This window comes from Blautia sp. KLE_1732_HM_1032 (assembly GCF_025147905.1).
Classification (GTDB): Bacteria; Bacillota; Clostridia; order Lachnospirales; family Lachnospiraceae; genus Blautia_A; species Blautia_A fusiformis.
This window is the reverse complement of sequence record NZ_CP102266.1, coordinates 2,231,282-2,346,624: the sequence shown is the minus strand read 5'-3', so window position 1 is coordinate 2,346,624 and position 115,343 is coordinate 2,231,282. Positions and strand designations below refer to the sequence as shown.

Annotated in this window: 109 protein-coding genes, 1 tRNA gene, 3 pseudogenes and 2 riboswitches (1 of these 115 cut by a window edge); of the genes and pseudogenes, 106 read left to right on the top strand and 7 right to left on the bottom strand. The window is 43.3% G+C overall.

Going from position 1 to position 115,343, the window contains the following annotated elements; genetic code table 11:
- The 14 genes from NQ489_RS11235 to NQ489_RS11170 form a co-directional block, all read left to right on the top strand.
- Positions 1-538, top strand: the 3' end of a protein-coding gene (locus NQ489_RS11235; protein ID WP_021650372.1) for a hypothetical protein. The gene continues 1,187 nt to the left of window position 1, outside the view; only the last 538 of its 1,725 coding nucleotides appear in the window; the start codon falls outside the window, past its left edge; it ends in the stop codon at positions 536-538.
- Positions 539-594: 56 nt separating this feature from the next.
- The gene (locus NQ489_RS11230; RefSeq protein ID WP_021650373.1) at positions 595-945 is read left to right on the top strand and encodes a TIGR04086 family membrane protein; all 351 of its coding nucleotides are present in this window, start codon (positions 595-597) and stop codon (positions 943-945) included.
- Between the two features lie 82 nt (positions 946-1,027).
- Positions 1,028-1,168, top strand: coding sequence for a six-cysteine ranthipeptide SCIFF (gene scfA / locus NQ489_RS11225; RefSeq protein ID WP_015524633.1), 141 nt, complete (start codon positions 1,028-1,030; stop codon positions 1,166-1,168).
- Between the two features lie 143 nt (positions 1,169-1,311).
- Positions 1,312-2,676, top strand: a complete 1,365-nt coding sequence (scfB, locus tag NQ489_RS11220) for a thioether cross-link-forming SCIFF peptide maturase (protein ID WP_021650374.1) — start codon at positions 1,312-1,314, stop codon at positions 2,674-2,676.
- 15 nt (positions 2,677-2,691) lie between these two features.
- Positions 2,692-5,115 carry a protein translocase subunit SecDF gene (locus NQ489_RS11215; RefSeq protein ID WP_021650375.1) on the top strand — a complete coding sequence of 808 codons (2,424 nt, stop codon included), beginning with the start codon at positions 2,692-2,694 and terminating at the stop codon, positions 5,113-5,115.
- 167 nt (positions 5,116-5,282) lie between these two features.
- On the top strand, positions 5,283-7,001 hold the full coding sequence (gene recJ / locus NQ489_RS11210; protein ID WP_021650377.1) for a single-stranded-DNA-specific exonuclease RecJ: 1,719 nt from the start codon (positions 5,283-5,285) through the stop codon (positions 6,999-7,001).
- A gap of 202 nt (positions 7,002-7,203) precedes the next feature.
- Positions 7,204-7,728: an adenine phosphoribosyltransferase gene (locus tag NQ489_RS11205; RefSeq protein WP_021650378.1), complete on the top strand. Its 525-nt coding sequence runs from the start codon at positions 7,204-7,206 to the stop codon at positions 7,726-7,728.
- Between the two features lie 78 nt (positions 7,729-7,806).
- Positions 7,807-10,131, top strand: a complete 2,325-nt coding sequence (locus tag NQ489_RS11200; RefSeq protein ID WP_015524639.1) for a RelA/SpoT family protein — start codon at positions 7,807-7,809, stop codon at positions 10,129-10,131.
- 22 nt (positions 10,132-10,153) lie between these two features.
- A complete protein-coding gene (locus tag NQ489_RS11195) occupies positions 10,154-10,783 on the top strand; it encodes an MBL fold metallo-hydrolase (protein WP_021650380.1) in 630 nt (209 codons plus the stop codon).
- Positions 10,755-12,284: a coproporphyrinogen dehydrogenase HemZ gene (gene hemZ, locus NQ489_RS11190; protein WP_021650381.1), complete on the top strand. Its 1,530-nt coding sequence runs from the start codon at positions 10,755-10,757 to the stop codon at positions 12,282-12,284. The genes NQ489_RS11195 and hemZ overlap by 29 nt, the downstream gene beginning before the upstream one ends.
- A 21-nt stretch (positions 12,285-12,305) precedes the next feature.
- Entirely contained in the window at positions 12,306-12,941 is a 636-nt protein-coding gene (locus NQ489_RS11185; protein ID WP_021650382.1) for an HD-GYP domain-containing protein, read from the top strand.
- Positions 12,874-14,127, top strand: coding sequence for a histidine--tRNA ligase (gene hisS / locus NQ489_RS11180; protein ID WP_044960670.1), 1,254 nt, complete (start codon positions 12,874-12,876; stop codon positions 14,125-14,127). Before NQ489_RS11185 ends, hisS begins: the two co-directional genes overlap by 68 nt.
- A 77-nt stretch (positions 14,128-14,204) precedes the next feature.
- Positions 14,205-16,004 carry an aspartate--tRNA ligase gene (gene aspS, locus NQ489_RS11175; RefSeq protein ID WP_015524642.1) on the top strand — a complete coding sequence of 600 codons (1,800 nt, stop codon included), beginning with the start codon at positions 14,205-14,207 and terminating at the stop codon, positions 16,002-16,004.
- Between the two features lie 6 nt (positions 16,005-16,010).
- Positions 16,011-16,766: a sulfite exporter TauE/SafE family protein gene (locus NQ489_RS11170; RefSeq protein WP_021650384.1), complete on the top strand. Its 756-nt coding sequence runs from the start codon at positions 16,011-16,013 to the stop codon at positions 16,764-16,766.
- A gap of 84 nt (positions 16,767-16,850) precedes the next feature.
- On the opposite strand, the gene NQ489_RS11165 is transcribed toward NQ489_RS11170, so the two are convergent.
- Positions 16,851-17,984 carry a hypothetical protein gene (locus NQ489_RS11165; protein ID WP_021650385.1) on the bottom strand — a complete coding sequence of 378 codons (1,134 nt, stop codon included), beginning with the start codon at positions 17,982-17,984 and terminating at the stop codon, positions 16,851-16,853.
- 218 nt (positions 17,985-18,202) lie between these two features.
- Here NQ489_RS11165 and NQ489_RS11160 point away from each other — a divergent pair, with 218 nt between their 5' ends.
- The 18 genes from NQ489_RS11160 to NQ489_RS11075 all read left to right on the top strand — a co-directional run bounded on the left by NQ489_RS11160 (position 18,203) and on the right by NQ489_RS11075 (position 39,471).
- On the top strand, positions 18,203-19,645 hold the full coding sequence (locus NQ489_RS11160) for an efflux RND transporter periplasmic adaptor subunit (RefSeq protein ID WP_021650386.1): 1,443 nt from the start codon (positions 18,203-18,205) through the stop codon (positions 19,643-19,645).
- Positions 19,642-20,313, top strand: a complete 672-nt coding sequence (locus NQ489_RS11155; RefSeq protein WP_015524653.1) for an ABC transporter ATP-binding protein — start codon at positions 19,642-19,644, stop codon at positions 20,311-20,313. The genes NQ489_RS11160 and NQ489_RS11155 overlap by 4 nt, the downstream gene beginning before the upstream one ends.
- A 4-nt stretch (positions 20,314-20,317) precedes the next feature.
- Positions 20,318-22,399 (top strand): hypothetical protein, encoded by a 2,082-nt coding sequence (locus NQ489_RS11150; RefSeq protein WP_021650387.1) that lies wholly within the window; start codon positions 20,318-20,320, stop codon positions 22,397-22,399.
- A gap of 21 nt (positions 22,400-22,420) precedes the next feature.
- On the top strand, positions 22,421-23,683 hold the full coding sequence (locus tag NQ489_RS11145) for an ABC transporter permease (RefSeq protein WP_021650388.1): 1,263 nt from the start codon (positions 22,421-22,423) through the stop codon (positions 23,681-23,683).
- Positions 23,684-23,952: 269 nt separating this feature from the next.
- Positions 23,953-25,569 carry a phosphoenolpyruvate--protein phosphotransferase gene (gene ptsP, locus NQ489_RS11140; protein ID WP_015524657.1) on the top strand — a complete coding sequence of 539 codons (1,617 nt, stop codon included), beginning with the start codon at positions 23,953-23,955 and terminating at the stop codon, positions 25,567-25,569.
- Positions 25,570-25,852: 283 nt separating this feature from the next.
- Positions 25,853-26,722 carry a DegV family protein gene (locus NQ489_RS11135; RefSeq protein WP_021650390.1) on the top strand — a complete coding sequence of 290 codons (870 nt, stop codon included), beginning with the start codon at positions 25,853-25,855 and terminating at the stop codon, positions 26,720-26,722.
- 39 nt (positions 26,723-26,761) lie between these two features.
- Complete coding sequence (gene argS / locus NQ489_RS11130; RefSeq protein ID WP_021650391.1) at positions 26,762-28,528, top strand: arginine--tRNA ligase; 1,767 nt, start codon at positions 26,762-26,764, stop codon at positions 28,526-28,528.
- A 275-nt stretch (positions 28,529-28,803) separates the two neighbouring features.
- On the top strand, positions 28,804-30,045 hold the full coding sequence (locus tag NQ489_RS11125) for a serine/threonine protein kinase (protein WP_049946976.1): 1,242 nt from the start codon (positions 28,804-28,806) through the stop codon (positions 30,043-30,045).
- The gene (locus NQ489_RS11120; protein ID WP_021650393.1) at positions 30,023-31,006 is read left to right on the top strand and encodes a hypothetical protein; all 984 of its coding nucleotides are present in this window, start codon (positions 30,023-30,025) and stop codon (positions 31,004-31,006) included. Before NQ489_RS11125 ends, NQ489_RS11120 begins: the two co-directional genes overlap by 23 nt.
- Positions 31,007-31,052: 46 nt before the next feature.
- On the top strand, positions 31,053-31,700 hold the full coding sequence (locus NQ489_RS11115; RefSeq protein WP_044960674.1) for an HAD family hydrolase: 648 nt from the start codon (positions 31,053-31,055) through the stop codon (positions 31,698-31,700).
- Positions 31,701-31,732: 32 nt separating this feature from the next.
- Positions 31,733-32,527 (top strand): CPBP family intramembrane glutamic endopeptidase, encoded by a 795-nt coding sequence (locus NQ489_RS11110; protein WP_021650395.1) that lies wholly within the window; start codon positions 31,733-31,735, stop codon positions 32,525-32,527.
- Between the two features lie 279 nt (positions 32,528-32,806).
- Entirely contained in the window at positions 32,807-33,181 is a 375-nt protein-coding gene (locus NQ489_RS11105) for a GntR family transcriptional regulator (RefSeq protein ID WP_015524662.1), read from the top strand.
- On the top strand, positions 33,174-34,076 hold the full coding sequence (locus NQ489_RS11100; protein ID WP_021650396.1) for an ABC transporter ATP-binding protein: 903 nt from the start codon (positions 33,174-33,176) through the stop codon (positions 34,074-34,076). The genes NQ489_RS11105 and NQ489_RS11100 overlap by 8 nt, the downstream gene beginning before the upstream one ends.
- Positions 34,051-36,234, top strand: coding sequence for a DUF6449 domain-containing protein (locus tag NQ489_RS11095; RefSeq protein ID WP_021650397.1), 2,184 nt, complete (start codon positions 34,051-34,053; stop codon positions 36,232-36,234). The genes NQ489_RS11100 and NQ489_RS11095 overlap by 26 nt, the downstream gene beginning before the upstream one ends.
- Entirely contained in the window at positions 36,234-37,001 is a 768-nt protein-coding gene (locus NQ489_RS11090; RefSeq protein ID WP_021650398.1) for a pseudouridine synthase, read from the top strand. Before NQ489_RS11095 ends, NQ489_RS11090 begins: the two co-directional genes overlap by 1 nt.
- 179 nt (positions 37,002-37,180) lie before the next feature.
- Entirely contained in the window at positions 37,181-37,924 is a 744-nt protein-coding gene (gene rpsB, locus NQ489_RS11085; protein ID WP_044960678.1) for a 30S ribosomal protein S2, read from the top strand.
- Between the two features lie 36 nt (positions 37,925-37,960).
- Positions 37,961-38,899, top strand: coding sequence for a translation elongation factor Ts (tsf, locus tag NQ489_RS11080; protein ID WP_021650399.1), 939 nt, complete (start codon positions 37,961-37,963; stop codon positions 38,897-38,899).
- A 305-nt stretch (positions 38,900-39,204) separates the two neighbouring features.
- On the top strand, positions 39,205-39,471 hold the full coding sequence (locus NQ489_RS11075; protein WP_044960682.1) for a hypothetical protein: 267 nt from the start codon (positions 39,205-39,207) through the stop codon (positions 39,469-39,471).
- Positions 39,472-39,660: 189 nt separating this feature from the next.
- Positions 39,661-39,775: riboswitch (FMN riboswitch) on the top strand.
- A gap of 117 nt (positions 39,776-39,892) precedes the next feature.
- Here the strand turns inward: NQ489_RS11075 and NQ489_RS17870 are convergent.
- Positions 39,893-40,129, bottom strand: a pseudogene (locus NQ489_RS17870) (DUF6783 domain-containing protein).
- Here NQ489_RS17870 and NQ489_RS17865 point away from each other — a divergent pair.
- The 43 genes and pseudogenes from NQ489_RS17865 to NQ489_RS10865 all read left to right on the top strand — a co-directional run.
- Positions 40,079-40,204 (top strand): annotated as a pseudogene (locus NQ489_RS17865) (DUF6783 domain-containing protein); the annotation flags it as partial. The pseudogenes NQ489_RS17870 and NQ489_RS17865 sit on opposite strands and share 51 nt — an antisense overlap.
- 2 nt (positions 40,205-40,206) lie before the next feature.
- Entirely contained in the window at positions 40,207-41,334 is a 1,128-nt protein-coding gene (gene ribD / locus NQ489_RS11070; RefSeq protein ID WP_021650401.1) for a bifunctional diaminohydroxyphosphoribosylaminopyrimidine deaminase/5-amino-6-(5-phosphoribosylamino)uracil reductase RibD, read from the top strand.
- Positions 41,316-41,969, top strand: coding sequence for a riboflavin synthase (gene ribE / locus NQ489_RS11065; protein WP_021650402.1), 654 nt, complete (start codon positions 41,316-41,318; stop codon positions 41,967-41,969). Before ribD ends, ribE begins: the two co-directional genes overlap by 19 nt.
- Before the next feature lie 18 nt (positions 41,970-41,987).
- The gene (locus NQ489_RS11060) at positions 41,988-43,205 is read left to right on the top strand and encodes a bifunctional 3,4-dihydroxy-2-butanone-4-phosphate synthase/GTP cyclohydrolase II (RefSeq protein ID WP_015524672.1); all 1,218 of its coding nucleotides are present in this window, start codon (positions 41,988-41,990) and stop codon (positions 43,203-43,205) included.
- 29 nt (positions 43,206-43,234) lie between these two features.
- Positions 43,235-43,708 carry a 6,7-dimethyl-8-ribityllumazine synthase gene (gene ribH, locus NQ489_RS11055; RefSeq protein WP_006427673.1) on the top strand — a complete coding sequence of 158 codons (474 nt, stop codon included), beginning with the start codon at positions 43,235-43,237 and terminating at the stop codon, positions 43,706-43,708.
- Between the two features lie 15 nt (positions 43,709-43,723).
- Positions 43,724-44,374 carry an HAD family hydrolase gene (locus tag NQ489_RS11050; RefSeq protein WP_021650403.1) on the top strand — a complete coding sequence of 217 codons (651 nt, stop codon included), beginning with the start codon at positions 43,724-43,726 and terminating at the stop codon, positions 44,372-44,374.
- Between the two features lie 104 nt (positions 44,375-44,478).
- The gene (locus NQ489_RS11045) at positions 44,479-45,558 is read left to right on the top strand and encodes a tetratricopeptide repeat-containing glycosyltransferase family 2 protein (protein ID WP_044960686.1); all 1,080 of its coding nucleotides are present in this window, start codon (positions 44,479-44,481) and stop codon (positions 45,556-45,558) included.
- Between the two features lie 122 nt (positions 45,559-45,680).
- Entirely contained in the window at positions 45,681-46,268 is a 588-nt protein-coding gene (locus tag NQ489_RS17970) for a collagen-like protein (RefSeq protein WP_118368380.1), read from the top strand.
- Positions 46,269-46,394: 126 nt separating this feature from the next.
- On the top strand, positions 46,395-47,777 hold the full coding sequence (locus NQ489_RS11035) for an MATE family efflux transporter (protein WP_326928966.1): 1,383 nt from the start codon (positions 46,395-46,397) through the stop codon (positions 47,775-47,777).
- 139 nt (positions 47,778-47,916) lie between these two features.
- Positions 47,917-49,053, top strand: a complete 1,137-nt coding sequence (gene fliB / locus NQ489_RS11030; RefSeq protein WP_044962413.1) for a flagellin lysine-N-methylase — start codon at positions 47,917-47,919, stop codon at positions 49,051-49,053.
- A 139-nt stretch (positions 49,054-49,192) separates the two neighbouring features.
- The gene (locus tag NQ489_RS11025) at positions 49,193-49,675 is read left to right on the top strand and encodes a LeuD/DmdB family oxidoreductase small subunit (protein WP_022426042.1); all 483 of its coding nucleotides are present in this window, start codon (positions 49,193-49,195) and stop codon (positions 49,673-49,675) included.
- A 3-nt stretch (positions 49,676-49,678) separates the two neighbouring features.
- Positions 49,679-50,929 (top strand): 3-isopropylmalate dehydratase large subunit, encoded by a 1,251-nt coding sequence (locus tag NQ489_RS11020; protein WP_021653001.1) that lies wholly within the window; start codon positions 49,679-49,681, stop codon positions 50,927-50,929.
- Positions 50,930-51,064: 135 nt separating this feature from the next.
- Positions 51,065-51,556, top strand: a complete 492-nt coding sequence (locus tag NQ489_RS11015; RefSeq protein WP_021653000.1) for a LeuD/DmdB family oxidoreductase small subunit — start codon at positions 51,065-51,067, stop codon at positions 51,554-51,556.
- Positions 51,557-51,575: 19 nt separating this feature from the next.
- Positions 51,576-52,820 carry a 3-isopropylmalate dehydratase large subunit gene (locus NQ489_RS11010; RefSeq protein WP_021652999.1) on the top strand — a complete coding sequence of 415 codons (1,245 nt, stop codon included), beginning with the start codon at positions 51,576-51,578 and terminating at the stop codon, positions 52,818-52,820.
- Positions 52,821-53,036: 216 nt separating this feature from the next.
- Positions 53,037-54,476: a L,D-transpeptidase family protein gene (locus NQ489_RS11005; protein ID WP_021652997.1), complete on the top strand. Its 1,440-nt coding sequence runs from the start codon at positions 53,037-53,039 to the stop codon at positions 54,474-54,476.
- Positions 54,477-54,851: 375 nt separating this feature from the next.
- Positions 54,852-55,646, top strand: coding sequence for a CoB--CoM heterodisulfide reductase iron-sulfur subunit B family protein (locus tag NQ489_RS11000; protein WP_044962411.1), 795 nt, complete (start codon positions 54,852-54,854; stop codon positions 55,644-55,646).
- Complete coding sequence (locus NQ489_RS10995; RefSeq protein WP_015524685.1) at positions 55,643-56,032, top strand: 4Fe-4S dicluster domain-containing protein; 390 nt, start codon at positions 55,643-55,645, stop codon at positions 56,030-56,032. Before NQ489_RS11000 ends, NQ489_RS10995 begins: the two co-directional genes overlap by 4 nt.
- 4 nt (positions 56,033-56,036) lie before the next feature.
- Positions 56,037-58,025, top strand: coding sequence for a CoB--CoM heterodisulfide reductase iron-sulfur subunit A family protein (locus tag NQ489_RS10990; RefSeq protein ID WP_044962409.1), 1,989 nt, complete (start codon positions 56,037-56,039; stop codon positions 58,023-58,025).
- The gene (locus NQ489_RS10985) at positions 58,016-58,459 is read left to right on the top strand and encodes a hydrogenase iron-sulfur subunit (protein WP_015524686.1); all 444 of its coding nucleotides are present in this window, start codon (positions 58,016-58,018) and stop codon (positions 58,457-58,459) included. Before NQ489_RS10990 ends, NQ489_RS10985 begins: the two co-directional genes overlap by 10 nt.
- A complete protein-coding gene (locus tag NQ489_RS10980) occupies positions 58,447-59,421 on the top strand; it encodes a 4Fe-4S dicluster domain-containing protein (RefSeq protein WP_021652993.1) in 975 nt (324 codons plus the stop codon). Before NQ489_RS10985 ends, NQ489_RS10980 begins: the two co-directional genes overlap by 13 nt.
- Positions 59,422-59,424: 3 nt before the next feature.
- The gene (locus NQ489_RS10975) at positions 59,425-60,462 is read left to right on the top strand and encodes a 4Fe-4S dicluster domain-containing protein (protein ID WP_021652992.1); all 1,038 of its coding nucleotides are present in this window, start codon (positions 59,425-59,427) and stop codon (positions 60,460-60,462) included.
- A complete protein-coding gene (locus NQ489_RS10970; protein WP_021652991.1) occupies positions 60,455-61,309 on the top strand; it encodes an FAD/NAD(P)-binding protein in 855 nt (284 codons plus the stop codon). The genes NQ489_RS10975 and NQ489_RS10970 overlap by 8 nt, the downstream gene beginning before the upstream one ends.
- A gap of 29 nt (positions 61,310-61,338) precedes the next feature.
- Positions 61,339-62,016 (top strand): 2Fe-2S iron-sulfur cluster-binding protein, encoded by a 678-nt coding sequence (locus NQ489_RS10965; RefSeq protein WP_021652990.1) that lies wholly within the window; start codon positions 61,339-61,341, stop codon positions 62,014-62,016.
- 13 nt (positions 62,017-62,029) lie between these two features.
- Positions 62,030-63,640 carry an FAD-dependent oxidoreductase gene (locus NQ489_RS10960; protein WP_021652989.1) on the top strand — a complete coding sequence of 537 codons (1,611 nt, stop codon included), beginning with the start codon at positions 62,030-62,032 and terminating at the stop codon, positions 63,638-63,640.
- A 55-nt stretch (positions 63,641-63,695) separates the two neighbouring features.
- Positions 63,696-64,538 (top strand): fumarate hydratase, encoded by an 843-nt coding sequence (locus tag NQ489_RS10955; protein WP_021652988.1) that lies wholly within the window; start codon positions 63,696-63,698, stop codon positions 64,536-64,538.
- A gap of 1 nt (position 64,539) precedes the next feature.
- Positions 64,540-65,103, top strand: coding sequence for a Fe-S-containing hydro-lyase (locus NQ489_RS10950; protein ID WP_021652987.1), 564 nt, complete (start codon positions 64,540-64,542; stop codon positions 65,101-65,103).
- A gap of 251 nt (positions 65,104-65,354) precedes the next feature.
- On the top strand, positions 65,355-66,410 hold the full coding sequence (locus NQ489_RS10945; RefSeq protein WP_021652986.1) for a Fic family protein: 1,056 nt from the start codon (positions 65,355-65,357) through the stop codon (positions 66,408-66,410).
- Between the two features lie 14 nt (positions 66,411-66,424).
- Positions 66,425-67,927, top strand: a complete 1,503-nt coding sequence (locus tag NQ489_RS10940) for a class I SAM-dependent DNA methyltransferase (protein WP_021652985.1) — start codon at positions 66,425-66,427, stop codon at positions 67,925-67,927.
- A 185-nt stretch (positions 67,928-68,112) separates the two neighbouring features.
- A complete protein-coding gene (gene tnpA / locus NQ489_RS10935; RefSeq protein WP_198013380.1) occupies positions 68,113-68,526 on the top strand; it encodes an IS66 family insertion sequence element accessory protein TnpA in 414 nt (137 codons plus the stop codon).
- Positions 68,520-68,864 (top strand): IS66 family insertion sequence element accessory protein TnpB, encoded by a 345-nt coding sequence (gene tnpB, locus NQ489_RS10930; protein WP_009246070.1) that lies wholly within the window; start codon positions 68,520-68,522, stop codon positions 68,862-68,864. Before tnpA ends, tnpB begins: the two co-directional genes overlap by 7 nt.
- Before the next feature lie 150 nt (positions 68,865-69,014).
- The gene (locus NQ489_RS10925; RefSeq protein ID WP_021650231.1) at positions 69,015-70,631 is read left to right on the top strand and encodes an IS66-like element ISRgn2 family transposase; all 1,617 of its coding nucleotides are present in this window, start codon (positions 69,015-69,017) and stop codon (positions 70,629-70,631) included.
- 98 nt (positions 70,632-70,729) lie between these two features.
- Positions 70,730-71,860, top strand: a complete 1,131-nt coding sequence (locus NQ489_RS10920; RefSeq protein WP_227945522.1) for a restriction endonuclease subunit S — start codon at positions 70,730-70,732, stop codon at positions 71,858-71,860.
- 15 nt (positions 71,861-71,875) lie between these two features.
- Positions 71,876-72,334 carry a DUF3990 domain-containing protein gene (locus NQ489_RS10915; RefSeq protein WP_021651846.1) on the top strand — a complete coding sequence of 153 codons (459 nt, stop codon included), beginning with the start codon at positions 71,876-71,878 and terminating at the stop codon, positions 72,332-72,334.
- Positions 72,335-72,796 carry a hypothetical protein gene (locus tag NQ489_RS10910; protein ID WP_021651847.1) on the top strand — a complete coding sequence of 154 codons (462 nt, stop codon included), beginning with the start codon at positions 72,335-72,337 and terminating at the stop codon, positions 72,794-72,796.
- Between the two features lie 48 nt (positions 72,797-72,844).
- The gene (gene xerA, locus NQ489_RS10905; RefSeq protein WP_021651848.1) at positions 72,845-73,813 is read left to right on the top strand and encodes a site-specific tyrosine recombinase/integron integrase; all 969 of its coding nucleotides are present in this window, start codon (positions 72,845-72,847) and stop codon (positions 73,811-73,813) included.
- A 38-nt stretch (positions 73,814-73,851) separates the two neighbouring features.
- Positions 73,852-74,931 (top strand): restriction endonuclease subunit S, encoded by a 1,080-nt coding sequence (locus NQ489_RS10900; RefSeq protein WP_227945521.1) that lies wholly within the window; start codon positions 73,852-73,854, stop codon positions 74,929-74,931.
- Between the two features lie 95 nt (positions 74,932-75,026).
- The gene (gene rhuM / locus NQ489_RS10895; RefSeq protein ID WP_021651421.1) at positions 75,027-75,962 is read left to right on the top strand and encodes a RhuM family protein; all 936 of its coding nucleotides are present in this window, start codon (positions 75,027-75,029) and stop codon (positions 75,960-75,962) included.
- 28 nt (positions 75,963-75,990) lie between these two features.
- Positions 75,991-79,338 (top strand): DEAD/DEAH box helicase family protein, encoded by a 3,348-nt coding sequence (locus tag NQ489_RS10890; protein WP_044961507.1) that lies wholly within the window; start codon positions 75,991-75,993, stop codon positions 79,336-79,338.
- A 540-nt stretch (positions 79,339-79,878) separates the two neighbouring features.
- Positions 79,879-81,273, top strand: a complete 1,395-nt coding sequence (mgtE, locus tag NQ489_RS10885; RefSeq protein WP_021651418.1) for a magnesium transporter — start codon at positions 79,879-79,881, stop codon at positions 81,271-81,273.
- 247 nt (positions 81,274-81,520) lie between these two features.
- Positions 81,521-82,912, top strand: coding sequence for an alanine/glycine:cation symporter family protein (locus tag NQ489_RS10880; RefSeq protein WP_021651417.1), 1,392 nt, complete (start codon positions 81,521-81,523; stop codon positions 82,910-82,912).
- Positions 82,913-83,047: 135 nt separating this feature from the next.
- A complete protein-coding gene (gene thrH / locus NQ489_RS10875) occupies positions 83,048-83,650 on the top strand; it encodes a bifunctional phosphoserine phosphatase/homoserine phosphotransferase ThrH (RefSeq protein ID WP_015524708.1) in 603 nt (200 codons plus the stop codon).
- Positions 83,651-83,666: 16 nt separating this feature from the next.
- Entirely contained in the window at positions 83,667-84,515 is an 849-nt protein-coding gene (locus tag NQ489_RS10870) for an alpha/beta hydrolase (RefSeq protein ID WP_021651416.1), read from the top strand.
- 202 nt (positions 84,516-84,717) lie between these two features.
- A complete protein-coding gene (locus tag NQ489_RS10865; protein ID WP_173734462.1) occupies positions 84,718-85,824 on the top strand; it encodes a DUF362 domain-containing protein in 1,107 nt (368 codons plus the stop codon).
- A 669-nt stretch (positions 85,825-86,493) separates the two neighbouring features.
- Here NQ489_RS10865 and NQ489_RS10860 read toward each other — a convergent pair.
- The gene (locus tag NQ489_RS10860) at positions 86,494-87,081 is read right to left on the bottom strand and encodes a cytidylate kinase-like family protein (protein ID WP_021650917.1); all 588 of its coding nucleotides are present in this window, start codon (positions 87,079-87,081) and stop codon (positions 86,494-86,496) included.
- Between the two features lie 311 nt (positions 87,082-87,392).
- Here NQ489_RS10860 and NQ489_RS10855 point away from each other — a divergent pair, with 311 nt between their 5' ends.
- From NQ489_RS10855 to NQ489_RS10800, 12 genes are all read left to right on the top strand, one after another.
- Positions 87,393-87,524, top strand: coding sequence for a hypothetical protein (locus NQ489_RS10855; protein ID WP_256380160.1), 132 nt, complete (start codon positions 87,393-87,395; stop codon positions 87,522-87,524).
- Positions 87,525-87,527: 3 nt separating this feature from the next.
- Positions 87,528-87,794 (top strand): ABC transporter permease, encoded by a 267-nt coding sequence (locus NQ489_RS10850; RefSeq protein WP_021650915.1) that lies wholly within the window; start codon positions 87,528-87,530, stop codon positions 87,792-87,794.
- Between the two features lie 163 nt (positions 87,795-87,957).
- Positions 87,958-90,003: a M28 family peptidase gene (locus NQ489_RS10845; protein ID WP_021650914.1), complete on the top strand. Its 2,046-nt coding sequence runs from the start codon at positions 87,958-87,960 to the stop codon at positions 90,001-90,003.
- Positions 90,004-90,023: 20 nt separating this feature from the next.
- A complete protein-coding gene (locus tag NQ489_RS10840) occupies positions 90,024-90,659 on the top strand; it encodes a GNAT family N-acetyltransferase (protein WP_015524714.1) in 636 nt (211 codons plus the stop codon).
- 11 nt (positions 90,660-90,670) lie between these two features.
- Entirely contained in the window at positions 90,671-92,347 is a 1,677-nt protein-coding gene (locus NQ489_RS10835; protein WP_021650913.1) for an alpha-glucosidase, read from the top strand.
- 122 nt (positions 92,348-92,469) lie between these two features.
- Positions 92,470-93,282 carry an FAD binding domain-containing protein gene (locus tag NQ489_RS10830; RefSeq protein ID WP_021650912.1) on the top strand — a complete coding sequence of 271 codons (813 nt, stop codon included), beginning with the start codon at positions 92,470-92,472 and terminating at the stop codon, positions 93,280-93,282.
- The gene (locus tag NQ489_RS10825) at positions 93,279-93,749 is read left to right on the top strand and encodes a (2Fe-2S)-binding protein (RefSeq protein WP_015524717.1); all 471 of its coding nucleotides are present in this window, start codon (positions 93,279-93,281) and stop codon (positions 93,747-93,749) included. The genes NQ489_RS10830 and NQ489_RS10825 overlap by 4 nt, the downstream gene beginning before the upstream one ends.
- Positions 93,746-96,040: a xanthine dehydrogenase family protein molybdopterin-binding subunit gene (locus tag NQ489_RS10820; RefSeq protein WP_021650911.1), complete on the top strand. Its 2,295-nt coding sequence runs from the start codon at positions 93,746-93,748 to the stop codon at positions 96,038-96,040. The genes NQ489_RS10825 and NQ489_RS10820 overlap by 4 nt, the downstream gene beginning before the upstream one ends.
- Before the next feature lies 1 nt (position 96,041).
- Entirely contained in the window at positions 96,042-97,106 is a 1,065-nt protein-coding gene (locus NQ489_RS10815; RefSeq protein ID WP_021650910.1) for a DUF6077 domain-containing protein, read from the top strand.
- A 34-nt stretch (positions 97,107-97,140) separates the two neighbouring features.
- On the top strand, positions 97,141-97,971 hold the full coding sequence (locus NQ489_RS10810) for a hypothetical protein (protein ID WP_021650909.1): 831 nt from the start codon (positions 97,141-97,143) through the stop codon (positions 97,969-97,971).
- Between the two features lie 207 nt (positions 97,972-98,178).
- Positions 98,179-98,250, top strand: a tRNA-Arg gene (locus NQ489_RS10805).
- A 57-nt stretch (positions 98,251-98,307) separates the two neighbouring features.
- Complete coding sequence (locus tag NQ489_RS10800; RefSeq protein WP_227945520.1) at positions 98,308-99,228, top strand: SH3 domain-containing protein; 921 nt, start codon at positions 98,308-98,310, stop codon at positions 99,226-99,228.
- A gap of 65 nt (positions 99,229-99,293) precedes the next feature.
- Here NQ489_RS10800 and NQ489_RS10795 read toward each other — a convergent pair whose 3' ends face one another.
- Complete coding sequence (locus tag NQ489_RS10795) at positions 99,294-99,830, bottom strand: N-acetylmuramoyl-L-alanine amidase family protein (RefSeq protein ID WP_044961109.1); 537 nt, start codon at positions 99,828-99,830, stop codon at positions 99,294-99,296.
- 112 nt (positions 99,831-99,942) lie between these two features.
- Here NQ489_RS10795 and NQ489_RS10790 point away from each other — a divergent pair.
- The 6 genes and pseudogenes from NQ489_RS10790 to NQ489_RS10765 all read left to right on the top strand — a co-directional run.
- Positions 99,943-100,545, top strand: a pseudogene (locus tag NQ489_RS10790) (pseudouridine synthase); the annotation flags it as partial.
- 133 nt (positions 100,546-100,678) lie between these two features.
- Positions 100,679-102,640 carry an NAD-dependent DNA ligase LigA gene (ligA, locus tag NQ489_RS10785; RefSeq protein WP_022426064.1) on the top strand — a complete coding sequence of 654 codons (1,962 nt, stop codon included), beginning with the start codon at positions 100,679-100,681 and terminating at the stop codon, positions 102,638-102,640.
- A 91-nt stretch (positions 102,641-102,731) separates the two neighbouring features.
- A complete protein-coding gene (metA, locus tag NQ489_RS10780; protein ID WP_015524726.1) occupies positions 102,732-103,664 on the top strand; it encodes a homoserine O-acetyltransferase MetA in 933 nt (310 codons plus the stop codon).
- A gap of 413 nt (positions 103,665-104,077) precedes the next feature.
- Complete coding sequence (locus NQ489_RS10775) at positions 104,078-104,494, top strand: HU family DNA-binding protein (RefSeq protein WP_044961105.1); 417 nt, start codon at positions 104,078-104,080, stop codon at positions 104,492-104,494.
- Entirely contained in the window at positions 104,491-104,664 is a 174-nt protein-coding gene (locus NQ489_RS10770) for a hypothetical protein (RefSeq protein ID WP_021650903.1), read from the top strand. Before NQ489_RS10775 ends, NQ489_RS10770 begins: the two co-directional genes overlap by 4 nt.
- Positions 104,665-104,691: 27 nt before the next feature.
- Positions 104,692-105,792 carry a hypothetical protein gene (locus NQ489_RS10765; protein ID WP_044961103.1) on the top strand — a complete coding sequence of 367 codons (1,101 nt, stop codon included), beginning with the start codon at positions 104,692-104,694 and terminating at the stop codon, positions 105,790-105,792.
- 100 nt (positions 105,793-105,892) lie between these two features.
- Here NQ489_RS10765 and NQ489_RS17855 read toward each other — a convergent pair whose 3' ends face one another.
- Positions 105,893-106,111 carry a helix-turn-helix domain-containing protein gene (locus NQ489_RS17855; protein WP_084449131.1) on the bottom strand — a complete coding sequence of 73 codons (219 nt, stop codon included), beginning with the start codon at positions 106,109-106,111 and terminating at the stop codon, positions 105,893-105,895.
- Between the two features lie 113 nt (positions 106,112-106,224).
- A riboswitch (cyclic di-GMP riboswitch) is annotated at positions 106,225-106,305 on the top strand.
- Positions 106,306-106,420: 115 nt separating this feature from the next.
- On the opposite strand from NQ489_RS17855, the gene NQ489_RS10755 reads away from it, so the two are divergent.
- From NQ489_RS10755 to NQ489_RS10740, 4 genes are all read left to right on the top strand, one after another.
- Complete coding sequence (locus tag NQ489_RS10755; protein WP_227945649.1) at positions 106,421-107,002, top strand: YHYH domain-containing protein; 582 nt, start codon at positions 106,421-106,423, stop codon at positions 107,000-107,002.
- Between the two features lie 34 nt (positions 107,003-107,036).
- Positions 107,037-107,447 (top strand): hypothetical protein, encoded by a 411-nt coding sequence (locus NQ489_RS10750; protein WP_044961101.1) that lies wholly within the window; start codon positions 107,037-107,039, stop codon positions 107,445-107,447.
- A gap of 110 nt (positions 107,448-107,557) precedes the next feature.
- Complete coding sequence (locus tag NQ489_RS10745; protein ID WP_021650899.1) at positions 107,558-107,947, top strand: hypothetical protein; 390 nt, start codon at positions 107,558-107,560, stop codon at positions 107,945-107,947.
- A 5-nt stretch (positions 107,948-107,952) separates the two neighbouring features.
- Complete coding sequence (locus NQ489_RS10740) at positions 107,953-109,431, top strand: cell envelope integrity protein TolA (protein ID WP_044961099.1); 1,479 nt, start codon at positions 107,953-107,955, stop codon at positions 109,429-109,431.
- Positions 109,432-109,894: 463 nt separating this feature from the next.
- On the opposite strand, the gene NQ489_RS10735 is transcribed toward NQ489_RS10740, so the two are convergent.
- Positions 109,895-110,749 carry an ArdC family protein gene (locus NQ489_RS10735; RefSeq protein ID WP_044961097.1) on the bottom strand — a complete coding sequence of 285 codons (855 nt, stop codon included), beginning with the start codon at positions 110,747-110,749 and terminating at the stop codon, positions 109,895-109,897.
- Positions 110,750-110,969: 220 nt separating this feature from the next.
- Between NQ489_RS10735 and NQ489_RS10730 the strand changes: the two genes are divergently transcribed.
- The 9 genes from NQ489_RS10730 (at position 110,970) to NQ489_RS10690 (ending at position 114,886) form a co-directional block, all read left to right on the top strand.
- Positions 110,970-111,188 (top strand): helix-turn-helix domain-containing protein, encoded by a 219-nt coding sequence (locus NQ489_RS10730; protein ID WP_021650896.1) that lies wholly within the window; start codon positions 110,970-110,972, stop codon positions 111,186-111,188.
- 327 nt (positions 111,189-111,515) lie between these two features.
- The gene (locus NQ489_RS10725; protein ID WP_044961094.1) at positions 111,516-111,794 is read left to right on the top strand and encodes a hypothetical protein; all 279 of its coding nucleotides are present in this window, start codon (positions 111,516-111,518) and stop codon (positions 111,792-111,794) included.
- A complete protein-coding gene (locus NQ489_RS10720) occupies positions 111,745-111,999 on the top strand; it encodes a hypothetical protein (protein WP_227945519.1) in 255 nt (84 codons plus the stop codon). The genes NQ489_RS10725 and NQ489_RS10720 overlap by 50 nt, the downstream gene beginning before the upstream one ends.
- 94 nt (positions 112,000-112,093) lie before the next feature.
- Positions 112,094-112,414, top strand: coding sequence for a hypothetical protein (locus tag NQ489_RS10715; RefSeq protein ID WP_021650893.1), 321 nt, complete (start codon positions 112,094-112,096; stop codon positions 112,412-112,414).
- Between the two features lie 48 nt (positions 112,415-112,462).
- Positions 112,463-112,639, top strand: a complete 177-nt coding sequence (locus NQ489_RS10710; RefSeq protein ID WP_021650892.1) for a hypothetical protein — start codon at positions 112,463-112,465, stop codon at positions 112,637-112,639.
- A gap of 16 nt (positions 112,640-112,655) precedes the next feature.
- Positions 112,656-112,844, top strand: a complete 189-nt coding sequence (locus tag NQ489_RS10705) for a hypothetical protein (RefSeq protein ID WP_044961092.1) — start codon at positions 112,656-112,658, stop codon at positions 112,842-112,844.
- Between the two features lie 75 nt (positions 112,845-112,919).
- Positions 112,920-113,363, top strand: coding sequence for a hypothetical protein (locus NQ489_RS10700; protein WP_021650890.1), 444 nt, complete (start codon positions 112,920-112,922; stop codon positions 113,361-113,363).
- Positions 113,364-113,381: 18 nt separating this feature from the next.
- A complete protein-coding gene (locus NQ489_RS10695; protein WP_021650889.1) occupies positions 113,382-113,804 on the top strand; it encodes a hypothetical protein in 423 nt (140 codons plus the stop codon).
- Positions 113,805-114,628: 824 nt separating this feature from the next.
- Positions 114,629-114,886, top strand: coding sequence for a hypothetical protein (locus NQ489_RS10690; protein ID WP_021650888.1), 258 nt, complete (start codon positions 114,629-114,631; stop codon positions 114,884-114,886).
- Positions 114,887-115,082: 196 nt separating this feature from the next.
- Here the strand turns inward: NQ489_RS10690 and NQ489_RS10685 are convergent, their stop codons facing one another.
- On the bottom strand, positions 115,083-115,286 hold the full coding sequence (locus NQ489_RS10685; protein WP_044961088.1) for a hypothetical protein: 204 nt from the start codon (positions 115,284-115,286) through the stop codon (positions 115,083-115,085).
- Positions 115,287-115,343: the final 57 nt, after the last annotated feature.

Sequence of the window (115,343 nt, the reverse complement as noted above, 5' to 3'; positions counted from 1 at the left end):
TAAAATTCCGGATGGGGAGTATATCAGTGTGACTGTACCTGTAAAGGCCGGCTATACATATTCGATTGAACACCTTCTTGATAATGGCGCAATGGAGACCATCATTCCAAGCATGGATGGTGATACAATGACTTTCAGTACACATTCATTCAGCCCATTTGGCATCGCTGGAAGTAAATCTCTGGTAGGGCCAGATGCTGAAAGCAATACAGGTGCAACGGTTACACCTGCAGCTGATGCTTCATCTTCGGATACTGCATCTTCAGGTACTGCAGATTCTGCAGAAACAGACAGTACAGACACCAATACGGCAGAGACATCTCAGAATCTGACTTCAGATAGCACAGATCAGGAACAGTCTTCTTCTCAGAACAGTGATACGGCGGAGAATGAGGCTGAAGAACAGTCTTCTGCAACAACATCTAAGAAACAGGTAAATACCGGAGATAACACTCAGATCCTTCCGTTTGTGATCTTGTTTGTGGCAGCGGCAGTTGTAGCTGGTGTAGCAGTGTTTTTTAAGAAAAGAAAGAAGTAATGAATACGAATAAGAGAAAAAGCTCTCCCATATAATGACTGTGGGAGGGCTTTTTTATGAAGGGAAAAGCAATATTACGATCATTGCTGCTAGCCTATGGAGTGACAGGACTTTTTCTTCTGATACTGGCGTTTCTGCTCTTTCAGTTTGAATTTGGAGGAGGAACGGCGGCGGTGGGGATCATTATTATTTATGTAGTATCCTGCCTGGTCGGAGGTTTTATGGCGGGAAAGATCATACGGAAAGACCGATATATATGGGGGATCGTTACCGGGCTTTCCTATTATGTTCTGCTGCTTCTGGTATCTTTTCTGGCACAGGGGAAATGGGATATGACCTTTGCCCATGCGTTGACTACTTTTTTCATGTGTCTTGGTGGCGGAGCCATTGGTGGGATGCTGTCGTAAAAGCTTACAAAAAAATGCTTTGAAAATCGATGATTTTATGCTATACTAGGCGAAGAATAGAATACATAAAGGAGGATATATCATGGAACATATCAAGACATTAAATACAAAGAACCTTCAGAACACGGTTAAGAAGGGTGGATGTGGCGAATGTCAGACATCCTGTCAGTCTGCTTGCAAGACTTCCTGTACAGTAGGAAACCAGAGCTGCGAGCATAAATAAGAAGCAGCCGTTGAATGAGTGGAAAGCAGCGGGAAATCCGCTGCTTCACTTGTTTTATCTGAAAGTAACAGGTATCCAGCAAAACGCGCCGGAGGGCGCGTTTTGTCGGGTTATAAAAGAATTTTAGAAAGGATTGCGGGAAGATGAGTCTGATTCACCGTTATCAAAGTAATGGATATAATATTGTGCTGGATATCAACAGCGGCTGTATCCACCTAGTAGATGAAGTAACCTATGAGGTGCTGCCGTATCTTGAAGAAGGCATGGAAGTGGCTGCCATTGCTGAGAAGCTTGGCGACCGTTTTAAGAAAGAGGATGTGGAAACCTCTGTAACTGAATGTAAGAAGCTTCAGGAACAGGGAATGCTTTTTACAAAAGATATTTATGAGAATATCATTGATGAATTTACCAAAAACCGCCAGACCGTTGTAAAGGCTCTTTGCCTTCATATTGCTCATGACTGTAATCTGGCATGCAGATATTGTTTTGCAGAAGAAGGAGAGTATCACGGAAGACGTGCGCTGATGTCTTTTGAGGTAGGAAAAAAAGCGTTGGATTTCTTGATCGCTAATTCCGGCTCCAGAAAGAATCTGGAAGTGGATTTCTTTGGCGGCGAGCCTCTTATGAACTGGCAGGTTGTAAAGGATCTTGTGAAATACGGAAGAGAACAGGAGAAACTTCATAACAAAAAATTCCGCTTCACATTGACAACCAACGGCGTTCTTTTAAATGATGAGGTGATGGAATTCTGCAATAAGGAAATGGGAAATGTTGTCTTAAGCGTGGACGGTAGAAAAGAAGTTCATGACTACATGCGCCCGTTCCGTAAGGGTGCAGGAAGCTATGATCTGATCATGCCGAAATTTGAGAAATTTGCGGAATCCAGAAATCAGGACAAGTATTATGTAAGAGGAACCTTTACTCATCATAATCTTGATTTCTCTCAGGATGTTCTGCATCTGGCAGATCTTGGCTTCAAGCAGATTTCTGTTGAGCCGGTCGTGGCAGCAGATACAGAAGAGTATGCGATCCGTGAGGAGGATATCCCACAGATCCTGGAACAGTATGATATTCTTGCAAAAGAAATGATCAAAAGAGAAAAAGAGGGAAAAGGATTCAACTTCTTCCACTTTATGATAGACCTTACCGGTGGTCCGTGTGTATACAAACGACTTTCCGGATGCGGCTCAGGAACCGAGTACCTGGCTGTTACTCCGTGGGGAGATTTTTATCCATGTCACCAGTTTGTGGGTGAGGAACAGTACCTTATGGGTAATGTAGACGAGGGAATCACAAAGCCTGAAATCGTAAAAGACTTTGGAAGATGTAACGTCTATACGAAACCGGACTGTAAAGACTGTTTTGCCAGATTCTACTGCAGCGGCGGCTGTGCGGCAAATGGTTACCATTTCGGCGGAGATATCCGGGGAAATTATAAGATCGGATGCGAACTCCAGAGGAAGCGTGTGGAGTGCGCTATCATGATAAAAGCCGCTTTGGCGGAATAAGAGAGGAAAAAGAAAATGAAGAAAAGTAGAGGAATTGCAGTGCTGCTTCTGACAGCAATTGTCACAGTATTCTTCTGCTATGTGGCTGCGGTAGGCATTGGTCCTACAGGAACAGGTTCGGCTAAGAATATCAACACCGGACTTGATCTTGCCGGCGGTGTCAGCATCACATACCAGGCTAAGGACAGCAATCCGAGCAAGGAAGACATGTCCGATACTGTTTACAAGATGCAGCAGCGTGTTTCTCAGTACAGTACTGAGGCACAGGCATATCAGGAAGGTTCCAACCGTATCACCATTGAGATTCCAGGAGTATCAGATGCAAATGCGATCCTGGAAGAACTTGGAAAGCCAGGTTCTCTGTATTTTATCGATCAGACAGATGCAGACGGAAACCAGAATTTTACAACAGGAAACAGTGAGAGTGGATATGTTCTTGCAAGAAGTATTGAGGATATCCAGAAAGCCGGATCTGTTGTGCTGGAAGGTACAGACGTTGCAGACGCTGAGGGAGGTGCTTATCAGGATTCATCCACAAGCTCCCAGAAATATGCAGTCAGTCTGACTCTTACAAAGAATGGAAAAACCAAATTTGCGGAAGCTACCAAGGCAAATGTTGGAAAGCAGATCGCAATCGTATATGACGATCAGGTTTTAAGCGCTCCGAATGTAAATGAGGAGATTTCCGGCGGAAAAGCTCAGATCACCGGAATGGCAAGTACAGAAGAGGCACAGAATCTTGCTTCTTACATAAGAATCGGTTCCTTAAGTCTTGAGCTTACCGAGCTTCGTTCCAGCGTAGTTGCTGCACAGCTTGGTGAAGAAGCCATCGCAACAAGTGTAAAAGCCGGAGCGATCGGTCTTGTGATCGTTATGCTGATCATGATCATCGCATACCGTATCCCAGGTCTGGTTGCATCTGTTGCACTGGTTCTTTATACAACCTTAATGCTGATCACACTGAATGCCTTTGATATCACCCTTACGCTTCCGGGTATTGCAGGTATCATCCTGGGCATTGGTATGGCAGTGGATGCCAATGTTATCATCTACGCCAGAATCCGTGAGGAGATCGCGGCAGGCCTTTCTGTCCATGCAGCGATCAAAAGTGGATTCGGCAAAGCGTTTTCCGCTATTTTTGATGGAAACATCACAACACTGATCGCGGCTTGTGTGCTGATGTGGCTTGGCTCCGGTTCTGTTAAGGGGTTTGCCTACACGCTGGCAATGGGTATCGTGATCTCCATGTTTACAGCACTGGTTATATCCAGGCTTGTTATTAATGCGGTATACGCAATTGGTGTTCGTGACCCGAAATTCTATGGCATTGCCAAGGAACGTAAGGTTGTGGATTTCGTTGGAAAGAGAAAAATCTTCTTTGCTGTTTCCATTATCCTGATCCTTTGCGGACCTGTAGGAATGCTGGTCCACAGTAATGTGATCGGTGACAAAGCCATGAATTACAGTCTGGAGTTTTCCGGCGGTACTTCTACCAATGTAACCTTCAATAAAGAGATGGATATCAAGGAGATCGATTCCGAGGTAACACCGGTTGTTGAGGCAGTGACAGGTGATAAGAATGTACAGCCGACCAAGGTGCAGGGAACCAATCAGGTAGTGATCAAAACACGTTCTCTGGATCTTAAGGAACGAGAAGCACTGAATAAGGCATTAGAGGAAAATTTTGATGTAGATACAAGTCTGATCACATCGGAGAATATTTCCGCTACTGTCAGCAATGAGATGAGAAGAGACGCTATCGTAGCGGTTATCGTAGCTGCGATCTTCATGCTTCTTTACATCTGGTTCCGTTTTAAGGATATCCGCTTTGCAAGCAGTGCAGTACTCGCACTTCTTCATGATGTCCTGGTCGTACTTGCGTTTTATGTTATTTCCAGAACATCTGTGGGAAACACATTTATTGCGTGTATGCTGACGATCGTAGGTTATTCTATCAATGCTACTATTGTCATCTTCGACCGTATCCGTGAGAATATGAGAGGCAGAAAGAAAGTTGAGGATGAGAAACTGAAAGAGATCGTAAATACCAGTGTTACAGAAACTCTGACACGAAGCATTTACACATCCCTGACAACATTTGTAATGGTTGCAATTCTTTATGTAATGGGTGTTTCCTCAATTAAAGAATTTGCAGCACCGCTGATGGTAGGTATCATCGGTGGAGCATATTCTTCTGTATGCATCACTGGTGCTCTGTGGTACACCATGAAAACATTCAGAAAAAATCGTGTTGCAGCACCGGCAGCTGTAGCAGCTTCCGCAAAGATTTCTTCCGAGAAATCTGAGAAAAAGGTAAAACAGCCATCCGGACAGCAGACAGCTCAGCAGCCGAAGAAGAAAAACCGTAAAAGAGTTGCCGAGCGCCTTGCAGCGCAGGAGGCAGCAAAGCAGCAGAATGATGAGGAGAAATCTGAATAAAATTGCTGAATAACAGAAACGTTCCGTACCGGGAAAGAATATTTCCTGGCGGAACGTTTTTTTTGTGTGGCATAAAAAACTTGCAGCTATGCAGGAGTATGAGTTACAATACGGTTATTGTGTTGCTTTGAAGAAAGAAAGCGGCAAAGCATCAAGGAGGAAACAACATGGAACGATGGGTTGTTGCTGCAAAACGGGCGGACTTTGCGGCAATTGGAAAAGAGTTCGGAATTGATCCGGTGATCGCCAGACTGATCCGAAACCGGGATGTACAGGACAGGGATGAAATTCGCAGATATCTTTATGGAAAGGTGGACGAACTGGCTTCTCCACATTTGATGAAAGATGTGGATAAGGCAGTGGAGATCCTGCGGAATAAAATAAAGGAAAAAAAACGCATCCGTATTATAGGCGATTATGACATTGATGGGGTAGTATCGACCTTCATTCTGATCAAAGGACTGAAGCGTGCAGGAGCTCTGGCAGATACATATATTCCGGACCGTGTGGCAGATGGATATGGAATCCATGAGCACCTGATCGAAAGAGCAGCGAATGATGGGATTGACGTAATTGTTACCTGTGATAATGGAATTGCGGCGTACAATGAAATCACTATGGCTAAAGAGAAGGGAATGATGGTGATAATAACCGATCATCATGAAATTCCCTATAAAGAAACGGAAGATGGAAGAGAACTGATCCTTCCGCCGGCTGATGCCATTGTAAATCCAAAACAGCCGGACTGTAATTATCCGGAGAAAAGATTGTGCGGAGCAGTTGTTGCGTTGAAGCTGGTGACAGCTCTCTATGAGGCATGCGGGATTCCGGAAAAAGAGCTGGAAGATTTTCTGGAATTAGGAGCCATTGCCACGGTGGGAGACGTGATGGATCTTCAGGGTGAAAACCGCATCCTTGTAAAGGAAGGCCTAAAACGACTTTCCCACACTTCTAACAAAGGTCTCCGTGAACTGATCCGTGCCAATGGCCTGGAGGATGGGCCGATCACTGCCTATCATGTAGGGTTTGTGCTGGGACCATGTATCAATGCCAGTGGAAGACTGGATACCGCTGCACGTTCCCTGAAACTACTTTGTGCGGAGACGGAAGATGAAGCAGCAAAACTTGCCGGTGATCTGACTGCGCTGAATCAAAGCAGAAAAGCTCTCACAGAAGAGGGAAAGGAAGCAGCGATCCGTATTGTGGAAGAGACAGAAATCGGACAGGACAGGGTTCTTGTGATCTATTTACCGGACTGTCACGAAAGCCTGGCCGGAATTATTGCGGGACGTATCCGGGAAAAGTACAATAAACCGGTCTTTGTCCTGACGAAAGGTGAAACAATGGTGAAAGGCAGCGGACGTTCCATAGAAAGCTATTCCATGTTTGAGGAACTGGTAAAATGCGGAGATCTGATGGAACAGTATGGCGGTCATCCTATGGCGGCAGGATTATCTATTAAAGAAGAAAATGTGGAAGAGTTCCGCAGACGGTTAAACGAAAACTGTACTCTGACAGAAAAGGATCTGGCTCCAAAGATCCTGATCGATGTGCCAATGCCGGTTTCCTATATAAATAAGGAACTTGTGGAAGAGATATCCCTGCTGGAGCCTTTTGGAAAGGGAAATACCAAACCGATTTTTGCACAGAAGGGACTTCGGGTTTTAAGCAGCCGTATTCTTGGCAAAAATAGGAATGTGGCAAAGCTTCAGCTGTCAGACAGTACCGGCTGTGTAGTGGAAGCAGTATATTTTGGAGAAGCAGATGAATTTGTTGATAGAATAAAAAACTGTGGAAGTATTGCGGTCACATATTATCCTGAGATCAACCGTTATCAGGGAAGAGAGACCTTACAGATCGTAATCCGAAATTATATTACAGAATAACAGGAGAAGGTATCACTAAAATGCAGATCCTGACAGCGAGTAATTGACTGTAAAACAGGAAAGAAGGCTCTGTACTGGGCAATATGCAGTCCAGGGCCTGTCGTAATTCCGCGAGTTCTGTCGGGTTGCACATTGATTCCCTACAGAAAAAGTGCTATACTATCTAACATCTGATTGACAAATTAAATCATTGGAGGTTATTATGAAAAAAATAGAAGAATATGTAAGAAGTATCCCGGACTTTCCAGAGCCAGGGATTATTTTCCGTGACGTTACCAGCGTCCTTCAGGATGCGGATGGATTACAGCTTGCCATTGATTCTATGCAGGATTGTCTGGAGGGTGAGGAGTTCGATGTGATCACAGGTCTTGAATCCAGAGGCTTTATCTTTGGTATGCCGATCGCATATAATCTTCACAAACCCTTTGTTCTGGTCCGCAAAGCAGGAAAACTTCCATGTGAGACCGTTTCCAGAACCTATGAGCTGGAGTATGGAAGTGCAACTATCGAGATGCATAAGGATTCCATCAAGCCGGGACAGAAGGTTGTTATTGTGGATGACCTGATCGCTACGGGCGGAAGCGTGGAAGCAGCCATCAAGCTTGTGGAGGAGCTTGGCGGCGAGGTTGTCAAGGTGGTTTTCCTTATGGAGCTTGCAGGTCTGAAGGGACGTGAGCGTCTCAAAGGTTATAATGTGGCATCTGTGATCTGTTACGACGGAAAATGATTTTTTGTCGGTGGAAGGGGATGTGAACTGTTGTAGTCATACGGCAGTATGAAATTGTGCACAGGCAGGTGGGATTTAATGGCAGAGACAAAAAACACGGAAAAACAAAACATTGAGATACAGAAGGAAGAAGAAAAAAGAGAGTCTGTCCGGAAGGCAGATGCGGCGGTGAAATCCATGCATGATTTTACAAGCCCTGAGGTTCTTTATCAGGAGCTGATAAAAAGTGTGAAGAAATATCATCCGTCTACAGATATTTCCATGATTGAAAAGGCCTATAAAGTGGCCAGTGAGGCACATAAGGATCAGAAACGTAAATCCGGTGAACCTTATATCATTCATCCTCTTTGTGTTGCGATCATCCTTGCGGATCTTGAGCTGGATAAGGAGACCATAGTGGCAGGTCTTCTTCATGATGCGGTAGAAGATACTTGGATGACGTATGAAGAAGTAGAAAAGGAATTTGGTTCTGAAGTAGCGCTTCTGGTAGATGGTGTTACCAAGCTGGGACAGCTGTCCTATTCCAAGGACAAGGTAGAGGTTCAGGCTGAGAATTTAAGAAAGATGTTCCTTGCAATGGCTAAGGATATCCGCGTTATCCTGATCAAGCTTGCGGACCGTCTTCATAATATGCGTACCCTGCAGTATATGAGACCAGAGAAACAGCAGGAGAAAGCAAGAGAAACCATGGATATCTATGCTCCCATCGCGATGCGGCTTGGTATTTCCAAGATCAAGGTGGAACTAGATGATCTTTCTCTTAAGTATCTGAAGCCGGATGTTTACTATGATTTGGTAGAAAAGGTTGCTCTTCGCAAAAGTGCCCGTGAGGAATTTGTTAATTCTATCGTGAAACAGGTAAAGCAGCATATGGAGGATGCCAATATCAGGGCACAGGTGGATGGCCGCGTGAAGCATTTCTTCAGCATCTATAAGAAGATGGTCAATCAGGATAAAACCATTGATCAGATTTATGACCTGTTTGCTGTACGCATCATTGTAGATACTGTGAAGGACTGTTATGCAGCTCTTGGTGTTATCCATGAGATGTACAAGCCGATCCCCGGCAGATTTAAAGATTATATCGCAATGCCGAAGGCCAATATGTATCAGTCTCTGCATACAACGCTTATTGGTCCTAACGGACAGCCTTTCGAAATCCAGATCCGTACATTTGAAATGCATAAAACTGCAGAATACGGTATTGCAGCTCATTGGAAATATAAGGAAACTTCCGATGGTAAGAAACCTGGAAAGAGTGAGGAAGAGAAGCTGAACTGGCTGCGCCAGATCCTGGAGTGGCAGCGCGACATGTCCGATAACCGGGAGTTCATGAGTCTTCTGAAAAATGATCTGGATCTTTTTGCGGACAGTGTTTACTGTTTCACTCCCCAGGGAGATGTAAAAACACTTCCCAATGGTTCCACACCTATTGATTTTGCATACAGCGTGCACAGTGCAGTAGGAAACAAGATGGTAGGTGCCAGGGTCAATGGCAAACTTGTTCCTATTGAATATAAGATCAAAAACGGTGATCGTATTGAGATCATAACATCCCAAAATTCTCAGGGCCCCAGCCGTGACTGGCTGAAGATCGTAAAGAGCACACAGGCTAAGAATAAGATCAACCAGTGGTTTAAGAAAGAACTGAAGGAAGATAATATCCTGAAGGGTAAGGACATGCTGAATCAGTATGCCAAGACCAAGGGCTTTAAACCAGGCATATATACCAAGCCACAGTATATGGAATCGGTAATGCATAAATATGGTTTCCGAGACTGGGATTCTGTATTGGCAGCGATCGGACATGGCGGCCTGAAAGAAGGTCAGGTGTTTAACAAGCTGGTAGAAGCCTATGAGAGGGAGCATAAGAAGAATCTTACAGATGAACAGGTCCTGGAGGCAGCTTCCGAATCACAGGAGAAGCTTCACATTGCCAAGAGTAAGAGTGGCATTGTAGTAAAAGGCATTCATGATGTGGCAGTTCGTTTTTCCAAATGCTGTAGTCCGATCCCAGGAGATGAGATCGTAGGCTTTGTAACAAGAGGAAGAGGGATCACCATTCATCGTACAGACTGTGTGAATGTGCTCAACATGCCTGAGATTGACCGGAAACGTCTCATTGAAGCAGAGTGGCAGATGCCGGACAGAGCGGATTCCGAGAAATACGAAGCGGAGATCCAGGTTTATGCAAATAACCGTACCGGACTTCTGGTGGATATTTCCAAGATCTTTACAGAGAGGAAGATCGATCTTCGTTCCATTAACAGCCGTACCAACAAGCAGGAACGCGCCACGATTTCCATGTCCTTTAATGTATGCAGCAAACAGGAACTGAATTCTCTGATCGAAAAGATCCGTCAGGTTGAAAGTGTTCTTGATGTAGAGCGAACAACGGGCTGACCCGATAAACGGAGGAATTTTTATGAGTAAACTTGAAATGCAGCAGTGTGTGCTGGGCCAGGTGTTTACCAACTGCTATTTTCTGAAAAATAAAGAGACCGGAGAACTGCTGATCGTAGACCCGGGAGACTATGCAGAAAAAGTTTTTCAGAAAGTATCTCTTATGCAGGGAAAACCGGTGGGGATCCTTCTGACACATGGTCATTTTGATCACATCATGGCTGTAAAGGAAGTGAAGGAAAAATATCAGATCCCGGTTTATGCATGCATGCAGGAAGAAGTGATGCTGGCAGAGCCCACGATAAATATGACTGCTGTTTATGGAAGTGCCTGTTCAATTAAGCCGGATGTTCTTCTGGATGACGGGCAGATTTTCGAAGCGGCAGGATTTTCCATCCAGATGTTCCACACACCGGGACATACCAAAGGAAGCTGCTGCTATTATATCAAAGACGAAGGTGTGCTTTTCAGCGGAGATACATTGTTTTGCGGCTCTGTAGGAAGAACTGATTTTCCTGGCGGAAGTTCTGCTGAGATCGTAAGAAGCCTTCACAAGCTTGTGGATACTTTGCCGGAGGATACAGAAGTATTTCCGGGGCATGACGCATCCACAACCATTGGTTATGAAAAGAGGTATAATCCATTTGTATAAGATTGGCATTTTGTTTCAGAACAGAGATTTTGAGCATGATGTGTATGAACTGATCAAAGCGTTTTATCCCGGAAATGAGATCGTTTCTCTTTATGAAGAGGATGATGCGGATTATGATATCCGCTTCCGGGTCTCACGTGATGAAGAAGGTTATACCATCAGTTACAACAACGGAATAGAGAAAAAAACAGCTCATGGGGCTGTGATAGAAGGGCAATCCAGTGGAGAAGCTTCGGATGCCCTTATTTCTTGCAATGATGCCCATGATATCCGCAGAAAAAATAAAGACGCGATCAAATACGCTCTGTATCAGATGCTTTCCAAAACTACAGGAAAGACACTTCCCTGGGGAAATCTTACAGGCATCCGTCCTGTGAAAATGGCTATGGGAATGCTGGAGTCCGGAATGAAAAATACGGAGATCGCCAGATATATGAGAGATCAGTATCTGGTAAGTCCGGAGAAAACAGCTCTTGCAGTTACCATCGCAAATCGTGAGCGGGATATCCTGAAAAACATTGATTATGAAAACGGTTACAGCCTTTATGTTGGCATTCCTTTCTGTCCGAGTATCTGTCTGTACTGTTCATTCAGTTCCTATCCGCTGGAGAGATGGCGTAAATATGTGGAGGCGTATCTGGACGCGCTGGTAAAGGAAATCCGGGCTGTTTCCGGGATGATGAAAAACCGGAAGTTGGATACGGTCTATATCGGTGGGGGAACACCTACCACACTGGAGCCGGATCAGCTTCGGAGACTTCTTGGCGCGATCACGGAATATTTTCCTTGTGAGGAGCTGGAAGAATTTACGGTTGAGGCAGGAAGACCGGACAGTATAACCTTGGAAAAGCTTCAGGCGATCCGGGAGTTTCCGGTTACCAGGATTTCTGTAAATCCACAGACCATGAATCAGGAAACCCTGGATATCATTGGCAGACGTCATACAGTAGAACAGACAAAGAATGCGTTTCATCTGGCAAGAAAAGCCGGATTCGACAATATCAATATGGATCTGATCGTGGGTCTTCCCGGCGAAGATATCACAAAAGTGCAGCATACACTGGACGAGGTAAAAGCTCTCGGGCCGGACAGCCTGACCGTGCATTCTCTTGCTGTGAAGCGTGCGGCAAGACTGAATATTTTCCGTGATAAATACCAGGAGATGACCTTTGAAAACAATCAGGAGATCATGAATCTGACTATGAAAACGGCCTACGAGATGGGAATGGGTCCTTATTATCTGTACAGACAGAAGAATATGAAGGGGAATTTTGAGAACGTCGGGTATTCTGAGGTTGACAAAGCAGGGATTTACAATATACTGATTATGGAGGAAAAGCAGCCGATCATCGCACTGGGTGCAGGTGGTTCCTCCAAGCTTGTGTTTGATCACGGACAGCGCATTGAGCGTGTGGAGAATGTGAAGGATGTTGTCAATTATATCACACGCATCGATGAAATGATCGAGAGAAAACGCGAGGGCATTGCAAAATGGCTGTAGACGGAAAGGAGAGACGGATCCTTGAAAAGCGTACAGAAGATAAGTGAAACTACGCAGGACCGGATTCTGGAAATGGATCTTTCCGCAGAGCTGAAGCATGGGGTTGTTGTCAGTAACCTTGCCTATGATGTGGCAAAGGAGCTTGGTCTTGGTGAGAAAGAATGTTATCAGCTGGCTATTGCCGGAATGCTCCATGATATAGGCAAGCTGAAACTGGAAGGATACATTAATGGCCAAGAGCAGAATCCGATGGTCATTGAAGAACTGAAATATGTTCGCATGCACTCCACATTAGGTTACGAGATCCTGAAAGACCAGGGATATTCCGATTATGTTCTGGAAAGTATTCTTTATCATCATGAGAATTTTGACGGCAGCGGTTATCCCAGCAACAGAAGCGGAAAGGATATCCCTATGGGTGCAAGGATCCTGAGAGTATGTGATGTATATGCGGCTTTGAGTATGGACAGACCATATCGGAAAGCTCTGGAAAATGATGAAGTTTTAAGACTGATGATCGATGAGATTAAAAACTTTGACATGCAGGTGTTTCTTGCATTTCAGAGGGTGATTCATAAAGGAGGAAACTATGGCATTAAAAAAGAAACCGGTTACAGGAATGAAGGACATTTTACCGAAGGAAATGGCAATCCGTAACTATGTGATGAATATGATCAGAGAGACGTACGGAACCTTTGGTTTTTCCGCAATTGAAACTCCCTGTGTAGAACATATTGAGAATCTCTGCAGCAAGCAGGGCGGTGAAAATGAAAAGCTGATCTTCAAGATCATGAAGAGAGGCGAGAAACTGAAACTGGATACTGCAAAAACAGAGAATGATCTGACAGATTCCGGACTTCGCTATGACCTGACCGTACCGCTTTCCAGATATTACTCCAATAATGCAAACGAGCTTCCGGCTCCGTTTAAGGCACTTCAGATGGGAAATGTATGGAGAGCTGACCGTCCGCAGAGAGGTCGTTTCCGTCAGTTTATGCAGTGTGATATCGATATCCTGGGTGAGCCGACCTATCTTGCTGAGATCGAGCTTGTACTTGCAACTACAACGCTTCTTGGAAAACTGGATTTTCAGAACTTTACGATCCGTATCAATGACAGAAGGATCCTGAAGGCAATGGCTCAGTACAGCGGATTCCCGGCAGAGAGCTTTGATACTGTCTTTATTATTCTTGACAAGATGGATAAGATCGGCATCGAGGGAGTTGCAGAGGAGCTTGAGAAAGAGGGCTTTGAGAAAGAGAGCATTGACACTTATCTTGGACTTTTCCGTGAGATCACCAACGATGTTGAGGGCGTCCGTTATATTAAAGAAAAACTTTCTGATGTTCTGGAAACAGGTATTGCAGAGGATCTTGAAACGATCATCAACACTGTAGAATCTGTAAAAACAGCAGACTTCAAAATGTCCTTTGACCCTACACTGGTACGTGGAATGTCCTATTACACAGGTCCGATCTTTGAGATTTCCATGGATGAGTTCGGCGGAAGCGTCGGTGGAGGCGGACGTTACGATGAGATGATCGGTAAATTTACAGGAAATAATACCTGTGCTTGTGGTTTCTCCATTGGATTTGAGAGAATCGTTATGCTGCTTCTTGAGAGAGGCTATGAGATTCCAACCAAGAATGGCAAGAAAGCATATCTGATCGAGAAGAACATGCCGGCAGACAAGCTTCTGAACATCCTGAAACAGGCAACTGAGGAAAGAAGTGCAGGTACACAGATCAATATCTCTATCATGAAAAAGAACAAAAAATTCCAGAAAGACCAGCTGGCAGCAGATGGTTATACAGAGTATGTAGAATTTTTCAACAGAGACTGAAACTGCCCGTCTGAAAACGGAGATAGCAGAGTAAATTAAAATGACTATGAAAAAAATAGTCAGAGGAGGATAAAGAGATGGCTGAAAGCATGCAGGGACTGCACAGAACTTGCCGATGTGCAGAAGTGACCACAGAGATGGTCGGAAAAGAAGTAACATTAATGGGATGGGTGGCAAAAGCCAGAAATAAAGGAGGTCTTGTATTTGTGGATCTTCGTGACCGTTCCGGGATCATGCAGCTGATTTTTGAGAATGGCAGCATTGACGAGGAAGGCTTTACAAAAGCAGGTAAACTGCGTAGTGAGTTTGTTATTGCTGTAACCGGTACCGTAGAGAAACGTGGAGGAGCAGTAAACGAGAATCTTGCAACTGGCGAGATCGAGCTTCGTGTAAAATCCCTCCGTGTTCTTGCTGAGGCAGATGTTCCTCCATTCCCGATCGAGGAGAATAGCAAGACAAAAGATGAGATCCGACTTAAATATCGTTATCTTGATTTAAGAAGACCGGATCTTCAGAGAAATATCATGATGAAGAGCAAGGTTGCCCAGCTTACAAGACAGTTCTTTACAGAAGAGGGATTTCTTGAGATTGAGACACCGATGCTTGGAAAGAGTACTCCTGAGGGAGCCAGAGACTATCTGGTACCATCACGTGTTCATCCGGGAAGCTTCTATGGCCTTCCACAGTCTCCGCAGCTGTACAAGCAGCTTCTGATGTGCTCTGGATTTGATCGTTATATCCAGATCGCAAGATGCTTCCGTGATGAGGATCTTCGTGCTGACCGTCAGCCGGAGTTCACACAGATCGATATGGAGCTTTCCTTTGTTGATGTAGACGATGTTATCGATGTTAACGAGAGATATCTTGCATTCCTGTTCAAAGAAGTTCTGGATATCGATGTAAAACTCCCGATCCAGAGAATTACCTGGCAGGAAGCTATGGATCGTTTTGGTTCCGACAAGCCGGATATGCGTTTCGGTATGGAACTTCATGATGTCAGTGATATCGTAAAAGACTGCGGATTTGGTGTGTTCACAGGTGCGCTTGAGAACGGCGGAAGTGTTCGTGGTATCAATGCAGAAGGTCAGGGCGCAATGCCGAGAAAGAAGATCGATAAGCTTGTTGAGTTCGTAAAAGGTTATGGTGCAAAAGGTCTTGCATATATTGCCATTGCAGAGGACGGAACCAGAAAGTCTTCTTTCGCCAAGTTTATGACAGATGAAGAGATGGATGCTCTTGTAAAAGCTATGGACGGCAAGCCAGGAGATCTTCTTCTTTTTGCAGCAGATAAGACAAAATTGGTATACGATGTACTGGGAGCACTCCGTCTTGAGCTTGCAAAACAGATGGATCTTTTAGATAAAAATGAGTATCGTTTCGTATGGGTAACAGAGTTCCCGCTTCTTGAGTGGAGCGAGGAGGAGAACCGTTTTACAGCAATGCACCATCCGTTCACCATGCTTATGGAGGAGGATCTTCCGCTTCTTGACACAGATCCGGGAAAGGTTCGTGCAAAAGCATACGACATCGTTCTTAACGGAAATGAGATCGGCGGCGGCAGCGTGCGTATCCATCAGGATGATATTCAGGAAAGAATGTTTGAGGCACTTGGCTTCACAAAAGAAGCTGCACATGAGCAGTTCGGATTCCTTCTGGATGCCTTCAAATATGGAGTTCCGCCACACGCAGGACTTGCATATGGCCTTGACAGACTTGTTATGCTTATGGCAAAGGCAGATACGATCCGTGATGTTATTGCATTCCCGAAGGTTAAGGATGCCTCCTGTCTGATGACTCAGTCTCCTAGCCAGGTAAGTGAGGCACAGCTTCATGAGCTGGGACTTGACCTTGAGCCGCAGAAAGAAGAGGAAGAATAAAAGATCATGCAGCCGACAATCTATACATTTCTGATCGTTTGTCCACTTGTATTTCTTGCCGGATTTGTAGATGCTGTAGCAGGCGGGGGAGGACTGATCTCCCTGCCTGCTTATCTTTTGGCCGGAGTTCCTGTACATAATGCTGTTGCCACCAACAAGCTGTCATCAGCAACAGGAACATTGATCTCAACTGTCCGTCTGTGCAAAAATAAATTTGTGGACTGGATCCTGGTGCTTCCATGTATTCCAATGGCACTCCTGGGATCTTCCATAGGAGCTCACCTTGCGCTTATAGCCAGTGATAAGCTCCTGCGTTATATGCTGATCCCGGTTCTTCCGGTGGTTGCTTTTTATGTGCTGCGCAAGAAAAATATGGATGAGAAGGGTGGCGAGATCGCCAGAAAAAAACAGATCCTGCTCTGTGCCGTATGCTCTCTTGCTGTAGGATGCTACGATGGATTTTATGGACCAGGAACAGGAACTTTTCTCCTGCTTTTGTTTACAGGATTGGGAAAAATGAGTGTGGCAAAAGCTTCCGGTACCATGAAGGTTACCAACCTCTCTTCTAATGTAGCGGCTCTTGTTGTATTTCTGCTCAGCGGAAAGATTGTGATCATGCTTGGAATTGCAGCGTCAGTGTTCTCGATCGCAGGACATTATACCGGTGCAGGTATGGTTATGAAAAACGGAAGCCGGATCATACGGCCTATTATTCTTATAGTCCTTGCATTGCTTTTTATAAAGATCATATCCGGAATATAAAAAAGAAGAATATAAAAAACCCGTGAAGATCACGCTTTCCTGTCAGAGAAAGCAGATATTCACGGGTTTTCTAGCTTTTATTCTTTATTCGTTATCTTCGGTAGAATCTTCAGGAACCGGTGAAGCGGTAAGAGTTCCGAAGATGGCATTGCCTAGTTCGGTACCTGCATTCTCAAGCTTCCAGGATGCACCATCGTTTGTGAGATGGAAGGTAGCAGTGGCAGTTATGGTTGCCTGATTATTCCTGATACTGTCCAGAAGCAGTTCATGTGATTTGTTGTAACGCTTCTGGGAACCGTCGATCACTGCATCAGCAGAAGCCAGATAAGTATTCAATTCTTTTTCGTACTGTGTAAGAATGGAATTACTGTCAAATGTGGTAAGCTCTGCGTCCACTTCAGCAAGATATCCGGAAACAGAGGTGCTTGATATTTTGTAGTTAAAACAGGAGTGAAACTGTTCCATAAGGGCAGAGGCAATGGCGTTTTTTGCCGAATCTGAAGTGTTCAGAATGGAATCCAGCCCTAAATAATTAGCCATCTGCTTTACATCCATTTCCTGAAGCGTTTTCAGATAGACGGTAAGCGTTTCGGCAGGCGGCACAAGATCAGGATCGGACAGATAGGTGATAAGGCCACCGACCAGATCATTTTCGAGAGAGGAACTGTGCGTAATCTCCCAGTCAGGTTCTGAAGAAGATCCAAGATTGTTTAGTTGGATGGAAGTATTGCGTTCTACAGAACTGTACGTGTTATTCTTGAGAAGCTTGTACAGGAGCAGATAACGCTGCTCCAGGGAATTTCCGTTATCATTTTCTTTACCGGAGGCGGTTTCCAGTATTTCTTCCTGAAGGCTTGCAGAAACAAAATCACTGGCAAGAGCTTCAGCATCCAGAGTAGTAAGCTTAAGCTGCGCAGAAGCATTTTTTTCGTCGCTATCAACGGATATATCCAGGATTTTGTAATCGAAATTCTGAAAGAAGAGAGAAAATACTTCTTTTATGTCAGCAGAAAGCTTTGTGCTGTCATCAGAATCCGGAAACAGTTCCTGATAGGATATGTACTGCATGGTTGTTTCAGAGTCCAGATTTTTAAGAAGATCCAGATCTTTTTTGATCGCCTTCTCCGCATGAGCTTTGGCCGACTGGGAGCAGCTACATAAAAAAACTGAGAGAAGAATGATCATCAAGAAAGCCAGCAGATGTTTCACTGTCTTCATATTGTTCTTTCCTTTCAAAAAAGTTATATTACAACATTTTAGCAGATAAAGTACCGAAAGTCAAAATATCGCAAAAATGGAGAAAAAGGAGACTTTTTTATGAAAAATCTGTGAAATCTGCATCGTTTTCTTCAGGGACTTTTCTTTTTAGAGTGAATCTGCTATGATGTTTGAAGCAACAGATAGTTTCAGTACGATGCTGAGAAAAGGGGACAGATATGAAAAAACGTATTTTGATCGCACTTGGAGTCCTTGTACTTGCAGCCGGTATCGGAGCCGGTGGATGGTATTATTATACACATCATGCAGGGTCCGCAGGAGGCAGCGATATTGTATATGTAACAAAGATAAGCAAGCTTTCGGAAATGGATTCCGGAGTGGAAAACCGATATGCAGGTGTTGTGGAACCGCAGGAAACGGTTCAGGTAAAGATCGAAAGCGGCCGAAAGGTAAAAGAAGTTCAGGTAAAGACCGGTCAGGAAGTCAAGAAAGGGCAGCTTCTTTTTCAGTATGATCTTGGAAGTATCCAGCAAAGTCTTCAGGAAGCACAGCTGGCCTTGGACCGCCTGAAAAACGAACAGTTAAGTATATCTGATCAGATCACCACACTGGAAGCTGAGAAAAAGAAAGCTACAGCAGATAATCAGCTTTCCTATACAATAGAGATCGAAACACAGAAAATGAATCTCAAGAAGAATGAATATGATCAGAAAAGCAAACAGGCAGAGATCGATAAGCTTTCCCAGGCAACGCAGAATACCGAGGTGCGCAGTGAGATCGATGGAGTGATCCAGAAGATCGATACCTCCAAGATGGGCGGTGATGATTCTGAGGGCGTGGAGGATACGCTGACAGAAGGCACGACGGATTCCACAGATTCCAGTTCCGGAAACAGCTCCGGCAATGCATTTATCACGATCCTGAGTACAGGTGCTTATCGTGTAAAGGGAACGGTAAATGAAATAAACCGTGATTCGATCATAGAGGGAACTCCTGTGATCATTCGTTCCAGGGTGGATTCTTCAAAAACCTGGAAGGGCACCATGGGCTCTGTTGACCTGGATAATTCTACCAGCAACAGCAGTTCGGATATGGCAATGTTCGGAATGTCCAGTGCCAGTGATGATCAGACATCATCCAGTACCTATCCGTTTTATGTGAATCTGGATTCATCTGAGGGTCTGATGCTGGGGCAGCATGTGTATATTGAACCGGACGAAGGACAGGATGAGAAGAAGTCCGGTATCTGGCTGAACGATTATTTTATCGTGGATGCGGATACAGACAGCCCATATGTCTGGATCGCAAACGGTCAGAACAAGCTGGAGAAGAGAGATGTCATATTAGGACAGTATGATGAAGATCTTGGGGAATATGAGATCGCAGACGGACTTTCTGAAAAAGATAAGATCGCATTTCCGACAGATGAGCTGAAAGAAGGTATGTCTGTCACAGAAGGTACTGCAGATCAGACTACAGCGGCGATGTGGGATGATTCCGAGGATGATGAAAGTATTGATGATTCTGCGTACACGGAAAGTGATGGCTCAGAGCCTGAAATGATCGAAGATGGAGCGATCGACAGTGACATGATGGATGCGACAGACGATATTTCTTCGGGAGATGACCTTGTTCCGATGGAAGGAGCGCCGACAGAATGATTTTGGATTTAAAAGGAATATATAAGGATTATCAACAGGGGAAAATGACGGTACCTGTATTGAAAGATGTAGATTTTTCCATGGAGGAGGGAGAATATGTGGCGATCATGGGACCTTCTGGTTCCGGAAAGACTACACTGATGAATATTATCGGATGCCTGGACAAACCTACCAAGGGAACTTTTCTCCTGAATGGAGAAGATATTGCCAAATGTACAGAGAATGAGATGTCAGATATCCGTCTGAAAACGATCGGATTTGTATTTCAGAGCTTTCATCTCCTTCCAAGGCAGAGTGCGCTGACAAATGTGGAACTGCCGCTGAATTATGCAAGGGTTCCCAAAAAGGAGCGCCGGGAACGTGCACGAAAAGCTCTGGAGCGTGTAGGCCTTGCCGACAGGGTGGATTTTAAGCCCAACCAGCTTTCCGGAGGACAGATGCAGAGAGTGGCTATTGCAAGAGCGATCGTAAACAATCCCAAGCTTTTGCTTGCAGATGAGCCTACCGGGGCACTGGATACGAAATCGGGAGCACAGGTTATGGAACTGTTTCAGAAGCTGAACGATGAGGGAGTTTCTGTGCTGATGATCACACATGACCCGGAGATCGCGGCACATGCCAAACGGGTTGTTATGATCCGTGACGGTGAGCTGCAGGAAAAGAGGTGATAGAATGAAAGTGGTGAAGAGAGTGATCGTTGGTGTACTGGTTGCGGCATTGGCAGCCGGAGGAATCTACACAGGGCTTATGCATGTGAAAGAATCCAAGGTAACAGAGGTGCCGGTAACCAGCGTCAGCAATCTTCAGACGGACTGGTATTCGGAGACAACACTGGATGGAACCATCACCACGAATGTTTCTCAGAATGTAAATATGGATAAAGATATGATCATCGAGAAAATATATGTATCCCAGGGTGATGATGTAAAAAAAGGCGATAATCTGATCTCCTTTGATATGACACTTGTAGAGATGGAACTGAATATTGCAAAGCTGAAACAGCAGAAGCAGGAGCAGGATCTGACCAAAGCACAGAACCGTCTGACAAGTCTTCAGAATGGAGGTCCCATCGAAGACAGTACAGACAGTACTGATGATACGGACCTGAATCTTACAGGTGGTGATACAGGAGGTGACGGAGAAATGACAAATACCGATACACCTTCCGGAAGTGACGGAGACGAGGATATGCAGTCAACTACTGGTTCCGCGGCTACTGCAGATGGCAGCTATCTTGCAGCGGTTTCCTCCAAGCCATTACTTCTCAGTGCCTTTACAGATACAGAAGGAGATCTTGAAGATTCTGCAGAGAAAGTTACCGAAGAAATGCCGTCCGGAGAAACGACGGACAGTGAAACAGAGCAGATGACCGGAGATGACACAGCGGATATGGAAGAGGATACAACTGCATCCGATGAGGATCTGATCATGGATCCGACTTACCAGGATCCTACTGTCAATGATATTACAGACGGAGAAACTACGGACTGGGGTTCCGGAGAAGATGACACCCCAACGGTATCTCCGACACCGACTCCCACACTGGGACCCAATGAGCTTCCTGATCCAAATATAACAGAACCGGAAATTCCGGGGATCACAGATGGTGAACCGGAATTTTATCAGAAGCTGGATTATACTTCTCAGCCGTTTACAGGAACCGGTACGGAAGAAGATCCCTATGTTTTTCTTGTAAGCAGTGCCAAAGGCAAAGTTACGGTGATGGGATCCTTCTTTAACAGAATGGCGGGATACAGTGAGGATGGAACCAAAGTGGTCCAGAAAGGCGGCAGCTGGTTCCAGCTGGAGTTTCATGAGAATGATACCATTGCTGATTTTCAGGACAGAACACTTTCCTGTACAGGATATTATCTGATCGATGGAAGTCTTCTTGAAAATCCGGTATATATGTATGCGGAAACAGAATTTACACTGGACGAGGCTTCCAAATATGACAACAATGATGATGAGATACCGGATGACAGCGGTGATGGAGATGACGGTACTGATGGCACAACCATGTCAAGAGAGGATGCGATCAAGATCCAGAAAAACAAGATCGCAAGTTTGAAACTGGATATTGAGGAAAATAATCTGAAAATCACTAAGCTGGAGAACAAAATAAAAAACAAGCTGATAACAAGCAAACTGGATGGAACGGTTGCTTACATCGGAGATGAAGTCACAGGTTCTTATAATGGAGATGCTTTTCTGAAAGTAAAAAGCAAGGATGGTTTTTATGTTACCGGAACGGTCAGCGAACTGATGCTGGATCAGATGAAGGAGGGAACACTTCTTCAGTGTACCAGTTATAATTCCGGCAGCTTTGAGGCGAAGGTACTGAATGTATCCGATTACCCGGTGGATTCTTCAAATGCTTATTATGGTGGAGATTCTAATCCCAATGTATCGTATTACACCTTTAATGCAGAGATCACAGATCGTTCATTGCAGTTTACCGACCAGGATTATGTGACGGTATCTCTGAAGTCAAATAAACTTGCCGAAGGCAGTATGGTTGTGATGAAGGCATTTATCCGTACGGAAAATGGAACCAGCTATGTATACAAAGACGTGAAGGGAACACTGAAAAAGCAGCAGATCACAGTGGGAAGCATTGTAAACAGCGGATATTATGCAGTTGTAACTTCAGGTCTGAAATCCGATGATCTTCTTGCTTTCCCATATGGTGATGCCGTGAAGGAGGGAGCCAAGACAAAAGAAGTGACTTTGGATGATATGTACAATGAATAAATAACAGGAAGGAGAAATTTCATGTTTGAAAATATACGCCTGGCTTTTCAGGGAATATGGTCACATAAGATGAGATCCTTTCTGACCATGCTGGGTATTATTATTGGTATTGCATCTATTATTGCAATTGTATCTACGATCAAAGGTACCAGTGAGCAGATCAAGGAAGATCTGATCGGGTCCGGAAACAATACCGTACAGGTTATGCTCTATGACGGAGACAGTACATACGATATGGATTATGGTTCTTACGGAAGCTCGGCCACACCGCCGGTTATTTCTGATTCCCAGAAAACGGCGATCGGAGACTTGGATCATGTGATCAGTTCTACATTTTATTACAGTAGCCAGTCTGCCAGTGTTTATTATAAAAACACAAGCTTTCAGGGCGGAACCGTGTACGGGATCGACAGCAATTATCTGAAAACGATGGGATACCTGGTCCAGTCCGGGCGGGGATTTGTACAAAAAGATTATGACAGCTACCGAAAGGTTGCTCTTGTGGATTCCAATGCTGCACAGAATATTTTCGGAAGTGAGAGCCCTGTAGGGAAAACCATTGAGGTGGGATCAGAACCGTATATCATTGTAGGTGTGATCACTCAGAGTGAGGACAGCATGCCGAAGATCAATACGATTTCTGAATACGAGGAATATTCGCAGACGATCATGGGAAGCGTGATGATCCCGGATACTACCTGGCCTGTTGCATTTAAATTTGATCAGCCGCAAAATGTGACAGTCCGTGCAGACAGCACAGATAATATGAGTTCTGTAGGAAAAGCAGCAGAGGATATTCTGAATACAGGAATCCAGAATGAAAAAAACAAATCGAACTTTAAATATAAAGCGGAAGACATTATGGAGAAGGTTAAGAATCTCCAGAAGCTCAGCGAAAGTACCAATCAGCAGCTGATCTGGATCGCAAGTATCTCCCTGCTTGTTGGTGGTATCGGTGTTATGAATATCATGCTTGTATCTGTCACAGAACGTACCAGCGAGATCGGACTGAAAAAAGCTATCGGAGCAAGAAAAAAAGTGATCCTGGGACAGTTTCTGACGGAAGCTTCGGTGCTGACCAGTATCGGAGGAATCATTGGTGTGGTCCTTGGGATCATCCTGTCAAAAATGGTGTCTCAGGTGTCAGGAGCACCAACAGCCATCAGCGTTCCGGCAATTATCGGTTCTGTGGTATTTTCCATGCTGATCGGTCTGATCTTCGGACTTCTCCCATCTGTAAAGGCAGCTAATCTTAATCCGATCGATGCCCTTCGCAGTGAATAAAAAGATATACATACATATAGCATCTGCAATTGCCGGAAGGATTCCGGCGGCAGATGCTTATTTTTATATCTGAAAGTATTGTTCAGGTTTTATGAAGCTCTGCGGTCTTTATTTTGTCACTTTTGCTGTATATATGACAAAAAAAGAAAGTATAAATAGAGTTTTTACAGGTTTTTTAGAGATCATAAAAAAATCGTGGCAGAATCTTTGGATAGTGTGATATAATACATCATAAGTGGGCAAATATAAAAACAGAAGGAGATAATTTCATGAAGGTTTTGGAAGGTAAATCTGTATTTTCCGGTATTGCGATCGGTAAGATCTCAATCCTCCAGAAAGTTGACGCCAGTGTTAAACGTGTTCACGTGGAGGATCCGGAAGAAGAGGTAAAGCGTGTGGAGGCAGCCAGAGAGCAGGCTGTGGCACAGCTTCAGAAGCTTTATGACAAGGCTCTTCAGGAAGTTGGAGAGTCCGGAGCGGCAATCTTTGAGGTTCATCAGATGATGCTGGATGATGATGACTATCTGGATTCCATCCACAACATTATCCGTACAGAGTCTGTAAATGCAGAATATGCGGTTGCAACAACTGGTGATAACTTCTCATCAATGTTCGCACAGATGGACGACGATTATATGAAAGCAAGAGCAGCTGATGTAAAGGATATCTCAGACCGTCTGGTACGTGTGCTTTCCGGCCATGGAGATGGAGAGCTTGAAGCATCCGAGCCGGTGATCGTAGTTGCAGAGGATCTTGCACCAAGTGAGACTGTACAGATGGATAAGAGCAAGGTTCTTGCTTTTGTCACAAGAAAAGGTTCTTCTAACTCACATACTGCGATTCTTGCGAGAACCATGAATATTCCGGCGCTGATCAATATTGAATACGATGAGTCCATGGACGGTAAGATGGCAGTCGTAGACGGAAAGAGCGGAAATCTGATCGTTGAGCCGGATGCAGAGACCCTTAAAAAATATGAGGATATGCGTGCCGATGAACTTGCACAGCGTGCAATGCTCAAAGAACTGAAAGGTAAAGAAACTGTTACCAAGAGCGGTCGTAAGCTCCACCTTTATGCCAACATCGGAAGTACAGGTGATGTTGCGAATGTACTTGCCAATGATGCGGAAGGCATCGGACTTTTCCGAAGTGAGTTCGTATACCTGGAAAAAGAAGACTATCCTACAGAGGAAGAGCAGTTCCAGGTTTACAAGACCGTAGCTCAGAATATGGCCGGTAAAAAAGTTATCATTCGTACTCTGGATATCGGAGCGGACAAGCAGATCGATTATTTCAATATGGCGCATGAGGAAAACCCTGCAATGGGATATCGTGCGATCCGTATCTGTCTGGACCGTCCGGAAGTATTTAAGACACAGCTGAGAGCACTTTTCCGCGCAAGCATGTTCGGAAATATTTCCATCATGTATCCGATGATCATCTCTGTAACAGAGGTGAAGCAGATCAAGGCCATTGTAGCAGAAGTAAAAGCAGAGCTTAAGGAACAGGGGATCCCGTTCCGTGATGACGTGGAGCAGGGTATCATGATCGAGACTCCGGCAGCTGTTATGATCAGTGATCTTCTTGCAAAAGAGGTTGATTTCTTCAGTATCGGAACCAATGATCTGACCCAGTATACACTGGCTATTGACCGTCAGAATGCAAAGCTTGACAACATTTATGATTCCCATCATGAGGCAGTTCTACGTATGATCCAGATGGTTGTGGATAATGCACACAAAGAAGGTATCTGGGCCGGAATCTGTGGTGAGCTTGGTGCGGACACTACACTTACTGAGAGATTTGTAGAGATGGGACTGGACGAGTTGTCCGTATCTCCGACATTTGTTCTTCCGGTTCGAAAGATCGTAAGAGAAATGAAATAAAACACAGATCATAAATATATAAGGATATTTTTGATAAATAGTGTGACAGCTGCTGTGCATAAATATTTGTATGGCAGCTGTTTTTTTAGTTACTGTTCACTGGTAATATTCCGCGAGGTGTTTTTTGTGAGCGAAGGTCACAGAAAATTTCCAATTGTGATATAGAAAAAAATATGATACACTAACATCATGGCTTTCTACAGCAGTTCAAAGAATTAGTCCATCAGGGGCTGATGTATTAATTCTTTGAACTGTGAGATAACAGACCAGGAGGAGAGAAAGAATGGGCAAAATTGCCATTGTAACAGACAGCAACAGCGGTATCACACAGGCCCAGGCAGAAGAGCTTGGCGTTTATGTGATACCGATGCCGTTTTATATTAATGAAAAAATGTATCTTGAAGGTGTAACTCTCACACAGGAAGAGTTTTATGAGAAGCTTAAGAAGGATGAACCAATCTCCACATCTCAGCCAAGTCCGGCTGATCTCTGTGATCTGTGGGACAAGCTTCTGAGAGATTATGAGGAAATCGTTCATATTCCGATGTCAAGCGGATTGAGTGCATCCTGTTCTACTGCAATGGGACTTGCTATTGATTATAATGGTCGTGTTCAGGTAGTGGACAATCAGCGGATTTCCGTAACACAGAGACAGTCTGTAATGGATGCTAAGATGCTTGCCGAGGCAGGAAAAAGTGCTGCAGAGATCAAGAAGATCCTTACAGATCAGAAACTCGATTCCAGTATTTATATCACACTTGACACCCTGAAATATCTGAAAAAAGGTGGCAGGATCACACCGGCAGCAGCAGCCATCGGAACGGTTCTGAACCTGAAGCCTGTACTTCAGATCCAGGGAGAGAAGCTGGATGCCTACGCCAAGGTCCGTGGCAAGAAGCAGGCCAAACGTGCCATGCTGAAGGCAATGAAGAGTGATTGGGAAACACGTTTTAAGGAATACGCATCTGACGGTGAGATGTGTCTTCAGGCTGCTTATACAGGAAATCTGGAAGAAGCAGAAGAATTTAAAAAAGAGATCCAGGAGGTATTTCCGGGAATGGAGATACATATGGATCCCCTTTCTTTAAGTGTTGCCTGCCATATCGGTTATGGTGCCCTTGCAGTCGCATGTTCAAGAAAAGTGACGTTATAAGCATAAAATACAGAAACAAAGATATGAGGAGTTTGAAACATGAAGAAGATTATGGAACAGATGGCGGAAGAACTTTCCGCAGCATTTGAAAAAGCAGGTTATGATCCGTCCTACGGAAAAGTTACTGTTTCCAACAGACCGGACTTATGTGAGTATCAGTGTAACGGTGCTATGGCAGGAGCCAAAGCATATCACAAGGCACCGTTTATGATCGCTGATGATGTGGTAGCACAGCTGTCAGACAGCCGGATCTTTTCCAGAGCAGAAGTTGTAAAGCCTGGATTTATCAACCTGGATGTGAAACCGGAATTTGTTGCAGAATACATGAATAAGATGGCAGAGGACGAGAAGCTTTCTGTTGAGATTGCCAAGAATCCGAAGACGATCATTATCGACTATGGCGGACCAAACGTTGCCAAGCCGCTTCACGTAGGACATCTCCGTTCTGCGATCATCGGTGAGAGCATCAAGCGTATCGGACGCTTTGTAGGACATAAGGTGATCGGTGATGTACATCTTGGAGACTGGGGCCTTCAGATGGGACTGATCATCACCGAGCTGAAACACCGGAAACCGGAGCTGGTATATTTTGATGACAGCTTTACCGGTGAATATCCGGCAGAAGCACCGTTTACTATCAGCGAGCTGGAAGAGATCTATCCATGTGCCAGTGGGAAGTCCAAAGAGGATGAGGCTTACCGTAATGAGGCACTGGAGGCAACCCACCTTCTTCAGCAGGGAAAACCCGGATACATGGCTCTCTGGAATCACATTATGAATGTATCTGTAACAGACCTTAAGAGAAACTATGCGAATCTGAACGTAGATTTTGACCTCTGGAAAAAAGAATCCGATGCACAGCCATACATTCCGGATATGGTAGAGGATATGAAGAAGCGAGGATTTGCCTATGAGGATCAGGGCGCTCTTGTTGTAGATGTAAAAGAAGAGAGTGATACCAAGGAGATTCCTCCATGTATGCTTCTGAAATCAGACGGAGCTTCTCTCTATACGACCACAGACCTTGCTACTATCGTAGAGCGTATGAAACTCTTTCAGCCGGATGAGATCCTTTATGTTGTTGACAAGCGTCAGGAGCTGCATTTTATCCAGGTATTCCGCTGCGCAAGAAAAACCGGTCTTGTAAATCCGGAAACCAAGCTTTCCTTCCTTGGTTTCGGTACCATGAATGGAAAAGACGGTAAACCGTTTAAGACAAGAGAAGGCGGTGTTATGCGTCTGGAGAACCTGATCGCAGACATTGATGAGGAAATGTATCGCAAGATCGTGGAGAATCGTAGTGTAAAAGATAAAGATGCAAAGGATACTGCCAAGATCGTAGGACTTTCCGCAATCAAATACGGAGATCTTTCCAACCAGGCGACCAAGGATTACATCTTTGATGTTGACCGCTTTACATCCTTTGAGGGAAATACAGGTCCGTATATCCTTTATACTATCGTTCGTATTAAGTCGATCCTGAACCGTTATGTACAGGAGGGAGGAGATTTAAGTACAGGTAAGATCCTTCCGGCAGTCAATGCCAGTGAGAAGAACCTGATGCTTCAGCTTTCCGGCTTTGCGGCAATGGTTGAGAACGCTTTTGAAGAAAAAGCACCACATAAGATCTGTGCATATATCTATGAGGTATCCAATGCATTTAACAGCTTTTACCATGAGACCAAGATCTTAAGCGAAGAGGATCAGGCACAGAAGGAATCCTTCCTTCAGCTGCTCCAGCTTACAAGAAGAGTGCTTGAGACAAGCATCGATCTTCTTGGATTCTCTGCACCGGATCGTATGTAAGGTATAGCTTTGCAGATACAAACACTATGAATAATGACAGACCGCCGGATAAAGAGACATTTTTGTCTGCTATATTCGGCGGACTTTTTTATATAGAAAGTTCTTTGCAAAAAGAACAGGACGTGCTATAATAGGACTTATCCTAAACGAGGGCAGATCACAAATATCTGCCTGACTATAAGTTATCTGTTTTTTTTCAAACCGGAATTCACCGGATTATCCCAAATCAATAAGAAACGTAATCATAAATATTGTCTGACAGAAATGAGAGGAAGGTGATCTGTCTGATCGGAAATGTTCTGAAAGAACGTTATTGCATTGTAGAACAAATTGGACATGGCGGAGGTGGAAGCCTTTATCTGGCAAAAGATATGGAGCTTGGTATCTGCCGTGCAGTGAAAGAGATACCGATCGCAAAGAAAAAAGAAGCCAGACTCATGCAGCATCTGGAATATCCTGCAATACCGAAGATTATCGATTATGTGGAAACAGGGGAGTACTGTTATCTGATCATGGAATATATCAAGGGTCAGTCGCTGGGAGAACTTCTCCGTTCAGGAAAACGGTTTTCTTTACGGGAAATCCTTGCTCTGGGAAAGGAGATTGCCAGAGTATTGGAATATCTTCACAGTCGGAAGCCACCGGTCTGTTACGGGGACCTGAAACCGGATAATCTTATGTTTTCTGAAACCGGGCATCTGTATCTGATAGATCTTGGAAGTGCCATGTTCGATCATGGAAAAAGAAAACAGATCTGTGAAGGAACGAAAGGCTATGCGGCGCCGGAGCAGTATCAGGGCTACTTAAGACCGGGAAGTGATATTTATGCTCTGGGGAAGACCCTGGAAAAGCTTTGCGGAAAAAAGAAATGGCAGTGGATTTTATATCCGGATTTTTTCTGGCTTCTGTTCCGATGTACCAGAAAACAGGAAAAATACAGATATTCGGATATGTCAGTGGTTCAGAAGAAAATCCAAAAGCTGGAAAACAGATATCGGATGATCACTTGGAGAAAACGATTTCTGGAAGCGGCAGCTGCAGGGATTCTGATAGGAACACTGATCTTGATAGCAGGATTGCTGAAAACGGAAGAATTTTCTGTGGCGATCTCAGAAGTAACAGATTTGTATTACGAAGCCAGACAGTATCCGGAAGACTCAAAAGATCGGGAAAAGTGCTGTATGGCAGCGGAAAAGAGACTCCAGAGGTTAAGTAGAAATTATGGGGAAAAAGAACAGCAGCGTCGTATTGAGCTATTGCTGGCATGGAATGCGGAGCTTTTGTGTGAACCGGAAAAAGCGGCTTTATATTATGAAAATCTTCTTCTGTATGATGCAGAATATCCTGTGGCTTACGGAGAATATGGGATGTTTCTTATTCGGACCGGGCAGAAAGAGGCCAGCAGAAAGCTGTGGGAAGATTATAAAAAGAAAGAAAAAGCGGAATTACTGGATGACAGTGAAAGCAGAAATCTGCAGCTTTGGGAGGAGATTAATGAGAAAAAGAAGAGAAAGTGATCAGAAAAAACCAAAAGAAATGAAAATTACTAGTAGGAAAACCTGTTTTATTGTTTTGTTTCTGCTGGTCTTATGCAGATGGATGATCCCTTCCATTGCTGTCTATGGATTTGATGTGTCAGGAATGGATAGTTTTGATACCGGCGGATTTGATATGAATGTGGGAGAAGGAACCGGACAGCTACCGGAAGACTGGGAAGAAAGCTATGCAGGAGAAGGAAGTGATGATAGTAATTGGAACAGAGAAGAAGGAAATACTGAGGAGTATTCCGCTGCCTGGGCAGAATCAGAGAATGATCAGGAGGAGTCTGCACAATGGAATTTAGATTTTCAGACAGATGAGGTACGTTCTCAGGAAGAAAGCTTTATGGAAAATGGAGAAGATCCGGGGGTCGGGGGAGAAGGCTATGAAGTTCAGGAACCGGATATCAGACAAGATGAAAATCCGGGGATAACTATTCCGAAAGAAGCAGAGATAGCTGATACGCTTGCGGAAAAACTGACGGAAACGCCGATACCAACAAAACTGCCAATACTGACTGAACAACCAATCCCCATACAGACAGTGACAGCAAGTCCATCTGTAACGTTGACTCAAAAACCAGTTCGAAAGTCAGTGACAGATGCATCAAAGAGGGAGAAGAAGCAAAATCCGGCATTATCTTACTATCGGACAGAACCAACAGGAACGTCGGATAGGAAAAAAGAAAAAGAGCAAAAACCGGTGATCCGAATGAAAACAGACGGTAACAGGATCCGGATAGAGATCAGTCCGGATATTCCGTTCCAGATCCTTTCATTTCGGATCAATGGAAAAGAATGTGATTTTTACTGGCAGGGAAAAAAGCTTCTGGCGGAATTACCGAAAAAAAGCAGAAATCCCTGGAAAGCAGAACTCATGGGTTTTGTGAAATCCGGGAAGCTGTACTATGAAACCATGGACTTACCAGAAAAACAGTGATACAATAGGCATACTTACTGATTATTTTATACAACAGGAGGAATTTATGTATAAGGCAATCTTTTTTGATCTGGACGGAACACTGACAGAATCCGGAGAGGGGATTACGAAATCTGTACAGTATGCACTGGAGAAGCTTGGAGTTTCGGCACCGGAGCTGGAGCCATTGAAGGTTTTTGTGGGTCCGCCGCTTCTGGAACAGTTTATGAAATATGCGGGATTTGATAAAGAGACAGCGCAGAAGGGAATCGAATATTACAGAGAGCGGTATTCAGAAAAAGGAATGTATGAGAATACCGTTTATCCGGGCGTGGAAAACACTCTGGCAGAACTGAAACGTCGTGGCTACAGAATGGCTGTGGCGTCTGCGAAACCGACCTTTTACGTAACACAGATCATGGACCATTTTAATCTGAGCCGGTATTTTGAGGTGATCGCCGGGACGGACCTCAATGGACCGAAAGTAACCAAATCTCAGGTGATCGAGGAAGCTCTGGAAAGAATGAGCCTTTCTGACCACCGTGACCAGGTGATCATGGTGGGTGACAGAGAACATGACATTCTCGGAGCCAGACGATGCGGGATCCAGTGTGTGGCTGTATCTTACGGATATGGAAGCAGAGAAGAACTGGAAAAGGCACAGCCTCTTCAGATCGTAGCTTCCGCAGATGAACTTCTGAATTTTTTCGTCTGACCCCTCTGCACAGACAGAATATTTTTCAAATAGTGTGGAGGGAGCTTTATCCGGCAGGAATCCATTATCTTATCGGACAGATCCTCGGAAGCGCCGTGCTTCTCTGGCTGACAGGGCATGTCGGCAACGCACAGGAAAGGTACTATAGTTATACGCTGGTGATCACCGGACTTACCGGAGTGTTGGTTATGTTTCCGGCAGTATATTTTTACCGGAAGGATCGTATAGGAAGGCTGATTGGCGGTTTGACTTCCGTTGAGGAACAAAGGCTATCTATTCCTGAAATGCTGCTTCTTCTTGCTGCTGGAGCCGGATTTGCCCAGTATGCCAATGTGCTGGTGGCGATCCTGCAGAACTGGATCTCATCCAGCTATGGAGAGACGATGACGAAGATTACCTCAGGAAAGAGTTTGTTTATGATGATCTTCTGGATGGGGATCATAGCGCCTGTTGCAGAAGAAATGATCTTTCGCTGGCTGATCTATCTGCGACTTCGGGATCACTTTTCTGTACTGTTTTCCGCTGTGATCTCTGCGGCGTTTTTCGGAATTTATCACGGAAATGTCCTGCAGGCTGTGTATGCGTTTGTTCTGGGAGGGATTTTTGCGTGGTTTCTGGAGATGGGCGGTAATAAGTGGACCAGTGTGCTGATGCACATCGGAGCCAATACCTGGATACTTATTTTCAGTGAATACGCCCAGACTCTGGTGGAAAAAGCCGGAGCAGGAAGCCTTCTGATGATCTATGGCGTTTTTGCGGCAGCGATGATTGGAGGATATCAGTATTTTGCACGCCGGGGAGAAAAACGTGGCTACCGGGCTGTCTGATCCAATGTGGAACACGAATGTCTGCCTGCTACTGGATCAGGCAGAGTGATAGATGAATATTTGCTTTACAGAGAATCTGTAGTGGAATCATAGTATAAGGATGCCATTACAGATTTTTTTATAAAAATATGCCGGAATCTTTTGCTGCCGGTAAATTTATATAGATTTTATATTTATTTAAGAGACCATTTCTTGCGTACCTTTGTATCATGTGCTATCATAAGTGTATTAAAAGAATTAATACACTTAATACACAGATTACAGAGAAAGGAGCGTCGTATGTTATTCTTGGACTATCAGGACAGACGTCCCATTTACGAGCAGATCGTAGAGAAATTCCGGATGCTGATCCTGTCAGGAGCTGTGGAGCCATCTTCCAAGATGCCGTCTGTGCGGCAGCTGGCCGTGGAATTATCCATCAATCCCAATACCATCCAGCGGGCATATATGGAACTGGAGCAGCAGGGGCTGATCTGTCCGGTGAAGGGAAAAGGCAGTTTTGTCACAGACAGCAGCAGGATCAGGCAGATTGGTATGGAAGAAACCTTAAGTGAGCTGAAAAAGATCACAGAAAAGGGAATGGCTCTGGGAGTAGGGGAGGAAGAAATGATCGGTGTGATCCGCTTATGCTATAAGGAGGGAAACAATGATTGAGATAAAAAACTGCAGCAAAGCTTTTGGTAAGATACAGGCAGTAAATAAGGTCACCATGGATATCGGGGAACGGGAGGTTTTTGGACTGATTGGCTCCAACGGTGCGGGAAAAAGTACTCTGCTCCGTATCATGGCCGGGATCATCCGTCAGGACAGAGGAGAGGTGCTGATGGATGAAGAACCGGTTTTTGAAAATGAAAGGATCAAAGAGCATTTTTTCTACATCCCGGACGATGCATATATTCCGGCAAATTACAATGCTCTGGACATGGCAGAATTTTACCGTTGTATTTATCCGGGATTTCAGCAGGCGCGTTTTGAGACAATGATGAAGCAGTTTCATCTGGATGGAAAACGAAAAATCAGCACTTTTTCCAAGGGAATGAAGAAACAGCTTCTGGTGATCCTGGGAATCAGTACAGGAACGAAATATCTGTTTTGTGATGAAACCTTTGATGGCCTGGACCCGGTAATGCGCCAGGCAGTAAAAAGTATTTTTGCATCGGAGATCATGAGTCGTGAATTTACGCCGGTGATCGCTTCCCACAATCTTCGTGAGCTGGAAGATATCTGCGATCACATCGGGCTTCTTCATCAGGGAGGAATTCTCCTTTCCAGAGATCTGGAGGATATGAAATTCCACATCCATAAGATCCAGTGTGTACTTACTGACAAAAAGAAAGAAGAAGAATTAAAGAAAGAGCTGGATGTTTTGAAAACAGAGCATCAGGGCTCCCTGCTGCTTATTACTGCAAGGGGAACAAGAAGAGAGATCATGGAGAAGATACAGGCAAAAAATCCTCTTTTCTGCGAAGTGCTCCCACTGACTCTGGAAGAAATATTTATCAGCGAAACGGAGGTGGCAGGCTATGAAGTCAAAAATTTATTCCAGTGAGTATATGAAATCCTCTTCTAAAGGACAAAGATGGATCCCGGCATTTGCCATGATCGCATTTCTCCTTGCATTTCCGGTAGCGGAACTTATTCTGATGGGAAAATGGAATGAGCGCAGTTATACTCAGAGTCAGCTTTCCTATCTGTATTCCAGCCTGTGGAGCAGTGACTTTCTCACAATGGGAGCAGCTGTGGCTGCGGTAACCGCATGTTTTGCAGCAGTAAGCGGCTTCTGGTATCTGTATTCCCCGAGAAAAGTGGATTTCTATCACAGCCTTCCGGTAAAGCGAAGTGCACTGTTTCTGCACAGAGTATTGTTGGCTGTTCTTTATTATCTGGTGCCATATGTGATCATGGAATTTGCTGCGGTATGCATCGGGGCAGCCAGAGGATATTACAGCCTTTCCATTATGAAAAAGGCACTGATCCTGCTGGTGCTCCATCTCCTGATGTATCTTCTGGTGTATTTTTCCACAGTGCTGGTGATCGCCTGCACCGGTACCATGTTGATGGGAGCACTTGCATGGGTAGGGCTGTTTACCTACAGTATCGTTCTGGCAGTGATGCTGCAGTTAAGCGGACATTTATTTTTTGATACCTGGTACGAGGGCAGTTACGGAATTCTGGCAGCAGTGCGGAATCTGGGATCTCCTCTTATGGTGATCGTAAGCTTTATAGATAGATACAGCAGCGGAAGCTTTGGAAAGCAGTTGCTGATACTGATCCTCACGCTGTTTATCATGGCAGCACTTTCCTGGATGGCATTTTGCAGACGAAGGTCAGAGAATACCGGAAAAGCTCTGGTATATACCTGGATGGAGCCGGTCTTAAGTGCCCTGCTCACAATACCATCCGGACTGGGGATCGGTCTGATCTTTTATATGATTCCGGAAGATTCATCCAAAACAGCATGGTGGATCTTCGGAATGATACTGGGAACGATCCTGGTCCATGGAATTCTGGAAGTGATCTATGAAATGGATTTTCGCAGATTTTTCCGCAGAAAAGTGCAGCTTATGATCCTTGGAGGTGTTGTGGCAATCTGTGCGCTGACCATGAAAATGGATCTTCTGGGATATGACAGTTATTTTCCGGCTTATGACAATCTTCAGGGAGTTGTGATAAATGTAAGCAATCTTTCATATACAGAGCAGCTTTGCAATGTGGAAAAAAAAGAAAACGGAATCTATAAGATCCGGTATACTGCCACCTCAGACAATAGTTCCGGTCTGCTGGATCAGCCGGTGATGAAAAGTAAAGCATTATATAACAGTCTGAAGGATATCAGGCTTCAGAATGAAAAAGGAAAAAAATCAGGAAGGCGCATGTATGTGCGCTACATAAATAAACAGGGATTCAGTGTATGCAGAGGCTATATTGTATCCTCTGCACAGGCACAGAATCTTATGGAAGCCCTGTATGATGAGCAGACATGGAAAGAAGACAGATATTCATTTTTCCAGCTGGACAAACAGTATCTGAAAGAGGTTACCGGTATTTTCTGTGACGGAGATATTCATTCTTTATTTGAAAAAAATGCAGAGAAGCGTCAGGCACTGGCAGAGGCACTGAGAAAGGACATTCTGGAAAACGGCGGTCAGACAGTAAAAGACCAGCCATGTGCAATGCTGATGTTCGATTATACGGAAATTCCGTCAGAAGGCTACATGGATGAAGGGGGAATGAATGTACCGGCTGTGCAGGAAGGAGAGAATGTGTCCACATCCGTTCTGGTGTATCCGTCATATAAGAGAACACTTGCAATTTTGGAAGAAACAGGATATCCTCTTTCTATGGATGAGCTGTCTGTTGAGTATATTGATGTTTATTACTTCAGCTCCGAAGCTGCCGGCGAAGATGATGAAGCTTTTTCCGACACTGAGCCCATTTCGGATCTTGAAGAAACAGATAACGGTTATAAAGTCCGTTACGATAAAAAGGAACAGCTGGAAGCTCTGAAAAAATGTATCCGTCCATCACAGCTGGTAAACGGATGGACTATCTGGAATGCAGATGCCACAATGGAAGTGGTTCTGGAAGGACAGGAGAGCACCGGCGGGGATTCCGGACTTTATATGACATTTACCGGAGAGATCCCGGATTTCATCAAAGCAGATGCAAAGGCAGCCCATGTAACAGAATGGGAGGTAAATGATTAATGGAAAAACCAGTCCGGCTGGATAAATTTCTGGCAGATGCCGGCGCAGGTACAAGAAGCGAGGTAAAAAAATACATACAGAAGGGTCAGGTGCAGGTTAACGGGAAATCTGTGAAGAAACCGGAGCTGAAAGTAACAGAAGAAGATCAGGTGGTTATGAACGGGCAGGAGATCCATGCTGCACCGGAATATGTATACTATCTTTTTAACAAGCCGGCAGGCTGTGTCAGCGCAACGGAGGACTTCAGAGATAAAACGGTTCTTGACTACATTGAAGAGAAAGACAGAAGAAAGGGTCTTTTTCCGGTGGGACGCCTGGATAAAGATACAGAAGGCTTTCTTCTGATCACAGATGACGGTCCTCTGGCACACGAGCTTCTTTCTCCGAAAAAGCATGTGGATAAGACCTACTATGCAAAAGTATCTGGGAAAGTGACAGAAGAAGATGTCGTGAAGCTGGCAGAAGGCGTGGATATCGGGGAAAAAGATCTCACACGACCGGCAAGGCTGGAGATCCTTTCTACCTGGGAGTCCGGTACAGAATCTGCAGAAGCCGGTAAGAATTGGGAATCTGAGATCCGACTTACTATCCACGAGGGAAAATTCCATCAGGTAAAACGGATGATGGAGGCACTGGGAAAAAAAGTAACTTATTTGAAAAGACTATCCATGGGGCCGCTGGCGCTTCCTTCAGATCTTCCGACAGGAAAATATCGTTCGCTCACCGAAAAAGAGCTGGAGCTTCTGAAGTCTGCCGGAAACCGCTGAAAAACAGAAAAAAATTGGAAAAATCCCCTTTACATAAGGGGATTTTCTATGCTATAATTCAGAAGTTGCAAAAATAAGCACGCACGGCGATTCTATAAGGATGGTGCCCTACGGTGTGAGGATGGGTCCAGAGAGAAGGCGACCTGTGCGGAAGAATTTAACCAAAAAGGAGAAAAGACATGAGCGTTATTTCAATGAAGCAGCTTTTAGAGGCAGGTGTTCATTTCGGACATCAGACAAGAAGATGGAACCCTAAAATGGCTCCGTACATCTACACAGAGAGAAATGGTATCTATATCATCGATCTTCAGCAGTCTGTAGGAATGGTTGACGATGCTTACAATGCAGTAGCAGATATCGTTGCCAACGGTGGACACATCCTTTTCGTAGGAACTAAGAAACAGGCTCAGGATGCTATCCGTACAGAGGCAGAGCGTTGTGGAGAGTTCTTCGTAAATGAGAGATGGCTTGGTGGTATGCTTACAAACTTCAAGACAATCCAGAGCCGTATCGCAAGACTGAAAGAAATCGAGACAATGGAAGCTGACGGAACATTCGACGTACTTCCTAAGAAAGAAGTTATCGAGCTTCGCAAAGAGCTTGTTAAGCTTCAGAAGAACCTTGGCGGAATCAAAGAGATGAAGAGAATCCCGGATGCTATCTTTATCGTAGATCCTAAGAAAGAGAGAATCTGCGTACAGGAGGCTCATACACTTGGAATCCCGCTTATCGGTATCTGCGATACTAACTGTGATCCGGAAGAGCTTGACTATGTGATCCCGGGAAATGACGATGCTATCCGTGCAGTAAAACTCATCGTTTCCAAGATGGCTGACGCTGTTATCGAGGCTAAGCAGGGAACTGCTGAGGCAGATGGCGAGATCGAGGCTGAGTCTGAGGAGTTTGCAGCTACAGAGGAATAATTCGTATAAACAGAATATTTCAGGAGGAAACGAACAATGGCTATTACAGCAGCACAGGTAAAAGAGTTAAGAGAGATGACCGGCGCCGGAATGATGGATTGTAAGAAAGCTCTTACATCTACAGATGGTGATATGGATAAAGCAGTTGAGTTCCTGCGTGAGAAGGGTCTTGCTACAGCACAGAAGAAAGCAAGCCGTATCGCAGCAGAGGGTCTTTGCAAAACTCTGGTAACAGAGGATGGAAAGAAAGCAGTCGTTGTTGAGGTTAATGCTGAGACAGACTTCGTTGCAAAGAATGAGAAATTCCAGGGCTATGTTGCAGATGTTGCAGCACAGGCACTTAACACAACAGCAGCTGATATCGATGCTTTCCTTGCTGAGGCATGGGCACTTGATACAACTAAGACTGTAAAAGAGGCTCTTGCAGCTCAGATCGCAGTAATCGGCGAGAACATGAACATCCGTAGATTTGCTCAGGTTGAGGAGCAGAACGGATTCATCGCTTCCTACACTCATATGGGTGGAAAGATCGGCGTTCTTGTAGACGTTGAGACAGATGTTGTTAACGATGCTGTTAAAGAGATGGCTAAGAACGTAGCTATGCAGATCGCAGCTCTGAAACCGCAGTACACAAGCGACAAGGAAGTAAGCGCTGACTATATCGAGCATGAGAAAGAGATCCTTATGGCTCAGATCCAGAACGATCCGAAGGAGTCCCAGAAACCGGCTAAGGTTATTGAGGGAATGATCACAGGACGTATCAAGAAAGAGCTTAAAGAGATCTGCCTTCTTGACCAGACATACGTAAAAGCAGAGGACGGAAAACAGTCCGTTGCTAAATACGTAGAGCAGGTAGCAAAAGAGAACGGCGCTAAGATCCAGATCAAAGGCTTCGTTCGCTACGAGACAGGCGATGGTCTTGAGAAAAAAGAAGAGAACTTCGCTGAGGAAGTTGCAAAGCAGATGGGTAAATAATCCATTAACTTAAGTTTTCATTATATTATTTTAATAAGTCTGAATTTAAGTATTTAAAAACCTTGAAAGCCGATGGTGTAGATTGATAACAGTCAAAGCCATCGGTTTTCTTTATCCAAATATCTTGGACACTCTGTCAAATATATTCTCTGGTTCTTCCTGCCACATCAAAATAAGTATGCTCATGAATTGACAGAGATAATCGATACTTTTAAAACGCCTAAATGTCACGGCCTGCGCCTGTTTCCGCTTATAATTCCTCACTATTTGTGCCGCCAGCCAAAGGCGGCGGAATGGAGATTTTTATGAAATATACCCAGGATAATGGAAAAATTAAATTATGTGAAACTGATAATATGGATCATCTCGTGCGGTTAACACAAGCGTTGAATGAAAATAATATTCTTTACGAAACGAGATTGAAAAAAGGAACATTTATCAATAATCTTTTTTTCTTGATTTTTTATCATACTTTTGCATCGGGAATTGATCATAAGAATGAAACAACATGTATTTATGTACTAGAAAAAGATTTTGCTGCTGCCCAAAAAGCAATAGTAAACTGCAGATAAAAAAATTCATCTTCCAAGGCACAGGCTCTGTGTGCTGGCCATCGGTCTTTGCCTGCGTGCCTGTTTGTCAACCAAAGCCTGAGAATAGTAATACGACGATTGCCTGCCAGTAACTAATATTCCGCATGGAATGAGTAAAATAAAAATTTCGCTTTACAAATAACAGATAAAGTATTAAAATAAACAAAAAGATATCTTCAGGGCAGGGTGAGATTCCCTACCGGCGGTAAAGCCCGCGAGCCGAGAGGCATGATCCGGTGAGATTCCGGGGCCGACAGTACAGTCTGGATGGAAGAAGATGATAGTACAGTTGATTTTTTGAATGAATGTAGTATCAGAGCTCTGAGATGGTGATCCATTTCAGAGCTTTTTATATAGGGAATCAGACATTCATTTATCGATCATATGTAACAGATCAATTCTACCCTGCAGATATTTCTGCAGGTTTTTTTTGTATCTGGTACATCGTTTTCGAAATAAATATACCACTCACTTGTCTGTGAATCCGATTGCACAGATCTAAAAGCCTCGGCGTACCAGAGCGTGTTTGAAAAATCATTCCTGCAATCTGCACGCCCCACTTTGCGGTATATTTTGCCCGAATTCAGTTGCCGTAGCCCGCTACGGCGCCCTCATCCGGACAAAATCTCCCACAAATTGTGACGCACATCTTGCAGAAAGCCTTTTTCAAACACGCTCTAGACAAAGAACAGGAATAAGAAAGAAGGAATAGAAATGACGGATCAGGAATATATGCTTCGGGCGATTCAGCTGGCCAAAAAAGGAGAAGGCTGGACGAATCCCAATCCGATGGTAGGGGCAGTGATCGTAAAAGACGGAAGGATCATCGGGGAAGGCTATCATAAAAAGTATGGAGAACTTCACGCAGAACGTAATGCTATTGCTTCTCTTACAGAACCAGCAGAAGGTGCGGTGATTTATGTTACACTGGAGCCTTGCTGTCATCATGGAAAAACACCTCCATGTACGGAAGCGATCATTGAACAGAAGATCAGAAAAGTGGTGATCGGTTCCCGAGATCCGAATCCGAAAGTGGCAGGAAAAGGTGTACAGATGTTAAGGGAAGCCGGTGTAACAGTAGTTGAAGATTTTATGAGAGAAGAATGTGATCAGCTGAATCCGGTGTTTTTCCATTATATTACTACGAAAACCCCATACGTGGTGATGAAATATGCCATGACACTGGATGGGAAGATCGCAACGAAGACAGGAGCATCAAAATGGATCACCGGAGAAGCGGCAAGAAAAGAAGTACAGCATATGCGGCATCAGTACATGGGGATCATGGCAGGTATTGGAACTGTGCTTGCAGATGATCCGATGTTGAACGTCCGGGTAGAAGGCTGGAAAAGTCCTGTCAGGATTGTGTGCGACAGTAAGCTCAGGATTCCGCCGGACAGTCAGATTGTAAAAAGTGCGGAAAAGTACCGGACGATCGTGGCTTATGCAGATCAGAAAAATACAGAAGAAAAAATAAAAATATTACATACTATGGGAGTTGAGACCATTTACTGTCCGGATGAAAAGAATCAGATAGACCTTAAAAAGTTGATGACAGATCTTGGAAACAGGGGTATTGACAGCATCCTCCTGGAGGGAGGCGGTACGTTAAATGACAGTGCCCTGCGAGCCGGAATTGTAAAGGAAGTACAGGCTTTTGTGGCACCAAAGCTGTTTGGTGGTGTGGCCGGGAAGACACCGGTAGAAGGTATCGGAGTTGAATTCCCGTCTGAAGCAGTAGAACTGAAATATATAGATATCTGCCAGATCGGTGAGGACATCCGGATAAGATGTCAGGTGTGTGAGAAAAAACAGGAGGAATCATGTTTACAGGAATCGTAGAAGAGAAAGGAAAAGTCCGTTATATACAGCTGACAGGAGAATCAGGGATCCTGGCAGTGAAAGCCCGGAAAGTCCTGGAAGGGACAAGGATCGGTGACAGTATTGCTGTGAATGGTGTGTGTCTGACAGTTACGTCGATCCAGCCGGACGGATTTACTGCTGATGTGATGGCAGAGACGATCAGAAGAAGCAGTCTTGGCAGTTGTAAAGCCGGAAGCCAGGTAAACCTGGAACGTGCAATGGCTGCAGATGGCAGGTTCGGGGGACACATAGTAAGCGGCCATATTGATGGGACTGGAGTGATACGTTCCATGCTCCGGGAAGAAAATGCCATCTGGGTATCAATTGAGACATCGCCACAGATCTTGCATCTGATCGTGGAAAAAGGATCCGTTTGTATTGATGGGATCAGCCTGACAGTTGCAAGGGTTGATGAAACTGGTTTTCAGGTGTCGGTCATTCCACATACAGGAGAAGAAACCACCCTTTTGGAAAAGGTGCCGGGGGATCTGGTTAATCTGGAAAATGATGTGATTGGAAAATATGTAGAAAAATTGCTTGGCATCAGAAAAAACGAAGAAGAGAAAAAAGAATCCGGAATTACGATGGAGTTTCTTGAAGAATTCGGGTTTTAGAACAGGAGGATATACAGTATGTCACAAAATTATCAGTACAACACAATTGAAGAGGCACTTAGGGATCTTAAGGAAGGAAAAATAATTCTGGTCACAGATGATCCGGACAGAGAAAATGAGGGAGATCTGATATGTGCGGCAGAGTTTGCGACCCGGGAAAATATTAATTTCATGGCGACTTATGCAAAGGGTCTTATCTGTACACCGATGAGTGCAGAAATTGCGGCGAGATTGAATTTTCCGCCGATGGTTGCTGAGAACACGGACAATCACAGCACAGCATTTACCGTGGCAGTGGATCACGCAGATACAACCACCGGTATCTCTGCGGCAGAACGCTCCTATACCATTATGAAGTGTGTGGATGATCAGTCAAAACCGGAGGATTTCAGAAGACCGGGACATGTATTTCCGCTTATTTCCAGAAAAGGCGGGGTTCTGGTACGAAATGGCCATACGGAGGCAACAACAGATCTTATGAGACTTGCCGGACTGAAAGAATGCGGCGTGTGCTGTGAAGTTATGAAAGAAGATGGCACTATGATGCGTACATCACAGCTATGGGAAATGGCAAAAGAGCATAACCTTACATTTATTACGATTCGTGATCTGCAGGATTATATAAGAATACATGAAAAGCATGTAAAGGAGGAAGCAGCTGCAAACCTCCCAACGCAGTACGGTGATTTTAAAATGTATGGCTATATCAATGACATTACAGGAGAGCATCATCTGGCACTGGTAAAAGGTGATCTAGGAGATGGTGAGGATGTGCTTTGCCGTGTACATTCGGAGTGCCTGACAGGAGATGCATTCGGATCGCTCAGATGTGACTGCGGCCTGCAGCTGCAGACAGCGATGCGCCAGGTAGAGGCGGAAGGCAGAGGGATCATTCTGTATATGAGACAGGAAGGCAGAGGAATCGGACTGATCAATAAGATCAAAGCCTATGCGCTTCAGGAACAGGGATATGATACCGTGGAGGCTAATGTGAAGTTAGGGTTTGCACCGGATCTCAGAGAGTACTGGGTTGGGGCACAGATACTGTCAGACCTTGGTGTGAAATCATTAAGATTACTGACCAATAACCCGGATAAAGTCTATGGGCTTGGCGAATTCGGGCTGAAGATCAATGAGAGAGTACCATTGGAGATTCCGGTACAAAAATATGACCGGAAGTATATGAAAACGAAGCAGGAAAAGATGGGTCATATTTTTAAGGAAATAAATTTATAAAAAACAGCAAATAGCAGGAGGAAGAAAAAATGAGACAGATCAATTTAGTAGAAGGAAAAGTAGTAGCACCGGAGGGAATGAAGGTTGGTATCGTGGCAGCGAGATTCAATGAGATCATTGTGAATAAATTATTGGGAGGGGCAGTCGACGGACTGGTAAGACATGGAGTAGAAGAAGAGAATATTACTGCAGCATGGGTGCCGGGAGCATTTGAGATCCCGCTTACAGCACAGAAAATGGCACAGTCAGGAAAATATGATGCAGTTATCTGCGTGGGAGCTGTCATTCGTGGAGATACTTCACATTATGATCTGGTGTGCAATGAATCTGCCAAGGGGATCGCACAGGTTGAACTTGCAACAGGGATCCCGGTCTTATTCGGAGTGATCACGACTGAGAATATCGAGCAGGCTATTGCGCGAGCAGGAAGCAAAGCAGGTAATAAAGGCTATGATTGTGCGTTATCTGCGATCGAGATGGTCAATCTGATGAAGCAGCTCTAATAGATAGGGAAATAAATGATGACAAAAACAATCATATTCGATTATGATGGAACGATCCATCATACCATTGGAATCTATGAACCGGCATTTCGTGAAACCTATCAGTGGCTGACAGAACAGAAGGCTGCAGAAGAACGGGAGATAGGCTCGGCGGAAATTGCCGGCTGGCTGGGATTTAACAGTAAGGAGATGTGGAATACATTTTTGCCGGAGCTGGATCAGAGCTATAAAGAGCAGGCGAGCAGGATGGTAGGAGAACTGATGGTCAGACAGATCAGGAAGCATAAGGCAGTGTGGTATCCGGGAGCAGAGGAGATGCTTACAGCCTTGAAGAACCGGGGATATCATCTTGTGATCTTAAGTAACTGTAAAGCTTCCTATCGTGAGGCGCACTGGAAGGAATTTGGGATGGAACGATGGTTCGATCATTTTTATGACTGCGAATCGTATGGATTCCGTCCAAAGACAGAAATTGTGCAGGAAATCATCCGGGAATATACAGGCCCTTATCTGGTGGTCGGAGACAGGAGGCAGGATCTGGAATGTGCCAGAGCCTGCAAAAGCCCATTTATAGGATGCCTGTATGGATATGGTGAGAGCGGGGAGCTGAACGGAGCAGATCGTCTTGCAGAACATATAGAGGATATACCACAGTTGGTGATATGAGGATGAGCTCAGCTTTATCCGAAAGCAGAAGCTGTACACTGACAGAAGGCATAGGACTGACGGGAACGGCATAAATATTATAAAAATCCGAAGGATCCTGAAATATGATTTCCCTCAGTCTATGTATGATCGTAAAAAATGAAGAAGCAGTTCTTGAGAGAATTTTAAAGCCGGTTTCTCAGGTGATGGATGCGATCCTGATCGCAGATACCGGTTCTTCAGACAGAACAAAAGAGATCGCGGAGCAGTATACGTCGCAGGTGTTTGATTTTCCCTGGTGTGATGATTTTTCTGCTCCGCGTAATTTTCTTCTGGAAAAAGTCCGCACCGATTACTGGATGTGGCTGGATGCGGATGATGTCCTGGATGAAGAAAATCTGGAAAAACTGAAGAGTCTTAAAGAAACTCTGGATCCCGGAACAGATGTTGTAATGATGGAATATGCGGCAGGGTTTGACCAGAGCGGGAGAACAACATTTTCTTATTTTCGGGAGCGGATAATGAAAACATCCAGAAATTTCAGATGGAATGGGGCAGTTCATGAAACTGTGATTCCGGAGGGAAATATCATTTATTCAGATGTGGTGATCCGGCACCGGAAATGTGGAAAAGGTGATCCGGACCGTAATCTTCGCATTTATGAAAAAATGCTGGCAGGAGGAGAAACGCTGGAACCCAGACATCAGCTTTATTATGGGAGAGAACTGTATTATCATCAGCGTTATCCGGAGACAGAGGCTGTGTTGGTGGAGTTCCTGAAAAATCCGCCCGGATGGCTGGAAAATAAGATCGATGCCTGTTTTGTACTTGGACAGTGTTACCGGAAAATGGGAGAAAAAAAGTACGCACTGGAAGCTTTTCTGTACAGCCTGACTATGGATGTGCCGAGGGCGGAAATCTGTTGTGAGGTCGGAAAGATTTTTCTGGAAAGAGAGCTTCCCAGACAGGCTGCCTACTGGTACGGGCAGGCGCTCACTGTGCCTTCAGATAAGAAAAAGGGTGGATTTTTTATGGCTGAGTGTCATGGATTTGTGCCATATATGCAGCTTTGCGTTTGTTATGATAAAATGGGATGCCCGGAGCAGGCATTCTTTTTTCATAAGAAAGCGATGGAACTGAAGCCGGAAGATCCGGGAGTATTGTATGACCAGAAATATTTCCGGGAAAAATATGGTCTGTCATAAAATGAAAGACATATTTATTATATTTTCCTGGCAGGGTACAGGCTTGCGGGGATCCTATGCACAGGTAAAAGCTGTTGTCATATACTGTAGGGAAAGTTATTTTCCTATGAGGTGATCGAAGAATGCTGTTCAGGCATCGAAAACGTAAGGAAATGGAAATGCAGCAGGACAGTCATGAGGATTTGTCCTGTATGTCCTGTTATGGAAATCATAGTTCCTGTGGATGTGACAGATGTGGAGCAAGAGGCTGCCCAGGCCCTGTGGGACCTACAGGACCAACCGGTCCCAGAGGCTGTCCGGGAGTTCCGGGTCCTATGGGTCCTCAGGGACCGCAGGGGGAACCGGGAATACAGGGATATACGGGAGCCACGGGCCCGGCTGGAGCAACGGGTCCAGCGGGAGTCATCGGTCCGACGGGAGCAACAGGAGCCACCGGTCCTGCAGGAGTAACAGGTCCGACGGGAGCAACGGGAGCGACAGGAGCAACAGGAGCCACGGGTCCAGCGGGAACGACGGGGGTAACAGGTCCGGCTGGTGCGATCGGAGCCACGGGTCCAGCAGGTCCAACAGGAGCAACAGGAGCCACCGGCCCTGCCGGAACAGTAACCCCGGCAGCTGCTGTTGGAAATGCAACAACGGTAGATGATATTGTGGAGGATTTTAATGCACTTCTTGCAAACCTTCGTGATGCAGGACTCCTGGAAAGATAGTGAAATGATAAACACACGTTACTGTGCGGCTGCGTATTTTATGCAGCCGCTGCATATTCTCCATAAAAATATTTCATTGTAGCTTTCCGATGAAAGGTGCTATAATATTCTTATGTAAGTATGAACATGGGGGATGAAATCGTGAAAAAAAACAAGTATGAGATCGATATGTGTAATGGGTCGATCATGGACAAGCTGATTTCGTTTTCACTGCCGCTGATGCTGTCCGGTATCCTGCAGCTGATGTTCAATGCAGTGGATATCGTGGTAGTGGGACGTTTCAGCGGAAGTGAGGCGCTGGCGGCAGTAGGCTCCACTACCGCACTGATCAATGTGTTTACCAACCTTTTTATCGGGATTTCTCTTGGTGCCAATGTGCTGGCAGCCAGATTTTATGCTGCCGGTAAGGATGAAGAAATGTCAGAAACAGTACATACATCGATCCTGCTGGCTCTGATCAGCGGGATCATCATGGCAGTTCTGGGAGTGATCTTTGCCAGAATCTGCCTGGAACTGATGGATACACCGGACGATGTGATCGATCTTTCTACTCTTTATATGCGTATTTATTTCCTGGGAATGCCGTTTTTTATGCTGTATAACTATGGTGCGGCGATCCTGCGTGCTGTGGGAGATACCAAGCGGCCGCTGGTCTTTCTGATCATTTCCGGCTGTGCCAATGCGCTTTTGAATCTGTTTTTCGTGATCGTGTGTCATTTAAGCGTGGCCGGTGTGGGAATCGGAACGGTGATCTCTCAGCTGATCTCCTGCATTCTTGTCCTTCGGTGTCTGTATCAGACAGAGGGAAGCTATCAGCTGCGTTTTTCAAAACTGTCCATAAAGGGAGAGTACCTGAAGCAGATCTTCCAGGTGGGACTGCCTGCCGGGATCCAGAGTACAGTGATCAATTTTTCCAATGTACTTCTTCAGTCTTCTGTAAACTCCTTTGGTTCCATTGCTATGGCAGGATATACAGCAGCCAATAATATTTTTGGATTTCTGTATGTGTCCGTGAATTCGGTTACCCAGGCCTGCATGAGCTTTACCAGTCAGAATTATGGTGTGCGAAAACCGAAACGTATGGACCGGGTGCTTGTTGACTGTATGATCCTGTCCTTTGTCGTATCCTTTGCCATGGGCTGTGGTGCATACTTTTTCGGTCCGCAGCTTCTGAAGATCTATACGGAAGACCCTAAGGTTATCCAATGCGGAATGGAGATTCTTGCCTATACCACAGTTACCTATTTCCTCTGCGGACAGATGGATCTGTTTCCGGGAGCACTGCGCGGAATGGGACGCTCCGGTGTCCCCATGATCCTGTCTATTATCGGAACGGTCGGCCTTCGAATTGTGTGGATTTTCGGAATTTTCCCGGCTCACAGATCACTGAAAGTACTGTTTATTTCTTATCCGGCATCCTGGATCCTTACGATCATCATGCAGGTGACCTGTTTCTGGTTTGTAAGGCGGAAAGTTCACAGGCAGCTTCTGGGAGAGACTGCAGAATAAAAACGAATACACAGAATATCAGAAAAAGCGGATAGAATTCCGCTTTTCTGTGTTTACGGGGAAAATAAAACAGGTCAACTCATGTCCATTTTGCAAACAGGAGACATTGGAGCTGGAAAATAAAGAATATGGAGGAAACATGGAATTATTAAAACCTGATTATTACGACGAATTTACCTGTATTGCAGACAAATGCACCATCAGCTGCTGCAGGGAATGGAAGATCAACATAGATGATGAAACCTACAGAAACTGGAAAACCATCCAGCCGCCGTCAGAGGTGCCCGGACACAGAAGCTGCCTGCAGGCCTATACCATGAAAAAGGACGGCAGCCGGATCATGAAGATGACGGAAGAGCACGATTGTCCTTTTCTTGCAAAGAACAGACTGTGCTATCTGGTAAGTGCTTATGGGGATTCGATGCTTTCAGAGACCTGCCAGATTTTTCCAAGGGAGATCCATGAATTTCAGGATCATAAGGAAGCGACCATGATGCCCTGTTGCCCGGCTGTCCTGGACATCTGGAAGGGGAAGAAAAGAATCGCTTTTCCGGAAACTCCAAAAGAAAAGGAACAGCCGCTTTTTCTTGTGCGCCGGAAGGTTATGGATCTTATAATGGATCCTGAAAAAACACCGGAGGAAATCCTTCTTGAAAGTTTTTATGTTCTGAAGGAACTTCACTGGAACATGCCGCTTACCACAGAGCTTGTGGAAGATTATTTTTCAGAGAAAACGATTCGCCAACTGGAACATGCTATTAATGAAATAGAGCTGCCTGTTCTGGATACCATGGACGAATGCAATGAACTTTTGCAGGACCTGGCTGTAAATTACCGGAAAGAGGGACTTTACCGGAAATATCTGGAGCCGGTGATGGAACTTGCGGAGGAATTGTCCGAAGAATATGAGGAAAAGGAACTGGTGGAAGCCCGGGAGGATTTTTATCGGAAATTTCGTGTATATGAAGACCTTCTCCGGAGCTTTCTTGCCAACGAAGTATATTCAGATCTTCTGACACCGGAGGGAGATCTGGAAGATGCCCTGGTCCATATGCAGTGGATCGGTATGGAATATGCCACCATCCGCCAGGCTGTTTTTCTTCGGTGGCAGAAAGATGGACGGGGATCTCTTCCCTACGAAACACTCCGGGATTATATGGTAGTGATCTCCAGAATGACCGGATATGAGGAAGACGATATCCGGGAATATCTTGAGAACAGTTTTGAAGAGCTTCTGTGGGAGTGGGGATATTTTGCGCTGATCACAGGGAAATGACTTTATAACTTAAAGTTATATTAAGTATTAAAAATATACATTTTAATTATATGATGTTTTGTGTTAGAATATAGGACGAATAGGGCAGCGGAGGAATGACTGCCCTGAAATGGATAACGATCAGAAAGGAACTTGTTTTATGGATAAGGGAACAATTTTTAAATTTCATAATGACCTTGATACCGATCAGATCATTGCATCCCAGTATCTGCTTCTGCCGAATCTGGATGAAATGAAAGGCCACACATTTGAATCACTGGATCCGGATTTTTCCAAAAAGGTTAAACCGGGAGATTTTGTAGTTGGAGGAGAGAACTTCGGATGCGGATCCTCCAGAGAGCAGGCACCGGGTGTTCTTAAGGCACTTGGAGTAAAGGCAGTTATTGCGAAATCTTTTGCCCGTATTTTTTTCCGCAATGCCATTAATATCGGACTTCCGGCAATTGTCTGTAAGGATCTTCCGGATGCTGTGAAGACAGGAGATACCCTGGAGCTTCATATGTCCGAGGGAACTGCTGTTGCCAATGGTAAGACTTATTCCTGCACAAAACTGCCGGAATACATGCAGAATATACTGAATCAGGGCGGCCTTATCGCTTCTCTGAACCGTGAGGAGGAATAAGAGATGGGAATGACGATCGCAGAAAAAATCATCGCGGCAGCGGCTGGAGTGGACAGTGTAAAACCCGGAGATATCTATACAGTTCAGCTGGATCATCTGATGAGCAATGACGGAACCACACATCTGACTGTTGACATGTACAACAACAAATTAAAAAATCCACATATCGCAGATACAAAGAAACTGGTATTTATCGTAGACCATAACGTACCGTCTGACAGCCCGAAAACAGCGGCATCTCAGAAAAAGATGAGAGATTTTGCAAGAGAAAATAATATTGATTTCTGGGAAGGAAAGGGTGTCTGCCACCAGATCATGATCGAGAATTATGTCCGTCCGGGACAGTTGATCTTCGGTGCTGACAGCCATACCTGTTCCTACGGAGCACTTGGTGCTTTCGGTACCGGTGTAGGATGTACAGATTTCCTTTACGGAATGGTAACCGGAACTTCCTGGGTCATGGTTCCGGAAACCGTAAAATTTAACCTGACAGGGAAGCTTCCTGAGGGCGTTTACGCAAGAGATCTGATCCTTACCATTATCGGTGAGATCGGGGCAAACGGCTGCAACTATCAGGCAATGGAGTTTACCGGTGAGGGCGCCAGAACCTTAAGCATCAGCGACCGTATGGCACTTTGCAACATGGCTGTTGAGGCTGGTGCGAAGACAGGAATCTTTGAGGCTGATGATAAAGCTCTGGAATATCTGAAAGAGCATGGACGTGAGCCAAAAGCGGTATATCACAGCGATCCGGATGCTGTTTACGCAAGAGAGTATACCTTTGATCTTTCAAAAGTCCGTCCGGTTGTAGCGAAGCCAGACTTTGTTGACAATGTGGTTCCGGCTGAGGAAACCTGCGGCATCAAGATCAACGAAGCGTTCCTTGGCTCCTGCAATAACGGCCGTATTGAAGACCTCCGTGTAGGCGCAGAGGTGATCAAAGGCAAAAAAGTTGCAGAGGGAGTTCGTTTCCTGGTTGTTCCTGCAAGCCAGACCATCTATCGTCAGGCATTAAAGGAGGGGCTTATCGATATCTTCATGGAAGCAGGGGCTATTGTTATGAATCCGAACTGCAGTGTATGCTGGGGAAGCTGCCAGGGTGTTATCGGCGAGAATGAGGTCCTGATCAGCACAGGAACCCGTAATTTTAAGGGACGTGCAGGGCATCCGAGCTCCAAGGTTTACCTGGGATCTGCGGCAACAGTTACTGCATCTGCCGTTGCAGGTGAGATTGCAACTGCTGACAGAGTATAAGAGTTTCAGAAAAGATTTAAATAATATATTCAGAAATTATCAGAGGATGATCCGTTCCGGCGTGGGTTCTTATAACAGGGCAGACAGAAAACATTTGCCTGATGATACGGAACAGAATAAACAGGAGATATACATATGGAAGCATTTACAGGAAAAGTGTGGGTACTGGGCGATGATATTGACACCGATATCATCATTCCGACCGAGTATCTGGCGCTGAAAACCATTGACGATATGAAACAGTACGGATTCAGTCCCCTTCGCCCGGAGCTGGCAGGACAGATCCAGAAAGGTGACATTATTGTAGCAGGAAAGAACTTCGGCTGCGGTTCCTCCAGAGAGCAGGCACCGGAGATCATTAAAGCACTGGGCGTACAGTGTGTTATTGCGAAATCTTTTGCACGGATCTTTTTCCGCAACTCCATCAACAACGGCCTTCTTCTTATCGAACAGCCGGATCTTCACGACAATGTGAAAGAGGGAGATGAAGTTACAGTTGTGATGAACGAGCATGTAGACCATAACGGAAAACAGTACCCGATTGCTTCTCTTCCGGAGAATCTGATGGATATTATTCAGGCTGGCGGACTTGTAAAAGCCATGCGCAAACTGAACGGTCTGGACTAAGACGGAAAGGAGAGAAATAATGGGTGAGACGATCATTGAGAAAATTATCAGACATAACACAGGCAAAGCAGTAAAGCCTGGCGATATCGTGACGGTCAATGTTGACAGAGTGATGATCCATGATATCTTTATTCCGTTTGTAGCGGACAAATTTGAGGAGATGGGCTTTCAGAAGCTGTGGGATCCGGACAAGGTTGTTCTGATCTATGACCATCTTGTACCGGCAAGTCAGCAGGATGATACCAGACATTTCCATGTGGGAGATGCTTTTGCAGCTAAATATGGCATGAAAAACGTACACAGAAGTGACGGTATCTGTCATCAGCTTATGACTGAGGCAGGTTATGTTAAACCCGGTAATATTGTATTTGGTACAGACAGCCATACCACGACTTATGGATGTGTCGGTGCGTTTTCTTCCGGCATCGGTTACACAGAGATGGCCAGCATCCTGGGAACAGGAACCATGTGGATCAAGGTTCCGGAAACCATAAAGGTTGTGATCGACGGAGAACTTCCGGAGAATGTGATGTCCAAGGATATCATCCTCCGCCTGATTGGCGACCTTCGTGCAGATGGTGCAACTTATCGTGCACTGGAATTTTCCGGAAGCACCATTGAGAACATGTCTGTGGCAAGTCGTATGACCATGGCAAACATGGCGATCGAGGCAGGTGCAAAATGTGCACTTTTCACACCGGATGAGAAGACTGCCGCTTACTGTGAGACAGAGCTTGATGAGTTCCAGAAGAGTCTTGTAGGCGATGAGGATGCCGTTTATATGAAGACCATGACTTATAAGGCAGAGGATTTTGTACCGGTTATGGCTTGTCCGTCACAGGTGGACAAGATCCGTGATGTCAGCGAGCTTCAGGGTGAGACCATCGATCAGGTATTTATCGGTTCCTGTACAAACGGACGTCTGGAAGATCTGATGGCAGCAGCAGAAGTCCTGAAGGGCAAAAAAGTTGCAGACTTTGTAAAACTGATCGTAACTCCTGCAAGCCGCAAGATCTACCGTCAGGCCATTGAACTTGGTATTCTGGATACGCTTGCTGAGGCAGGTGCCATCATCACACATCCGGGATGCGGACTTTGCTGTGGAAGAACCGGCGGAATCCTGACAGACGGGGAGAAGGTTGTGGCAACCAACAACCGTAATTTCCTGGGACGTATGGGAACTTCCAAGGTTCAGATCTATCTGGCATCTCCGAAAACTGCAGCAGCCTGTGCGATCGCAGGTAAGATCGTAATGCCGGAATAAGCAGCAGAAGATCCGTTCGGAAATACTGCTGACAGAAACATAAAAAAGAAACGTATGAAAGGACAGATTTTCGCGAGGAGTGGCAGTCTGTCTTTTTTTACCGGATCAGAAGGATCCTGGATAAGTCATTTTTACAGAAAATGGGATTTATTGTATTATAATAACAGCCAGTGTGACAACATAACATATATTACATAAGACTCGAGGGATAAGGGTATGGAGAAAAGATCAACCATCAGTAAAAAGACACTGAAGATCATACTTGGAATCTGCATTGGCGTAACGATCCTGGCAGTGGCAGGGGTATTTGTCTATACATACTTGGCAGATCATAATACGCTGGGACGGAAGATTTCCATATGGGGAGTGAATGTTTCCGGACTGGATGCAAAGCAGGCAGAAGAAAAGATCACTGCGGAATTTGCAGATCGTCCGGTATCCTTTCAGGAAAATGATCAGGAAGTTTACAGTACAACTTTGAAAGAGCTGGGCTACAGTCTCAATGAAGAAGCCCTTCTGAGTAAGCTTACAGAAATTCAGAAACAGCGGGAAGAGAGCCGGAAGCTTTTTCCAAAGGAAGAAAATATAGAACCGGAATGTCAGATCGAGGAAGATGAGGAGCAGGAAAAGCAGGCTCTTGATCTTTCAAATTTCGGTACGGAAGAAAGAAAAGCTTCTATTGATGCAGCCATTCAGTACGATAAGGAGAAAAAAGAATTCACCCTTGTGAAACAGGTACAGGGGACGGAAATCGATCCGGATAAGCTGGAGACTACCGTGGACATAAATCTGAACGCAGCATTTGATACGGCTCTGCTTGGGGATACCATCACAGTACCGATCAACAAGCATGTGTATGTAAGTCCGACGGTCACTGTAACAGAGGATATGAAAAATAAGATTACAGACCTGAACAGCCAGCTGAAGAAATACCGCAGCAGTACAGTAACTTATACATTCGGAAGTGAAACGGCTGTTCTGGATTCCGATACGATCACATCCTGGCTGAAGGCTGAGGGGGAGACGCTGACTTTAGATGAAGAAGCCATTAAAGCCTACATCAGTGAGCTTGCCAACAAATACAATACCATTTATGTTCCCCGCACCTTTCATACATCTGCGGGAACGGATGTGACCATTGAGGGAAATGAGTACGGATACCGGATCGATCAGGACGGAGAATATGCTCAGCTTCTGGAAGACCTGAAAAGTGGTACTGCTGTAACAAGAGAGCCTGTTTACAGCAAAAAAGGATACCAGAGAAACGGAACAGACGATCTGGCAGGCAGTTACATAGAGGTCAGTCTGGATGCACAGCATTTGTGGCTGTATAAGGACGGATGCCTTGTGACGGAAACAGATATTGTCAGCGGTAAGCCGGTGAAGGGGCGTGAAACATATCGTGGTGCATGGCCGATCGCCTACAAGGCGAGTCCCTTTAACCTTACCAGCAATGAATATGGTTACGATGTAAAGGTTAATTACTGGATGCCTTTTGTCTACGGACAGGGACTTCATGATGCGTCCTGGCAGTCATCCTTTGGCGGGAACCGTTATAAAACCAACGGAAGCCACGGTTGCATCAATCTGCCTAAGGATCAGGCAGCACTGATCTATAACACCATTGATGCAGGTTATCCGATCATTATTTACTGATAGGAGCAAAAAAGCTTCGGAGAGATCCGGAGCTTTTTTTATGCCCGAAAATGAAAATTATCATGGAAGCAGGATCGTAAATGATAAGGTTTTTCAAAAGTACGTTAAAAAAAACACAAAAAAATATCGAAAAAGCCTTGTCGAAACAGAAATAACGTGATATGATGATCTCGGAAATCGAGCTAATACACTTCTTAATTGCGGAGGAAGAGTGTTTTTCTCTTTTATTTGGGTGCAAATTGATAAAAAAACTCAAATAAGTGTTAGTTGAGATTTCATTTTTTTATTCATGTATCGTTAAAAAAAAGACAATATATGAACAAGAATATCTACTATAAACGTCAGATTTTAGACTAAGAAAGGATAATGAAAGGTATGAAGTACAGTTATTATCCGGGTTGCACCCTGAGAACAAAGGCCAAAGATCTGGATGAGTATGCCAGAGCCAGTGCCACAGCCCTTGGGTTTGAGCTTGAGGAGATCGAGGACTGGCAGTGTTGTGGTGGTGTTTATCCGCTTGGCACAGACGAGATCGCCACAAAGCTTTCTTCCGTCCGTGCGTTAAACCAGGCAAAAGAAAAAGGCCAGGATCTGGTGACGATCTGTTCAGCCTGTCATCATGTGATCAAGCGTGTCAATGATGATATGAAAAATGTGGAAGATATCCGGACCAGAGCCAACAATTATATGCAGCTGGAAGCTCCCTATGAAGGAGAGACAACCGTTCTCCATTATCTGGAGGTTCTCCGGGACAGAGTCGGTTTTGATAAACTGAAAGAAAAAGTAGTAAATCCTTTTACCGGAAAGAAGATCGGAGCCTATTACGGATGTCTGCTTCTGAGACCTGGAAAGATCATGGCATTTGATGATCCGGAAAATCCAAGGATCATGGAGGATTTTATCCGTGCCCTTGGCGCTGAGCCTGTGATCTATCCTTACAGAAATGAATGCTGTGGAGGATATATATCCCTGAAAGAAAAAGAAATGTCACAGAATATGTGTGAAAAGATCGAAGAAAGTGCAGCCGGATTTGGCGCAGATATGCTGATCACTGCCTGTCCACTGTGCAAATATAATCTGAATAAAAATGCCGGAAACAGACTGCCGGTTTACTATTTTACAGAGCTTCTGGCAGAAGCCCTTGGCGTCAAAGAGGAGGTGGCAAAATGAGAGATAACCATTCTGCTGCGGAAAAAATAAAGGAGATCAGCGGGACCAATCCTCTGAAATGTATGAAGTGTGGCAAATGCTCTGCTACCTGCCCATCCTTTGACGAGATGGATATCAAGCCTCATCAGTTTGTGTCCTACGTGATCAATGAAAATATCGAAGCACTTGTAAATTCAGCATCCCTGTGGAAATGTCTTTCCTGTTTTGCCTGTGTGGAGCGCTGTCCGCGAGACGTAAAACCCGGAAAGATCATTGACGGGGCAAGACAGCTGGTTGTCCGGGAAAAAGGCGGAGACTATCTTTCACCAAATGAAATTCCGGAGCTTCTTGATCCGGAGCTTCCTCAGCAGCTGCTGGTAAGTGCATTCAGAAGATACAGGAGGTGAGAAAGTGCAGAGAATCGGTGTATTTGTCTGTCATTGCGGAAGTAATATTGCCGCTACGGTAGACGTAAAAAAAGTTGTGGAAGTCATAGCGAAAGAGCCGGGTGTTGTACACGCCGAGGATTACCAGTATATGTGTTCCGAGGCAGGTCAGTCCAGAATTCAGGAAGCCATCCGTGAAAAAAATCTCACAGGTGTGGTTGTCTGTTCCTGCTCCCCGCGTATGCATGAGACAACTTTCCGCAAAGCAGCGGAAAAAGCAGGCCTGAATCCATACATGGTGGAGATCGCAAACATCCGTGAGCACTGTTCCTGGATCCACAAGGATATGCAGGAGGCTACGGAGAAGGCCGTGATCCTTGCAAGAGCAGCAGTAGCAAAAGTCAATTTAAATGCTCCTCTTCAGCCGGGAGAAAGCCGCGTTACAAAGAGAGCACTGATCATCGGAGGCGGTATCGCCGGAATCCAGACAGCTCTTGATATTGCTGACGCAGGCTATGAAGTTGATATCGTGGAAAAAACGCCAAGTATCGGCGGAAGAATGTCACAGCTTGACAAAACCTTCCCTACTCTGGACTGTTCCGCATGTATCCTTACCCCGAAAATGGTGGAGGCTGCAGCCCACGAAAAGATCAATATCTATACATACAGTGAGGTGGAAAAGGTTTCCGGTTTCGTAGGAGATTTTACTGTTGATATCCGCAAAAAAGCACGCAGTGTCAACATGGACAAATGTACAGGCTGCGGTGTCTGTCAGGAGAAATGTCCGTCCAAAAAAATCCCTAACGAATTCAACAGAGGCCTGAACAACCGGACAGCCATCTACACGCCGTTTGCCCAGGCAATCCCAAATGTTCCGGTAATCGACCGGGAGCATTGCCTGAAATTCAAGACCGGTAAATGCGGTGTCTGTTCCAAGGTATGTCAGGCAGGAGCTGTTGATTATGATCAGCAGGACGAGATCGTGACACAGAAATACGGAGCTATCGTAGTGGCAACAGGATTTGATACCATCAAACTCGACCGGTATGATGAATACGCATACAGCCAGAGTAAAGACGTGATCACTTCCCTGGAACTGGAGCGTATCATGAATGCTGCAGGACCTACAAAAGGACATCTTGAGCGCCTTTCCGATGGAAAAGCACCGAAGGAGATCGTATTTATCCAGTGTGTTGGAAGCCGTTGCTCCGATGACCGTGGAAAGCCATACTGTTCCAAGATCTGCTGTATGTACACAGCTAAGCATGCCATGCTGATCCGTGATAAATATCCGGATACCAATGTGACGGTATTTTATATTGATGTCCGTACACCTGGTAAAAACTTCGATGAGTTTTACAGAAGAGCAGTTGAGCAGTATAGCGTAAACTACATCAAAGGTCAGGTAGGAAAAGTAATTCCGCAGCCGGATGGAACACTTCTTGTTCAGGGCTCGGATCTTCTTGATAATAAGCAGATCTTCAAGAAAGCAGATATGGTAGTTCTTGCAACAGCCATTGAGCCGAATCCGGATGTACGTAAGATTGCTACTATGCTTACTGCAAGTATTGACACCAACAATTTCCTTACAGAAGCCCATGCAAAGCTTCGTCCTGTAGAATCACCGACAGCAGGAATTTTCCTTTCCGGTGTATGCCAGGGACCAAAGGATATCCCGGAGACAGTTGCCCAGGCAGGAGCTGCGGCTGTAAAGGCCATAGGGCTTCTTGCAAAGGACAAGCTGACAACCAATCCATGTACGGCAAGATCCGACGAGCTTCTCTGTAACGGATGCTCTACCTGTGCAAATGTATGTCCTTACGGAGCGATTTCCTATGAGGAGAAACAGGTCAACGATCACGGTATCCGTGAGACAAGAAGAGTTGCGGTTGTCAATACAGCACTTTGCCAGGGCTGCGGTGCCTGCACAGTAGCCTGCCCGTCAGGAGCCATGGACCTTCAGGGCTTCTCCAACAGACAGATTATCGCGGAGGTGGATGCAATATGTCGATAGAAACAAAGGAAGAATTCAGACCAAAGATCGTGGCATTCTGCTGTAACTGGTGCAGCTACGCCGGAGCAGACCTTGCCGGAAGCAGCCGTTTGAGCTATCCGGCGGATGTAAAGATCATCCGTGTTCCATGTTCCTGCCGTGTCAATCCCATGTTCATCCTCCGTGCCTTTGAAAAAGGAGCCGATGGTGTGATCATGTGCGGATGTCATCCGGGAGACTGCCATTACAGTACCGGAAACTATTATGCAAGAAGACGTATGACACTTCTGTTTTCAATGCTGGATTATATTGGGGTGGAAAACGGAAGAACACGTGTGGAATGGGTATCTGCCGCAGAAGGCGTGAAATTTTCACAGACTATGAATGAGTTTGTTGAGAAGATCCATTCACTTGGTAAAAACGTGAGATTGGAGGATATAAGATGCAGGAGCTGATAAAACGTGCAAAAGAACTGCTTGCAGATGGCACGGTAGTCCGGGTTCTTGGGTGGAAAGCCGGAGATCTTGCCTTTAATCCGGAACCAGCCTATTTTGAAACACCGGAATCTCTGGAGGATTTTGTCTATGATGGATTTTGCGGTGCCAATTTAAGCAAATATATGATCGAAGCTTCCAAGCTGGAAGGAAAAACCATGGTCTGTCTGAAGCCCTGCGATACATATAGCTTTAACCAGCTTTTGAAAGAGCATCGTGTAGACAGAGAAAAAGCCTATATCGTAGGTGTTGGCTGTAAAGGAAAGCTGGATATTGAAAAGATCCGCAAAATGGGGATCAAGGGTATCCGGGGAATTTCCGGAGCAGAGATTACCGGAGATGCAGAGACATTGACTGTGGATACTGTTTACGGAGAAAAAACCTGTGCATACAAAGATGCCATGCTGGAACGCTGCCATGTATGTAAAGGAAAAGAGCATAAAATTTACGATGAACTGATCGGTGAGTCAAAGGAGACAAAGGACGCTGACCGTTTCGCAGAAGTTGAGAGGATCGAGGCAATGAGTCCGGAAGAAAAATTTGCATTCTGGCAGAGCGAGCTGAGTAAATGTATCCGCTGTAATGCCTGCCGTAATGTATGTCCGGCCTGCAGCTGCCGCAAATGCGTTTTTGACAGCAACAAGTTCGACAGCGCCCAGAAGGCAAATGTGGATTCCTTTGAGGAAAAGATGTTCCATGTGATTCGTGCCTTTCATGTAGCCGGAAGATGTACGGACTGTGGCGAGTGTAGCAGAGTCTGCCCGCAGGGAATTCCCCTTCATCTGTTTAACCGTAAGTTTATCAAGGATATTGATACGTTTTACGGTGAGTATCAGGCAGGCGAGGATGCGGAGTCAAAGGGTCCGCTTACCAGCTTTACCTTTGAGGATGTAGAGCCAGGGATCGTGGCAGAAAGGGGATAATGTATGTATAAGATCGCAGTAGAAAATTTGCCGGCATTATTCCGGAAAATTGCCGCAGACCAGGAATTATATTTACCGGTAAAGGTAAGTGAGCAGGTGAACTTCAAGGCATGGAGCGAGGATGCAGAAGTTTCCCTTGAAACACTGAAAACCGTGAAATCACCGAAGGATGCTTTCTTTCCGCAGAGTGAAAATCTCTATACCTGTAAAAAAGATGGGAAAAATATCAGCATTGAGCCTCAGGCACTGAAAGACCAGAATTTTGTCGTATTCGGAATGAGAGCCTGTGATGTACAGGGCGTGAAGGTTCTCGACAAGGTGTTTCTTGGGGATCCGGTGGATACTTTTTACCAGGCAAGAAGAGAACATGGAACTATCGTAGCTCTTGCCTGTCATGAACCGGAGGAAAGCTGCTTCTGTAAAGTATTTGGCATTGATGCCGCAGATCCGGAAGCAGATGTTGCAGCCTGGATCATCGAGGGAGAGCTTTTCTGGAAGCCTCTCACAGAAAAGGGAAATGCTCTGACAGAAACTGTGAAGGAGCTTTTGGCAGATGCTGATGAGACAAGGGTAGAAGAGGAAAAGAAGGCGATCCGTGATATTATCGAGCTTCTTCCATATACACATCTTTCACTGGAAGGATGGGCGCAGGAAGAATACATGGACCGTTTCAATTCTCCTGTATGGGAGAAACTGTACAAGCCTTGTCTTGCCTGCGGAACCTGTACCTTCGTATGTCCGACCTGTCAGTGTTATGACATCAAGGATTACGACACAGGGCACGGTGTTCACCGTTACCGCTGCTGGGATTCCTGCATGTATTCTGATTTTACCATGATGGCTCATGGAAACAACCGTACCAGCCAGATGCAGAGATTCCGTCAGAGATTTATGCATAAGCTTGTTTATTATCCGTTAAATAATGACGGTATGTTCTCCTGTGTTGGCTGTGGCCGCTGTGTGGAGAAATGTCCGGAATCTTTAAATATCGTAAAAGTCATCAAGGCCTTTGAAAAACAGGGAGGTGAAAAGAATGAGTGAATGTACCTGTCATAAGAATTATACACTGGATACGCTGATCCCCAAGGTTGGCGTGATCACAGATATCCGTCAGGAGACACCGGATGTAAAAACCTTCCGTGTGGAAGCTCCGGAGGGTGGAAAGCTTTTCGAGCATATGCCAGGACAGTGTGCCATGGTCTGTGCACCAGGCGTCAGTGAAGGTATGTTTTCCATTACTTCTTCTCCGACTGTAAAGGATTATCAGGAATTCAGCATCAAAAAATGCGGATCTCTTACTGATCATCTCCACAGCCTTCAGGTTGGAGATGAGATCGCAGTCCGCGGACCATACGGAAATCATTTTCCGGTGGAAGATAAGTTAAAGGGAAAAAATCTCCTGTTCATCGCAGGTGGAATCGGTCTGGCACCTCTTCGTTCCGTGATCAATTATGTGCTGGATAACCGTGAGGATTACGGAACAGTAGATATTCTCTATGGTTCCCGTTCCGCAGATGATCTGGTGCAGCTTAAGGAAATCCAGGAAGTATGGATGAAAACAGAAGGTGTAAATGTATATCTTACCATTGACCGCGAGCAGGAAGGCTGGGACGGTCATGTGGGATTTGTTCCGAATTATCTGAAGGAGATTGGTTTTGATACCAATAAGACCGCTCTGGTCTGCGGCCCGCCGATCATGATCAAATTCGTTCTGGCAGGACTGGAAGAGCTGGGCTTCTCCAGAGATCAGGTATATACCACACTGGAGCTTCGTATGAAATGCGGTGTCGGAAAATGCGGCCGCTGCAACATCGGAGACAAATACGTCTGCAAAGACGGCCCGGTATTCCGGTGCGATGAAATAGATGAATTGCCTAGTGAGTACTGATAAGCAAAAGAAAGGACTGGTAATCTCAAATGGAAAATAATATGGTAAACGTATATTTTTTCGGTAAAAAATACAGCGTTCCCGGTGATCTGACCATTATGACAGCTATGGAATATGCCGGTTATACATTAAAAAGAGGATGCGGCTGCAGACACGGATTCTGCGGTGCCTGCGCAACCATCTACAGGATCAAGGGACAGAATGAGCTAAAAACCTGTCTCGCCTGTCAGACACAGGTGCAGGAGGGAATGTATGTGGCAAGTATCCCGTTCTTCCCTACAGACAAGAGACTTTATAATATAGAAGATCTTAAGCCGAACCAGCAGGTAATGATGGAGCTCTATCCGGAAATCTACAGCTGCATCGGATGCAATGCCTGCACAAAGGCCTGTACACAGGACTTAAATGTCATGCAGTATATTGCATATGCACAGAGAGGCGAGCTTGAGAAATGTGCAGAGGAATCCTTTGACTGTGTAAGCTGCGGCTGCTGTTCCGTAAGATGTCCGGCAGGAATTTCCCATCCGATGGTAGGCCTTCTGGCAAGACGTCTCACCGGTAAATATATCGCACCGAAAAGTGAACATCTGGAGAAACGTGTGGAAGAGATCCATGAGGGCAAATTTGATGATATGATCGAGAAGATCATGCAGAAGCCGATCACAGAGATGCAGGAACTTTACAACAGCAGAGAAATCGAGAAGTAGGAGGGCGTAAAACATGTATGCACCATATCCAGAAAATATGATGGAATCCATCAAAAAGGTAGAGGCTACAAGAGCAGAGCGTATGGCAACAGAGCCAAGACGTCTGAGTGCAGATGAGAAAGATGCTCTTCTCAAAAAATTCCATCCGGATTATAACCCGGATGCATTTGCAGAGATCAAGGTAGGACCGAACAAGGGACAGAAAGCACCACTGGAACTGACAAAAATGCTCCATTCAGAAAGCCGTCTGCTCAACGAAAAAATCGATCTTACAAAAATCGATTATGATGTAGATGTACTCATCATCGGTGGTGGCGGAGCAGGATCTTCCTGTGCCATCGAGGCTCATAACGCAGGTGCCAACGTTATGATCGTCACAAAGCTCCGTATCGGTGATGCCAACACCATGATGGCAGAAGGCGGGATCCAGGCAGCAGATAAAGAAAATGATTCCCCGGTACAGCATTATCTGGACTGCTTTGGAGGCGGACATTTTGCCGCGAAACCGGAGCTTGTAAAAAGACTGGTAATGGAAGCCCCGGATGCGATCAAATGGCTCAACGACCTTGGTGTTGAGTTTGATAAAGCAGAAGACGGAACCATGGTCACTACACATGGCGGCGGTACCTCCAGAAAGAGAATGCATGCTGCAAAGGATTATTCCGGATCAGAGATCATGCGTACTATCCGTGATGAGGTCTTAAATCTTAAGATCCCGGTAGTGGAATTTACCTCCGCTGTAGAGCTTCTGAAGGATGAAAAAGGACAGGTTTCCGGCGCAGTCCTTCTTAACATGGAAACCGGAGACTATTCCGTTGCAAGAGCAAAAACAGTTGTAATTGCAACCGGTGGTGCAGGAAGAATGCATTACCAGGGATTCCCAACATCCAACCATTACGGAGCAACTGCTGACGGACTTGTGCTTGGATACAGAGCAGGCGCTTCCCTTCTTTATCAAGATTCTATCCAGTATCATCCAACAGGTGCGATTTATCCATCACAGATCCTTGGTGCCCTGGTAACAGAGAAGGTTCGTTCCGTTGGTGCACAGCTTGTAAATGCAAACGGAGAAGCTTATATTCATCCGCTGGAAACCCGTGATGTAAATGCTTCCGGTGTTATCCGAGAGTGTGAGGAAGGCCGTGGCGTTGAAGTTCCAGGCGGACGAAAGGGTGTATGGCTGGATACTCCGATGATCGAGATCCTGGGAGGTGAGGGAACTATCGAAAAGAGGATCCCTGCCATGTTCCGTATGTATATGAACTACGGTATTGATATGAGAAAAGTTCCGATCGTGATCTATCCGACCCTTCATTATCAGAACGGTGGTCTTGAGATCAACGGAGACGGCTTTACAAAAGAAATCCCGAACCTTCTGGTTGCAGGAGAGGCGGCAGGCGGAATCCACGGAAGAAACCGACTGATGGGAAATTCTCTTCTTGACGTAATTGTATTTGGAAGAAATGCAGGTAAAAAAGCAGCTGCCAAATGCAAAGAGGTAGAGCTTGGCACCATGAATCTGGATCATATCAGAAAATATGAAGAGGAACTGAAAAATGCAGGCGTTGATACAGGAGACGTATCTCCTATGCTTCTGCCGAAATATGCCCGCCACGAACGTTAAGTTAAAAATATGTTATGATAATAAAAACATATGAGATAAGCGAAAGGAGTCTATTATGAGAGAAATCGAAGTAAGCAGACTTACAGAGGTTATCGAAAAACTCTGTATCGAAGCCAATGAACATCTCCCGGAAGATGTGAAGGATGCTATCAAAACCTGCCGTGCCTGCGAGGACGGCGAGATCGCAAAAGGTGTCCTTGATAACATTATCGAGAATTTTGATATTGCGGACAGTGAGAATGTTCCGATCTGTCAGGATACCGGAATGGCATGCGTATTCCTTGAAATTGGTCAGGATGTCCACTTTACAGGCGGAGATTTAAATGATGCCATCAATGAAGGTGTACGCCGCGGATACGATAAAGGTTACCTGAGAAAATCCGTTGTCAAGGATCCGGTACGCCGTGGAAACACAGGTGACAATACACCGGCTATGATCTATACAGAGATCGTTCCTGGAGATCAGGTGAAAGTAACTGTAGGACCAAAAGGCTTCGGAAGCGAGAATATGAGCCAGATCCGTATGTTCAAGCCATCTGCAGGCCTTCAGGGAATCAAGGATTTCATTCTTGAGGCTGTAGAAACTGCAGGTCCGAACCCATGTCCGCCTATGGTAGTTGGTGTTGGTATCGGAGGAACTTTTGACAAATGTGCACTTCTTGCAAAGAAAGCGCTGATGCGTCCTCTGAATACAGAGAACCCGGATCCTTACTATGCAGATCTTGAAAAAGAGATGCTGGAGAAGATCAACAAGCTTGGTATCGGACCTCAGGGCTTTGGTGGAAAAACCACAGCTATCGGTCTGAACATTGAGACTATGCCTACTCATATCGCAGGTATGCCATGTGCAGTTAACATCAACTGCCATGTAACACGTCATAAAACGGAGGTGCTTTAATATGGAAAGAAGAAAGATCACACTGCCTCTGACAAGAGAGCTGGCAAGAACTCTCCATGCAGGCGACCAGGTTTTATTGACAGGAACTATCTATACATCCCGTGATGCAGGTCACAAGAGAATGTGCGAGGCCCTTGCAAAAGGAGAAAAGATTCCTTTTGACCCTACAGATGCTACTATTTACTATGTAGGTCCGACTCCGGCAAAACCAGGCGAAGTCATCGGCTCCGCAGGCCCTACAACCAGCGGCCGTATGGATGCCTATGCACCGACTATGATGTCCGTAGGCGCCAGAGGAATGATCGGAAAAGGTGCCCGCCTTCCGGAAGTCGTAGATGCCATGAAAAAATATGACGGCGTATATTTCGGAGCCATCGGCGGTGCAGGTGCACTTCTTGCAAAATGCATCAAAAAAGCAGAGCTTATCGCTTACGAAGACCTGGGCGCAGAAGCACTCCGCAAGCTTTATGTGGAAGACATGCCGCTTGTAGTCATCATTGACAGTGAGGGAAATAACCTCTACGAAGAGGGACGTGCAGAGTACCTGAAAGAGCACGCAGAATAATCTTTTGCCCCAAAATGTGATATTGTGATATATTTCAAAAAGGAATAAAAAAAGGATAAAAGTCCGACAGTAAATGCTGAAAATCCGTGCAGAAGCATTTATTGTTGGGCTTTTTAATTTTATCATTTCACTTTCAATTTAATCATTCTTGCGAAAATGATCAAATTAAAGTTGACAATGATAAGATTGATTTATATACTTGAAGTAAATAAAATCGAAAAAAGAGTGATAAAGAAGGTGATGAAAAATATATGAGACAGTTTGATTATCGGGAAAAGTGGAAAAATCTGTTGACTCCTGAAATTGTATCTTACCTGACACAGATACATGAATTTAAAGGAGAACAAACTCTTTTTATTGAGGTCAAAGCAGATACTCTTACACAATTAGTTGAAATCGCCAAGATTCAAAGTACGGAAAGTTCCAACAAAATAGAAGGTATTTATACATCAGACATCAGATTGCGGGAATTGGTAAAAGACAAAACAAGGCCAAGGACAAGAAATGAACAGGAAATTGCCGGATACAGAGATGTATTGAATACAATTCATGAAAGCCATGACCATATCCCACCAAAGTCTGCGATTATTTTACAGCTTCACAGAGATTTGTATAAATTTGAAAGTTACAATATTGGAGGGAAATATAAAACTGCAGATAATGTCATTGAGGAAGAAGATTCTCAGGGAATAAAAAAAATACGGTTTAAACCAGTACCGGCATGGGAAACACCGGAAGCAATGGAAGAACTATGCAGAGCATTTGAAGAGGCAATGGCAACAGGAGAAATAGATCCGCTTCTTTTGATTCCAATGTTTATTCTGGATTTCCTATGCATACATCCGTTTAATGACGGCAATGGAAGAATGAGCCGTTTACTTACACTGTTACTTTTGTACAGATCCGGCTATATTGTGGGAAAATATATCAGTATCGAGAGAATGATAGAAAATTCAAAGGAATTATACTATGAATGTTTAAGGGAAAGTTCTGAGAACTGGTATGAGAATAAGAATGATTATATACCATTTATAAAATATATGCTTGGCGTTATAGTAGGAGCATACAGAGAGTTTTCTTCAAGGATAAAATTGCTGATAACACAGAATATATCAAAACCGGAGCGAATAGAAGAGATTATAAAAAACACTCTGGGAACAATTACAAAAAAGGAAATCGCAGAAAAGTGTCCGGATATCAGTGTGGTAACGATACAGAGAACACTGGCAGAATTACTGACAGCAGAAAAAATTTTAAAAATCGGCGGCGGAAGGTATACGAAATATACCTGGAATAATGAGCGATAGATGGGAGATAAAAAATGATCACTGGTGAATTAAAAAACAAAATAGATGGTTTATGGGATATATTTGCGGCAGGAGGACTTGTCAATCCACTGGAAGTAATCGAACAGATTACATACCTGATGTTTATTCATGATCTGGATGATTCCGATAATATGCGGGCAAGAGAAAGTGCAATGCTTGGATTGTCATTTCAGAGTATTTTTTCCGGAGAAGTAAAAATAGGTGAGAGAACAATTGACGGAAGTCAGCTGAAATGGTCCGTATTCCATGATTTTCCGGCAGACAGAATGTATATGATCATGCAGGAATGGGTATTTCCGTTTATAAAAAATCTTCATAATGATAAAAACAGTGCATATTCCAAATATATGGACGATGCGATATTTAAGCTTCCGACACCACTCCTTTTATCCAAAGTGGTGGATTCTCTGGATGAAATTTACAAACTTATGAATGAAATCCAGACAGCAGATGTCAGAGGAGATGTATATGAATATCTTCTTTCAAAAATAGCTCAGTCCGGACGGAATGGACAGTTCCGTACACCAAGACATATTATCCGGATGATGGTTGAGATGATGGATCCGTCCAGTGATGAGATTATCTGTGATCCGGCATGTGGAACCTCCGGATTTCTGGTTGCAGCAGGAGAATATCTGAAAGAAAAAAGAAAAGAAGAAATTTTTTATGATAAGCAGAAAAAAAATCATTACATGAATCATATGTTCCATGGATACGATATGGACCGCACCATGCTTCGTATTGGAGCCATGAATATGATGACTCACGGAATAGAAAATCCTTATATTGAATATCGGGATAGCTTATCTGATCAGAATGCAGATAAAGATCAGTATTCTCTTGTGCTGGCAAACCCACCTTTTAAAGGAAGTCTGGATGCAGAGTCCGTTTCCGGAGATCTTCTTAAGGTTTGTAAGACAAAGAAAACAGAACTTTTATTTCTGGCTTTGTTTTTGAGGATTATGAAAATTGGAGGAAGATGCGCTTGTATTGTACCAGATGGTGTACTCTTTGGATCATCACGGGCACATAAATCCATCCGAAAAGAAATTGTTGAAAATCAGAGACTGGAAGCTGTAATATCCATGCCTTCCGGTGTGTTTAAACCCTATGCAGGAGTTTCCACAGCAATTCTTATTTTCACAAAAACAGAACATGGCGGAACCGATCAGGTGTGGTTTTATGACATGAAAGCAGATGGCTTCAGTCTGGACGATAAACGTACTCCGGTTACGGAGAATGACATTCCAGATATTATAGAGCGTTTCAAAAACCTTGATAAAGAAGTGGAACGGAAACGAACAGATCAGTCATTTATGGTACCGAAAAAAGATATTGTAGAGAATGATTATGATCTCAGTATTAATAAATACAAAGAAATCGAATACACTCCGGTGGAATATCCGCCAACATCAGAAATCATGGCCAATATCCGGGAACTGGAGCTGGAGATCGGAAAAGAAATGGATGAGTTGGAGCGGTTGTTGGGATTATAGAAGAAAGGATGGCAGATTCGAAAATTCGGGTTTGTAGGTAAGCGCAAAATAATTCGACGGATTGTGTTGCCCTAAAAATCATTCCATAATAATCATTAGAAAATGCAAGCATTTCACTTTATCTTCTCTTGCCAGAAATGATAGATGCGAGCATTTTACTCTATCCGATTTATGGAGGTGTGCTCATGAGAAGCAAAAGAATACCTGCCGAAGAACAATACCGTCTCATCATGGAATGCCGTCAAAGTGGATTGACCGATCATCAATGGTGTGTGGAACACGACATCAAACCGGGGACTTTTTACAACTGGGTAAAAAGGCTGCGTCAGAAAGGTTGTGTGGATTTGCCAGCGTCAACCGGACGCAGCTATCGTGCACCGGAAAGCCAGGAAGTTGTCAGAATGGATTTTCATGATACTGACCCGCTCCCATATGAACAGCCATTCAATGTGATTCCGGTAGCTACGGAAAGAAATAACCTTTCCGTAGCAGAGCCAATGAAGCTGTCTGTAGGAAGCTTCCATCTAACAATACCAAATGGAACAGATCCTCAGCTTCTGGCTCAAACGCTCCGCATTGTGAAGGAGTTGGAATGTTAGGGGATATCACAGCCGCCGATGAAATCTATATCGTAACAGGCAGAACGGATATGCGGAAATCCATTGACGGGCTGTGTGCTATTGTAGAGGATCAACTCCATATGGATCCAAGGCGAAGTGCCCTGTATCTTTTCTGTGGAAAACGTTGTGACAGGATCAAAGCTTTGCTCTGGGAGTCTGACGGATTTGTGCTGCTGTATAAACGCATGGAAGTCCAGGGCAGGTTCCGCTGGCCCAGAAATCAGCTGGAAGTAAAGCAACTGACCTGGCAGCAATTCGACTGGCTCATGTCCGGGCTTGAAATCGAACAGCCAAAGGCATTCAAACCTACGGAATGATCGCGTAAAACATCTATGCCAACCAACAGAAAGGGAGGGGGTTCTCACCCTATATCATGTCTGAAATCCCTTGTAAATACTGGGTTTTCTGCTTCTTTTTCATTGCTTTTTATGGTATAATAAGAGCAGTGAAAAAGGAGCAGAAAACATATGGCCGGTAATTCAAAAGATTCAAAAATCCTCGCGTACAAGGACCTGATCAACCAACTGAATAAGACGATTTCCACACAGACAGAACTGATCCAGTCTTTACAAAAAACATTGGAAGCAGACCGTCTGGAAAAAGAAAACCTTCGTCAGCAGATTGAATATCTCACGAAGAAGCTTTTTGGTACTTCCAGTGAAAAACGGAAAGATATCGATGGTCAGCTGAATCTTTTTGATGAAGCCGAGCAGGAAGCAGATCCGACATGGAAACAGGAACTTCCTGATGACATCACTGTTCCGGAACATAAGCGAAAAGCACGACGGACACATGCAGATCTCTTTAAAAATGTTCCTTCCTGCGACGAGATCATTTCTCTTCCGGAGGAGGAGCGGAACTGTCCAACCTGCGGAACACAGATGGAATGTATTGGGAAAGAATTCGTCCGCCATGAATTCCGGTTTACCCCTGCCAAAGGGAAAGTAGTAAATATCTATCGTGAAACCTATAAATGCCCGGAATGTGCCATATCAGAGGAACACCCGGATGATCAGACATTTGTCAAAGCGCCTGTCCAGGAACCATTGATCCCAGAAAGTTATGCATCGGAATCCGTTGTAGGATGGGCAATGCACCAGAAGTACCAGAATGGCCTGCCATTAAACCGGCAGGAATCGGAATGGAAGCAGCTGGGTGTCCCATTAAGCCGGGCTACGCTTGCTAACTGGATCATTTACTGTGCCGAGAATTACCTCTGTCATGTTTATGATTATTTTCACCGTCAGTTACGGATGCGTAAATATCTGATGGCAGATGAAACCCGGGTTCAGGTACTGAATGAGCCGGAGCGCAATCCTGAAACAGGTTCCTGGATGTGGCTCTTCCGCAGTGGAGAAGATGGGCTTCCGCCGATCCTGCTCTATCATTACACAGAGACAAGGGCAAAGTTCCATGCAGCATCTTTCTTGCAGGGGTTCAGCGGATATCTGGAGACTGATGGATACCAGGGTTATAACAATCTGCCGGATATCAAACGCTGCTCTTGCTGGGCACATGTGAGACGTTACTTCACAGATGCCATACCGAAAGGGAAAGAGTATGATTACAGCCTTCCGGCAGTGCAGGGAGTACAGTTCTGCTCCAAGCTGTTTGATTGTGAGCGGTACTCAAAAGCAAAAAATCATACTGCGGAGCAGAGAAAACAGTTCCGTCTTGAAAAGGAGAAGCCGATACTGGAGGCATTCTGGAATTGGCTGGATCAACAGCGTCCAAATAAGGGAACCCGTTTGGCGAAAGCGGTGAACTATGCCCAAAATCGGAAAGACACCCTGATGACCTATCTGGAAGACGGTCATTGCAGTTTATCCAATAATCTTAGCGAGAATGCAATCAGACCATTCACTGTTGGCCGGAAAAACTGGCTGTTCAGTGCCAGTCCGAAGGGAGCTGCCTCTAGCGCTATTGTGTATACAATGGTTGAGATGGCAAAAGCGAATGACCTGAATACCTACAAATATCTGACATACCTCTTATCACAGCGGCCAGACGCTAAAATGTCAGATGAACAGCTGGAACAGCTTGCCCCATGGAGCGAGACTGCGAAAGCGAACTGTCAAAACTAAACATAGAGTAAAACGCTTGCATCTATCATTTTGGTGCAAGCGTGATTCATGGGCAGCGTAGCAATATTTTGCGCTTACGTTTGTAGGGGTGATGATAGATGAAATTAATAGATGTTTGTGATTTTCAAGGTGGTTCACAGCCACCTAAAGAGGAGTGGGCTTTTGAAGAACAGGATGGATATATTCGTATGCTTCAAATACGAGATTTTACGCAGAGTGAAAAAGTGATTCCAGAATATATCAAGGTAAGCAATAGTACAAAAACATGCGAAGTAGATGATATTTTAATTGCAAGATATGGTGCATCTATTGGCAAAATTTTGACAGGATTAGCAGGAGCATACAATGTTGCAATAATGCGCACAGTTCCTGATACAAGTAAAGTTCAGAAAAGATATTTGTATTATTACTTAAAGTCACCTTATTTTCAAAATGCAATATTGAATGTAGGGTCAAGAGCTGCACAAGCTGGGTTTAATAAAGAAGATCTATCTAAGTTAGAAATAAAATGCCCAGCGCTGATAGATCAAGGTGAGATTGTGAGTGTTTTAGAAAAAGTTGAGTCAGTAATTCAAAAAAGAAAACAAGAATTGCAATTATTAGACAATCTCATAAAAGCCCGATTTGTCGAACTCTTTGTAGGAAAAAAATATGAGATAGTTAAGGCTGGGTCAATAATAAAAGAGATGCGCAATGGTGTATCGCCTTCAACAAGCGGAGGGCATTTCGAGAAAGTATTAACATTATCAGCAATAACCCAAGGAAAATTTGATGATAAGGCATGGAAGGAGGGCTTTTTTACTGATTGTCCATCGGCTGAAAAACGAATAACAGAAGATGATTTTTATATATGTCGTGGAAATGGAAACAAATCATTAGTAGGGATGGGAGTATATGCATTGGAAAACAGACCAGATTTGGTTTTTCCTGATACGGTTATTGCAGCACATATAGATACGGAACGAATGGTTCTTCCATATTTGTGGATAATGTGGCAACAACCGGAAGTTAGAAAGCAACTTGAATCTGGTGCTAGAACAACGAATGGTACTTACAAAATTAATCAAAAAGTTATCAGCGAAATAAAGATTATCTGTCCACCGATAAATGAACAAGAGGTATTTGCCGACTTCGTCAAACAAGCCAACAAATCAAAAGTTAAAGTGCAAAAAGCACTGGATGAAACACAAAAGTTATTCGACAGTCTCATGCAACAATACTTTGGCTAGAAAGGGGAGAGCTGAATGGCGATAATGACGGTGTACCATGGTGGATATCAGGCTGTAGAGAAACCGGAAATTCGAAATGGATGTAATACAAAAGATTTTGGAACTGGTTTTTTCTGTACGATTATAAAAGAACAGGCTCAAAGATGGGCCAGGAGGTATGATACGAAGGTTGTATCTGTCTATGATGTGCGTTTAAAATCGAATCTGAAAATAAAAGAATTCAAAGATATGACAGAAGAATGGTTGGATTTTATAATTGCATGTCGGAGTGGGAAAGACCATGAATATGATATTGTAATCGGTGCAATGGCAGACGATCAGATTTATAATTTTGTTTCTGATTACATGGACGGTACGATTACCAGAGAACAGTTTTGGGTTCTGGCAAAGTTCAAGTATCCAACTCATCAGATAGCATTTTGTTCCAAAGAATCATTGAAATGCCTGAAGTATAGAGATTGTGAGGTGCTATAAATGGCAGGAGAAGGACATGAAAGCAAAAAAGATAATGATTTATTTTACACATGCAGCCTGATCGATTACATTGCCAGGAAAACAAAGAATACACGGGCAGATGTTGTAAATAAACTTGGAAAGCAGAGAATTGATAAAATCTATGACCTGGCAGATATTTACCATTGTGACAACATTGACAGAGTCAGTGAGGATTTTATTGAAGAAGCAGGAATGCAAGAAGGAAATTTTAACAATGTGGGTGATTGTAAATATAGCATTCCATCACATTGGGACATTGGAAAAGTATATAAGCGGCTGATAAAAATGGTTGCTGCAGATGAAAATATTGGAATCGTAGATGCTTTAATAAAAGTATACAATTCCTTTATCAGTGCAAAGATTGATGACTACAACAGCAGTGTATATTACGAAAATCCGTCATATATATTTGAATCGTACCGAGAAAATAAAATGCTATAAACAAAATGGTTGAAGGATGCTGGTATATCTTGAAAGGAGTATGCCAGTATGGAAGAAAAAATAGTAAAAATACTGAATGAAATGTCAGAATATCTGTCAATTACACAAATGAAAAAACTTCAGGAAGTAATCTTAAAAGTATGTGCAGAGAATGAAGCTGACAAAATGGAAATATCCAATATAGATTTTCTTAAAATGTTTCTGGACGCAAAGAAGATAGAAGGTTGTTCAGAAAGAACTATTCAATATTATAAAGTTACGGTAGAACATTTGTTATCCCATATTGAAACATCTGTAAGGAAGATTACAACAGAAGAAATACGGACATATCTGGCAGAATATCAGAAAAATAATAAATGTTCAAATGTTACGGTGGATAACATTCGAAGAAACATTTCCAGCTTTTTCTCCTGGTTAGAGGAAGAAGATTATATTTTAAAAAGTCCTATGAAACGGATTCATAAGATTAAAACTAAAACGGTAGTAAAAAGCGTTATTACAGATGAAGGAATTGAACGACTTAGGGATAACTGCAAAGAAATCAGGGATCTGGCAATTATAGATTTACTATATTCTACAGGAATACGAGTAGGTGAACTGGTAAATCTGAATGTTGATGATATTGATTTGGAAGGGCGTGAGTGCATTGTATATGGAAAGGGAGACAAAGAGCGACGGGTATATTTTGATGCAAAAGCGAAGGTGCATTTAAAAAAATATATTGATCACCGAAAAGATAATAATTCTGCATTGTTTGTAACCCTGGATGCACCACATGATAGGCTAAAAATAAGCGGAGTGGAAATTCGTTTAAGGGAATTAGGAAGACGAATTGATCTGGAACGCATTCATCCCCATAAATTTCGAAGAACCATGGCAACCAGAGCAATAGATAAAGGAATGCCAATAGAACAGGTGCAAAAAATATTAGGACATTCACAAATTGATACAACGATGCAGTATGCGATGGTGAATCAAAACAATGTTAAAACATCTCATCAGAAATATATGAGCTGAATTTTATTCAAATTCGGGTTTGTGGTGGGATGCTTTAGATGGAAAAAGTAAAATTATCAGATATATGCAATCCTAAACAGTGGAAAGCTATTTCGACAAGCGATTTGCTGAACGAGGGATACCCGGTTTATGGGGCAAATGGAATAATTGGTTATTATAATGAATATAATCACGAGAATCCGGTTGTAACTGTTACATGTAGAGGTGCAACTTGTGGTTCAATAAATATTACGGTTCCAAAAGCATATGTTACAGGAAATGCAATGTGTTTGGATGATTTAAGAAGCGATGTAGAGATAGAATATTTGTATTATTGTCTTAAACATTATGATTTCAAAAATATTATTAGTGGCTCTGCACAGCCACAGATTACGAGACAGGGAATGGAAAAAATCTATATCATGCTTTGCTCGCAAGAAGAACAGAAAGATATAGTTAATAAATTAAAAAAAACAGAGAAAATAATTAAATTAACGAAACAGAAATTACAGTCATTGGATAACCTTATTAAAGCCCGATTTGTCGAACTCTTTGTAGGAAAAAAATATGAGATAGTTAAGGCTGGGTCAATAATAAAAGAGATGCGCAATGGTGTATCACCTTCAACAAGCGGAGGGCATTTCGAGAAAGTATTAACATTATCAGCAATAACCCAAGGAAAATTTGATGATAAGGCATGGAAGGAGGGCTTTTTTACTGATTGTCCATCGGCTGAAAAACGAATAACAGAAGATGATTTTTATATATGTCGTGGAAATGGAAACAAATCATTAGTAGGGATGGGAGTATATGCATTGGAAAACAGACCAGATTTGGTTTTTCCTGATACGGTTATTGCAGCACATATAGATACGGAACGAATGGTTCTTCCATATTTGTGGATAATGTGGCAACAACCGGAAGTTAGAAAGCAACTTGAATCTGGTGCTAGAACAACGAATGGTACTTACAAAATTAATCAAAAAGTTATCAGCGAAATAAAGATTATCTGTCCACCGATAAATGAACAAGAGGTATTTGCCGACTTCGTCAAACAAGTCAACAAATCAAAAGTTATCAATCAGCTTTTACAGAAATGGAATTATATGTATCACGTTACAATCGAGAAAGTGAAATAAAGCAAAAGAAATGTTTTACGGAGATACGTGAGAGAAATTACTTACTACGAGGGGGATGAAATTTACAATGGTATATTTTCAGAAGAGGGTTAAATATGCAAAATGAAATAATTTTATTTGAAACTGCTGATAAGGAAATAAAATTAACTGTGTCTGTCAAAAATAATACCGTATGGCTTAATAGAAATCAGCTAGCTAAATTATTTGGAAGAGATGTAAAGACAATTGGTAAACATATTAATAATGCATTAAAAGAAGAACTGGATAATTCAGTTGTCGCAAATTTTGCGACAACTGCTTCAGATGGAAAAGTGTATCAAGTAGAACATTATAATTTAGATATGATTATTTCTATAGGCTATAGAGTCAAATCTAACAGGGGTGTAGAATTTAGAAAATGGGCAAATAATGTTCTGAAACAGTATATCCTACAAGGCTATGCAATCAATAAAAAAAGATTAGAAGCCTTACAGAGAACAGTAAATATTCAAACCAAAATGCTTGCATGTACTTTGGAAATAGATGAAGCAGAGGTGCTAAAAGCTGTTGATTTATATACAAATGCCTTGATGTTATTAGACCAGTATGATCACCAGTCGATTAAAAAGCCTGCAGGAAATAAAGCCATATACAGAATTACATACGAGGATTGTAGAAATATGGTGAATGCAATGGAAGATTCATTTCATTCGGATGTCTTTGGTGTTGAAAAAGAAACGGGGAAAGTTGAAGGTATTCTTGCAGCAATTTACCAAAATGTTTTCGGAGGAGAGGTTTATCCTTCTTTAGAAGAGAAAGCCGCTAATCTTTTGTATTTTATGATAAAAGATCATCCCTATGCTGATGGATGTAAGAGAATTGCTGCATCGTTATTTTTGGAATTTTTAGCTCGCAATGATGTACTCTACAAAGATGGACAGAAAAGGATAAGTGATGGTGCATTAGTAGCAATTACATTGATGATTGCAGAGTCAGATCCAAAAGAAAAAGATATTATGGTTAATTTGGTAATGAATTTATTGTCAATGTAAAGTGAAAGTAAAAGAGGGAGATTTCACAATGGTAACAAACTTTGATTATTTAAAAAATGAATCAAAATTCTCTGCATTTGCGAATGTTGCCATCTCTGCAGAGAAAATTATATTAGCAGATCCGGATGCGAGTATTCTTAACAGCCGGCGGGCTATGGAATTTGCTGTGAAATGGTTGTATTCTGTGGAGAACAGTTTGCAGATTCCGTACCAGGATAACCTTCACACTTTGATGAATACAGAGGAATTCAGACAGTTAGTGGGACCGGATCTTTGGAAACGGATGGATTATATCCGCAGATGTGGAAATAGTGTGGCACATAGCAATAAAAAACCTGGCAGAGATGCAGCGATGCTGTGTCTTGAAAATCTGTCGATTTTTTTAGATTACGTTGCATATTGTTATGGAGAACAGTATCAGGAACATCCATTTGACAGGTCGATGATTGATGGCAGAATTGAGAAGGCAAAGGCATCCAGGGAAACAGCCAGAAAAGCAAAGGAAACACTTCTGAAAGAACAAGAAAAAACTGCCCAGCAGGAACTGGATCTACAAAAACTGATGGCAGAAAATACTTTTCTTAGGGAAGAATTGTCCGCACGCCACGAGAAACAGCAGCAGACATATGTTCCGAAACCTCTGGATCTGTCTGAATATGAAACCAGAAAACTTTACATAGATTCCATGCTCATTGATGCAGGATGGACACAGGGAAAAGACTGGTTAAATGAGATGACTGTGACAGGAATGCCGAATAAATCAGGGATTGGACGTATTGATTATGTTCTCTATGATGATATGAATAAACCTCTGGCAATTATAGAAGCAAAACGTACCTGCAAGGATATTGCTGAGGGCAGGCAGCAGGCGAAACTTTACGCAGATCTGCTGGAAAAGAAATATGAACGACGTCCGGTAATTTTCCTTACCAATGGTTTTGAAACCCGGATCATAGACGGACAATATCCGGAAAGAAAATGTTCAGTTATTTATTCCAAACGGGATCTGGAGAAATGGTTTAACCTTTTGAGTATGCGTACAAGCCTGCAAAATATTTCTGTAGATAAAAAGATTGCAGACCGCTATTATCAGGAAGCCGCGATAAAAGCAGTATGCCAGAGCTTTGATGAAAAGAATCGGAGAAAAGCCCTGCTTGTTATGGCCACAGGTTCCGGAAAAACCAGAACAGTAATGGCTTTGTGCAAGGTACTGGTTGATGCGGGCTGGGTGAAGAATATACTTTTTCTGGCGGACAGAAATTCACTGGTAACACAGGCGAAAAGAAGTTTTGTAAACTGGATGCAGAATTTTTCCTGTACAAATCTGGTTGAAGAAAAGAATAATTATATGTCGCGATGTGTTTTCTCCACATATCAGACCATGATAAACTGTATTGATACGATAAATGACAAAGAAGGAAAAGTTTTTACCTGTGGTCATTTTGATCTGATCATTTGTGATGAAGCGCACAGATCTATTTATAATAAGTATAAAGATATTTTTACATATTTTGATGCACTGCTTGTAGGACTTACCGCAACACCGAAAGATGAGATTGACAAAAATACATATGAAGTGTTTGAACTGGCAAACGGAGATCCCACTTATGGATATGATCTGGCGCAGGCGGTTAAGGATGGATATCTGGTTGATTATCTTTCGGTGGAATCCAGGGTGAAATTTATTGATCAGGGAATTGTATATGATGAACTTTCAGAAGCAGATAAAGAAATCTATGAAAATACTTTTGAAGACGAAAATGGAAAGCTTCCGGAAGCGATAAATTCGGCTGCATTGAATACCTGGATTTTTAACGAAGATACAATTAAAAAAGTTCTTCATGTCCTGATGAGAGATGGGATTAAAATTGAATACGGACAGAAGATTGGAAAAACAATTATTTTTGCGAAAAATCATGATCATGCGGAAAAGATTCTTGAGATTTTTAATAAGGAATATCCGCATTTAAAGAATTATGCTATGGTGATCGATAACAGAATGAAATATGCACAGAGTGCAATTGATGAGTTTTCAGATCCGAAAAAACTACCGCAGATCGCAATTTCTGTAGATATGTTAGATACCGGAATTGATGTACCTGAAGTTCTTAATCTTGTATTCTTTAAGAAAGTTATGAGTAAAGCAAAATTCTGGCAGATGATCGGACGAGGAACAAGACTATGCCCGGGATTGTTGGATGGGGAAGATAAGAAAAAGTTTTACATTTTTGATTTCTGTGGGAATTTTGAGTTTTTCCGAATGAATAAAGGAAAGGCAAGCGCAAATCTGATGGCGTTGCAAAGTGCAGTTTTTAATCTTCAGTTTGAGATTTCGTACAAGCTTCAGGATATTAAATATCAGACAGATAAATTAACTGCGTACAGGACTGCACTTGTAAAGCACATGACTGAAAAAGTAAAAGAGCTCCCAAGAGATAGTTTTACAGTTCGCCAACATTTGAAATATGTAGAATTATATTCAGAAGAGTCGAACTATCAGATGCTTACTTATGAAGATACTTTACTTGTACGGGAAGAGGTTGCACCCTTGATTTTGCCTGAAAGTGATGAAGTAACAGCAGTACGTTTTGATGCACTTATGTATGGAATAGAACTTGCATCTCTGGTTGGAAAGAAATATACAAGTGCGCGAAAAGATCTTTTAAAAAAGGTTTCCGGAATTGCCGGAGTGGCAAATATACCGGAGATTCAGGCACAGACAGAGCTGATCAATCAGATTTTGCATACAGATTATGTGGAAAATGCAGGAATTGATGAATTTGAAAATATCAGGAAAAATCTGAGAGATCTTATGAAGTATATTCCGGATAAGAGCAGGAATAAATATATGACCAATTTTACAGACGAAATTCTTTCAACGGAATGGAAAGAAGCAGAATTGGAAAACGATGATCTGGAAAATTATAAAGTACGAGTAGAATATTATGTCCGACAGCATCAGGATAACCATGTAATAGCTAAGCTGAAAAAGAATCAGTCACTTACAGAAAAAGATGTAGCTGAACTGGAAAAAATTCTCTGGAGCGAGCTTGGTACAAAAGAGGATTATGAAGCAGAATTTGGCAGAAAGCCATTGGGAGAATTTGTCAGAGAAATGGTAGGTCTTGATATGAATGCAGCAAAGGAAGCTTTTTCAAAGTATCTTGAGGATGTAAATCTGGACAGCAGGCAGATTTATTTTGTAAATCAGATCATTGAGTATATTGTTCATAATGGAATGATGAAAGATCTTTCTGTTTTGCTGGAATCTCCGTTTACGGATCGTGGGAGCATTTCGGAAATCTTTACAGATATGGGTGTTTGGCTTGGAATAAAAAAAGTCATTGATACGATCAACGCAAATGCTGCTGCATAAACATCCACCTCTGTAAAACATAAAATTTCAACCGGATTTACAATAATTTAACCATAAATCCGGTTGACAAAACCCGGCCGGGAACGTTATAATGGCCGGGTTGATAAAAAAATTAAGAAAAAAAGGCAGGTGAACAGAATGGACAGTTGTGATTCTCATGGGCGAAGTTGTAGCTCTCGGAGTGAAAGATGGAAAGAACAGAGAGGGATGAGAATGTTCCATTCTGTTTTAAGTGTACAGAATATCTGTGAGAATATTATATCTATATATCAGAAGGATATATTTGACAGGATGTATCGGTGTCATCAGAATCTGTACGATATTATTACATTATAATTGTAGCAGGATTATAATAGATATCTTTTTCATTCTTCTCATTCTGAGAATCTTACAATAAAGCGATCATGTATAAAATTCATTTCGCTTTATACTCAAATCCCAAGGAAACACAATCAAAAATCAAACAGCACATAGACATGCTTTAACATGTCTGTTTTTGGTGTGCGTATTTTGTGCGATACTATGTGAGGAGGATGAGAAATGACAAAAAGAAATCAGGATTTTTCAAAAGATATTCTGAGTCTGATCCGAAGCAGTGTTTCTCCGGCAGTTTTAAGTGAAAGGCTGCAGGATTTCCACGAAAACGATCTGGCGGAAGTATTAAGAGAATTAAGCACTGCGGAGCGCAGCAGACTATACCGTATCCTGGAAAGCAGTATGCTGGCAGATGTTTTTGAATATCTGGAGGAAGAAGAAACTGTACAATACCTGGAAGAGATGGATGTAAAAAAAGCGGCAGCCATTCTTTCCAAAATGGAAACCGATGCCCTGGCAGATGTTTTAAAGCAGATCGATAAAGAAAAACGCAAGCTTCTGATCCAGCTTTTGGATGAACAGGTGCGGAAAGATATCGAAATGATCCGCTCCTTTGATGAGGATGAGATCGGAAGCAGAATGACAACGAACTGCATTGTGATCCGTGAAAACCTGACCGTAAAGCAGGCCATGAGTGAGCTGGTTTCCCAGGCGGCAGATAATGATAATATTTCTACGATCTTTGCAGTGACGGACAGAGGGGAGTTTTATGGAGCCCTGGATCTGAAGGATCTGATCACAGCAAGACAGGACCACCCTATGGAAGAGCTGATCGTAACTTCCTATCCATATGTGTATGGTACTGAGCAGATCGACGACTGTATGGAACGACTGAAGGATTATTCTGAAGATTCCATTCCTGTGCTGGACGATGACAATCGTTTCCTTGGAGTGATCACATCCGCAGGGATCATCGATCTGGTAGACGATGAGATGGGAGAGGATTATGCAAAGCTGGCTGGTCTGACTGCAGAGGAAGATCTGAAAGAACCTCTTTTTGAAAGCATGAAAAAAAGAATGCCCTGGCTGATCGTTCTTCTGGGCCTTGGCATGGTGGTATCTTCTGTTGTGGGAATGTTTGAAAAAGTAGTTACCTGTCTGCCTATCATCATGTGCTTCCAGTCTCTGATCCTGGATATGGCAGGAAATGTTGGAACCCAGTCCCTGGCTGTAACCATCCGTGTACTGATGGATGAGACGCTGACGGGCAGACAGAAAGCAGAGCTTGTGCTGAAGGAAATGCGGATCGGTCTCTGCAACGGTGGTCTGCTCGGTATTCTGTCTTTTGTACTGATCGGATTGTATATCTTCTTATTTAAAGGAAAAACACTCGTTTTTGCCTATGCAGTATCCGGCTGTATCGGATTATCCCTGCTGGTGGCTATGCTGGTATCCAGTGCAGTGGGAACCTGCATACCGCTGTTTTTCAAAAAGGTTGGTGTGGACCCGGCAGTAGCCTCAGGTCCTCTGATCACTACGGTGAATGACCTTGTAGCCGTGATAACATACTATGGAATGAGCTGGATATTCCTGATCGAGATGTTCCACCTGGCTGGCTGAGAGTAAAATGCAACTATGTTCATAAAAATAGACAGATATCAGAAATCTGTCGAATAACAGAAAAGTTACCAATAAAAAAAATTCCGGATCGAAAGATTCGGGATTTTTCTTTACATACGAACAGAAAGCTACTATAATAAAAGATACGCTTTGCCCGTTTAAAACGTTGCAGAAATAAATACAAACAACGGGCAGAAAAAGAGAACAAAACGATCACATGGGGTGATTGGGGAAAGGAAACAGTAACATGATAGTAACAATGATCGAAAAGGTCTATTCATTTCTGTGGGGAGATCTGATAAGGATCCCGCTTCCGGGAGGAAGTACGCTGGGAATCTCACTTCTGATCCTGCTTCTGATTCCGACTGGTATTTATTTTACCATCCGGACAAAGCTTCTGCCGATCCGTCTTTTTCCGGATATGGTGCGAGCCCTGTCAGAAAAGAAAAGTGACAAAAAAAATCTTTCAGCATTTCAGACGCTGATCGTATCTACAGCTACCCGTGTGGGAATGGGAAACCTGGTCGGTGTGGTAGCTGCAATCTCAGCAGGAGGTGCAGGAGCGGTATTCTGGATGTGGATCACGGCGCTGATCGGTTCCTCCACTGCTTTTATCGAAGCGACCCTGGCACAGCTCTATAAAGAAAAGGATCCTCTTTATGGTGGCTACAGGGGCGGTCCTGCCTACTATATCCACCGCTATTGGGAAGAAAAACAGGGCAGAAAACGAAAAAAGGTTCTGCTTTCCGTTCTGTTTGCCATTTCCGGCCTGATCTGCTGGTGTGGGATCAGTCAGGTTATCAGCAATTCCGTCACGGCGTCTTTCAAAAATGCTTTTGATATTCCGCCGCTGTATACTACCATCGTGCTGGTAGTGATCGCAGCTGTGATCGTGCTTCGGAAGAATGCAACGGTTAAAGTTCTGGATCTTCTGGTGCCGGTAATGGCAGTGCTTTATTTTGTGATCACGCTGTTTATTATATTTACAAATCTTGGAAGTATGCCGGGAGTATTTAAACGGATCTTTGAAGAAGCTTTCGGATTTCGTCAGGCTGTTGCCGGCGGATTTGGCGTCGTGCTGATGAACGGAGTAAAAAGAGGCCTTTTTTCCAATGAGGCGGGAAGCGGCTCCGCTCCCTGTGCAGCAGCGGCAGCAGAATGTGACAGTCCGGTAAAAGCCGGATTTGTCCAGGCCCTGGGTGTATTTGTGGATACGATCGTGATCTGCAGCTGTACAGCTATGATCATGCTTCTGGCCCCGGAAGATCTGGTCCAGGGACTTGCCGGAATGGAACTTCTTCAGACAGCCATGCATTATCACCTGGGACAGTTTGGAGTGATCTTTATTGCGGCAACGCTTTTTATGTTCAGCTTTTCCACATTCCTGGGAATCCTGTTTTATGCAAGAGGCAATGTGGCCTATCTTTTTGGTGATAACTGGGGTTCACAGACAGGATATAAGGTGCTGGCACTGGTGATGCTGTTTATCGGTGGGATCGCGGCTTACACATTTGTATGGGATCTGGGAGATGTAGGAATCGGCCTGATGACGATCTTTAATATTTTCATGCTGTATCCTCTTGGGGAAAAAGCACTGAAAGAGCTGAAGATCTATGAAGCGGAAAAGAAGAAAAAATAAAACTGTTTACAGACCTTGAGAGCATATGGTAATATCAGGGTAAAGCGCTAAAAGATTAAAGAGTTCTGACAGCCGGAAGGAGTCAGACTCTGTGAAATATCAACGGTAAGTTGGATCAAGAGGAGGATATGAAAGATGTATATTACATGTCTGGACGTAGAAGGTGTACTGGTACCGGAGATCTGGATCGCATTTGCAGAGGCAAGCGGAATCCCGGAGCTCAAGAGAACAACCCGTGATGAGCCGGATTATGATAAGCTGATGAACTGGAGACTTGGAATTCTGAAAGAGCATGGTCTGGGATTGAAAGAGATCCAGGAGACTATTGCAAAGATCGATCCCCTTCCGGGAGCAAAGGAATTTCTGGATGAGCTGAGATCTTTTTCCCAGGTGATACTGATCAGTGATACCTTTACACAGTTTGCAACTCCGCTGATGGAGAAGCTTGGACGGCCGACACTTTTCTGTAATTCCCTGGAAGTAGCAGAGAACGGAGAGATCACAGGCTTTAAGATGCGCTGTGAGAAATCTAAGCTGACAACTGTGAAGGCACTGCAGTCCATGGGATTTGAGACTATCGCAAGCGGAGATTCCTACAATGATCTCGGAATGATCCAGGCAAGCAAAGCAGGATTCCTTTTCCGCAGCACAGAGCAGATCCGTGCAGATCATCCGGAAATTCCGGCTTACGAAGAGTACGATGAACTTCTTGCAGCGATCAGAGAAGCAATGAAATGAAGAAGGGAAAGTCGGAATGATCAACGAAAGAATTGTGATCGAAGAAAAAACAAAGGACTATAATGAGGCATGGATAGAGACCTATTTCTGGCAGGAGTCGGAAGAACTCTATCCGGGACAGAAGCGTCCGGTCATGGTGATCTGTCCGGGCGGAGCTTATGGCATGACTTCTGACAGAGAGGCAGAAGCCATTGCTGTCCGGTTTATGGGAATGGGCTATCACACAGTGGTACTTCGTTATAGTGTGGCACCTGCCAGATATCCGGTGGCTCTCCGTCAGCTGGCAAAAACAGTAGCTCTTCTCAGAGAGAACAGCGATAAGTGGCATATTGAAAAGAATAAGATCATTGTGTCCGGTTTTTCGGCAGGAGGCCATCTGGCAGCTTCTCTGGGAGTATTCTGGAATACGGAGGAGCTTGCAGGGATCACGGGAATGGAAAACGAGAGGATCCGTCCCAATGGCATGATCCTGAATTATCCGGTGATCACTTCAGGGGAAGTTGGTCATGAAGAAAGCTTTCGAAATCTTCTGGGAGATCGTTATGAGGAGCTGAAAGATCGGATGTCTCTGGAATTTCAGGTTACGGAAGATACACCCAGAACCTTTATCTGGCATACCTTTGAGGATCAGACGGTGCTGCTGGATAATACACTTCTCTTTGTTCAGGCACTCTATAAAAAGGGCATTCCAGTGGAGTATCATGTTTTTCCGCAGGGACCCCATGGGATCGGCCTGGCAAATGAGCTGACTGCCAACGAAAACGGCAGAGGAATCGCAAGAGCCTGTGAACCATGGAGTGAGCTTGCAGGAAAATGGCTGAACCGAGAATTCCCATGGTGGAACGGGGCAAAGATCGAAAGATAATACGAGACTGCTGTGTCGGATAAAATATCCTTTTTACCGGGAAACCGGTAGAGAGGGTATTTTTTATGATTGTGATGCATGTGATGACTGCTGTATTTGTCGGCTGTTTTGTCTGGCTCATCTGATGATAAAAGCTTTGCAGGGCTTTGGTGTGGATCTGGATCAACATTCACATTGCAGAAAGAAAGGAATTTTGATAATTATGGATAAAAATCAGATTTTTATTACCAGTGGTACGGAATATAAAAGAATGACAAAGGAGCTTCTGGAAAAAGCGGATCTTCAATCTCATATCGGGGACAGAAAGAAAAAGATCGGGATCAAGCCGAATCTGGTTTCTCCTTCAGAGGCTTCCTGGGGTGCAACGACTCATCCGGAAGTGGTTGCAGGAATTATCGAGTATCTGAAGGAGCATGGCTTCCGGGATATGGTGATGCTGGAGGGATCCTGGGTAGGAGATAAGACAAGGGAGGCCTTTGAGACCTGTGGCTTTGACAGGCTTGAGGAAGAGTATCAGGTGCCGTTCTGGGATATGCAGAAGGATAAGGGTATTTCTGTGGACTGCGGCGGAATGGAGCTGAATGTCTGCGAGCGGGTAAAGGAGATTGATTTTCTGATCAATGTGCCGGTTTTGAAAGGCCATTGTCAGACAAAGATCACCTGTGCCCTTAAGAATATGAAGGGGTTGATCCCAAATAAGGAAAAGAGACGTTTTCATTCTCTGGGGCTTCATAAACCCATTGCTCATCTGAATATGGGGATACAGCAGGACTTTATTGTTGTGGATAATATCTGCGGGGATCTGGATTTTGAGGATGGCGGAAATCCTGTCGTGATGAACCGGGTGATGGCTGCCTGTGATCCGGTTCTTGTGGATGCGTATGTGTGTCAGATGATGCATTATGAGGTAGCTGAGGTTCCTTATGTGAAGCTGGCAGGTGAGCTTGGCGTGGGCTGCTCAGATATTTCCAAAGCAGATGTCAGATTTCTGGAGGATGGTGCGGATCAGAGGATGCCGATATCCAGAAAGGTTGTGGAGCTTGCGGATGCCGTAGAGGAAGTGGAATCCTGCAGTGCCTGCTACGGGTATCTGATCCCGGCATTGGAGATGCTGAAGGAAGAGGGGCTTTTTGAGAAGCTGGATGAGAAGATCTGCATCGGACAGGGGTATCGTGGTAAGACGGGAGTGCTTGGTGTGGGACACTGTACCTGTAAGTTTCAGAATTATGTGGAGGGGTGTCCGCCGTTGGAGGGGGATATATATGAGTTTTTGAAAGAGTATATTGGTGAACGGACGCCGGGGAAGTGACAGTCCTCCGGGCCGGACTCCGTCGGGGGATGCTGCTAAGGTTCCGTGAGCCGGCTAAAACCATTGCGGAAGGGCCCAGAACTCGCCTTCGGCTCAAACAGCTGGGCCCTTCCGCAATAACGCCGTCTCCCGCAACCTAACCATCATCACCCCTCCTCCGTAGCAGCCCGGAGGACTGTCACTTCCCCGGCTGACGTTTCAGCCGGAGAGGTGGAAGCGGACGCGTGGTGTCCTGTCCTTACGTTTTGATGAGTTGAGCGTCCGCAGTTGGAGGTGTGGGAAGAATATGTTGCTTGTTGAAAAATTAATAGTTAATATTTCAGTGTTGTACAATGAGTTGGAAGTGTGGGAAGGATAGCGTCTGGTCAATAAATATTTTGGTGTTGCTCAATGTGTTGGAATAGTGGGAAGGATACGTCTTCTTGTTGAAAGGTGTTATGCCGATGAGATCGGCACAGCCTGGCGTTTTAAACAAACGCAGAATCCATCACCCTGTCAACAGCGTAACATAATCAAAACGTACGGTTCATAGCGGGGCCAGAGGGAAGGGGTGCAGGGGAGGGGAAACGGCCTTTCGCAACTATGAGTGCTTCCCCTCCCCTGCGGTTTCACTTACGCTTCCAAAGCGTAAAAACATTTTTTAGAAAAAATTTTCAGAAAAAAAGAATCCTAAAGACATCTCTTTACAATCTCAATAATCTGCTCCATAGAAAACCGGCTGCTGTCAATACAGAGATCATACTGTGTCATATCCAGCCATTTGCTGTCTGTAAAGTATTCATAGTAAGCCTTTCTCTCTTTATCCATTTTTTTGACCAGCTTCCGTGCGCTGGCTTCTTCTCTGCCGGTACGGCGTATCACATTCTGAACTCTTTCCTCAAAAGGTGCATGGATAAAAAGTTTAAGTGATTTATCCTTCAGGATATTGGTCGCACAGCGGCCGACAATTACGCAGTCCTCTCTCTGCGGAAGGGACAGGATGATCTTTCTCTGGAGATCATAGAGCACATCGTTCATTGGTACAAAAGAGAAATTATCTGTAAACTGCAGCTCACTGTCAACGGGAAATACCCACTGACTGGCTTTTTTCTCGTCTACCTTTGCCAGGGTGTCGAAGGGGATATTGTTTTTCTTGGCAGCCATGTCGATCAGTTCTTTATCATAAAAACCGATGTCCAGGTTTTCAGCCAGAGTCTTGCCGATAAGGCGTCCGTTGCTTCCAAACATACGATTGATGGTGATAATACGTTTTGCCATAAAGATACCTCCTTTATTTCGGACCGAAAGCAGGAATATCTGATTTTCGGTAGTTTTTCTTACTTCTTTTATAACATATTTCGGTAAAAAATACCAGAAAATAATATATAATTTTTAAAATAATATTTAATATATACAAAAAATAATGGCAGCAGACAGAAAATATAATTAATTATTTGTATTTGTATATGAAAAACAGGATGCCTTTTTCACCGGGTTTTCACAGATCACACAAAGTCTTTATGCATTTTTCTTTTAAAGTATTTTTAAAACAGAGAGAACATACACAGCATATTTTGAGGTTAAGGAAAATGAAACGACGGCGTAAAAGGCTTATGGTGATCATCCCGGTGGCGGCTGTCTGCGTGGCAGGTGCGGGAACTGTGGGATATTTTAAAGTGGCGCATACGAAGCCGGCGCAGAAAACAGCAGCGAAAACGTAATCGGTGGAGGCGAAAAAAGGGAACCTTTCCAAGACAATTGTGGGTACCGGTAATCTGGATCTGGCAGAAAATGCGTTTACAGAGCTCCTGATGGAACGCTTTGAGCAGGACGAAGACGCTTTTTCCATTGTGGATCAGTCAGAGATCATGGAAGCCATGTCCGGTGTCACCAACACCATGTCTCTGATGATCGGTGTGCTTTTTGGCCTGTATCCGGCTAACAAGGCAGCATCCAGGAAGCCTATTGATGCGCTTCGGTATTCCGGCTAAAAAGAAATTATAATAACGTGATTTGTGAGATGGATTTTTTGTCAGAACAAATCGCGTTTTTTTATCTGGAAATCCGCACATTGATAAGGTATAATCTATAACAGTTAGAGGAATATCTCTGCCGGGAGGATGGAACTGCCAGCAGGGAACTGCCGAGAAAGGGATGACAGTAAATTTGAACATCGTGGAGAAATGTGTTTCATGCCTGAATATAAAAGAATCTTATGAGCTGGCCAGGCGCATGGAACAGGAAAAAACAAATCCGGTTCTGGGATACCGTACAGCAGGCTCCCTGGCAGAGCGAAAAACCGGAGATATGCTTTTGGAAGAAATGAAAAAAGCCGGTCTCACACAGGTAGAAAAAGATAAGATCCGTGTGGATGCATGGGAATTTAAAAAAGCTGTGATGCGCTGCCATGACAGAGAGGGAATCTGCCGGGAGATCCAGCTTGGAGCATATCAGACGGATTTTAAGACCAATGGCTTTCAGAGGTTTGATCTTGTATATCTTGGAAAGGGTACAGCTGACGAATATAAGGATATCGATGTGAAAGGAAAGCTGGTTCTTATCGAGATCAATCAGAGAGAAGAATGGTGGATCAACTACCCGGTGTATCAGGCACACCTGAAGGGTGCAGCAGCTCTGATCGCCGTACAGAGCAGAGGATACGCACAGATCGATGATACGGCTTTGAATGCACAGGATATCGCAGGACCTTCCTGTGCGCCTGCATTTTCCATGTCACGGGCAGACTTTCTTATGATCCGTCGGCTGATGGAGGAAAAAAATGAGAATGGGAATCGTGTTCCGGAGCTTTCCGTGGAATTTGATGCGGACACAGAGGTGATCAGAGACCAGTATACCTACAATATCGTTGGCAAAATCCCGGGAACCGATTCGGATTCCATGATCCTGTTAAGTGCTCACTATGATTCCTATTTTGAGGGATTTCAGGATGATAATGCGGCAGTGGCCATGATCATTGGAATTGCCAGGGCGCTGCTCCGTGGTGGCTATAAACCTCGCCATACTATTGTGGTATGTGCTCTTGCAGCAGAAGAATGGGGGATTTCCGACACAAAATATGACTGGTCCACAGGTGCTTACCGCCAGGTATTTGAGGCGAGACCGGAGTGGCAGGGGCACGTGATCGCAGATCTGAATTTTGAGCTTCCGGCTCATGCACACAGTACCAGAGATGCAGTACGATGTACCTATGAGTATGCGGATTTTGTGCGCAGCTTCGTGGATGCTGTGCAGATGCCGGAGGGGATTTATCCGGAGGGCATGACCACGTTGTATCCCATTGAAACCTGGTCTGATGATTTTACCATGGCTATTTCCGGGATCCCGTCCATGGTCAATGATTTCAGCGGTGGTCCCTTTATGGAAAATTATTATCATTCCCAATACGATAACCAGGATGTTTATGAGGAAGAGGTATACAGATTCCATCATGAATTTTATCTGAAACTTCTTCTGGCTATTGACAGCCTTGCTCTGCCGCCAATGGATTTCGGGCGGGTACTGGACCAAAGTATTAAGACCCTGGATACGGATCTGTGTATGCAGACCGGCGCCGACAGTACACTCCTTCTGAAAAAAACAGAAGAGGCAAAAAAAGCGGCTGCCATCCTTGCAGAGCAGGTACGGCGCTTCAACAGCCTTCCGGAAGAAAAACGTGACTGGAAAAAAGCCGATGCCATTACCGAAAAGCTTCTCGGTGTATTCCGAAAATCCCAGGATTATCTGGTACGTCTGGACTGGGATGACAATGTGATCTTTCCGCAGCAGGCAGTGCAGAACAATCTTTATGCACTGAAGAAAGCGATGGGATATCTGGAAAAAGGAGAGATCGCACCTGCGCTGGAGGCTTTTTACAGTATTGACAACAACTGTTATGCCTTTCAGTTTGAGCGGGAAGTCTTTTATCATTTTACGGAATATATCTTGAAGCAGTCCCCGGATCGCCTGATGTGGGGAAAGGGCAGGATCATCCATCATGAGAACCTTTATGATCTTGTGGAAAGGCTGAAGGAAAAGAAGCCGGGTGACAGTCTGGAGGCGGAAAAGCAGAGCCTCAAGGAAGCCTGGGAAAGACAGAAGCGTTATTATGCCGATGATATTGAATATCTGATCCGTGCAGCGGAAAAGCTCAGGAATCTGATCTGCGAGGTCAGTGATATGTTTGAAAAAGGAACAGAATAAAACCATACCTGGAGGAAAGAATGGAAAGCCATAATTTATACCGAGTGAAAGAAGAAGATCTGGATAAGCTGATCCGGATATTGACCGTATGTTTTTCGGAGGATCCTCTGTATCATGCACTGATCCCGGACAGGGATACCAGAGAACGGCTGATGCCGGAGCTTTTTACCTGTGATCTTACGGAGTTTTTTGAGACCTGCGAGATTTATGCAGACAGCAGTGAGTTGAACAGTATCCTGGTAGTATCCGACGGAACGGAGCATGAAGCAGCCTTACATAATCTGATGGTGGATTTTTTTGCCCTTCTGAAAACAGATGGCTATCTGATCAAAGAGGATCCAAGTCTTGCGACCCTGCGGAAATTCATCCAGGGAAAAGACTATCTGAATTCCAGCTGGACTTCCCAGCTTCATACAGCAGAAAGGCTTCATGTGATCTATCTGGCAGTGGCGCCGAAGATGCAGCATCACGGTCTTGCTGAAAAGCTGATGGATGAGGTGATCGATTATGCGGACAGGCATAAGCTGATGATCTCTCTGGAAACCCATAATCCGGCAAATGTTTCTATGTATGAGAAATTCGGATTTAAATTATACGGCATTGTACAGAAAAAAGGATTTGATCTGAAGCAGTACTGCATGATCAAACAGGCATAGGAGGAATTACGATGCAACGAAAATGGTGGCATGACAAGGTGGTATATCAGATATACCCCAAGAGCTTTTATGATTCCAACGGAGACGGGATCGGAGACATCCCGGGAATCATCAGCAAGCTTGATTATCTTAAGGAACTGGGAGCAGATATCCTCTGGCTTTCCCCAATCTATAAATCTCCCCTTGCAGACCAGGGATATGACATTGCAGATTATTATGCGATTGATCCGAGGTTTGGGACCATGGAGGATATGGATCGTCTGATCGCAGAAGCAAAAAAAAGAGAAATGTACATCCTTATGGATCTGGTGGTAAATCACTGCTCCGATGAGCATGAGTGGTTTCAGCAGGCCATTAAGGATCCGGACGGAAAGTATGGAAATTTCTTTTATATCCGGGACAAAAAGGATGATAAAGTTCCCTGCAACTGGAGAAGCTATTTCGGTGGTCCGGTATGGGAAGAGCTTCCGGGACATCCGGATAAACAGTATCTCCATGTATTCCACAAGAAGCAGCCGGATCTCAACTGGGAGAATCCTGAAGTAAGAGAGGAAGTCTACAAAAACATCCGCTGGTGGATGGAAAAAGGGCTTGGCGGATTCCGTATTGATGCCATTATCAATATCAAGAAGAAGCTTCCGTTTTCCGATTATCCTGCCGATCGTGCAGATGGGCTCTGCAGCGTCGGGAGGATGCTGGAGGAGGCAGAAGGGATTGGAGAATTTCTGGGAGAGATGGCTGAGAAGTGCTTTCATCCCTATGATGCTTTTACTGTAGGAGAGGTCTTCAATGAAAAGGAAGATGAGATCAAAGATTTTATCGGAGAAAACGGATATTTTTCATCCATGTTTGATTTTGAAGAAACCTGTTACGGAAAGAGCGAGGATGGCTGGTATGCATCCAAACCGTACCTGACTCCGGAAGAGTACAAGAAGTGTATTTTCCATACGCAGAAAAAGATTGGGGATACCGGCATGATCTCCAACATTATTGAGAATCATGATGAGCCAAGAGGTGTCTGTCACTATATTTCTCCGGAAGACCGCTGTCCGGATTCAAGGAAGCTCCTGGCAGGTGTTTATTTCCTGCTGAAGGGAATTCCGTTTATTTATCAGGGGCAGGAGATCGGTATGGAAAATATGGAGTTTACTTCTATGGATCAGATCGATGACATCAGTACCATCGATGAATACCAGGTAGCGCTCCGTGCCGGATGCAGTGAAAAAGAAGCGCTTGATGCTGCTTCCGCATTTTCCAGAGACAATGCCAGAACTCCGGTACAGTGGAGCGCAGAGAAAAATGCGGGATTTTCAGAAGGAGAGCCGTGGCTTGGGGTCAATCCCAATTATAAGGAGATTAATATAGAATCCCAGTTAACGGACAGTGATTCCCTCCTTTCTTTCTACAAAAAGCTGACTGCATTGAGAAAAGCTCCGGAATATAAAGAAACGCTTGTATACGGAACATTCGCTCCATATCAGGAAGAACAGAAGAATCTGATCGCATATACAAGAAACGGTGAGAAAAATCTTCTGATCCTGGGAAATATGCAGGCACAGTCACAGAAGGTATCTTTGCCGGGAGAAGTAAAAGAGGTGCTTCTGAATAATCAGAAAGCTGTGGAGATCACAGAAAAAGAGATCATTTTGAAACCGTATCAGTTTATCGTTCTGGAGACCGCTGACTGATGCGGCATCAGAACAGCAGAGAAAAAAACAATAGCTATTTAGCTGACAGTCTGTTAAAATAAATGCTCGGCTGAAAAAACAGCCGTAAAGAAAGAGAATGAGAATTCAGAAGGGAATAAAGTATGCTGAAGATAAAGAATTACGTAAAGGCAGAAAGCCTTGAACAGGCATATGAACTGAACCAGAAAAGAACAGCCTGTGTGCTGGGCGGTATGGTCTGGCTGAAAATGGGAAACCGGAACATCATGACAGCCATTGATCTGTCAGGTCTTGGGCTGGATACTATTACAGAAACAGAAGAAGCATTTGTGATCGGCTGCATGACACCACTTCATGCGCTGGAAACCCACAAAGAGCTGAATGCCTATACAAACAGTGCTATCCGTGAAAGTGTACGGCACATTGTGGGTGTGCAGTTTCGAAACTGTGCCACAGTGGGCGGAAGTATTTTCGGAAGATTCGGATTTTCTGATGTACTGACCATGTTTCTGGCACTGGATACCTGGGTGGAGCTGTACAATGGCGGAACCATTCCGCTGGCACAGTTTGCATCCATGGAAAAGGATAACGATATCCTGGTAAATATCATTGTAAAAAAACAGCCGCTGAACAGTGTGTACTTAAGCCAGCGGAACAATTCCACAGATTTTCCTGTGATCACCTGTGCGGCTGCTCTTATTGACGGAAAAGCAAGAACCGTTATCGGCGCCAGACCCGGAAAAGCAATGATCGTGGAAGATGAAGAGGGGATCTTAAAAGATTTTGCACAGATGAATGCACAGCAGAAAAAGGATGCAGCAGCATCTTTTGCCGCATATGCAGCGGAACATGTTCCTACAGACAAGAACATGCGTGCTTCAAAAGAATACAGAAGTCTTCTTGTGAAAGTCCTTACAAGAAGAGCCTGGGAAGAGATCGGAGGGAGAGCAGAATGAATATCACTTTCTGGCTGAATGGTGTAAAACGGCAGGCAGAGGTACGTCCGGATGAACTGCTTCTGGATTTCCTGCGGAAAAACAGCTGTTACAGCGTAAAACGTGGCTGTGAGACTGCAAACTGTGGTCTCTGTACTGTGCTGATGGATGAACGTCCGGTACTGTCCTGCTCCATGCTGGCTGCCCGCGCAGACGGGAAACGGATCGTGACTCTGGAGGGAATGCAGGAGGAAGCAAAGGAATTCGGCGCTTTTATGGCAAATGAGGGAGCAGAGCAGTGTGGCTTCTGCAACCCGGGATTTATCATGAATGTATTTGCCATGTTAAAGGAACTGGAAGATCCCACAGAAGAGGATATCCTGGAGTATCTTTCCGGAAATCTGTGCCGTTGCTCGGGATTTGTGGGACAGACCAGAAGTATTCTGAAATTTCTCGACTATAAAAAAGGACAGGAGGAAGGAAAATGAAATACGTAAACAAGCCGGTGCCAAAAACAGATGCAATGTCGCTGGTAACCGGAAAACCGGTCTATACCGATGATCTTGCACCTTCTGACTGCCTGATCGTCAAGATCTTAAGAAGTCCTCATGCCAATGCCTGGGTGGAAGAGATCAAGACAGATGCTGCAAAGAAGATCGAGGGGATCGCCTGTGTTCTGACCTATGAGGATGTTTCTCACAAAAGATTTACCCTGGCCGGGCAGACAGCACCGGAGATCAGTCCATGGGATCGTTATATCATAGATAAGCATGTGCGTTTTGTAGGTGATCCGGTTGCCATCGTAGCCGGCGAGACAGAAGAGGCAGTAGATAAAGCCCTGAAGCGCATTAAAGTAAAATATCGTGTGGAGGAAGCAGTTCTGGATATCCATACAGCCAAGGATAATCCGATCCTGGTGCACCCGGAGGATGACTGGTATATGCCGATCCCGGCCGGTGGAGATAATAAACGGAATCTCTGTTCCTCCAATGTAGAAGAAGTGGGTGATGTGGATGCCATGCTGGAAAAATGTGCGTATACAGTAGATCAGGTTTACCACACAAAGGCAAACCAGCAGACCATGATGGAGACCTTCCGTACCTACTGCTATATGGATCATTTTCAGAGACTGACGGTGGTTTCTTCCACCCAGATCCCGTTCCACATCCGAAGGATCGTAGGAAATGCACTGAATATTCCGTCTTCCAAAGTTCGTGTGATTAAGCCACGTATCGGAGGCGGCTTTGGTGCAAAACAGTCTTCTGTCAGCGAAGTTTTTCCGGCACTGGTAACCTGGGTTACCGGACGTCCGTCCAAGATCGTTTTTTCCAGAAAGGAATCCATGATCGCATCTTCTCCGCGTCATGAAATGGAAGTCCATATCCGTATGGGTGCGGACGAAAACGGTATTGTAAAGGCAATCGATCTTTATACCCTTTCCAACACCGGTGCCTATGGAGAGCATGGGCCTACAACCGTAGGACTTTCCGGACATAAATCCATTGCATTATACCGCCATACAGAAGCCTACCGTTTTGCCTATGATGTGGTCTATACCAATATGCAGGCAGCAGGCGCTTATCGTGGCTATGGTGCCACACAGGGTATTTTTGCTGTGGAGTCCGCAGCAGATGAGCTGGCTCATAAGATGGGTATGGATCCGGTAAAATTCCGTGAGCTGAACATGCCAATGGAGGGAGAGGCACTTCCGGGATATCCGGATGTACCGATCAACGGCAGCTGTACCATGGATAAATGTCTTGCCCGTGCAAAGGAAATGATCGGATGGGATGAGAAATATCCGTTCCGTGATATGGGTAACGGCAAAGTACGGGGTGTCGGCATCGCCATGGCCATGCAGGGCTCATCTATTGCAGGGATCGATGTCGGCGGAGCAGACATTAAATTAAATGAGGATGGTTCCTATACCCTGGCACTTGGCTGTTCTGATATGGGAACCGGCTGTGATACCATTCTTGCCCAGATGGCAGCAGACTGTCTGGATACAGATATGAAAAATATCGTGGTATTCAGTGTGGATACAGATATTTCTCCTTATGATTCCGGTTCTTATGCATCTTCTACAACCTACGCTACCGGAAATGCCGTGATCCAGGCATGCGGAGAACTCAGAAAGAGAATCCACGCTTTTGGCGCACAGATGCTTGGGGTATCTGCAGAGGATTCTGATTTTGACGGAGAAAAAGTCCGCACAGAAGACGGAAAAGAGGTAACGCTGCAGCAGATCGCAGGAAAAGCAACCTGTGGAGTCTGCAGTGAGCTTCAGGTTGTAAAAGAATATTCTTCTCCGATCTCTCCGCCACCGTTTATGGTAGGTGCAGCTGAAGTGGAGATCGATAAGGAAACCGGACAGATCGATGTCGTTGATTATGTGGGCGTGATCGACTGTGGAACCCCGATCAATCCAAATCTTGCCAGAGTGCAGGCAGAAGGCGGTATCGGTCAGGGTATCGGAATGGTTCTGTATGAGGATATCCAGTATACAGATAAGGGAAAGATCCGTAACAATTCCTTTATGCAGTATAAGATCCCCAACCGTATGGATATTCCGAAGGTACGGATCGAGTTTGAAAGCAGCTACGAGAAGACAGGTCCTTTCGGTGCAAAATCCATTGGTGAACTTGTGATCGATACACCTTGTCCGGCTATTGCCAATGCGGTTTATAATGCAACAGGTGTACGTGTCAGAGAGCTCCCGATCACTCCGGAGAAGGTTGCAATGGGAATCCTTGCCAGAGAAGCCGGAGAGAAGGTGTGAAATGCAGGAGCTGATACTGGCAATTGCCGGACTGATCCTGGAGCTGCTGGTATTTTTCTGTGCAGGAAGTCTGCTGACACGGATACTGAAAATGAAGACGGAAGTAACCATGGAACTGGTCTTGGGATATCTTTTGTATTTTGCGGTTTTTGAGATACTTGCAGTTCCTATGACACTGAAATGGGTAAAACTGAGTACCTTTTCGTATCTGTGGATGGTGATCATGGCAGCTTGTGTACTGGCAGCATGTCTGTTTTCGCATAAACTTTGGAAGGGACAGCTGGACCGGATAGGAGAAACATTTCGGAAGCATTCACTGCTGCTGCTTTTGATCGCTGCGGCAGTGATCCTGCAGTGTTTTCTAGTGGCTGCATATCAGGACGTTACTGCAGATGCAACACATTATATTGGCGCAGTAAGCACTTCCGTGTATACAGACACTCTTGCTCGATACAGTCCGCTTACCGGTGTTATCCAGAGAAATTTTAATCTCCGCTATGATCTTTCAGCATATCCGATGAACAATGCGGTGTGGTGTGTCCTTCTGGGCATCCACCCGATCGTTCAGTCCAAGGTCGTGATGTCTGTGATCAACATGCTGATGATCAATCTTCTGATCTACCAGATCGGAAAAAGCTTTTTTCGTGGAGATGAAAAAAAAGCAGACCTGATGGTTCTTTTTGTGTGTCTGATGCAATTGTTTTCTTTTTCTATCTATACAACAGGAACCTTTGCGTTTATGCGGGTTTATGAAGGGAAGGCCCTGCTGGCAAATATTTCTATCCCGGCAGCGCTTCTGGTAAGTATACGGCTCTGGCTCAACAAAGATGGCAGAAATAAAGAGAGCTGGGTGCTGCTTTTCATTGCTGCAGTCAGTGCGTTGACGTTTTCAGGATCCTCCCTTATTTATCCTGCGGTAGTCAGTACGGCGATCCTTCCGGTGATGGTGCTGAAGAAAAAGCTTTCCTACGCGATTCCCTATGCGCTTTGTATGCTGCCGGGATTTTTGTATGCCCTGGTTTATTTTTCGGCGAAGCTTGGATGGATCGCATTTCCGGCATCATAGGAAACTGGGAAGATACTATGGATAGGAGAAGAAAATGGCGGGAGTAACGATCGAAGAACTGGGACTGCGTTTTGTGCAGATCTGTATGGAAAATTACTGGAGTGGCTGTATGCTGCCTGTATTTTTTCTGGCAGGTATACTCTGGGATATTTTTTACCGCAGGAGAAAAGAATCTAGAGTATTCCTGTATTATCTAGTCTTTCTGGCACTTACGGTATATAATCCGGTTCTTGTAAAATATGTGATACCAAAGGTACATTTTGAAAGTGAATATTATCGCTTTATCTGGATCCTTCCGGTGATCCCGGGTGCTGCCTATTATGCTGTACGGATCGTAGAAGCGGTAAGGTTTCGATGGCTGAAGGCTGTAACAGCGCTGATCCTTGCGGCAGTGATCGTCACTACGGGGACACCTGTTCCCGGCATTGCAAAAGATTATGTGATGGCGGAAAACATCTATAAAGTCCCGAATGAGCTGCGCTCAGTATGCGATGTGATCCATCAGGACTGCGATAAAGAACAACCCAAGGTTGTTTTTGACAATGAGCTGAATCTGGTGGCTAGACAGTATGATCCGTCACTGATTCTTGTTCTGGATCGTAATTTTATCCTGTATCGTGCAGGAAGTACTGTGGTAGGAAACTACGAAAACAGCAAGGCCTACCAGATCCAGAAAGTGATCATGGATGTGATCAGTTATCAGATGGATGTAGGGATCGATAAGTTCCGGCAGGTATTGAAAAGAACGGAAACCGATTATCTCGTTCTTCCGGTAGATCTTACAAATCATGACTATATCCGTCAGGCAGGATGTACCCCTATTGCACAGACAGAAAAATATGTGGTATACAGGTTTGAAGGGTGAATGTGTTCGCCCTTCTGGCCTGGAAAAATGACTAAAGTGCGTAAAATGATACGGAGAACGGAGTGAACAGCAACCATAAAATGTGTGATGAATATGTACTGTTTAAAAAAATCTTTACAATTTCATGGATTTGTGTTAAAATCATAAACAGTGTAAACCTACTTTGATAATTTCATACCTGAATTTAGAAGTTATGTTTTTCATTATGCACCTGTAGCTCAGTGGATAGAGCAGTGGTTTCCGGTACCATGTGCGGGGGTTCGATTCCCTTCAGGTGTGTTACCCGGAACAGTGGGAATTGTTCCGGCGTGTTGTTATGATAAGGAGGACAAGAACTTGGATGATTTCAGAGAATGGTTATCAGATAACCTTCGCTATTTTATGTTAGGCGGAGCCATTCTGGTGATCGTGCTTGTTCTGATCTTTGGCGTCCGCGCCTGTGTTGGAGGTAAGAAGGGGAATTCCAATAAAGATCAGACAACAGCCCAAAGTAACCAGGAAAATGATCCTTCTTCTCCGGCAAATGATGGGGAGACAGACGAGAAGAAAGACGCCAGTTCCGCGGCAGATACGGATGCGGAGACAACCATGGAAAAAGCCAGCACGGAAGTAACCGAGCTGATTCAGAGCTATTATAAAGCTTTTGGGGAAAAAGACATTGCAACACTTAAGACGATTGAGGACGGATTTACGCCGGCTGATGAGTCGCAGATTAATTCAAGGGATTATATTGATGGGTATGAGGTACAGAATGTTTACGCTAAGAAGGGACTGACGGACGATTCGTATGTCGTTTATGTAGTCTTTAATTATATCTGTACTGGAATTAAGACTCCGGTTCCGGCACTGAGCCAGTTTTATGTGGAGACGGGCAGTGACGGCAATCTGAAGATCAAAGGTGGTGCTGATGACGATGCAGATATCAGTGCCTATGTGAAAAAACTGGAATCTGAGAAGGATGTGCAGGAGCTTATCACAAAGGTAAAGACGGACTATGAAGCTGCGCAGGAGAGTGATCCCTCTCTGGCAGAATTCCTTCAGGGCCTTGGTGAAGATGCCAGTGCTTCCGCAGATGCAGGAACAATGCTTACAGTTACAGAGGATTGTAATGTTCGTGCTTCCGCAGATTCAGAGGGTGAGGTTATCGGTGGTTTTTCTGCAGGAACGGAAGTTGAAAAGAAAGGGCAGGAAGGCGACTGGATACAGGTTGATTATGATGGACAGACCGGTTATGTCTATAGTGGTCTGTTAGAATAATAAGGGTTAATAAAATGCAGGTTCCGGAAGAACCTGCATTTTTGTTGCCCTGATATAACGAAAGATCATTTTTTGAGTGAACCGTCTGCTGCCAATGAGTATTTTTTTCCATTTACGGTGATGGTTCCGGTCTGCATGATTCCGTCTTCGTCCAGATAATAACGTTTTTTGCCTAGGGTGATCCAGCCGGTCTGCATGATTCCGTCCTTGTTGAAATAATAACGATGACCATCTGTGTCGGTAAGCCATCCGGTATAGGCGGTTCCGTCAACCATAAATTTCCAGTTGGTGCCATCCGGTGTCCAGACTCCGTTTTCTGCCTCCGGCGAAACCTTTTCTGTTTCGGGAATCTCTGTGGAAACAGGAGACGGTGTGGCGGAAGGTGAGGGAGCGCCGGAAGATATCGATGCATCTGTATGGTGATCGCGATCTGAACTTGGTTCAATAGTCGAAATATCGCTGGTATTTATGGAAACTACGGAAGTACTGCTGCTTTCAAAAGGACCGGCCGATGACTGGGTAAAGAGAATACCGCAGATCAGACACAGGAAAACAGCGACAAAGATCAGCAGCCGGTTCATACGTGGAGTATGCTCTGACATGTTTTTCCTCCTGATATTTAAGTATATTTCTGTTTATCATACAATAATGAGAAAGAAAATACAAGAAAAATAACCGGTTGCGAACACGTGGGAAAAAATATATAATAGAACAATGGACGAAAAAATCAGAATCAATAAATATTTAAGCGATATAGGAGTCTGCTCAAGAAGAGAGGCAGACCGACTGACAGAAGCGGGGAGAGTTACTGCTAATGGAGAACTGGTTTCCACAGGAATGAAGATCCTTCCGGATGCGGAGATCTGTATTGACGGAAAGCCTGTAAAAAAACAGGAAAAAAAGATCCTGCTTCTTTTTCATAAACCAAAAGGTATTGTCTGCAGCACCAGACAACAGCGGAATGAGATGACAGTAACAGAATATCTGGATTATCCGGTGCGGATCTATCCCATAGGACGGCTGGATAAAGATTCCGAAGGACTGCTTCTCCTTACCAATGAAGGAGATCTGGTGAACCGTATCATGAAGGCGGGGAACTACCATGAAAAGGAATATCAGGTGACCGTGAATAAACCGGTGACAGAAGAATTTATCCGTGGTATGGGCGGCGGAGTGCCGATCCTTGATACGGTCACACGTCCCTGCAAGGTTACAAAAACAGGGAAAAACAGTTTTCGTATCATCCTTACCCAGGGTCTGAACCGCCAGATCCGTCGTATGTGTGAATATTTCGGATATAAAGTCGTAACACTGAAACGTGTTCGGATCATGAATCTGTATATTAATGGCCTGGAAGAGGGGAAATATCGTGAGATCCGGCCGGAAGAACGAAAAGAACTGGAGGAGATGCTTTCCTCCGAAAAATCAGAAAAAAGGACGGGAGGAAGCCATGAACGAATCATCCATAAAAAAAATGAAGGAGCTGGGAGAAAAGCTCCGGGAAGCGTCCAGGGCCTATTATCAGGAAGACAGGGAGATCATGTCCAACGTGGAGTACGACGCCCTGTACGACACTCTGAGCGCACTGGAGAAAGAAACAGGGATCGTTCTGGCAGACAGTCCAACCGTTAATGTAGGATATGAGGCAGTGGAGCAGCTCCCCAAGGAGGAACATGAGAGACCGATGCTGTCTCTGGATAAGACCAAAGAGAGAGAAGCTTTGAGAGAGTTTATCGGGGAACATCCTACACTTTTATCCTGGAAGCTGGATGGCTTAACGATCGTGCTTACCTATGAAAACGGAGAGCTTATAAAGGCAGTTACCAGAGGAAATGGTATTGTGGGAGAGGTTATTACCAATAATGCCAGAGTATTTAAGAACATACCTCTGAAAATTTCTTTTAAAGGGAGACTGGTACTTCGCGGAGAAGCCATCATTACCTATTCGGATTTTGAAAAGATCAACGAAACTATCGGAGATGCAGATGCCAAATACAAAAATCCCAGAAATCTCTGCAGTGGTTCTGTCCGCCAGCTGAATAACGAAATTACAGCGAAGAGAAACGTTCGGTTTTATGCTTTTTCTTTAGTGAGTGCGGAAGGCGTAGATTTCCGGAATTCCAGGGAGGTGCAGTTCCGGTGGCTGAATGAACAGGGCTTTGAGGTTGTGGAATATCGAAAAGTCACAGCTGAAACTCTGGATGAAGCGATGGATTACTTTGCGGAAGCAGTTACGACCAATGATTTTCCGTCAGATGGGCTTGTGGCATTGTATGATGATATTGCTTACGGAGAATCTCTGGGAACTACGGCCAAGTTTCCAAGGAACGCCATGGCATTTAAATGGGCCGATGAGATGCGTGATACGAGACTTCTGGAGATTGAGTGGAGCCCGTCCAGGACCGGACTGATCAATCCGGTAGCAATTTTTGAGCCGGTGGAACTGGAAGGAACCACAGTGAGCAGGGCCAGTGTGCATAACATCAGTATCATGAAGGAACTGAAGCTGGGGATTGGAGATACCATTCGTGTATACAAAGCAAATATGATCATTCCTCAGATCGCGGAAAATCTGACCGGAAGCGGTAATGCACCGATCCCGCATACCTGCCCGGCCTGCGGACAGGAAACGGTAGTGAAGAAAGAAAACGATGTGGAATGTCTTTTCTGCGTCAATCCGGAGTGCCCGGCCAAGAAAATCAAATCCTTTGGGCTTTTTACAAGCAGGGATGCCATGAATATCGACGGACTTTCCGAGGCAACACTGGAGAAATTTATTGCCAGGGGATTTATCCATGACTTTGGCGATATTTTTGAGATCAGCCGGTATAAAGATGAGATCGTGGAAATGGAAGGCTTTGGGCAGAAATCCTATGATAATCTTATGGAAAGTCTGGAACGGGCGAAAGAGACTACACTTCCAAGAGTGATCTACAGTCTTGGGATCGCAAATATCGGTCTGGCTAATGCAAAAGTGATCTGCCGCCATTTTGACAATGATCTGGACAGGATACGTCATGCCAGTCTGGAAGAGGTCAGTGATATTGATACCATCGGGCCGGTCATTGCCGGAAATCTGGTAGCTTATTTTAGGGATGAGGATAATGATCGCCGCCTGGATCATCTGATGAGCTTTCTTCATATTCAGGAGGACAGTCCCAAACAGGAACAGATCTTTGAAGGAATGAATTTTGTGATCACAGGAAGTCTGGTGCACTTTGAAAATCGAAGTGAGGCCAAAGAGCTGATCGAATCCCTGGGAGGCAAGGTTACCGGTTCAGTTACCAAAAAGACCAATTATCTGATCAATAACGACATCCAGTCCAATTCATCCAAAAACAAAAAGGCAAGAGAACTGGGGATTCCGATCCTTTCAGAAGAAGATTTTCGGAAACTTGCCGGAGTGCAGTAAAGGCCGTACAGACTGGAGATACTTTTTATCTGAAGAAAAAAGCCGAGCGGCTCCTTTATAAGAGACGCTTTATATATAAGGAGGGCAAACAATGCCGATCAAAACACAGGGGGATCTTCCGGTAAAGGAGATCCTGGAGAGAGAAAATATATTTGTAATGGACGAAAAACGTGCCATGCACCAGGATATCCGTCCGATCCATATTCTGATCCTGAATCTGATGCCGCTGAAAGAAGAAACAGAGCTGCAGCTTCTGCGTTCTCTTTCCAATACACCGCTGCAGGTGGATGTGACATTTATGGCTGTGGAGAGCCATGAAGCCAAGAATACATCTCTCAGCCATCTGAACAAGTTTTATGAAACATTCACCGATATAAAGAAACGTAAATTTGATGGAATGATCATCACAGGAGCACCGGTGGAGCAGATGCCTTTTGAGGAAGTGGATTACTGGAATGAGCTGACTGAGATCATGGATTGGACTGAGAAGCATGTGACTTCCACGATCTTTCTCTGTTGGGCAGCGCAGGCCAGTCTTTATCATTTTTATGGCCTGGAGAAAAAACCTCTGGATAAGAAAATGTTCGGACTTTTCCAGCACAGGGTACTGAACCGTAAGATCCCTCTGGTCCGGGGCTTTGATGATGTATTTCTTGCGCCGCATTCCAGACACACAGAAGTTCCTATTGCAGATATCCATGCATGCAAAGACCTTACGGTCCTGGCGGAAAGCGAAGAGGCTGGTCTGTTCCTTGCAATGGCAGAGGGAGGACGTAAAATCTTTGTTATGGGACATCCGGAATACGACCGCGTGACTTTGGATGGCGAATATAAGAGAGACCTTGCCAAGGGTCTGCCTATTGAAATCCCGAAGAACTATTACAAAGATGACGATCCAAACAACAAACCACTCCTTACCTGGAGGGCCCATGCCAACAACCTGTATACGAACTGGTTGAATTATTACGTATACCAGAGTACTCCGTATGACCTGTACGGGACACCGGATTTCAGGGAAATTTAAGGAATATGAAACCCGCATGGTTGAGCCATTTCCCGGGATTTGACACGAAAAAGTCCGAGGGCGAATAACTTCACGTAAGTTACCGTAATTTCACGTAAGTTTTTACAAAAATGGAGTAAAAATGGGGTACGGAATTAAAAAAAATGGGGTATGACATATACCTAAAAATGTATAATAGGGAATTTCACACAGTAAATGCCTGACATTGCCAACTGAATATTTTAAACATCTAAATAAGTCCATGTACTTGTATAACTACAGGTATGTGGGCTTATTTTAGTGCTTAAAAATAATAGGTAAAGTTTGCGAATTAGTATGAGAAATGGTTTATCAAATTTGAAATAAATAACGGAGAAATAAAGCATATTTGAAAAAATAAGCACTTCATAGACAATAACAAGGAGGAAATGACAATGAACAAAACAATATATGAAGCAGAATTTACTAAAATGGTACATGACAAATTGCGAGAAGCTAATAGACTGCACGAATATGAAAAAATATCAAAAGATAAGCTAGGCGGGAATTACTGGGATACCTATTGGACAATCCGCTATATGCTTCGTACAATAGAGGACATTTTGGCTAATGGGGATAAATTATCATTAAATGGATTTTTCACTGTAGCACCTAAACTTTATAAAGAAAAAACAGTACGTTCTGGAATGGAAAGAACAGGCAAAAATGTGTATGAGATTCCAGATAGATATTTACCGAAATTTAAACCTTGTGCGAGGTTAAAGCGTGCTTGTAAATCATATCAAGATTACCTCAAAGAAGAAGCAAATAATCAAGATGATGGATACGAAGAAGGAGAAGAAAACGAATGATATGTAAAGAATGTAAATATATGAAATGTTACGCTGTTAATAAGAGAATATATTATTGTGACCATGAGGATAGGTCAGATGATATGGGTAAGCTGGGTGAAGATACTTTACCAGATATAACTCCTGAGTGGTGTCCAATGGTTAATATGACTGTTACCGAAAAAGAATAATTATAGATGAGAAAGGATTGCAGAAAGATGGAGTCAACTAATACAGAAATGAAAATGCAGTATATTCTTGATGAGAATAAACAATTGGTAGAGATACCAGAAACAGAAATGTTACCTGTAGAATATCCAATTCAATGTAAATTAATCAGTGCATTTGAAGTATTTGTAAGAGTACCGCAGACAGAAAACTATTGGATTTCTAATTACGGAAGAGGTGTAAATAACCATAGAAACCCAAATAAGAACAAATTCTATGAGCATAAACAAGGACAATGCCATTATACGGTCTATGAAGTGTGGCGAACACCAGAAAAAATCAGAGGGAAACTGACAGGCAAAATCATAGTTGAGACAACTAAGAGAGAAACCAGTCCAGAGGAATTAGTAGCAAAATGCTTTTTGAAGCAATATAGAGGCAGATTCAAAGTGTGGCATAAGAACGGTGACTTTGCGGATAATTGGTATAAGAATCTGATCTATGTTTCTGATAAGGATTTTAGAAATCTGAAAGCAGGTAAGATTACATGGAAGGAACTAGGCTATGAGCAGGAATATATAGAATATATCAATAGTGCCAGAAGTAAAGCTATGGCTGCATACGGTGCTATTTTCAGTCGTTGCAAGGGAGAAGATAATAGTGAGAGTGCACATAAATGTTATGATGATGCTGAAATGTGTCAGGAATGGAAAGATGATTCGCGGTTATTCATCAAGCAATATTTAGAGTTGTATTACGAAGTACCAGGAGAATCAATGGCAGTTGACAAGGATTTATTTGGTAATGGCAGTAAGGTGTATTCTCCAGAGACAATTTGTATTCTGCCACAAGGATTAAATACATTGCTTGCTAACAGCAAAAAGCATTATAAGGATGGGGAAACACCAGACAATGTACTTCCTCTTGGAGTAAGATATAATGGTAAAATCAATAAATATTACGGACAGATTACTTATTTTGGCACAGAAGATATAATTGATCTACCATATCGGGACACAATAGAAGAAGCTTTTGCAGATTATAAGAAGTTTAAAGAATGTGATATTGCGATCACGGTGTCAAAATACAGAGATAAGATACCAGAATACATATATGAGAAGCTGCTTACGGTGCGAGTAGAGCCATATTGAGATAATTATAGGCATATCAGGGAAAATAATCCTTGGTATGCCTATTTTTTTACATTTTCATAGCGAAAAAATAGAATTTATGACGTATAGAATATAAGGATTATAATGGCTGATCGTCATCTGATGGGACATACACACAAATATCCTGTATCTGACAATTAAGGATACGGCATAAATCATTAACAGTACGCATGGAAATATCCTTATTGTGTTTTAGACGGTGCATGGTACTATGTGACATGTGATGTTTATTTGTCAGTGTATACCAATTTTCATTTGAATTTTTGAGCGTTTCCCAGAAGGGAGAGTAATCAATCATTAGTTATCCTTCTTTTTTCTTGATAGAATAACCATAAAATATCTTTTTACTCTTGAATATCTTCGCAATGACGAATATAATGGAGCATATAAGAAATTGTGAAAAAAGTGTGAAATAGAATACGGCAAACCCAGAGAAATCTGGCGGCGCAAAACTATAGGGTCTAAGCAAATGTATGACAGCCAGTTGCAATTTGGATGATTAAGGCATTGCTTTTTTCTTATGGAGAAGTGATGTCTTTTTTAAATAATTTTACGGAGAAAGAAGCGTATGATGAAAAAGTTTTTTAAGAAAATCTCTATTTACACGATGACAGCAATGCTTGCTTTTTCAACAGTACCAGGAACAGTACAGGCACATTCTGGAAGAACAGATTCAAGTGGAGGACACCATGATAATAAAAATGTGAGTGGTTTAGGTTCTTATCATTATCATTGTGGTGGACATCCTGCACATTTACATGATGGCGGTGTATGTCCTTATAGTAGTTCTGCTGCTACGTCAGACACATCAACTACTTCTGAGGTGAGTACAACGACATCTGGTGGAATGGGAACTTTTAAATTTAGTGGTGGCGCTGCTGGTTCTGGTGGCGGATCTTTTTCTGGTGGAGCAGCAGACGTAGCTTCTACTTCACAAACAACAACTACAACAGCATCAGCATCTAATGTAATACAATTAAATGCGGGAAATAGTGTTACAATTTCCAAAGACATAATCAAGATTGTGCAGGATGTTTTAAATCAAAAAGGATATGATTGTGGCTCTGTTGATGGTATTGCGGGAAATAAGACTAAAGAAGCTATTAAGAAATTTATAGACGAGAATCAATCAGACAGTACAGATAATGCAATTGTGAATATGGTTGCTAAAGGACTGGGGATTAAATAAAGCAATTACAAGATAAAAGGAAGTATTAACAGACATGAATACCAAAAAATTTTTACCGTTACTCATTAAATCGACTCTTATGTTAACATCAATAGGAATGTTGACTGCCTGTGGAGAATCATCGGATAATACTTATGATTCTTCTGTAACATCTTCAAATAGTTATAATGCATCAGATTACAGTAGTGATTCGTATTCCAGTGATTATGGTTCATCGGATTATGATGACGATTCAAATAGTTACAGTTCTTCTTATGATTCAAATGATTACAGTTCATCAGATTATGATAATGATTATTCAGAAGGACATTCTTATGATAAAAGTGATCCGTTTTACTCTGCCAACGATGTTGATGGTAATGGTAAGTTGACAGACGAAGAATGGCAAAATGCAATGGATGACGCAATAACCTATTACTATTATAAATCACAAGAGGAAAATTGATTTAAATAATATTACGCTATATCTTATATTGACTTCTGTAAAATAAAGCGTAAATTTATACTTAGATGTATGAGATTTGAACATTCACAATCATAACAAAGGAGAACTATATGAATTATATTAAAGAAGAGGATAACTGGATATTTGCAGAATGTTCAGAGTGCAATATGATAATGAAATTCAGAAAGAATGAACTGAGTTTAGATAAATCAAAGAAAACATATACATTAAAAGAACCAGTTGAATGTTTTTGCGGTGAAATGAGTGGCGTTATTACAGATGTGCCAGTAACAGAAGAAAATAAAACAGTTGTATATGCTGCTCCTGCACCATCATATACTGCTCCTACAAAGAATGTTCCGCATTGTCCTACTTGTGGATCTGCTAATATTACCAAAATATCCTTAGGTGCTAAGGCAGTAGGCGGCGCAATGTTTGGAATTTTCAGCAGTAATATAAGGAATAGCTACAAATGTAACAATTGTGGCTATAAATGGTGATGTGCATGGAATACTTTAAGAAATTACAATGTTATAAACCAAAGAAAGCTATTATTGATTCTCCGATAAGTATAGAAGAAGTTGCTTTATTACAAAATTCTGTTGATAAGGACATTCTTGGACGAATAAAATTCATCAATCGTTCACAACAATCCATCATAGCAATTTTTGTTCATCTGAGTGCATTCAACATAGCAGGTGAACCTATTCAGGTAGAAAAAGAACGGTATATTTATCAAGATATGAAAATAAATCCAGGAGAATTGTATGGAAATAAAATTCCATTGCATCTTTCTGATGATACAAGATTGTTAAGCGTAAAATTGGATAAAGTTGTTTTTGAGAATGGAACCATATGGGATGCTTCTACAGGAACAGAATGTGAATATATTACGCAAGAAGAAATATCTATACCAGATATAATTGTTGACGAAATGCGAAAAGAATTATCGACATACTTTCCACACATAGAGTATATTCATTATTACTATGAAGAAGGAGAAAATTTCTGGGAATGTACCTGCGGTAAAGTAAATCATATATCAAATGAAACATGTTCTTTCTGTGAAAATGGTAGAGATGCACAAAAAAAGTATCTTGTGCAAGATAAACTTATTCCTTTGATGGCTCAAAATGCACATGACAAACAAGAAAAGGAAGAAGAAGAGACTCGTAAAATATTAGAAGAAGCAAGAATTGAAAAAGAAAAACGTTTTGCTGAAAGAGAGAAGGAAAAACAACAATTCAAAGAAGTAGAAGCAAAAGATAAAAAAATTAAACTATGTATTTTAATAGTATCATTAATTTGTATTTCTCTTGCGATAATAGTATCGTTTTATCAGAGAAAAAATCCGAATAAAAATACATATAATAACGAACAAGAAATATTGGATTCTGAAAACTCAAGAGAAGAACAAGAAACATTTGATATAAATTCAAAAGAAAAATATAGCAAGGAAATAGTTGAAACAGATCAAAGCGAATATGAAAATAATCGAAAAAATATAGCACAATATTTTATAGACCCAGATTCCAAAGATACTATCATGATATCCAATTTACTTGCTTGCAAAAATAAGGATAGAGAATATTTTGAAAAATATACAGGTGTAAATTTAGCTAATTTAGAAACTTATGAGCCAGATTCGCCAAATTTTAATGGGGAATATTCTATTAAATATACCTTAAATGACATTACTTTATTTGACCAAAGAGGATTTTTAAATATCTATTTCAAAAAAGAAAATACAGAAGCGGACTATTTGTTGGATGAGATTTCCTTTTCATTTGATAAGCAACCGGATGATCGGCAAGAATTTTGTATTTCTAATGTAAAAAAAATGCTTGGAAAGGATTATGATTCTTATCAAGATGATCCTAATTATGGAATTTATTGTTCTTGGGAATATGAGTTTTTAAAAGTAACTATTTTAGATGTTGCCTTTAATACAGATGTAGCAACTACAGATATCTGTTTTTCTTGAAATTGAATTTTATATAAGAGAGCTTGATAGTGGTTCGAACCACTTCGAAATTTACTCATATCATGAAAATGGAACACATCCACCCCATACAGACACAAGCTCTTTTCTCTGAAATGTAAACCACCCGGGGTATACCGTTTCTGTATCCTATTATCATTCAGGCAATCAGAACCAGACATCAAGATAGCACGATACCACTAGAAAAAAGTGTATACAATCTACAATCCATATTTTGATCCATCGACTGCCAGAATATAATAAGCCCGTAACATTCTAATTTATATATCAGATAGCACGGAGAAATCAGACCGCCCCATATAGCTTATAAGAATAGACACAGGCAGCAGAGAGACAACGGCGTTTTACAGACAGGACATAGAACAATATCCCCGAATAAGCAAACTGGATCATAACAAAAAATAAAGGCTAGGAGAATCACGCTGGGTTCTCTTAGCCTATTTTTTTACGCTTCACCAATGATGAAATTAACTGCCTTTTCTGCTTTGCTACTTGCTGATACTATAAATTTGTTGTCGTTCTTGAGAACCTTCAACCAACTCTGGATATACGCTGCACTGTTACGGAATGTCTTAGGCGTTTCAATTCCTAATAGATTCATGAGAGATGCGCTTCCGATTTCTGCAACCAACTCTTCCTTGCTGTAAGTCTCTGATCCGAAAGCTGCAACAGCTCCGGTCTGTAATCTGTTTAACCTATTCTTGTGTCCGGTGCTGTGTGTCAGCTCATGAAATATTGTGCTGTAATATTCGTTGATGTTCTTATACTGTTCTTTAAGTGGTACGACTACACTATCATCTGATGGCCTGTAATATGCTCTATTGCTTTTACATTCTGTGAAGTTCAAATGTTCTCTATTGATATAGTCTGTGATGATCTTATCTGCTTCTTCAATTGGCTCTATCGCATCGTTGAGCTGTTCAGATGCAAGTGGCTCAACTCCTTCAACCTGAGAGATATGAAATACATTGTAATATCTCAATAAAGGTATCTTCTTGGTTTCTTTCTCGCCTGTCTCTGGGTTTGTTTCTTCTGCTTCAAAGATTTTCCAGAAAACAACGATTTCTGATTTCTCACCTTTGCGGACATGGCCTCCAAGCTCTTGCCACTGTTTAAATGTGGCATATTCACCGGAATGTTGGAGAAGCATCTGATTTAATAAGCTATATGGTCTCTTGCTGATCCGGTTAAATGCTCCTGATCTCACGCCAGTCCACGGCTTTTCCCACGGGATATTACCTTTTTCCAGTTCTGCAATAATTCTTGCTGTTACCATTTCATATACATTTGCTTTTGCCATTTGCCTTACCTCCATGTGATTTATTATGAGATAATAGTACACTATAATATGTACTATGTAAATTGACATAGTAAACAAAAATATGTACATAAAATTATTAAAAGTACACTATTATATTTACAAACATAAGTAAATCAAAAAATAAATTGAATTGTAAAATAAGTTATGATATGATTCATATATCGAAGTGATTGAACAGTAAAAGGAACGGTGATAATAAATGTTTGCACAAACTGTGAAAGATATAATTGAAGATAATAAAAATAATGGTAGAGTAATTAATCAAAAAGATCTCGCAGAAATTTTAGGTATGACAAAGCAAAGTTTTTCTAATAAGATGCAAAGAGATACATTTACAGTAGCAGATGTTGTTAAGATTGCAGATTATTTAGGTATGCAGTTAATTCTTAAAGGCGAAAATGATTACATTATAAAATAGAGTATTCTTATAATAGTAAATGATTAAAGAGAGCAATGATAAGTTGCTTTCTTTTTTTATGTCCTAAAATAAGTACACAAAAAGATGTACAAAATACCTAAATTAAAGTAAATTATTTTGTGTACTTTACCAATTTACAAAGTACATGAAATAGTGTACTATAATCTCAACAACAAAACAACAGCAACACACAAGCAACCGGATAGCCGAAAGCTTCCAATACTTGAAACCATATACCTGTGATGCTTCGCAGTGGTCAAGCAAATAGTCAGGAAGATGATTCAAGGGTTGCAACATAAGAGATCAATTCACAGGAGGATAAAACATATGTGTAGAACAATGAACGAACTTGAGAAGGTTGTAGCAGATTACAGAGGACTGAAAGCTATGAAAGAACAGCTTGACGAAGAATTAAAAGCTGTGGAACGTGAGATCATCGGTTATCTCGATTCCAATGAGAAGCTTTCCGAAACCGGTAACGACTTCACAGTAAAGATTTCCACCTGTGAGCGCCGGACAGTTGATACAAAAAGATTGGAAGCGGATCTTGGTAACCTTGCAGAGTATCAGAGAGTTAGCCAGTACCGCAGATTATACGTTAAATAAGAAGCTGATCCTTCCGGTGGAGGTTAACCGGAGAAAGGACAACATGATGTTAAACATCTTTAAGCGCAAGAACAAACCGGATCACAATAAACAGTCTGCTGAGATCAGAACGATTCATAAGAATATGAATGCAGCTGCGGATCAGTACGAAGCAACTCGGCAACAATTACTGAAGAATCTGGAACTGATTAACACGATCTTATAAAGTGGTCATAGCCACTATAAACAGGGCTTTAAGCTATGAGCGTTCCCACTCTTACAGGGTGGGAGGTAGTCAAAAGAACAGGAGGACATACATAATGATGTATTCAGAGTTTATTGAACACAGCAATTTCACAGAACAGTATATCTCATTTACAGAGTATACAACTTTCATTGAGCCAATCTACATGGCTGCGGATCAGATTCCTACAAAGCAGGAGTTTATAGCACTGCTGAGAGATGCTTTTAAGGCTCTTGTAAATCCTGTAGTTGAGAAAGCTATGCATAGTTTATCACTTGAAGACAAGCTTATGTATCTTGAATGTGGTTCTCAACAGGTGCAGGAGTATCTTGAAAGAATCGACTTTGAAGCCCGTAAACTTGCATATCAGTATTTAAAACTGATGCTTACATTATAAATTACATTCGCTGTGCTATCGGCATGACGGGCAAGGAGGACAGAAATCATGAGAAAAACAGAAACAGTGATGACCTATGACCAGTGGGAATATAGATTCAAGAAAGCACTCAAAAAGACAATTAAGCAGAAACTGAATACAGCATTACAGTATGTTGCTTTTTTCATTCTCATGGTTGGCTTTCCTCTGGGAATGATTGCACACTGGTTATTGTTTGGATATTAAGAGAAGGGAGAAACGTATGGATGAGCAGAAAATGCGTAAAGGTTTGGAGAATACAAAAGTAACAGGAACGTTTGCTGTTACATCTAAAAACGGAATTATCCGTAATATTGGAAACAGTACTATCATGCAACCTAAAGTACAGTTCTGTGGTAAGCCTATGAAATGGTTTGACGATAGCAAATTATTGAAGAAGAAACAGAAATAAGAAGAGAAGTATATACATATGGGAGAATGCTTGTGTGTTCTCCCTGAAATATAGACAACAGGAGGATTATAAGAAATGGCAGTAAAATATCCAAAATTTAACGAGTTAAAGAAGGAGCCAGCTTTTAACTGGTTGGTAAAATCCGAGGGTGAAGATTTTAAAACTAATAAGGCAATCATTCGCTTAGATATGTTTCATCCAAACAGGAAAGTAAGTATTTCAAACGATATGAAGAAAGCTATTTTAACACTGTTAAAAAAGTATATAGATGTAGAACACAATCCATGCACAGATGTAACCATTAATGTAGAGTTGCAAAAGGTATTTGATCGTAACAGCAAGCGGAAACCTAAAACGGAAATCTACTACATCCTGTGCGTCACTGTTAAGAAAATGAATGGTGAAACTTGTAATTTAAAACATACAATGGAGATTCATAACGTAAAAGGTTCTGGATTATTATATAAATCCTGTAAAATTTATGCCTATGACTCATTGAAACAGTTCATTCTTAAGTAAAAGATGGAGGTGTAGCGGTTGTATACTGTAAAAGATTTTGATCTTTTAACAGGAGAATTAAATTGGTCAACGGGAGAATTTGACTATTCCCGTGACTCTCCTAAAATTATCACGCTTAATCTTTTTGCACCTGAACGAAGAACAATACTTCCATATGAGATTAAAGAGCAAGTTGAAGTCCTGGTGCATGATTTGGTACAGCGGTATCAGATTAAGACTGAAGAAGTGTTTCTTCTGGTAAAAATGAGCAAGATATATAATATAAAAGAAACACAGAATCTGTGCAAGTACAATATTGTTACAACTCTTTATTGGAAAGATATTGATAGCTTTTGTTCACATGAAGAAAATACAGAGATTACTACTCAGAGTAATGAAAAGCTGTATACTGTTTGCAGAAATTATTTCCGTAATGAGATGGAAAAAGTATTATTTGCATAGGAAAATATAAATAAAGGGATTGGGAAATCTTAAGATATAGGAACGGAAAATATAAAACATAGTGATTTAGTATGAAATAAACTATTCTTTGTAATATTTGGCGGTATTACAGGGAATAGTTTTGCTGTATATGGTGTTCGAGAATCCTAGGATATTCAATAAACACAAGGGTTTTTCGGAATCATATGGTATATAGTTGTGGAATATTGTGTAAACTTCGAGGATAGTCAGTAATAGCAAGGGATTATGAACTAATTCCTGGTAAAATAGTAGGAATTAATAAGGTGAAAAAACTATATACGTTGAAAATACAACGAAGAACGAAATTAAATACGAACTATTTTTCATGATTTTGGTATAATGCAGGAAAATGAGAAAAGTGCTGAAAAGCCTTGATTTATAAGGCTATCTGGGAGTTTTCAGTTTATAAGAAATAGTTTGATAATCAAAGTAAATATCAAGGATTGTTGTTCGTGATTAAAATATTTTTGGGTTATGAGAGAGTGACACTACACAATATATAGTATATACAACATGAATAATATACAACATATAGCACATCAAAAACCAATTACATACAATATATACCACATAAAACACCAACATTATCCCTGCTGCAACATCAATACATTATTATTCCTGTTTATAATAATTGTCACCAGATGACAATTTTACGGCATTTTGCCAGAATGTTAAACAAATCATTCTATACTGGGTGAGGTTCTAGCAGACCCTACCCTTATATATTCATTCAGAAAATCGCCATTACAGAAAAATATAGACCTATATATGAAAAACAGGCGAAAGAGAATAAACAAAATGCAATGATGATAGCAAGACAAAATAATGAGAATAATAAGAATGAACAGTTTTCGCAGATTTCTTCAACAACTGTCGATTCTAAAAGTAAAATTGATGTGCGTGCTAAATTAGCAGAAACAGCAGGTGTATCAACTGATACATATTCCAAAGGAAAGAAAATATTAGATTCCGACAACGAGAAACTAAAGCAAGAAGTTCTTTCAGGTGAAAAGAGTATCAACGCAGGATATAAAGAATTAACTGGAAAGAAAGAGAATTAGTATATATAACCGTTCCCAAATCTGGGAACGCTATCATATCACTTTCAGAAAATCAAATTAGTTATAATTCTGAAACCGTTTCCCAAAAAGGAAACGCTTATCAGTTCACAAAAATACTAAGGTAGTCATTCTGTGAACAAATTTAAAAAGACTGCCGGTTAGTAAGAGAGTTTAACACGACAGTCTTAAAAGAAATTTATCCGACTTTTTTACCATCAATTACAGTAAAATTTCTTGCGCGGTTTTCTTTTTCAAGTTCTCGCATTGCAATGTCAGCAACACGTTCTGCAAATTTACGATGATGTTCATCCCAACCACCATCGTCCTTTATGATATGTTGTTGAGCAGCAGCGCCGTAAATTGTGCGTCCATCAGGCATTTTGGCAGATAATCTTGACATATGATATGACCTCCTAAACGAAAATATTGTGCTATACATTATAGATCACATAAATAA

What these genes read in the sequence shown, in the direction of transcription:
- NQ489_RS11230 (WP_021650373.1), top strand. Translation starts at nt 595, where the DNA reads ATGAAGGGAAAAGCAATATTACGATCATTGCTGCTAGCCTATGGAGTG.
- scfA (WP_015524633.1), top strand. Translation starts at nt 1,028, where the DNA reads ATGGAACATATCAAGACATTAAATACAAAGAACCTTCAGAACACGGTT.
- scfB (WP_021650374.1), top strand. Translation starts at nt 1,312, where the DNA reads ATGAGTCTGATTCACCGTTATCAAAGTAATGGATATAATATTGTGCTG.
- NQ489_RS11215 (WP_021650375.1), top strand. Translation starts at nt 2,692, where the DNA reads ATGAAGAAAAGTAGAGGAATTGCAGTGCTGCTTCTGACAGCAATTGTC.
- recJ (WP_021650377.1), top strand. Translation starts at nt 5,283, where the DNA reads ATGGAACGATGGGTTGTTGCTGCAAAACGGGCGGACTTTGCGGCAATT.
- NQ489_RS11205 (WP_021650378.1), top strand. Translation starts at nt 7,204, where the DNA reads ATGAAAAAAATAGAAGAATATGTAAGAAGTATCCCGGACTTTCCAGAG.
- NQ489_RS11200 (WP_015524639.1), top strand. Translation starts at nt 7,807, where the DNA reads ATGGCAGAGACAAAAAACACGGAAAAACAAAACATTGAGATACAGAAG.
- NQ489_RS11195 (WP_021650380.1), top strand. Translation starts at nt 10,154, where the DNA reads ATGAGTAAACTTGAAATGCAGCAGTGTGTGCTGGGCCAGGTGTTTACC.
- hemZ (WP_021650381.1), top strand. Translation starts at nt 10,755, where the DNA reads ATGAAAAGAGGTATAATCCATTTGTATAAGATTGGCATTTTGTTTCAG.
- hisS (WP_044960670.1), top strand. Translation starts at nt 12,874, where the DNA reads ATGGCATTAAAAAAGAAACCGGTTACAGGAATGAAGGACATTTTACCG.
- aspS (WP_015524642.1), top strand. Translation starts at nt 14,205, where the DNA reads ATGGCTGAAAGCATGCAGGGACTGCACAGAACTTGCCGATGTGCAGAA.
- NQ489_RS11170 (WP_021650384.1), top strand. Translation starts at nt 16,011, where the DNA reads ATGCAGCCGACAATCTATACATTTCTGATCGTTTGTCCACTTGTATTT.
- NQ489_RS11165 (WP_021650385.1), bottom strand. Translation starts at nt 17,984, where the DNA reads ATGAAGACAGTGAAACATCTGCTGGCTTTCTTGATGATCATTCTTCTC.
- NQ489_RS11160 (WP_021650386.1), top strand. Translation starts at nt 18,203, where the DNA reads ATGAAAAAACGTATTTTGATCGCACTTGGAGTCCTTGTACTTGCAGCC.
- NQ489_RS11155 (WP_015524653.1), top strand. Translation starts at nt 19,642, where the DNA reads ATGATTTTGGATTTAAAAGGAATATATAAGGATTATCAACAGGGGAAA.
- NQ489_RS11150 (WP_021650387.1), top strand. Translation starts at nt 20,318, where the DNA reads ATGAAAGTGGTGAAGAGAGTGATCGTTGGTGTACTGGTTGCGGCATTG.
- NQ489_RS11145 (WP_021650388.1), top strand. Translation starts at nt 22,421, where the DNA reads ATGTTTGAAAATATACGCCTGGCTTTTCAGGGAATATGGTCACATAAG.
- ptsP (WP_015524657.1), top strand. Translation starts at nt 23,953, where the DNA reads ATGAAGGTTTTGGAAGGTAAATCTGTATTTTCCGGTATTGCGATCGGT.
- NQ489_RS11135 (WP_021650390.1), top strand. Translation starts at nt 25,853, where the DNA reads ATGGGCAAAATTGCCATTGTAACAGACAGCAACAGCGGTATCACACAG.
- argS (WP_021650391.1), top strand. Translation starts at nt 26,762, where the DNA reads ATGAAGAAGATTATGGAACAGATGGCGGAAGAACTTTCCGCAGCATTT.
- NQ489_RS11120 (WP_021650393.1), top strand. Translation starts at nt 30,023, where the DNA reads ATGAGAAAAAGAAGAGAAAGTGATCAGAAAAAACCAAAAGAAATGAAA.
- NQ489_RS11115 (WP_044960674.1), top strand. Translation starts at nt 31,053, where the DNA reads ATGTATAAGGCAATCTTTTTTGATCTGGACGGAACACTGACAGAATCC.
- NQ489_RS11105 (WP_015524662.1), top strand. Translation starts at nt 32,807, where the DNA reads ATGTTATTCTTGGACTATCAGGACAGACGTCCCATTTACGAGCAGATC.
- NQ489_RS11100 (WP_021650396.1), top strand. Translation starts at nt 33,174, where the DNA reads ATGATTGAGATAAAAAACTGCAGCAAAGCTTTTGGTAAGATACAGGCA.
- NQ489_RS11095 (WP_021650397.1), top strand. Translation starts at nt 34,051, where the DNA reads ATGAAGTCAAAAATTTATTCCAGTGAGTATATGAAATCCTCTTCTAAA.
- NQ489_RS11090 (WP_021650398.1), top strand. Translation starts at nt 36,234, where the DNA reads ATGGAAAAACCAGTCCGGCTGGATAAATTTCTGGCAGATGCCGGCGCA.
- rpsB (WP_044960678.1), top strand. Translation starts at nt 37,181, where the DNA reads ATGAGCGTTATTTCAATGAAGCAGCTTTTAGAGGCAGGTGTTCATTTC.
- tsf (WP_021650399.1), top strand. Translation starts at nt 37,961, where the DNA reads ATGGCTATTACAGCAGCACAGGTAAAAGAGTTAAGAGAGATGACCGGC.
- NQ489_RS11075 (WP_044960682.1), top strand. Translation starts at nt 39,205, where the DNA reads ATGAAATATACCCAGGATAATGGAAAAATTAAATTATGTGAAACTGAT.
- ribD (WP_021650401.1), top strand. Translation starts at nt 40,207, where the DNA reads ATGACGGATCAGGAATATATGCTTCGGGCGATTCAGCTGGCCAAAAAA.
- ribE (WP_021650402.1), top strand. Translation starts at nt 41,316, where the DNA reads ATGTTTACAGGAATCGTAGAAGAGAAAGGAAAAGTCCGTTATATACAG.
- NQ489_RS11060 (WP_015524672.1), top strand. Translation starts at nt 41,988, where the DNA reads ATGTCACAAAATTATCAGTACAACACAATTGAAGAGGCACTTAGGGAT.
- ribH (WP_006427673.1), top strand. Translation starts at nt 43,235, where the DNA reads ATGAGACAGATCAATTTAGTAGAAGGAAAAGTAGTAGCACCGGAGGGA.
- NQ489_RS11050 (WP_021650403.1), top strand. Translation starts at nt 43,724, where the DNA reads ATGATGACAAAAACAATCATATTCGATTATGATGGAACGATCCATCAT.
- NQ489_RS11045 (WP_044960686.1), top strand. Translation starts at nt 44,479, where the DNA reads ATGATTTCCCTCAGTCTATGTATGATCGTAAAAAATGAAGAAGCAGTT.
- NQ489_RS17970 (WP_118368380.1), top strand. Translation starts at nt 45,681, where the DNA reads ATGCTGTTCAGGCATCGAAAACGTAAGGAAATGGAAATGCAGCAGGAC.
- NQ489_RS11035 (WP_326928966.1), top strand. Translation starts at nt 46,395, where the DNA reads ATGGGGGATGAAATCGTGAAAAAAAACAAGTATGAGATCGATATGTGT.
- fliB (WP_044962413.1), top strand. Translation starts at nt 47,917, where the DNA reads ATGGAATTATTAAAACCTGATTATTACGACGAATTTACCTGTATTGCA.
- NQ489_RS11025 (WP_022426042.1), top strand. Translation starts at nt 49,193, where the DNA reads ATGGATAAGGGAACAATTTTTAAATTTCATAATGACCTTGATACCGAT.
- NQ489_RS11020 (WP_021653001.1), top strand. Translation starts at nt 49,679, where the DNA reads ATGGGAATGACGATCGCAGAAAAAATCATCGCGGCAGCGGCTGGAGTG.
- NQ489_RS11015 (WP_021653000.1), top strand. Translation starts at nt 51,065, where the DNA reads ATGGAAGCATTTACAGGAAAAGTGTGGGTACTGGGCGATGATATTGAC.
- NQ489_RS11010 (WP_021652999.1), top strand. Translation starts at nt 51,576, where the DNA reads ATGGGTGAGACGATCATTGAGAAAATTATCAGACATAACACAGGCAAA.
- NQ489_RS11005 (WP_021652997.1), top strand. Translation starts at nt 53,037, where the DNA reads ATGGAGAAAAGATCAACCATCAGTAAAAAGACACTGAAGATCATACTT.
- NQ489_RS11000 (WP_044962411.1), top strand. Translation starts at nt 54,852, where the DNA reads ATGAAGTACAGTTATTATCCGGGTTGCACCCTGAGAACAAAGGCCAAA.
- NQ489_RS10995 (WP_015524685.1), top strand. Translation starts at nt 55,643, where the DNA reads ATGAGAGATAACCATTCTGCTGCGGAAAAAATAAAGGAGATCAGCGGG.
- NQ489_RS10985 (WP_015524686.1), top strand. Translation starts at nt 58,016, where the DNA reads ATGTCGATAGAAACAAAGGAAGAATTCAGACCAAAGATCGTGGCATTC.
- NQ489_RS10980 (WP_021652993.1), top strand. Translation starts at nt 58,447, where the DNA reads ATGCAGGAGCTGATAAAACGTGCAAAAGAACTGCTTGCAGATGGCACG.
- NQ489_RS10975 (WP_021652992.1), top strand. Translation starts at nt 59,425, where the DNA reads ATGTATAAGATCGCAGTAGAAAATTTGCCGGCATTATTCCGGAAAATT.
- NQ489_RS10970 (WP_021652991.1), top strand. Translation starts at nt 60,455, where the DNA reads ATGAGTGAATGTACCTGTCATAAGAATTATACACTGGATACGCTGATC.
- NQ489_RS10965 (WP_021652990.1), top strand. Translation starts at nt 61,339, where the DNA reads ATGGAAAATAATATGGTAAACGTATATTTTTTCGGTAAAAAATACAGC.
- NQ489_RS10960 (WP_021652989.1), top strand. Translation starts at nt 62,030, where the DNA reads ATGTATGCACCATATCCAGAAAATATGATGGAATCCATCAAAAAGGTA.
- NQ489_RS10955 (WP_021652988.1), top strand. Translation starts at nt 63,696, where the DNA reads ATGAGAGAAATCGAAGTAAGCAGACTTACAGAGGTTATCGAAAAACTC.
- NQ489_RS10950 (WP_021652987.1), top strand. Translation starts at nt 64,540, where the DNA reads ATGGAAAGAAGAAAGATCACACTGCCTCTGACAAGAGAGCTGGCAAGA.
- NQ489_RS10945 (WP_021652986.1), top strand. Translation starts at nt 65,355, where the DNA reads ATGAGACAGTTTGATTATCGGGAAAAGTGGAAAAATCTGTTGACTCCT.
- NQ489_RS10940 (WP_021652985.1), top strand. Translation starts at nt 66,425, where the DNA reads ATGATCACTGGTGAATTAAAAAACAAAATAGATGGTTTATGGGATATA.
- tnpA (WP_198013380.1), top strand. Translation starts at nt 68,113, where the DNA reads ATGAGAAGCAAAAGAATACCTGCCGAAGAACAATACCGTCTCATCATG.
- tnpB (WP_009246070.1), top strand. Translation starts at nt 68,520, where the DNA reads ATGTTAGGGGATATCACAGCCGCCGATGAAATCTATATCGTAACAGGC.
- NQ489_RS10925 (WP_021650231.1), top strand. Translation starts at nt 69,015, where the DNA reads ATGGCCGGTAATTCAAAAGATTCAAAAATCCTCGCGTACAAGGACCTG.
- NQ489_RS10920 (WP_227945522.1), top strand. Translation starts at nt 70,730, where the DNA reads ATGAAATTAATAGATGTTTGTGATTTTCAAGGTGGTTCACAGCCACCT.
- NQ489_RS10915 (WP_021651846.1), top strand. Translation starts at nt 71,876, where the DNA reads ATGGCGATAATGACGGTGTACCATGGTGGATATCAGGCTGTAGAGAAA.
- NQ489_RS10910 (WP_021651847.1), top strand. Translation starts at nt 72,335, where the DNA reads ATGGCAGGAGAAGGACATGAAAGCAAAAAAGATAATGATTTATTTTAC.
- xerA (WP_021651848.1), top strand. Translation starts at nt 72,845, where the DNA reads ATGGAAGAAAAAATAGTAAAAATACTGAATGAAATGTCAGAATATCTG.
- NQ489_RS10900 (WP_227945521.1), top strand. Translation starts at nt 73,852, where the DNA reads ATGGAAAAAGTAAAATTATCAGATATATGCAATCCTAAACAGTGGAAA.
- rhuM (WP_021651421.1), top strand. Translation starts at nt 75,027, where the DNA reads ATGCAAAATGAAATAATTTTATTTGAAACTGCTGATAAGGAAATAAAA.
- NQ489_RS10890 (WP_044961507.1), top strand. Translation starts at nt 75,991, where the DNA reads ATGGTAACAAACTTTGATTATTTAAAAAATGAATCAAAATTCTCTGCA.
- mgtE (WP_021651418.1), top strand. Translation starts at nt 79,879, where the DNA reads ATGACAAAAAGAAATCAGGATTTTTCAAAAGATATTCTGAGTCTGATC.
- NQ489_RS10880 (WP_021651417.1), top strand. Translation starts at nt 81,521, where the DNA reads ATGATAGTAACAATGATCGAAAAGGTCTATTCATTTCTGTGGGGAGAT.
- thrH (WP_015524708.1), top strand. Translation starts at nt 83,048, where the DNA reads ATGTATATTACATGTCTGGACGTAGAAGGTGTACTGGTACCGGAGATC.
- NQ489_RS10870 (WP_021651416.1), top strand. Translation starts at nt 83,667, where the DNA reads ATGATCAACGAAAGAATTGTGATCGAAGAAAAAACAAAGGACTATAAT.
- NQ489_RS10865 (WP_173734462.1), top strand. Translation starts at nt 84,718, where the DNA reads ATGGATAAAAATCAGATTTTTATTACCAGTGGTACGGAATATAAAAGA.
- NQ489_RS10860 (WP_021650917.1), bottom strand. Translation starts at nt 87,081, where the DNA reads ATGGCAAAACGTATTATCACCATCAATCGTATGTTTGGAAGCAACGGA.
- NQ489_RS10855 (WP_256380160.1), top strand. Translation starts at nt 87,393, where the DNA reads ATGAAACGACGGCGTAAAAGGCTTATGGTGATCATCCCGGTGGCGGCT.
- NQ489_RS10845 (WP_021650914.1), top strand. Translation starts at nt 87,958, where the DNA reads ATGACAGTAAATTTGAACATCGTGGAGAAATGTGTTTCATGCCTGAAT.
- NQ489_RS10840 (WP_015524714.1), top strand. Translation starts at nt 90,024, where the DNA reads ATGGAAAGCCATAATTTATACCGAGTGAAAGAAGAAGATCTGGATAAG.
- NQ489_RS10835 (WP_021650913.1), top strand. Translation starts at nt 90,671, where the DNA reads ATGCAACGAAAATGGTGGCATGACAAGGTGGTATATCAGATATACCCC.
- NQ489_RS10830 (WP_021650912.1), top strand. Translation starts at nt 92,470, where the DNA reads ATGCTGAAGATAAAGAATTACGTAAAGGCAGAAAGCCTTGAACAGGCA.
- NQ489_RS10825 (WP_015524717.1), top strand. Translation starts at nt 93,279, where the DNA reads ATGAATATCACTTTCTGGCTGAATGGTGTAAAACGGCAGGCAGAGGTA.
- NQ489_RS10820 (WP_021650911.1), top strand. Translation starts at nt 93,746, where the DNA reads ATGAAATACGTAAACAAGCCGGTGCCAAAAACAGATGCAATGTCGCTG.
- NQ489_RS10815 (WP_021650910.1), top strand. Translation starts at nt 96,042, where the DNA reads ATGCAGGAGCTGATACTGGCAATTGCCGGACTGATCCTGGAGCTGCTG.
- NQ489_RS10810 (WP_021650909.1), top strand. Translation starts at nt 97,141, where the DNA reads ATGGCGGGAGTAACGATCGAAGAACTGGGACTGCGTTTTGTGCAGATC.
- NQ489_RS10795 (WP_044961109.1), bottom strand. Translation starts at nt 99,830, where the DNA reads ATGTCAGAGCATACTCCACGTATGAACCGGCTGCTGATCTTTGTCGCT.
- ligA (WP_022426064.1), top strand. Translation starts at nt 100,679, where the DNA reads ATGAACGAATCATCCATAAAAAAAATGAAGGAGCTGGGAGAAAAGCTC.
- metA (WP_015524726.1), top strand. Translation starts at nt 102,732, where the DNA reads ATGCCGATCAAAACACAGGGGGATCTTCCGGTAAAGGAGATCCTGGAG.
- NQ489_RS10775 (WP_044961105.1), top strand. Translation starts at nt 104,078, where the DNA reads ATGAACAAAACAATATATGAAGCAGAATTTACTAAAATGGTACATGAC.
- NQ489_RS10770 (WP_021650903.1), top strand. Translation starts at nt 104,491, where the DNA reads ATGATATGTAAAGAATGTAAATATATGAAATGTTACGCTGTTAATAAG.
- NQ489_RS10765 (WP_044961103.1), top strand. Translation starts at nt 104,692, where the DNA reads ATGGAGTCAACTAATACAGAAATGAAAATGCAGTATATTCTTGATGAG.
- NQ489_RS17855 (WP_084449131.1), bottom strand. Translation starts at nt 106,111, where the DNA reads ATGATTGATTACTCTCCCTTCTGGGAAACGCTCAAAAATTCAAATGAA.
- NQ489_RS10755 (WP_227945649.1), top strand. Translation starts at nt 106,421, where the DNA reads ATGACAGCAATGCTTGCTTTTTCAACAGTACCAGGAACAGTACAGGCA.
- NQ489_RS10750 (WP_044961101.1), top strand. Translation starts at nt 107,037, where the DNA reads ATGAATACCAAAAAATTTTTACCGTTACTCATTAAATCGACTCTTATG.
- NQ489_RS10745 (WP_021650899.1), top strand. Translation starts at nt 107,558, where the DNA reads ATGAATTATATTAAAGAAGAGGATAACTGGATATTTGCAGAATGTTCA.
- NQ489_RS10740 (WP_044961099.1), top strand. Translation starts at nt 107,953, where the DNA reads ATGGAATACTTTAAGAAATTACAATGTTATAAACCAAAGAAAGCTATT.
- NQ489_RS10735 (WP_044961097.1), bottom strand. Translation starts at nt 110,749, where the DNA reads ATGGCAAAAGCAAATGTATATGAAATGGTAACAGCAAGAATTATTGCA.
- NQ489_RS10730 (WP_021650896.1), top strand. Translation starts at nt 110,970, where the DNA reads ATGTTTGCACAAACTGTGAAAGATATAATTGAAGATAATAAAAATAAT.
- NQ489_RS10725 (WP_044961094.1), top strand. Translation starts at nt 111,516, where the DNA reads ATGTGTAGAACAATGAACGAACTTGAGAAGGTTGTAGCAGATTACAGA.
- NQ489_RS10715 (WP_021650893.1), top strand. Translation starts at nt 112,094, where the DNA reads ATGATGTATTCAGAGTTTATTGAACACAGCAATTTCACAGAACAGTAT.
- NQ489_RS10710 (WP_021650892.1), top strand. Translation starts at nt 112,463, where the DNA reads ATGAGAAAAACAGAAACAGTGATGACCTATGACCAGTGGGAATATAGA.
- NQ489_RS10705 (WP_044961092.1), top strand. Translation starts at nt 112,656, where the DNA reads ATGGATGAGCAGAAAATGCGTAAAGGTTTGGAGAATACAAAAGTAACA.
- NQ489_RS10700 (WP_021650890.1), top strand. Translation starts at nt 112,920, where the DNA reads ATGGCAGTAAAATATCCAAAATTTAACGAGTTAAAGAAGGAGCCAGCT.
- NQ489_RS10690 (WP_021650888.1), top strand. Translation starts at nt 114,629, where the DNA reads ATGATGATAGCAAGACAAAATAATGAGAATAATAAGAATGAACAGTTT.
- NQ489_RS10685 (WP_044961088.1), bottom strand. Translation starts at nt 115,286, where the DNA reads ATGTCAAGATTATCTGCCAAAATGCCTGATGGACGCACAATTTACGGC.